This window comes from Pseudomonas sp. NPDC096917, assembly GCF_044762555.1.
Taxonomy (GTDB): domain Bacteria; phylum Pseudomonadota; class Gammaproteobacteria; order Pseudomonadales; family Pseudomonadaceae; genus Aquipseudomonas.
On sequence record NZ_JBIWEO010000002.1, the window covers coordinates 1 to 115,343 of the forward strand.

General features: G+C 57.1%; 106 protein-coding genes, 1 tRNA gene and 1 pseudogene (1 of these 108 running past the window's edge). 50 read left to right on the forward strand and 58 right to left on the reverse strand.

Annotated elements, in window-relative coordinates; genetic code table 11:
• Positions 1 to 347 precede the first annotated feature (347 nt).
• Positions 348 to 1,547, reverse strand: coding sequence for a tyrosine--tRNA ligase (tyrS, locus tag ACIQYF_RS02170; protein WP_402856217.1), 1,200 nt, complete (start codon positions 1,545 to 1,547; stop codon positions 348 to 350).
• A 211-nt stretch (positions 1,548 to 1,758) separates the two neighbouring features.
• Here tyrS and ACIQYF_RS02175 point away from each other — a divergent pair, with 211 nt between their 5' ends.
• Positions 1,759 to 3,159 carry a peptidoglycan DD-metalloendopeptidase family protein gene (locus ACIQYF_RS02175; protein ID WP_402856220.1) on the forward strand — a complete coding sequence of 467 codons (1,401 nt, stop codon included), beginning with the start codon at positions 1,759 to 1,761 and terminating at the stop codon, positions 3,157 to 3,159.
• Between the two features lie 3 nt (positions 3,160 to 3,162).
• Positions 3,163 to 4,254 carry an anhydro-N-acetylmuramic acid kinase gene (locus tag ACIQYF_RS02180; protein WP_402856223.1) on the forward strand — a complete coding sequence of 364 codons (1,092 nt, stop codon included), beginning with the start codon at positions 3,163 to 3,165 and terminating at the stop codon, positions 4,252 to 4,254.
• Between the two features lie 62 nt (positions 4,255 to 4,316).
• On the opposite strand, the gene erpA is transcribed toward ACIQYF_RS02180, so the two are convergent.
• Positions 4,317 to 4,667, reverse strand: a complete 351-nt coding sequence (erpA, locus tag ACIQYF_RS02185; RefSeq protein WP_016782396.1) for an iron-sulfur cluster insertion protein ErpA — start codon at positions 4,665 to 4,667, stop codon at positions 4,317 to 4,319.
• Between the two features lie 166 nt (positions 4,668 to 4,833).
• Entirely contained in the window at positions 4,834 to 5,868 is a 1,035-nt protein-coding gene (gene argC / locus ACIQYF_RS02190) for an N-acetyl-gamma-glutamyl-phosphate reductase (RefSeq protein ID WP_402856227.1), read from the reverse strand.
• A 133-nt stretch (positions 5,869 to 6,001) separates the two neighbouring features.
• Here argC and hemJ point away from each other — a divergent pair, with 133 nt between their 5' ends.
• From hemJ to coq7, 6 genes are all read left to right on the forward strand, one after another.
• Positions 6,002 to 6,427, forward strand: coding sequence for a protoporphyrinogen oxidase HemJ (gene hemJ, locus ACIQYF_RS02195; RefSeq protein WP_402856230.1), 426 nt, complete (start codon positions 6,002 to 6,004; stop codon positions 6,425 to 6,427).
• Between the two features lie 26 nt (positions 6,428 to 6,453).
• Positions 6,454 to 7,413, forward strand: a complete 960-nt coding sequence (locus ACIQYF_RS02200; protein WP_402856233.1) for an NAD(P)H-dependent flavin oxidoreductase — start codon at positions 6,454 to 6,456, stop codon at positions 7,411 to 7,413.
• A 59-nt stretch (positions 7,414 to 7,472) separates the two neighbouring features.
• Complete coding sequence (locus ACIQYF_RS02205) at positions 7,473 to 7,991, forward strand: DUF805 domain-containing protein (RefSeq protein WP_402856236.1); 519 nt, start codon at positions 7,473 to 7,475, stop codon at positions 7,989 to 7,991.
• Between the two features lie 76 nt (positions 7,992 to 8,067).
• Positions 8,068 to 8,856 carry an SDR family NAD(P)-dependent oxidoreductase gene (locus ACIQYF_RS02210; RefSeq protein ID WP_402856239.1) on the forward strand — a complete coding sequence of 263 codons (789 nt, stop codon included), beginning with the start codon at positions 8,068 to 8,070 and terminating at the stop codon, positions 8,854 to 8,856.
• 66 nt (positions 8,857 to 8,922) lie between these two features.
• Positions 8,923 to 9,261: a histidine triad nucleotide-binding protein gene (locus ACIQYF_RS02215; protein WP_019409877.1), complete on the forward strand. Its 339-nt coding sequence runs from the start codon at positions 8,923 to 8,925 to the stop codon at positions 9,259 to 9,261.
• 119 nt (positions 9,262 to 9,380) lie between these two features.
• Positions 9,381 to 10,028, forward strand: coding sequence for a 2-polyprenyl-3-methyl-6-methoxy-1,4-benzoquinone monooxygenase (gene coq7, locus ACIQYF_RS02220; protein WP_402856242.1), 648 nt, complete (start codon positions 9,381 to 9,383; stop codon positions 10,026 to 10,028).
• 79 nt (positions 10,029 to 10,107) lie between these two features.
• Here coq7 and speD read toward each other — a convergent pair whose 3' ends face one another.
• Entirely contained in the window at positions 10,108 to 10,899 is a 792-nt protein-coding gene (gene speD / locus ACIQYF_RS02225; RefSeq protein WP_402856245.1) for an adenosylmethionine decarboxylase, read from the reverse strand.
• Here speD and ACIQYF_RS02230 point away from each other — a divergent pair.
• A complete protein-coding gene (locus ACIQYF_RS02230; RefSeq protein WP_402856248.1) occupies positions 10,889 to 11,095 on the forward strand; it encodes a hypothetical protein in 207 nt (68 codons plus the stop codon). The genes speD and ACIQYF_RS02230 overlap by 11 nt on opposite strands.
• Before the next feature lie 42 nt (positions 11,096 to 11,137).
• Here the strand turns inward: ACIQYF_RS02230 and ACIQYF_RS02235 are convergent, their stop codons facing one another.
• Positions 11,138 to 11,560 (reverse strand): OsmC family protein, encoded by a 423-nt coding sequence (locus tag ACIQYF_RS02235; protein ID WP_003444470.1) that lies wholly within the window; start codon positions 11,558 to 11,560, stop codon positions 11,138 to 11,140.
• Between the two features lie 221 nt (positions 11,561 to 11,781).
• Between ACIQYF_RS02235 and crp the strand changes: the two genes are divergently transcribed.
• A complete protein-coding gene (gene crp, locus ACIQYF_RS02240) occupies positions 11,782 to 12,426 on the forward strand; it encodes a cAMP-activated global transcriptional regulator CRP (protein ID WP_402856252.1) in 645 nt (214 codons plus the stop codon).
• Here the strand turns inward: crp and ACIQYF_RS02245 are convergent.
• The 7 genes from ACIQYF_RS02245 to rpe form a co-directional block, all read right to left on the reverse strand.
• Positions 12,423 to 13,124, reverse strand: coding sequence for a biotin/lipoate A/B protein ligase family protein (locus ACIQYF_RS02245; protein WP_402856255.1), 702 nt, complete (start codon positions 13,122 to 13,124; stop codon positions 12,423 to 12,425). The two genes, crp and ACIQYF_RS02245, sit on opposite strands and share 4 nt — an antisense overlap.
• A 115-nt stretch (positions 13,125 to 13,239) precedes the next feature.
• The gene (gene trpC, locus ACIQYF_RS02250) at positions 13,240 to 14,076 is read right to left on the reverse strand and encodes an indole-3-glycerol phosphate synthase TrpC (protein ID WP_402856259.1); all 837 of its coding nucleotides are present in this window, start codon (positions 14,074 to 14,076) and stop codon (positions 13,240 to 13,242) included.
• Entirely contained in the window at positions 14,073 to 15,122 is a 1,050-nt protein-coding gene (trpD, locus tag ACIQYF_RS02255; protein WP_402856262.1) for an anthranilate phosphoribosyltransferase, read from the reverse strand. Before trpD ends, trpC begins: the two co-directional genes overlap by 4 nt.
• Positions 15,123 to 15,131: 9 nt before the next feature.
• Complete coding sequence (locus ACIQYF_RS02260) at positions 15,132 to 15,725, reverse strand: aminodeoxychorismate/anthranilate synthase component II (protein WP_402856265.1); 594 nt, start codon at positions 15,723 to 15,725, stop codon at positions 15,132 to 15,134.
• Between the two features lie 11 nt (positions 15,726 to 15,736).
• Positions 15,737 to 17,224 (reverse strand): anthranilate synthase component I, encoded by a 1,488-nt coding sequence (gene trpE / locus ACIQYF_RS02265; protein ID WP_402856268.1) that lies wholly within the window; start codon positions 17,222 to 17,224, stop codon positions 15,737 to 15,739.
• 70 nt (positions 17,225 to 17,294) lie between these two features.
• Positions 17,295 to 18,113, reverse strand: a complete 819-nt coding sequence (locus ACIQYF_RS02270) for a phosphoglycolate phosphatase (protein ID WP_402856271.1) — start codon at positions 18,111 to 18,113, stop codon at positions 17,295 to 17,297.
• Positions 18,110 to 18,784, reverse strand: coding sequence for a ribulose-phosphate 3-epimerase (gene rpe / locus ACIQYF_RS02275; protein WP_402856274.1), 675 nt, complete (start codon positions 18,782 to 18,784; stop codon positions 18,110 to 18,112). Before rpe ends, ACIQYF_RS02270 begins: the two co-directional genes overlap by 4 nt.
• 213 nt (positions 18,785 to 18,997) lie before the next feature.
• On the opposite strand from rpe, the gene ACIQYF_RS02280 reads away from it, so the two are divergent.
• Positions 18,998 to 19,456: an REP-associated tyrosine transposase gene (locus tag ACIQYF_RS02280; protein ID WP_402856277.1), complete on the forward strand. Its 459-nt coding sequence runs from the start codon at positions 18,998 to 19,000 to the stop codon at positions 19,454 to 19,456.
• Between the two features lie 3 nt (positions 19,457 to 19,459).
• Here the strand turns inward: ACIQYF_RS02280 and ACIQYF_RS02285 are convergent, their stop codons facing one another.
• The 6 genes from ACIQYF_RS02285 to ACIQYF_RS02310 form a co-directional block, all read right to left on the reverse strand.
• Positions 19,460 to 20,284, reverse strand: coding sequence for an ABC transporter permease (locus ACIQYF_RS02285; RefSeq protein ID WP_322237265.1), 825 nt, complete (start codon positions 20,282 to 20,284; stop codon positions 19,460 to 19,462).
• A 10-nt stretch (positions 20,285 to 20,294) separates the two neighbouring features.
• A complete protein-coding gene (locus ACIQYF_RS02290; protein ID WP_402856282.1) occupies positions 20,295 to 21,545 on the reverse strand; it encodes an ABC transporter permease in 1,251 nt (416 codons plus the stop codon).
• 68 nt (positions 21,546 to 21,613) lie between these two features.
• Positions 21,614 to 22,654: an ABC transporter substrate-binding protein gene (locus tag ACIQYF_RS02295; protein WP_402856285.1), complete on the reverse strand. Its 1,041-nt coding sequence runs from the start codon at positions 22,652 to 22,654 to the stop codon at positions 21,614 to 21,616.
• A gap of 40 nt (positions 22,655 to 22,694) precedes the next feature.
• Positions 22,695 to 23,819 (reverse strand): ABC transporter ATP-binding protein, encoded by a 1,125-nt coding sequence (locus ACIQYF_RS02300; RefSeq protein ID WP_402856288.1) that lies wholly within the window; start codon positions 23,817 to 23,819, stop codon positions 22,695 to 22,697.
• A gap of 325 nt (positions 23,820 to 24,144) precedes the next feature.
• Complete coding sequence (locus ACIQYF_RS02305; RefSeq protein ID WP_019409859.1) at positions 24,145 to 24,774, reverse strand: response regulator transcription factor; 630 nt, start codon at positions 24,772 to 24,774, stop codon at positions 24,145 to 24,147.
• Between the two features lie 24 nt (positions 24,775 to 24,798).
• The gene (locus ACIQYF_RS02310; protein WP_402856293.1) at positions 24,799 to 27,189 is read right to left on the reverse strand and encodes a PAS domain S-box protein; all 2,391 of its coding nucleotides are present in this window, start codon (positions 27,187 to 27,189) and stop codon (positions 24,799 to 24,801) included.
• 54 nt (positions 27,190 to 27,243) lie between these two features.
• Between ACIQYF_RS02310 and ACIQYF_RS02315 the strand changes: the two genes are divergently transcribed.
• Positions 27,244 to 28,254 (forward strand): alpha/beta hydrolase family protein, encoded by a 1,011-nt coding sequence (locus tag ACIQYF_RS02315; protein ID WP_402856296.1) that lies wholly within the window; start codon positions 27,244 to 27,246, stop codon positions 28,252 to 28,254.
• Here ACIQYF_RS02315 and ACIQYF_RS02320 read toward each other — a convergent pair.
• The 3 genes from ACIQYF_RS02320 to ACIQYF_RS02330 are packed head-to-tail and all read right to left on the reverse strand — an operon-like array spanning position 28,251 to position 30,713.
• Positions 28,251 to 29,018, reverse strand: a complete 768-nt coding sequence (locus ACIQYF_RS02320; protein WP_402856299.1) for a TerB family tellurite resistance protein — start codon at positions 29,016 to 29,018, stop codon at positions 28,251 to 28,253. The two genes, ACIQYF_RS02315 and ACIQYF_RS02320, sit on opposite strands and share 4 nt — an antisense overlap.
• Position 29,019: 1 nt before the next feature.
• Complete coding sequence (murU, locus tag ACIQYF_RS02325) at positions 29,020 to 29,691, reverse strand: N-acetylmuramate alpha-1-phosphate uridylyltransferase MurU (protein WP_402856302.1); 672 nt, start codon at positions 29,689 to 29,691, stop codon at positions 29,020 to 29,022.
• Positions 29,688 to 30,713, reverse strand: coding sequence for an aminoglycoside phosphotransferase family protein (locus ACIQYF_RS02330; protein ID WP_402856305.1), 1,026 nt, complete (start codon positions 30,711 to 30,713; stop codon positions 29,688 to 29,690). The genes murU and ACIQYF_RS02330 overlap by 4 nt, the downstream gene beginning before the upstream one ends.
• A 131-nt stretch (positions 30,714 to 30,844) precedes the next feature.
• Here ACIQYF_RS02330 and ACIQYF_RS02335 point away from each other — a divergent pair, with 131 nt between their 5' ends.
• From ACIQYF_RS02335 to ACIQYF_RS02385, 11 genes are all read left to right on the forward strand, one after another.
• Complete coding sequence (locus tag ACIQYF_RS02335) at positions 30,845 to 33,595, forward strand: LPS-assembly protein LptD (RefSeq protein WP_402856308.1); 2,751 nt, start codon at positions 30,845 to 30,847, stop codon at positions 33,593 to 33,595.
• On the forward strand, positions 33,570 to 34,916 hold the full coding sequence (gene surA / locus ACIQYF_RS02340; RefSeq protein ID WP_402856311.1) for a peptidylprolyl isomerase SurA: 1,347 nt from the start codon (positions 33,570 to 33,572) through the stop codon (positions 34,914 to 34,916). The genes ACIQYF_RS02335 and surA overlap by 26 nt, the downstream gene beginning before the upstream one ends.
• Positions 34,913 to 35,902, forward strand: coding sequence for a 4-hydroxythreonine-4-phosphate dehydrogenase PdxA (gene pdxA / locus ACIQYF_RS02345; RefSeq protein ID WP_402856314.1), 990 nt, complete (start codon positions 34,913 to 34,915; stop codon positions 35,900 to 35,902). The genes surA and pdxA overlap by 4 nt, the downstream gene beginning before the upstream one ends.
• On the forward strand, positions 35,899 to 36,717 hold the full coding sequence (gene rsmA, locus ACIQYF_RS02350) for a 16S rRNA (adenine(1518)-N(6)/adenine(1519)-N(6))-dimethyltransferase RsmA (protein ID WP_402856317.1): 819 nt from the start codon (positions 35,899 to 35,901) through the stop codon (positions 36,715 to 36,717). Before pdxA ends, rsmA begins: the two co-directional genes overlap by 4 nt.
• A gap of 169 nt (positions 36,718 to 36,886) precedes the next feature.
• Entirely contained in the window at positions 36,887 to 37,267 is a 381-nt protein-coding gene (gene apaG / locus ACIQYF_RS02355) for a Co2+/Mg2+ efflux protein ApaG (RefSeq protein ID WP_402856320.1), read from the forward strand.
• A complete protein-coding gene (locus ACIQYF_RS02360) occupies positions 37,267 to 38,139 on the forward strand; it encodes a symmetrical bis(5'-nucleosyl)-tetraphosphatase (RefSeq protein WP_402856324.1) in 873 nt (290 codons plus the stop codon). The genes apaG and ACIQYF_RS02360 overlap by 1 nt, the downstream gene beginning before the upstream one ends.
• 32 nt (positions 38,140 to 38,171) lie before the next feature.
• Positions 38,172 to 38,501 (forward strand): thiosulfate sulfurtransferase GlpE, encoded by a 330-nt coding sequence (gene glpE / locus ACIQYF_RS02365; protein WP_402856328.1) that lies wholly within the window; start codon positions 38,172 to 38,174, stop codon positions 38,499 to 38,501.
• 299 nt (positions 38,502 to 38,800) lie between these two features.
• Positions 38,801 to 40,723 carry a PrkA family serine protein kinase gene (locus ACIQYF_RS02370; protein WP_019409846.1) on the forward strand — a complete coding sequence of 641 codons (1,923 nt, stop codon included), beginning with the start codon at positions 38,801 to 38,803 and terminating at the stop codon, positions 40,721 to 40,723.
• A gap of 110 nt (positions 40,724 to 40,833) precedes the next feature.
• On the forward strand, positions 40,834 to 42,108 hold the full coding sequence (locus tag ACIQYF_RS02375) for a YeaH/YhbH family protein (RefSeq protein ID WP_322237235.1): 1,275 nt from the start codon (positions 40,834 to 40,836) through the stop codon (positions 42,106 to 42,108).
• The gene (locus ACIQYF_RS02380; protein ID WP_402856333.1) at positions 42,105 to 43,667 is read left to right on the forward strand and encodes a SpoVR family protein; all 1,563 of its coding nucleotides are present in this window, start codon (positions 42,105 to 42,107) and stop codon (positions 43,665 to 43,667) included. Before ACIQYF_RS02375 ends, ACIQYF_RS02380 begins: the two co-directional genes overlap by 4 nt.
• Before the next feature lie 62 nt (positions 43,668 to 43,729).
• A complete protein-coding gene (locus ACIQYF_RS02385; RefSeq protein ID WP_402856336.1) occupies positions 43,730 to 44,959 on the forward strand; it encodes a multifunctional CCA addition/repair protein in 1,230 nt (409 codons plus the stop codon).
• A gap of 129 nt (positions 44,960 to 45,088) precedes the next feature.
• On the opposite strand, the gene queC is transcribed toward ACIQYF_RS02385, so the two are convergent.
• Both queC and ACIQYF_RS02395 read right to left on the reverse strand, forming a co-directional pair.
• Complete coding sequence (gene queC / locus ACIQYF_RS02390; RefSeq protein WP_402856339.1) at positions 45,089 to 45,790, reverse strand: 7-cyano-7-deazaguanine synthase QueC; 702 nt, start codon at positions 45,788 to 45,790, stop codon at positions 45,089 to 45,091.
• A gap of 222 nt (positions 45,791 to 46,012) precedes the next feature.
• On the reverse strand, positions 46,013 to 47,155 hold the full coding sequence (locus ACIQYF_RS02395; protein WP_402856342.1) for a murein transglycosylase A: 1,143 nt from the start codon (positions 47,153 to 47,155) through the stop codon (positions 46,013 to 46,015).
• Positions 47,156 to 47,283: 128 nt separating this feature from the next.
• Between ACIQYF_RS02395 and ACIQYF_RS02400 the strand changes: the two genes are divergently transcribed.
• The gene (locus tag ACIQYF_RS02400; RefSeq protein WP_402856345.1) at positions 47,284 to 47,733 is read left to right on the forward strand and encodes a c-type cytochrome; all 450 of its coding nucleotides are present in this window, start codon (positions 47,284 to 47,286) and stop codon (positions 47,731 to 47,733) included.
• A 53-nt stretch (positions 47,734 to 47,786) separates the two neighbouring features.
• Here ACIQYF_RS02400 and ACIQYF_RS02405 read toward each other — a convergent pair whose 3' ends face one another.
• From ACIQYF_RS02405 to ACIQYF_RS02420, 4 genes are all read right to left on the reverse strand, one after another.
• Positions 47,787 to 48,182, reverse strand: coding sequence for a DUF1090 domain-containing protein (locus ACIQYF_RS02405; protein ID WP_402856348.1), 396 nt, complete (start codon positions 48,180 to 48,182; stop codon positions 47,787 to 47,789).
• A 91-nt stretch (positions 48,183 to 48,273) separates the two neighbouring features.
• Complete coding sequence (gene ligB, locus ACIQYF_RS02410) at positions 48,274 to 49,911, reverse strand: NAD-dependent DNA ligase LigB (RefSeq protein ID WP_402856351.1); 1,638 nt, start codon at positions 49,909 to 49,911, stop codon at positions 48,274 to 48,276.
• A gap of 179 nt (positions 49,912 to 50,090) precedes the next feature.
• Positions 50,091 to 51,281 carry a methionine adenosyltransferase gene (gene metK / locus ACIQYF_RS02415; protein WP_402856354.1) on the reverse strand — a complete coding sequence of 397 codons (1,191 nt, stop codon included), beginning with the start codon at positions 51,279 to 51,281 and terminating at the stop codon, positions 50,091 to 50,093.
• 19 nt (positions 51,282 to 51,300) lie between these two features.
• Positions 51,301 to 52,296, reverse strand: coding sequence for an ArsR/SmtB family transcription factor (locus tag ACIQYF_RS02420; protein ID WP_402856357.1), 996 nt, complete (start codon positions 52,294 to 52,296; stop codon positions 51,301 to 51,303).
• Positions 52,297 to 52,556: 260 nt separating this feature from the next.
• Between ACIQYF_RS02420 and tkt the strand changes: the two genes are divergently transcribed.
• From tkt to fba, 5 genes are all read left to right on the forward strand, one after another.
• The gene (gene tkt, locus ACIQYF_RS02425) at positions 52,557 to 54,554 is read left to right on the forward strand and encodes a transketolase (protein ID WP_402856360.1); all 1,998 of its coding nucleotides are present in this window, start codon (positions 52,557 to 52,559) and stop codon (positions 54,552 to 54,554) included.
• Positions 54,555 to 54,676: 122 nt separating this feature from the next.
• Complete coding sequence (gene epd / locus ACIQYF_RS02430; RefSeq protein ID WP_402856363.1) at positions 54,677 to 55,732, forward strand: erythrose-4-phosphate dehydrogenase; 1,056 nt, start codon at positions 54,677 to 54,679, stop codon at positions 55,730 to 55,732.
• A gap of 26 nt (positions 55,733 to 55,758) precedes the next feature.
• Positions 55,759 to 56,922, forward strand: a complete 1,164-nt coding sequence (locus ACIQYF_RS02435; protein ID WP_402856366.1) for a phosphoglycerate kinase — start codon at positions 55,759 to 55,761, stop codon at positions 56,920 to 56,922.
• Between the two features lie 32 nt (positions 56,923 to 56,954).
• Complete coding sequence (locus ACIQYF_RS02440) at positions 56,955 to 57,173, forward strand: hypothetical protein (protein ID WP_402856369.1); 219 nt, start codon at positions 56,955 to 56,957, stop codon at positions 57,171 to 57,173.
• Positions 57,174 to 57,410: 237 nt separating this feature from the next.
• Positions 57,411 to 58,475, forward strand: coding sequence for a class II fructose-bisphosphate aldolase (fba, locus tag ACIQYF_RS02445; RefSeq protein ID WP_016782491.1), 1,065 nt, complete (start codon positions 57,411 to 57,413; stop codon positions 58,473 to 58,475).
• A gap of 52 nt (positions 58,476 to 58,527) precedes the next feature.
• Here the strand turns inward: fba and ACIQYF_RS02450 are convergent, their stop codons facing one another.
• Positions 58,528 to 58,920 carry a hypothetical protein gene (locus ACIQYF_RS02450; RefSeq protein WP_402856373.1) on the reverse strand — a complete coding sequence of 131 codons (393 nt, stop codon included), beginning with the start codon at positions 58,918 to 58,920 and terminating at the stop codon, positions 58,528 to 58,530.
• A gap of 189 nt (positions 58,921 to 59,109) precedes the next feature.
• Between ACIQYF_RS02450 and ACIQYF_RS02455 the strand changes: the two genes are divergently transcribed.
• Positions 59,110 to 59,598 (forward strand): M48 family metallopeptidase, encoded by a 489-nt coding sequence (locus tag ACIQYF_RS02455; RefSeq protein WP_402856376.1) that lies wholly within the window; start codon positions 59,110 to 59,112, stop codon positions 59,596 to 59,598.
• A 136-nt stretch (positions 59,599 to 59,734) separates the two neighbouring features.
• A complete protein-coding gene (locus ACIQYF_RS02460) occupies positions 59,735 to 60,031 on the forward strand; it encodes a helix-turn-helix domain-containing protein (protein WP_402856379.1) in 297 nt (98 codons plus the stop codon).
• A 6-nt stretch (positions 60,032 to 60,037) separates the two neighbouring features.
• Here the strand turns inward: ACIQYF_RS02460 and ACIQYF_RS02465 are convergent, their stop codons facing one another.
• From ACIQYF_RS02465 to folB, 6 genes are all read right to left on the reverse strand, one after another.
• A complete protein-coding gene (locus ACIQYF_RS02465; protein ID WP_402856382.1) occupies positions 60,038 to 60,490 on the reverse strand; it encodes a GNAT family N-acetyltransferase in 453 nt (150 codons plus the stop codon).
• Positions 60,491 to 60,564: 74 nt separating this feature from the next.
• Entirely contained in the window at positions 60,565 to 62,739 is a 2,175-nt protein-coding gene (gene yccS, locus ACIQYF_RS02470) for a YccS family putative transporter (RefSeq protein ID WP_402856385.1), read from the reverse strand.
• Between the two features lie 212 nt (positions 62,740 to 62,951).
• Positions 62,952 to 64,130, reverse strand: coding sequence for an NAD(P)/FAD-dependent oxidoreductase (locus ACIQYF_RS02475; RefSeq protein ID WP_402856388.1), 1,179 nt, complete (start codon positions 64,128 to 64,130; stop codon positions 62,952 to 62,954).
• Positions 64,131 to 64,275: 145 nt separating this feature from the next.
• Entirely contained in the window at positions 64,276 to 65,613 is a 1,338-nt protein-coding gene (gene dbpA / locus ACIQYF_RS02480) for an ATP-dependent RNA helicase DbpA (protein WP_402857173.1), read from the reverse strand.
• Positions 65,614 to 65,808: 195 nt separating this feature from the next.
• Positions 65,809 to 66,327, reverse strand: coding sequence for a 2-amino-4-hydroxy-6-hydroxymethyldihydropteridine diphosphokinase (gene folK / locus ACIQYF_RS02485; protein ID WP_402856391.1), 519 nt, complete (start codon positions 66,325 to 66,327; stop codon positions 65,809 to 65,811).
• Complete coding sequence (gene folB, locus ACIQYF_RS02490; protein ID WP_402856393.1) at positions 66,318 to 66,671, reverse strand: dihydroneopterin aldolase; 354 nt, start codon at positions 66,669 to 66,671, stop codon at positions 66,318 to 66,320. Before folB ends, folK begins: the two co-directional genes overlap by 10 nt.
• A gap of 74 nt (positions 66,672 to 66,745) precedes the next feature.
• On the opposite strand from folB, the gene plsY reads away from it, so the two are divergent.
• Positions 66,746 to 67,315: a glycerol-3-phosphate 1-O-acyltransferase PlsY gene (gene plsY, locus ACIQYF_RS02495; protein WP_402856396.1), complete on the forward strand. Its 570-nt coding sequence runs from the start codon at positions 66,746 to 66,748 to the stop codon at positions 67,313 to 67,315.
• Positions 67,316 to 67,357: 42 nt separating this feature from the next.
• On the opposite strand, the gene tsaD is transcribed toward plsY, so the two are convergent.
• Positions 67,358 to 68,383 carry a tRNA (adenosine(37)-N6)-threonylcarbamoyltransferase complex transferase subunit TsaD gene (gene tsaD, locus ACIQYF_RS02500; RefSeq protein ID WP_402856399.1) on the reverse strand — a complete coding sequence of 342 codons (1,026 nt, stop codon included), beginning with the start codon at positions 68,381 to 68,383 and terminating at the stop codon, positions 67,358 to 67,360.
• Positions 68,384 to 68,581: 198 nt separating this feature from the next.
• On the opposite strand from tsaD, the gene rpsU reads away from it, so the two are divergent.
• The 6 genes from rpsU (at position 68,582) to ACIQYF_RS02530 (ending at position 77,931) form a co-directional block, all read left to right on the forward strand.
• Complete coding sequence (gene rpsU / locus ACIQYF_RS02505; RefSeq protein ID WP_002551877.1) at positions 68,582 to 68,797, forward strand: 30S ribosomal protein S21; 216 nt, start codon at positions 68,582 to 68,584, stop codon at positions 68,795 to 68,797.
• Between the two features lie 472 nt (positions 68,798 to 69,269).
• The gene (gene dnaG, locus ACIQYF_RS02510) at positions 69,270 to 71,225 is read left to right on the forward strand and encodes a DNA primase (protein WP_402856405.1); all 1,956 of its coding nucleotides are present in this window, start codon (positions 69,270 to 69,272) and stop codon (positions 71,223 to 71,225) included.
• Between the two features lie 67 nt (positions 71,226 to 71,292).
• Complete coding sequence (rpoD, locus tag ACIQYF_RS02515) at positions 71,293 to 73,143, forward strand: RNA polymerase sigma factor RpoD (RefSeq protein WP_402856408.1); 1,851 nt, start codon at positions 71,293 to 71,295, stop codon at positions 73,141 to 73,143.
• 122 nt (positions 73,144 to 73,265) lie between these two features.
• Complete coding sequence (locus ACIQYF_RS02520) at positions 73,266 to 76,604, forward strand: bifunctional diguanylate cyclase/phosphodiesterase (RefSeq protein WP_402856411.1); 3,339 nt, start codon at positions 73,266 to 73,268, stop codon at positions 76,602 to 76,604.
• Between the two features lie 54 nt (positions 76,605 to 76,658).
• Positions 76,659 to 76,735 (forward strand) — tRNA-Ile (locus tag ACIQYF_RS02525).
• Between the two features lie 125 nt (positions 76,736 to 76,860).
• A complete protein-coding gene (locus ACIQYF_RS02530; RefSeq protein ID WP_402856414.1) occupies positions 76,861 to 77,931 on the forward strand; it encodes a tyrosine-type recombinase/integrase in 1,071 nt (356 codons plus the stop codon).
• 57 nt (positions 77,932 to 77,988) lie between these two features.
• Here the strand turns inward: ACIQYF_RS02530 and ACIQYF_RS02535 are convergent, their stop codons facing one another.
• A complete protein-coding gene (locus ACIQYF_RS02535) occupies positions 77,989 to 79,227 on the reverse strand; it encodes a hypothetical protein (RefSeq protein WP_402856417.1) in 1,239 nt (412 codons plus the stop codon).
• Between the two features lie 194 nt (positions 79,228 to 79,421).
• Between ACIQYF_RS02535 and ACIQYF_RS02540 the strand changes: the two genes are divergently transcribed.
• From ACIQYF_RS02540 to ACIQYF_RS02570, 7 genes are all read left to right on the forward strand, one after another.
• Positions 79,422 to 80,252, forward strand: coding sequence for a replication initiator protein A (locus ACIQYF_RS02540; RefSeq protein ID WP_402856420.1), 831 nt, complete (start codon positions 79,422 to 79,424; stop codon positions 80,250 to 80,252).
• A gap of 439 nt (positions 80,253 to 80,691) precedes the next feature.
• Positions 80,692 to 80,904 carry a DNA-binding protein gene (locus ACIQYF_RS02545; RefSeq protein ID WP_153327925.1) on the forward strand — a complete coding sequence of 71 codons (213 nt, stop codon included), beginning with the start codon at positions 80,692 to 80,694 and terminating at the stop codon, positions 80,902 to 80,904.
• A gap of 417 nt (positions 80,905 to 81,321) precedes the next feature.
• A complete protein-coding gene (traJ, locus tag ACIQYF_RS02550) occupies positions 81,322 to 81,696 on the forward strand; it encodes a conjugal transfer transcriptional regulator TraJ (protein ID WP_402856425.1) in 375 nt (124 codons plus the stop codon).
• A gap of 46 nt (positions 81,697 to 81,742) precedes the next feature.
• A complete protein-coding gene (trbJ, locus tag ACIQYF_RS02555; protein ID WP_402856427.1) occupies positions 81,743 to 82,501 on the forward strand; it encodes a P-type conjugative transfer protein TrbJ in 759 nt (252 codons plus the stop codon).
• 205 nt (positions 82,502 to 82,706) lie between these two features.
• Positions 82,707 to 83,987 carry a P-type conjugative transfer protein TrbL gene (trbL, locus tag ACIQYF_RS02560; RefSeq protein ID WP_402856430.1) on the forward strand — a complete coding sequence of 427 codons (1,281 nt, stop codon included), beginning with the start codon at positions 82,707 to 82,709 and terminating at the stop codon, positions 83,985 to 83,987.
• Between the two features lie 77 nt (positions 83,988 to 84,064).
• Positions 84,065 to 84,247 carry a hypothetical protein gene (locus ACIQYF_RS02565; RefSeq protein ID WP_402856433.1) on the forward strand — a complete coding sequence of 61 codons (183 nt, stop codon included), beginning with the start codon at positions 84,065 to 84,067 and terminating at the stop codon, positions 84,245 to 84,247.
• Positions 84,248 to 84,283: 36 nt separating this feature from the next.
• Positions 84,284 to 84,472 (forward strand): AbrB/MazE/SpoVT family DNA-binding domain-containing protein, encoded by a 189-nt coding sequence (locus tag ACIQYF_RS02570; protein ID WP_402856436.1) that lies wholly within the window; start codon positions 84,284 to 84,286, stop codon positions 84,470 to 84,472.
• Between the two features lie 412 nt (positions 84,473 to 84,884).
• Here ACIQYF_RS02570 and ACIQYF_RS02575 read toward each other — a convergent pair whose 3' ends face one another.
• Entirely contained in the window at positions 84,885 to 85,394 is a 510-nt protein-coding gene (locus ACIQYF_RS02575) for a hypothetical protein (protein ID WP_402856439.1), read from the reverse strand.
• Positions 85,395 to 85,634: 240 nt separating this feature from the next.
• On the opposite strand from ACIQYF_RS02575, the pseudogene ACIQYF_RS02580 reads away from it, so the two are divergent.
• Positions 85,635 to 86,116, forward strand: a pseudogene (locus ACIQYF_RS02580) (transposase); the annotation flags it as partial.
• Positions 86,117 to 86,518: 402 nt separating this feature from the next.
• Here the strand turns inward: ACIQYF_RS02580 and tcuA are convergent.
• From tcuA to ACIQYF_RS02645, 13 genes are all read right to left on the reverse strand, one after another.
• Positions 86,519 to 87,985 carry an FAD-dependent tricarballylate dehydrogenase TcuA gene (gene tcuA / locus ACIQYF_RS02585; RefSeq protein ID WP_402856442.1) on the reverse strand — a complete coding sequence of 489 codons (1,467 nt, stop codon included), beginning with the start codon at positions 87,983 to 87,985 and terminating at the stop codon, positions 86,519 to 86,521.
• Positions 87,986 to 88,069: 84 nt separating this feature from the next.
• Complete coding sequence (locus ACIQYF_RS02590; protein WP_402856445.1) at positions 88,070 to 88,915, reverse strand: alpha/beta fold hydrolase; 846 nt, start codon at positions 88,913 to 88,915, stop codon at positions 88,070 to 88,072.
• Positions 88,916 to 89,324: 409 nt separating this feature from the next.
• Entirely contained in the window at positions 89,325 to 90,335 is a 1,011-nt protein-coding gene (gene dmpG / locus ACIQYF_RS02595) for a 4-hydroxy-2-oxovalerate aldolase (RefSeq protein WP_402856448.1), read from the reverse strand.
• A 10-nt stretch (positions 90,336 to 90,345) separates the two neighbouring features.
• The gene (locus ACIQYF_RS02600; RefSeq protein ID WP_402856451.1) at positions 90,346 to 91,284 is read right to left on the reverse strand and encodes an acetaldehyde dehydrogenase (acetylating); all 939 of its coding nucleotides are present in this window, start codon (positions 91,282 to 91,284) and stop codon (positions 90,346 to 90,348) included.
• A 10-nt stretch (positions 91,285 to 91,294) separates the two neighbouring features.
• On the reverse strand, positions 91,295 to 92,083 hold the full coding sequence (gene dmpE, locus ACIQYF_RS02605; RefSeq protein ID WP_402856454.1) for a 2-oxopent-4-enoate hydratase: 789 nt from the start codon (positions 92,081 to 92,083) through the stop codon (positions 91,295 to 91,297).
• A gap of 27 nt (positions 92,084 to 92,110) precedes the next feature.
• On the reverse strand, positions 92,111 to 92,566 hold the full coding sequence (locus tag ACIQYF_RS02610) for a heme-binding protein (RefSeq protein ID WP_402856456.1): 456 nt from the start codon (positions 92,564 to 92,566) through the stop codon (positions 92,111 to 92,113).
• Entirely contained in the window at positions 92,563 to 94,986 is a 2,424-nt protein-coding gene (locus ACIQYF_RS02615; protein ID WP_402856459.1) for an RND family transporter, read from the reverse strand. Before ACIQYF_RS02615 ends, ACIQYF_RS02610 begins: the two co-directional genes overlap by 4 nt.
• Positions 94,987 to 95,016: 30 nt before the next feature.
• Complete coding sequence (locus tag ACIQYF_RS02620) at positions 95,017 to 96,081, reverse strand: WD40/YVTN/BNR-like repeat-containing protein (RefSeq protein ID WP_402856462.1); 1,065 nt, start codon at positions 96,079 to 96,081, stop codon at positions 95,017 to 95,019.
• A gap of 57 nt (positions 96,082 to 96,138) precedes the next feature.
• Entirely contained in the window at positions 96,139 to 97,506 is a 1,368-nt protein-coding gene (locus ACIQYF_RS02625) for a DUF1329 domain-containing protein (RefSeq protein ID WP_402856465.1), read from the reverse strand.
• Between the two features lie 9 nt (positions 97,507 to 97,515).
• Positions 97,516 to 99,192 carry a DUF1302 domain-containing protein gene (locus tag ACIQYF_RS02630; protein WP_402856468.1) on the reverse strand — a complete coding sequence of 559 codons (1,677 nt, stop codon included), beginning with the start codon at positions 99,190 to 99,192 and terminating at the stop codon, positions 97,516 to 97,518.
• A 107-nt stretch (positions 99,193 to 99,299) separates the two neighbouring features.
• Positions 99,300 to 100,520: an acyl-CoA dehydrogenase family protein gene (locus ACIQYF_RS02635; protein WP_402856471.1), complete on the reverse strand. Its 1,221-nt coding sequence runs from the start codon at positions 100,518 to 100,520 to the stop codon at positions 99,300 to 99,302.
• 56 nt (positions 100,521 to 100,576) lie between these two features.
• Entirely contained in the window at positions 100,577 to 101,113 is a 537-nt protein-coding gene (locus ACIQYF_RS02640) for a flavin reductase family protein (RefSeq protein WP_402856474.1), read from the reverse strand.
• Positions 101,114 to 101,191: 78 nt separating this feature from the next.
• Positions 101,192 to 102,082: a VOC family protein gene (locus tag ACIQYF_RS02645; RefSeq protein WP_402856476.1), complete on the reverse strand. Its 891-nt coding sequence runs from the start codon at positions 102,080 to 102,082 to the stop codon at positions 101,192 to 101,194.
• Between the two features lie 417 nt (positions 102,083 to 102,499).
• On the opposite strand from ACIQYF_RS02645, the gene ACIQYF_RS02650 reads away from it, so the two are divergent.
• A complete protein-coding gene (locus ACIQYF_RS02650; protein ID WP_402856479.1) occupies positions 102,500 to 104,344 on the forward strand; it encodes a sigma 54-interacting transcriptional regulator in 1,845 nt (614 codons plus the stop codon).
• A 69-nt stretch (positions 104,345 to 104,413) separates the two neighbouring features.
• Here ACIQYF_RS02650 and ACIQYF_RS02655 read toward each other — a convergent pair whose 3' ends face one another.
• Genes ACIQYF_RS02655 through ACIQYF_RS02665 form a run of 3 tightly spaced genes read right to left on the reverse strand, consistent with a single transcriptional unit; the run spans position 104,414 to position 107,194 of the window.
• Positions 104,414 to 104,989, reverse strand: coding sequence for a cysteine hydrolase family protein (locus ACIQYF_RS02655; RefSeq protein ID WP_402856482.1), 576 nt, complete (start codon positions 104,987 to 104,989; stop codon positions 104,414 to 104,416).
• 22 nt (positions 104,990 to 105,011) lie between these two features.
• Positions 105,012 to 105,743, reverse strand: a complete 732-nt coding sequence (locus tag ACIQYF_RS02660) for an SDR family NAD(P)-dependent oxidoreductase (RefSeq protein WP_402856485.1) — start codon at positions 105,741 to 105,743, stop codon at positions 105,012 to 105,014.
• Positions 105,740 to 107,194 carry an FAD-dependent oxidoreductase gene (locus tag ACIQYF_RS02665; RefSeq protein ID WP_402856488.1) on the reverse strand — a complete coding sequence of 485 codons (1,455 nt, stop codon included), beginning with the start codon at positions 107,192 to 107,194 and terminating at the stop codon, positions 105,740 to 105,742. The genes ACIQYF_RS02660 and ACIQYF_RS02665 overlap by 4 nt, the downstream gene beginning before the upstream one ends.
• A 98-nt stretch (positions 107,195 to 107,292) precedes the next feature.
• On the opposite strand from ACIQYF_RS02665, the gene ACIQYF_RS02670 reads away from it, so the two are divergent.
• Positions 107,293 to 108,243: a LysR substrate-binding domain-containing protein gene (locus tag ACIQYF_RS02670; RefSeq protein WP_402856491.1), complete on the forward strand. Its 951-nt coding sequence runs from the start codon at positions 107,293 to 107,295 to the stop codon at positions 108,241 to 108,243.
• Here ACIQYF_RS02670 and ACIQYF_RS02675 read toward each other — a convergent pair.
• The 5 genes from ACIQYF_RS02675 to ACIQYF_RS02695 form a co-directional block, all read right to left on the reverse strand.
• Complete coding sequence (locus tag ACIQYF_RS02675; protein ID WP_402856494.1) at positions 108,240 to 109,205, reverse strand: electron transfer flavoprotein subunit alpha/FixB family protein; 966 nt, start codon at positions 109,203 to 109,205, stop codon at positions 108,240 to 108,242. The two genes, ACIQYF_RS02670 and ACIQYF_RS02675, sit on opposite strands and share 4 nt — an antisense overlap.
• On the reverse strand, positions 109,202 to 109,993 hold the full coding sequence (locus ACIQYF_RS02680) for an electron transfer flavoprotein subunit beta (protein WP_402856497.1): 792 nt from the start codon (positions 109,991 to 109,993) through the stop codon (positions 109,202 to 109,204). The genes ACIQYF_RS02675 and ACIQYF_RS02680 overlap by 4 nt, the downstream gene beginning before the upstream one ends.
• Positions 109,990 to 111,375 (reverse strand): FAD-dependent oxidoreductase, encoded by a 1,386-nt coding sequence (locus ACIQYF_RS02685; protein ID WP_402856500.1) that lies wholly within the window; start codon positions 111,373 to 111,375, stop codon positions 109,990 to 109,992. The genes ACIQYF_RS02680 and ACIQYF_RS02685 overlap by 4 nt, the downstream gene beginning before the upstream one ends.
• Positions 111,372 to 112,196 (reverse strand): aspartate/glutamate racemase family protein, encoded by an 825-nt coding sequence (locus ACIQYF_RS02690; RefSeq protein WP_402856503.1) that lies wholly within the window; start codon positions 112,194 to 112,196, stop codon positions 111,372 to 111,374. The genes ACIQYF_RS02685 and ACIQYF_RS02690 overlap by 4 nt, the downstream gene beginning before the upstream one ends.
• Positions 112,197 to 113,394: 1,198 nt before the next feature.
• On the reverse strand, positions 113,395 to 113,922 hold the full coding sequence (locus tag ACIQYF_RS02695; protein ID WP_402856506.1) for a serine acetyltransferase: 528 nt from the start codon (positions 113,920 to 113,922) through the stop codon (positions 113,395 to 113,397).
• A 126-nt stretch (positions 113,923 to 114,048) separates the two neighbouring features.
• On the opposite strand from ACIQYF_RS02695, the gene ACIQYF_RS02700 reads away from it, so the two are divergent.
• Entirely contained in the window at positions 114,049 to 114,501 is a 453-nt protein-coding gene (locus ACIQYF_RS02700; protein WP_402856509.1) for an Lrp/AsnC family transcriptional regulator, read from the forward strand.
• A gap of 171 nt (positions 114,502 to 114,672) precedes the next feature.
• Positions 114,673 to 115,343, forward strand: partial view of a flavin monoamine oxidase family protein gene (locus ACIQYF_RS02705; RefSeq protein WP_402856511.1) — the 5' portion only. It continues 1,012 nt past the right edge of the window; only the first 671 of its 1,683 coding nucleotides appear in the window; the start codon lies at positions 114,673 to 114,675; the stop codon falls past the right edge of the window.

The following is a 115,343-nucleotide window of genomic DNA, read 5'->3' on the forward strand; positions in this document are numbered from 1 at the left end:
GATTCAGTTGTTAAAGAGCGGTTGGTTAGCTTTCGCTGAACCGAGGCGCGCATTCTACAGCAGCCTCTGTTACTGTCAAGCGGTTATTTAAGAAGTTTTCAAAGTTTCATTTGGAAATCTTTAACAACTTCAACCACTTGCGCTTTCGATCTCTCGTTAGCGGGAGGCGAATTCTACAGCGTTACACGCTGCTGTCAACACCTCATTTCCTGCTTCGATGACTTGAAGCTCGCACCGTCGAAAACCAATCCAACTCATTGATACACAAGGAGTTTTCCGTTTCGACTGCGCCGGAAGTGAGCGCATTATAGGCTAATAAAATGCGCCGTCCAGCACTTATTTCAGGTTTATTCCGGCTTTAGCGTAATACGCGCAAAAGCCTTCTTGCCAGCCTGGCAGACATGAGTCGAACCTAATGCATATATATAGGTGCGATCAACCACCTCACCATCGATACGCACACCACCAGAGCCCAGCAAATCCCTAGCAACTGCAGAGTTCTTAACGAGGCCTGCTTTATTAAGGACAGCAGCAATCGGCATATCCTCTGCAGCAGTCAGCTCGACTTCCGGCAGATCATCTGGCAGCTCACCATCCTTCATCCGATTCCCCGCACCACGGTGAGCATTTGCAGCCGCCTCCTCACCATGGAACCGGGCAACAATCTCTTCGGCCAGTTTGATTTTGATATCGCGCGGGTTAGCCCCCGCCTCAACCTCAGCCTTGAACGCACTGATCTCGTCCATCGAACGAAAACTCAGCAACTCAAAATAACGCCACATCAAGGCATCAGGAATGGATACCAGCTTGCTGTACATCACGCCAGGCGCTTCTTGAATACCGACATAGTTGCCCAAAGACTTGGACATCTTCTTAACACCGTCCAACCCTTCAAGCAGCGGCATCGTAACGATGCACTGAGCTTCCTGACCGTAACCGCGCTGCAGCTCACGCCCCATCAACAGATTGAACTTCTGATCCGTACCACCCAATTCAACATCAGCTTTCAATGCAACCGAGTCATACCCCTGCACTAACGGGTAAAGAAACTCATGAATGGCGATTGGCTGGTTCGTGGTATAGCGCTTATCGAAGTCATCGCGCTCAAGCATACGAGCAACCGTGTACTGAGACGTCAGGCGAATAAAGTCTGCCGGCCCCATTTGATCCATCCAGGTGGAGTTGAACGCCACCTCGGTCTTTGCAGGATCAAGAATTTTGAAGACTTGAGTTTTATAAGTCTCGGCATTCTCGAGGACCTGCTCACGCGTCAAAGGAGGACGCGTAGCACTTTTGCCACTTGGATCACCAATCATCCCGGTGAAATCCCCAATAAGGAAGATCACCTGATGGCCCAGCTCCTGGAACTGGCGCAGCTTATTAATAAGCACAGTGTGACCCAAGTGCAGGTCAGGTGCCGTCGGATCGAAGCCCGCCTTAATACGCAACGGCTGACCGCGTTTGAGTTTCTCGACCAATTCAGACTCGACCAGTACCTCTTCGGCACCACGCTTGATTAGCGCTAGCTGCTCTTCAACCGACTTCATATCAGACCCGTAAGGCTCAAATTCAAAGGGAACCAACCATACAAGATCAGCGACTAATTACAAGTTCTCCCCGGCATACGGCGACTATCCGTCCGGGAAAGACTTGCAGACTTGCTTCAAGGGTGATTTGGTTATATTTTATACAGTTATTTCATCTTTACCGTGTCAGTCATCTTTTCCAATTCATCCTTTATTCAAAGTCAAATTATCTATGACCAGTCAACCGCCTAAAGCGCCACCGCTTTATCCGAAGACCCACCTGCTCGCAGCAAGTGGTATCGCCGCCCTTTTAAGCCTGGCTCTGCTGGTTTTCCCTTCGAGCGAAGTAGAAGCAAAAAGAACGACCCTAATCCTCGAGCCGGAATCCCCAGCAGAGCAACTCACACAAGACCCAGGTACCGCCGAGCTCGTTCAAGCTGCAAATGAAGCCAATCCATCCCCTTTTGCCCAAATAGAACAGCAAGACGAAACGCCTGTCGCGACGGTTAAAACCGAAGAGCCAAAAGCCCCTAATCATCGCGAAGTCGTAGTCGCCAAAGGCGATACGCTCTCTACTTTATTCGAAAAAGTCGGACTGCCTGCCGCGTCCGTCCATGACATTTTGGCCAGCGACAAACAAGCCAAACAATTCAGCCAACTCAAACATGGCCAAAAGCTAGAGTTTGAGATGAACGCCGATGGCCAATTGAACAACTTGCACAGCCAAGTGAGTGATCTTGAAACCATTACCCTTAGCAAAACTGCCAAGGGATACACGTTTCGACGCGTAACAGCGCAGCCGACTGTGCGCGCAGCCTATGTACATGGTGTCATCACCAGCTCATTGTCTGCTTCCGGTCAGCGTGCAGGCCTGCCACATAGCATGACCATGGATATGGCCAAGGTCTTTGGCTACGACATCGACTTCGCTCAGGACATTCACCCTGGCGACCAATTCGAAGTCATCTACGAGCAGAAAGTAATCAACGGCAAGACTGTCGGTACCGGCAACATTCTCTCTGCCCGCTTCACCAACCGCGGCAAAACCTACACCGCTGTGCGTTACACCAATAAGCAAGGCACGAGCAATTACTACACCGCTGAAGGCAACAGCATGCGCAAAGCCTTCATCCGTACTCCGGTTGATTTTGCCCGCATCAGCTCGCGCTTCTCCTCCGGTCGCAAACACCCCATTCTGAACAAGATTCGCGCCCACAAAGGCGTCGATTACGCTGCACCTCGTGGCACTCCAATCAAGGCCACCGGCGATGGCAAAGTGCTGCTTGCTGGTCGTCGTGGAGGCTACGGCAACACTGTGATCATTCAGCACGGAAATACTTACCGCACCTTGTATGGCCACATGCAAGGCTTCGCCAAAGACATCAAAACCGGCGGGGCTGTGAAACAGGGACAGGTCATCGGCTACATCGGCACCACCGGCCTGTCCACAGGGCCGCACTTGCACTACGAGTTCCAGGTCAATGGCGTGCACGTTGATCCACTGGGCCAAAAGCTTCCAATGGCTGATCCCATCGCAAAAGCCGAACGCACACGCTTCCTGCAGCAAAGCCAGCCATTAATGGCCCGCATGAATCAGGAAAAGGCCACGCTTCTGGCCTCGAGCAAGCGCTAAGCCATGGCCCTCTATATAGGTGTGATGTCCGGAACCAGCCTTGACGGTCTGGACATTGCGCTTATCGAACTGGGGGCGAGCATTACACTGCTCGCCACCCATTACACGCCCATGCCGCAAGCACTGCGTACTGAACTGCTGCGGTTGTGCAGCAGCGGTCCAGACGAAGTGGCCCGTTGCGCTCTCGCGGAAAACCATTGGGTGGAGCTCGCCGCACAAGGCATCAACACCCTACTCGCCCAGCAGAACCTAGCTCCAAATGCCATCCGCGCCATTGGCAGCCATGGCCAGACGATACGGCACGAGCCCGCACAAGGCTTCACTGTGCAGATCGGCAATCCAGCCTTACTCGCCGAGCTAACCAACATCTGTGTCATCAGTGATTTCCGCCGCCGCGATGTAGCAGCCGGAGGCCAGGGCGCGCCGCTGGTTCCAGCCTTCCATGAAGCATTATTTACCGGGGAGGCCGGGCATAGAGCTGTATTGAACGTAGGGGGCTTCAGCAATTTGAGCTTGATAACACCGGCTCACCCAGTGGCGGGATTCGACTGCGGCCCAGGAAACGTTCTACTTGATGCCTGGATACAGGCTCAACGCAGCGAATTGTATGACCGAAATGGCCAGTGGGCCGCAAGCGGCAAGGTAGAACCCCTCCTGCTCAACACATTGCTCAGCGATCCCTTCTTTCAAACAAAGGGTCCAAAAAGTACAGGGCGCGAGGTATTCAACCTTCAGTGGCTGATGAATCATCTTGACGCTCTTCCAGCCTTCGCTGCTGAAGACGTTCAAGCCACTCTCCTGGAACTGACAGCACAGACTATCGTGCGATCATTGCAAGCCGCTCAACCCAGCACCCGAGAACTACTTGTATGCGGCGGCGGCGCCCATAACGGCCAATTGATGACTCGTTTGGCTCAACTGCTTGGACAAACACAGGTGAGCAGCACCCAAGCCAAAGGCGTTGATCCTGACTGGGTCGAAGCAATGGCCTTTGCGTGGCTTGCACATTGCTGCCTTGAAAACATCCCTGCCAATCGCCCAAGCGTGACTGGTGCACGTGGCCTGCGCGTCCTGGGTGCCATCTACCCCGCTTAAGCAGCAGACAGCAAAACGCCGCGAATCGACGCGGCGTTGAGTGTGTCACCTGTACTGCGCGATTAAATCGAAAACGATGATCCGCAACCACACGTCGTGGTCGCATTCGGGTTCTTGATGACAAAGCGCGAGCCTTCCAGACCCTCCTGATAATCCACCTCAGCACCCGCCAGGTACTGGAAGCTCATCGGATCAACCACCAAGCTAACGCCTTCGCGCTCAACAAGGGTGTCGTCATCGGCCACTTCTTCATCAAAGGTAAAGCCATACTGAAAACCGGAACAACCGCCGCCCGTAACAAATACGCGCAACTTCAAACGATCATTACCCTCTTCATCGACCAGGCTCTTCACCTTGTGCGCAGCACCTTCGGTGAATTGCAAAGCCATGGGGGTGAAGGATTCGACGCTCATGCTGACTATCTCCCGGCGCTATGCCGCCATAATGCGTGATGAAGCGCATTATCCGCTTCTCCTAGAAAAGCGGTCAACTATTTGAAGGCTGCAGCAAGCAATCAGCTACCAACGGCAAGTGAGCGACTCGCTACTTACCGCTAGCCATTCAAGACCTGCAACTGCTTTAAGGCAGCATCCCCGCGTGGGACAGCCCAAAACGCTCATCCAGGCCGAATAGAATATTCATATTCTGAACCGCCTGCCCCGAAGCCCCTTTGACCAAGTTATCGATAACCGACAGCACCACCACCAGATCGCCATCTTGAGGACGATGCACTGCGATACGGCACACGTTGGCGCCGCGCACACTACGGGTTTCCGGATGACTGCCGGCTGGCATCACATCCACAAAAGGCTCATTGGCATAACGCTTTTCAAATAACGCCTGAAGATCGACCGAACGATCTACCACGGTTGCGTACAGCGTGGAGTGAATACCACGAATCATCGGGGTCAAATGGGGAACGAAAGTCAGACCCACATCCTTACCCGCAGCACGGCGCAACCCCTGGCGGATTTCAGGCAAATGCCGATGCCCTTTTACTGCATAAGCCTTCATGCTTTCTGACGTTTCGGCATACAGCGAACCGACGCTTGCACCGCGACCAGCGCCGCTAACGCCAGACTTGCAGTCCGCGATCAACAACGAGGTGTCGGCCAGACCCGCTTCCAACAACGGCAAAAAGCCCAGTTGAGTTGCCGTTGGGTAGCAACCCGGCACAGCAATCAGACGAGCGTTTTTGATCTGTTCGCGATTAACTTCAGGCAAACCATAAACCGCTTCCTTCAACAATTCAGGTGCACCGTGTGGCTGACCGTACCACTTGGCCCACTCATCCGCGTCCTGCAAACGGAAGTCAGCAGACAGGTCGATAACCTTGGTACCAGCGGCCAGCAATTCACCCGCCAGCGCGTGGGCTACACCGTGAGGCGTAGCAAAAAACACGACATCGCACGCAGCCAGTGTTTGAGTATCCGGAACGCTGAACGCCAGGCCGTCATAATGACCTCGCAGGTTGGGATACATATCAGCAACAGGCAGGCCCGCTTCGGATCGAGAAGTGATAACAACCACTTCAGCTTGCGGATGCTGTGCCAGCAAACGCAGTAATTCGACACCGGTGTAACCCGTGCCGCCGACAATACCGACCTTGACCATAACCTGCCCTCAACGAACCCACTGGAAAGCCCTCGATAATAGGGACAGCGCGCCCCTGCGACAACCATCAAGGTGACTCAAGAACGCTCTACAACTACTATTTGATCTACCGTGTACCTGGGAATAACTAAAAATGCTTTATCTATGGATCAAAGCCTTACACATCATCAGCATCGTCTGTTGGTTTGCTGGCCTGTTTTACCTGCCTCGTCTCTTTGTTTATCACGCACAAAGCGAAGATTCCGTCAGTAAAGAACGATTCAGCCTCATGGAGCGCAAGCTATATCGGGGCATCATGGGCCCCGCAATGATCGCCACACTCATTTTTGGCGTCTGGCTGCTCTACCTTGCTCCAGGCTTCCTCAGCCAAGGGTGGATGCACGCCAAACTGACGCTGGTATTTCTGCTCATCGGTTACCACCACATGTGCGGCGCGCAGGTGAAACGCTTCGCCCGTGGCGAGAACAAACGCAGCCACGTGTTCTATCGCTGGTTCAACGAAGTGCCTGTTTTGTTCTTACTGGCCATCGTCATTCTGGTGGTGGTCAAACCGATCTAAATTCAACTTATGCCTGAGGTTATCCAATGTCACTGCCCGCTCTGCTTGATAAACGCTTGCGCCTGCCGGTAGTCGCCGCGCCCATGTTTTTGATTTCCAACCCTCAGCTGGTACTGGCGTGCTGCCGCAATGGCGTTGTCGGTAGTTTTCCTGCGCTCAACCAACGCGACAGCAACGGTTTCAAGGCCTGGCTTGAAGAAATCGAAGCGGGCCTGGCCACATTGGATAACCCCGCCCCGTATGCCGTGAACCTGATTGTGCACAACAGCAACCCACGGCTACAGGCTGACCTGGCGATCTGCATCGAGCACAAAGTCCCCATCGTGATCACCAGCCTTGGCGCCGTTAAAGAAATCGTTGACGCCGTCCATGGCTATGGCGGACTTGTATTCCACGACGTCACCACGCGCCGCCATGCTGAAAAAGCCGCAGAAGCGGGTGTAGATGGACTGATTGCCGTCGCAGCAGGTGCCGGAGGCCATGCGGGCACCTGGAGTCCTTTTGCGCTGGTAGCAGAGATTCGCCAGTTCTTCGACAAAACCATCTTGCTGGCGGGCTGTTTAAACCATGGAAACGAAATCCTGGCGGCCCAGGTGATCGGTGCTGACCTTGCCTACTTGGGGACACGCTTTATCAGCACCCAAGAAAGCCATGCGCCTGACGCCTATAAAGAGATGCTGCTGGCCTCTCATGCTGCCGATATCATTCACACACCAGCCGTATCAGGAGTGCCAGCCAGTTTTATGCGCCAAAGTCTCGAGAATGCCGGTTTTGATCTCACAGCGCTTAAAACACAAGGTGAGATAAAACTGAAACCCCTCGCCGACGAAGCAAAGGCCTGGAAAACAGTCTGGTCTGCCGGCCAAGGTGTAGGGGAAATCAATGATCAGCCCACAATCGACCAATTAATTACTCGCCTGGATGAGGAATACCGCAAAGCGCTGAACCTCACCTCACAACTGGCGCTGCAATGGCCGCACCACTAATACCGCGAAGCCCGCCCATCCGGCGGGCTTTTTATAGACATCCGGACAAGGAAGCCACAATGCCAGAGCCGAGCCTGGAACACGCCCCTCAAGAAGCACATTTCGCCCCTCTGGCCCCCCTAGGATTCACTGGCCGTGTTGGACGCTTGCGATTACTGGTCTGGAACACAGTGCTCACCCTTATCGCGATGTTGGTTTCAGTACTCGTCCTGCTGGCAGTCAAGGTTTCACCCACGCTCGGCATTACCTGTGGCGCGACCCTGAGCATTGCTTATTTACTGATCATTTTAAGAATCAGTGCCCAGCGTCTGCACGACCTCAATTGGTCCGCCTGGATGCTGTTGCTGCATTTGGTACCTGTGGCCAACCTTGTGCTGACCCTCCTGATGCTGTTGATGCCCGGCACACCCGGCCCGAATAAGTACGGGCCACCGCCACCGCCCAACAGTCAATCAGTGACCGTTATGGCCTGGATCATCATCTTTTTGATCGGTCTGAGCATCTGCGTAATGATCGCCCTCTTCGCTTTGGGCCTTATGGCTGCGTTGATCAACGCAGTCAACGGCAACACCCTGTAGACTGCGCACCTAAATAAACGCGTTAGCGCCAGGGACATCATTGTCACCGGACTGTACCGTTGCGATGGAGAACAGCATGACCCGTTACGCTTTGATCACTGGCGCTTCCAGTGGTATTGGCCAGGCTTTGGCAGAAGCCCTTGCCCGTCGTGGGCGCAGCCTGATCCTTGTGGCCCGCCAGCGGGACGCACTGGAAAGCATTGCGCTTGAGCTGACCCAGCGTTTCGGTGTCGAAGTCTTGTTCCGTGCCTGCGACCTGGGCGAACCCCTGCGCCTGTCAGGCTTTTTGTTGGAGCTGGAAGAAGGCGAGCGGCAAATAGACTTACTGGTCAATTGCGCAGGGATCGGCACTTGCGGCCCGTTCCTCGCCCATGACTGGAGCGCCGAACAAGACCTGATCGAGCTCAACATTCTGGCGCTGACGCGGATGTGCCATGCCATCGGCAACATGATGGCCGTGCAAGGCGGCGGACAGATCCTCAACGTCTCATCGATCGCGGCCTACCAGCCCGGCCCGTGGCTCAGCACCTACTTCGCAAGCAAAGCCTACGTGCTGCACTTTTCCGAAGGCCTGCGCGAAGAAGTGAAAAAAACCGGTATCAAGGTCTCGGTGCTCTGCCCCGGTGTCACCCGAACCGGTTTTTTCGATGCCGCAAAAATGAACCCTGATGCCGTCAAGCGCAACAAAAGCGCCCTGAGCCCCGAAGAAGTCGCTCTTTACACCGTGCGAGCGCTCGAAAAAAACAAAGCCATCATCATGCCCGGCTGGCGTAACCGCTGGCTAACCCGCATGCCGCGCGTGCTCTCTCGCTGGATGACACGAAAAATCGCAGCCTCGGTGAACAAATCCTACTGCCCTCGTTAACGAGACTGGGCGTAATCCGTGAGCCTGAGTACACTCAGACCGGACTTCACTCACGGAGACAACGCTTTGGATACTCTGTTCACCAAGATCATCAACCGTGAAATACCGGCCAAGATCATCTACGAAGATGATCTCGTGCTCGCTTTTCATGACATTGCCCCGCAAGCGCCGATCCATTTTTTGGTCATTCCGAAAAAACCGATCCGCACCCTCAATGACCTGACCGAAGAAGACAAGCCGCTGGCTGGGCACATTCTGTTCACGGCGCAGCGCCTAGCCAAAGAGTTGGGCTGCGAAGAGGGTTTCCGCGTGGTGATGAACTGCAATGAAAAGGGTGGCCAAACGGTTTACCACATTCATATGCATGTGCTGGGTCAGCGCCAGATGAACTGGCCTCCGGGCTGATCGACTGCAAAACCATCGTGGGGGGCTGCACCGCCCCCTACGCCTGCGGATGATCCAACGCAAACCCTGCCCACCCGAATGGGGTAAACTGGCCACCGTGATTTTTTCCGGAGGTAAGCATGACTACCCAACGTCACTACTCGCCGATTGACCGTCTACTGTTACAAGCCGATACCGCAATGCGCACCTTGCTGCCCTTCAGCGGCCAGCCACATCGCCCGTCTCCGGCCATCGTTAAAACCGATAAGCCCCTGGACGAGAAAACCGCCCGCCACGTTGCCGGCCTGATGCGTATCAACCATACAGGTGAAGTCTGTGCCCAGGCGCTGTACCAAGGCCAGGCCCTGACCGCCAAGCTGCCGCAAGTACGCGAAGCGATGGAACATGCCGCAGAAGAAGAAATCGACCATCTGGCCTGGTGCGAACAGCGTATTCACCAGCTTGGCAGCCATACCAGCGTACTGAACCCACTGTTTTATGGCATGTCGTTTGGTATTGGCGCCGTGGCTGGTTTGATCAGCGACAAAGTCAGCCTTGGCTTTGTCGCCGCCACGGAAGACCAAGTCTGCAAGCACCTCAACGAACACCTTGAGCAACTGCCTGCCGAAGATGAAAAGTCCCGGGCCATTCTTGAGCAAATGCGCCTCGATGAAGAGCAGCACGCAGAGTCAGCACTCAATGCTGGCGGCTACCGCTTTCCTGCCCCGGTGAAATTTGGCATGAGCCTGATGGCAAAAGTCATGACCAAAAGCACTTATCGCCTCTGACGCCACACTAATAGTGCCTGCCTGAGGGCAATAAAAAGGCGGCAACCTTGCGGGAGCCGCCTTTTTATTGGCTGAAACCTTACCCCATGTTGCGGGCGTAGAAGATTTCGAGCATTTCGTGCTTCACACGCTCGGTCACCTGCTCGCGCTGTTCAACCGACAGATTGCTCGTGGCGTCGCCAAACAGGTAGTTATCCAGTTCGAAGTTCTTGAGCAACATCTTGGTGTGGAACAGGTTTTCTTGATACACGTTCACGTCGGTCATCTGATAACCGTCGCGAGTGTCTTCGGAGAGGTAGTTCTGGATCGAATTGATCTCGTGATCGATAAAGTGCTTTTTGCCTTCTACGTCACGGGTAAAACCACGCACACGATAGTCAACCGTCACGATATCCGAATCAAACTGATGGATCAGATAGTTGAGAGCTTTAAGCGGTGAAATAACGCCGCACGTCGACACGTCAATATCCACACGGAAAGTCGCAATACCGTCCACAGGATGAATCTCCGGATAGGTATGTACCGTGATATGACTTTTGTCGAGATGAGCCAAAATGGTCTCGGGCAGCGGGCCTGGGGACTCTTCAATCTGGCTTTCAGTAGGAATCACCGGCTGCTCGGAAATCAGAATAGTCACGCTGGCGCCTTGGGGATCGTAATCCTGACGGGCGATGTTCAGGATGTTGGCACCAATGATATCAACCACATCTGTGAGGATCTGCGTCAGGCGTTCTGCGTCGTACTCTTGATTGATGTACTCAACGTATGCCTGCTGGTCTTGCGGGGTTTCCGCGTAGCAGATGTCATAGATGTTGAAGCTCAAGGTCTTGGTCAGGTTATTGAACCCGTGGAGCTTGAGTTTGCTTTTCACCGTTATAAAACTCTCTATGTCGATGCGGCTCGGCCGCGTGATCCAGCATGCCCGTCAAGTGCGTGGACGCACCTGCGTAGGACGGTTAACACCTCTTCGCGATGGCGATTTTGGTTATCTGTTCGGATTTTTGGCCGGGATATTCCCTGCCACTACCCTGAAAAAAGTGGCGCATTATGCAGACGTCAGCGACTGATCACCAGAGTCTGCATTGCATTTATGAAAATTGAATGTCCACTCAGCCCAGTTCAATGATTTCGTAGTCATGGCTGATAGCAACACCCGCTGCGCCCAGCATGATCGACGCCGAGCAATACTTCTCGGCCGACAACTCGATGGCACGCTTGACCTGCGCTTCTTTCAAACCGCGGCCTTTCACCACAAAGTGCAGGTGAATTTTAGTAAAAACCTTTGGGTCTTCGGTCGCGCGCTCGGCTTCCAGGAACGCCTCACAGCTTTCAACTGCCTGGCGTGACTTCTTCAGAATGCTGACAACATCAAAGTTGCTGCAACCACCGAGCCCCAGCAGAAGCATCTCCATGGGCCGCACGCCCAGATTGCGACCGCCACTTTCAGGCGGGCCGTCCATTACAACGACGTGGCCGCTACCTGACTCGCCCAAAAACATGGCCTCACCCGCCCATTGAATGCGTGCCTTCATCGCCCAGACTCCACTGTTTTAAAAGGGGCGCCAGCTTAGCACAGGGCCTGAAACTGATGACTCACCGCGCCGAAGCCTTTGTTGGGCAAGGCGAAGGGAAAATTCTGCAAACCACACAGAATCTGTCTGTTAAGCTGGCGCCAAATCACTGGCGCCAGCCAGCCAGCGCTCTATATAAAAATAGATCTGACCCTTACTGTGCTCGCTTTCGGGATACAACCATGGTTGCTATTACCCCCATACCCAAGATCAAAAATCTCGACAAATTTTTGACTCAATGCCAACGCAGACGCTATCAAACCAAGAGCAACATCATCTGCGCGGGCGAACACTCACACACACTGTTCTTCATCCTCAAAGGGTCTGTCACGATTCTGATTGAAGACGACGATGGTCGCGAGATGATCATTGCCTATCTCAATCCAGGAGATTTTATTGGTGAGTTGGGTCTGTTTGAACAGGCAGGGCAAGAGCAACCACGCAGTGCCTGGGTACGGGCCAAGACCGAATGTGAAGTTGCAGAAATCAGCTACATAAAATTCAGAGAGTACGCGCAACAAGAACCCGAAATTCTTTACGCGCTTAGCGGCCAAATTGCTCAACGACTTCGCAACACAACACGTAAGGTCGGTGATCTGGCGTTCTTTGATGTCACTGGGCGAGTTGCACGGTGCCTGCTTGAGCTGTGCAAACAGCCCGATGCAATGACCCATCCAGACGGTATGCAGATCAAAATCACCCGTCAGGAAATCGGTCGAATTGTCGGTTGCTCGCGAGAGATGGTAGGCCGCGTGCTCAAAGGCCTTGAAGAACAAAACCTGGTCAGCGTCAAAGGCAAGACCATGGTGGTGTTCGGTACGCGCTAGGGTCTTAGCAAGGGTGCCAGGATCTGTTGATAACTGGCGCTCAGGCGCTCAAAAAAATCGGGCGCAGTAAATACTTCATGCAACGCGATATGGCTTTCAGCACGGCAGCGTTGTTCCAGCTCACAGCGCTGGTTGAAGCGATTGACCGCAGCGACCATCGACTCACGCTCATTTTCAACCAGTAATGCGCCGTGAACCAAACCCACCGGCCGCTGCCCACCTTGACTTTGACGCCAGCGCTGAGCCGTGCCGACCAGTTTTCGTGAATTGAGGTTGACGTTGAAACGCCCGTCACAAAATGCGCCGTCAACTTCGCCTAACGACGCCATGCCCCCTAACGCAGTCAGTAAGTCACAGATCGGCTCACACAGGCGGCGATAAGCCGTTTCGATACGCCCGTGATCACCTTCGCTGCGCAGCGGAGCATAAACCAGCGCAATATTGACGGTAGAGGGCGACTGAGGAACAGGCTCTCCGCCTGTTTCACGCAAAAGGATAGGCCAACCGCTGGCAGCCAATTCAACACTGGCTTGCTCAAACCCGACTAACCGGCTCAAGCGCCGTGGCATGACCAACGCACTGTCCGTGGGCTGCCAGAACAACACGCTCGCTTGCTGCTCCCCAGCGCACACCGAAGCCAATAAATCCTGCTCGGCTTTAAGACCTGCTTCGACGGTAAGTTGCTGGATGAGCGCCATAAAGTCCCTGCTCCGACACAAAACAACTGTGGGAGCGGACCTGCTCGCGATATTAACGACTCAGTGGTCGATGCCATCGCAGGCCAGCCAGCTCCCACATACAGTTAATCGAGGATCAATCCAGCGAGGAACCCTTCACAGGTACACCGCGCTCCGGGAAGAACAAACGTTGCAACTCCGTGCCTGGGTTTTCAGCACGCATGAACGCTTCACCCACCAGGAATGAATACACCTCGCTGATTTCCATCAACTCGACATCCGCACGGTTGAGAATGCCACTCTCCGTGATGACCAATCGATCACGCGGAACACGCGGCAACAGATCCAGCGTGGTTTCCAGGCTGACTTCGAACGTGTGCAGATTGCGGTTGTTAATCCCCACCAACGGGGTATCAAGTGTCTTGAGTGCACGTTCAAGCTCATCGCCATCATGCACTTCAACCAGCACATCCAGATTGACGCTTTTGGCAACGCCAGCCAATTCGGCCATTTGTACGTCATCCAGTGCACTGACAATCAGCAATACACAGTCCGCGCCCAGCGCTCGCGCTTCAACGATCTGATAAGGATCAATCATGAAGTCCTTGCGAATCACCGGCAGTTTGCACGCGGCACGCGCTTGACGCAGGTACTCGTCGGCACCCTGGAAAAAATCAACGTCGGTCAATACAGACAAACAGGTTGCGCCGCCCGCTTCATAGCTTCTGGCAATATCGGCTGGCACAAAGTCATCACGAATCACGCCCTTGCTCGGCGAAGCCTTTTTGATCTCGGCAATCACGGCAGGGTGTTTCAGCTTGGCCTGCGCCAGCAATGCCTTGGCAAAACCACGTACCGGGTCCGCCTGCGCCGCCAGCCCCTCAAGCTCAGCCAGGCTGACGCGGGCGCTGCGCTCGGCCACTTCCTGAACTTTGCGCGCCAGAATTTTTTCTAGAACGGTAGGCACCGTCATGCTTCATTCTCCTGCTTGAAAATCGCGGTAAAGGCGCCCAGTTCTTCGAGTTTTTCCCGAGCCAGCCCTGTGTGCAACGCATCGTGAGCCAAAGCCACACCCTCTTTGAGAGTGTAGGCAAGGTCGGCGGCATACAGCGCAGCGCCGGCATTGAGCACGATCATTTCAGCAGCCTTCTGTCCTGACTCCGTTTTACGACGCCCCAAGGCATCGCGAATCAGCTCCAGGGATTGTTCCGGGCTATCGACCACCAGACCAAACAGACTCTGGCTCTTTATACCCAAGTCTTCTGGTTGAACCCAGTATTGAGTGATGGCACCATTTTTCAGCTCCGCCACAAAGGTCGGTGCTGCCAGACTGAACTCGTCCAGACCGTCTTGCGAATGCACCACCAGCACGTGCTTGCTGCCCAGGCGTTGCAACACCTGCGCCAGAGGTAGGCAAAGTGCCTGATTGAACACGCCGACCACTTGATGCAATACGCCAGCCGGATTCGTAAGCGGGCCCAACATATTGAACAGAGTACGCAGCCCCAGATCGCGACGCGGGATGGCCGCGTGCTTCATGGCGCCATGGTGAGACTGGGCGAACATAAAGCCAATGCCAACGCTGTCGATGCAACGCGCCACTTGAACCGGCGTCAGGTTCAGGTACACACCGGCGGCTTCGAGCAAATCAGCGCTGCCACTCTTGCCCGAGACTGCACGATTACCGTGTTTGGCCACGGTGCAGCCGGCTGCTGCAATCACCAGCGCAGAAGCGGTAGACACGTTGAAAATATTCGCGCCATCACCGCCAGTCCCCACGATGTCGACCACGCCATCAAGGGTATTGAGTTCAACCTTGTCAGCCAACTCACGCATCACTGTTACAGCGCCGACAATCTCGTCGATGCTCTCGCTCTTCATGCGCATGCCCATCATGAACGCGCCAATCTGCGCTTCGGTGCATTGACCGGTCATGATGTCGCGCATCACATCGCGCATTTCCTCGGTGCTCAAGTCGAGATGACCGACGATACGGCTCAGGGCAGTTTTGATATCCATACGAAGTCCTTAGCGCGTGCCGCCAGTTTGTTTTAGAAAGTTGGCGAACAGCTCATGGCCCTGCTCGGTCAAAATCGACTCAGGGTGAAATTGCACCCCTTCGATGTTCAGCGTTTTGTGGCGCAGCCCCATGATTTCATCGACCGAGCCGTCAGCATGTTGCGTCCAGGCCGTAAGCTCCAGGCACTCAGGCAAGGTTTCACGCTTGACCACCAGCGAGTGGTAACGGGTGACGGTCAAAGGGTTGTTCAGCCCCTGAAAAACACCTGTATCCAGGTGATACACCGGGCTGGTTTTACCGTGCATGACTTGTCGGGCGCGAACCACATCGCCGCCAAAGGCCTGACCGATGGATTGATGCCCCAGGCATACCCCCAGAATCGGCAACTTGCCCGCAAAATGCTTGATCGCTTCAAGGGAGATGCCCGCCTCGTTCGGCGTGCATGGGCCGGGCGACACTACGATGCGCTCAGGGTTGAGCGCCTCGATCTGGGCCACGGTCAATTCATCGTTACGCACCACTTTGACCTCGGCACCCAACTCGCCGAGGTACTGCACAACGTTGTAAGTAAAAGAGTCGTAATTGTCGATCATCAGCAACATGGCAAAGCTCCTCAGGCGTCGGACGCGGGGGTTTGTTCGGCGAGCGCTACGGCACGAAACATCGCGCGGCGTTTATTCAGCGTCTCTTCCCACTCCAGGGCCGGTACCGAGTCGGCAACAATGCCACCACCCGCTTGCACGTGCAGCTCACCGTCCTTGATCACCGCGGTGCGAATCGCGATGGCCGTGTCCATGTTGCCGTTCCAGGCGAAGTACCCGACTGCGCCGCCATACACACCCCGTTTAACCGGCTCCAGTTCGTCGATGATTTCCATCGCGCGGATTTTTGGTGCGCCCGACAAGGTGCCCGCTGGCAAAATCGCCCGCAGCGCGTCCATGGCCGTCAGCCCGCTTTTGAGCTGGCCGGTGACGTTAGACACAATGTGCATCACGTTGGAGTAACGCTCGATCACCATCTTCTCCGTGAGCTTGACCGAACCGATTTCCGATACACGGCCCGTGTCGTTGCGCCCCAGATCGATCAGCATCAAGTGCTCGGCGATTTCCTTGTCGTCACTGAGCAGGTCTTTTTCCAGCGCCAGATCAGCCTCTTCGGTTGTGCCGCGGGGACGCGTACCGGCAATCGGGCGCACGGTAATCAGGTTGTCCTCAACCCGGACCAGCACTTCCGGCGAACTGCCCACAACATGGAAGTCGCCAAAGTTGAAGAAGTACATATAAGGCGTCGGGTTGAAGCAGCGCAGCGCGCGGTACAGGTCAATCGGCGCAGCCTTGAAATCGATCGACATGCGCTGCGAAGGCACCACCTGCATGCAGTCGCCCGCCAGGATGTAGTCCTTGATGGTGTCGACTGCTTTTTCGTAGTCATCCTGGGTAAAGCTGGAGCGAAACACCGGATCAGCGGCTTGCTGCCGGGTGAAGTCCAGACCACGGCGGGGGGCAATCGGCTGACGCAACTGCTCAAGCAACGCCTCAAGACGCGCCTGACCTTCGTCATACGCATCAGCCTGCGCCGGATCGACCAGCACAATGGCGTGCATCTTGCCCGCCAGGTTATCGAACACCACGACGGCATCCGACACCATCAGCAAAATATCGGGTACGCCCAACGGATCCGGGTTTGGGCACTTGCCCAAACGCTTCTCCACGTAGCGCACGCAGTCATAACCAAAATAGCCCACCAGCCCGCCATTGAAGCGCGGTAAGCCAGCGATGGTCGGTACGTTGTAACGGGCCTTGAATTCCTCAACGAAGGCCAGCGGATCTTGCGCTTCGTGAGATTCGATTTCGACGCCGTCATGGATCACGCGAATCTGCTGTTCATGCACACGCAACACCGTGCGGCATGGCAAGCCAATGATCGAATAACGCCCCCACTTCTCGCCGCCCTGCACCGACTCCAGCAAATAGGAGTTGGGCTGATCAGCCAGTTTCAGGTAGATCGACAACGGCGTGTCGAAGTCAGCAAGGGTTTCACGTGCAAGCGGGATACGGTTGTAGCCAGCAGCGGCCAAACGCAGGAATTCTTCGCGGATCATGAGGTGCCTCGTGGCATGAGGGTAAAACGGTCAGGTGTGCAAACGTGCCGGACATCCGGCCAGATTCAAGTCAGGCGCGCCAACGCCAACGGGCCAGGGCCTTGATAACTTTCATCCAGAGTTTGCGAGTGACCACCACGATGGAATCTCTTCGAGAGGGGTGAACGGAAGCGCCCAACGTTATCTCAGGCGCAGACTCTAAGCAACCGGCTATCAGCTCATGCAGATTGTCGATCACCACATCCGGGGCTTCTTCAGCAATCGGCCGCCCATGGTTGTAGCCATAGCTCATGGCCACACACCGCACGCCAGCGGCTTTTGCCGCCAGCACGTCATTGCGTGAATCGCCGACAAATAATGCTTGCTCCGGCGTCACACCGGCCATTTTCATCACGAAAAAAAGTGCCGCAGGGTCCGGTTTTTTCTGCGCCATGGTGTCACCACCCACAATCCAGCGAAAAAACCGCCCCATCTTCAGCTCATCGAGCAATGGCGCAACAAACCGCTCGGGCTTGTTAGTGATCAGGGCCATTTCAACACCCTGCTTTTGCAGCCACTTAAGGCTTTCGCGCACGCCTGGGTAGATCGTGGTGTGTTCATGGCTGCCCTCATAGGCCTCCATGAAAATCGCCAGCGCCTCTTCAGCCTCCGCGTCATCGACACCAGAGGCCTGCATATTGCCGGCCAGTGCACGGCGCACCAACATAGGTGCGCCATTACCGATCCACATCTTTACGTTTTCAATGCCGGCGGGCGGTCGACCCAGTTTGAGCAGCATGGTGTCCACGGCGGCGGCCAGATCCGGACCAGAATCGATCAAGGTCCCGTCCAGATCGAACATCACCAGCTTAGGCAGTTGCCCCCCAAGCAACTGCTCAACACCACTCATGGACGAGCCAACGCAAGCTCGGCACGCATTTTCTGAATGACTTCTTCGTAGTTCGGCGCGTTGAAAATCGCCGAACCTGCGACGAACGTGTCAGCACCGGCTTGCGCGATTTCACGGATATTGCCGACGTTGACGCCGCCATCGATTTCCAGGCGAATATCGCGGCCAGAGGCATCGATCAAGGCGCGGGCTTCTCGCAGTTTATTCAACGTGCCAGGGATGAATTTCTGCCCGCCGAAGCCAGGGTTAACGCTCATCAGCAAGATCATGTCGACCTTGTCCATCACGTACTTGAGCACGTCCAGCGGCGTGGCCGGGTTGAACACCAGACCTGCCTTGCAACCGCCTTCGCGGATCAACTGCAGCGAGCGGTCGATGTGCTGGGTGGCTTCGGGATGGAAGGTGATGTAGGTCGCGCCAGCTTCGATAAAGTCGCCAATAATCCGGTCGACCGGGCTGACCATCAGATGCGCATCGATGGGCGCAGTAATGCCGTACTTGCGCAACGCGGCGCACACCATCGGACCAATGGTCAGGTTTGGCACGTAGTGATTGTCCATGACATCGAAGTGCACGATATCAGCGCCAGCGGCGAGCACATTGTCGACTTCCTCGCCAAGACGGGCGAAATCGGCAGATAGAATCGATGGGGCAATAGCGAAGGGCTGCATAACGCACCTTTTAATGAGCAAAACACGGTGGCGCGCATTGTATACCGCCAAACCAAGCCTGCACCATTGACCCGTAGCAGCTCATCCCGTACCTGCGGCCTGCGATAAGGACCGAAGGACCTTTCAGCAATATCTTGCGAACAAAGACGGCGGTCTCTTACGCATCAGGCATCTAGGTTTAATAAGGTCATTCAATTAAACGAGGGCAATGGAATGCCACGTTGCTACAGCAACCATCAGCTTTTAAAAGGCCGCTACTGCGAAACCGGACGGCTTTACCTGCTCACCACAGTCACCGATCAACGACGACCTGTCTTTGAAGACTTTCAACTCGGCCGATTATTAGTTGATCAATTTAAACAGGCTCACGACGACGGCATCGTGACGTCCAAGGCATGGGTCGTCATGCCCGATCACTTTCATTGGCTGGTTGAACTGAATAGCAAAACATTGGGAGAGTTGATGTGTCGCATCAAGTCACGCAGCAGCGTAACCGTTAATCAAGCCAACCACTCAAGCGGCCGACTATGGCAAAAGGGCTATCACGATAGAGTGTTACGCCAAGAGGAAGACCTGAAAGCCACCGCCCGATACATCGTACGAAATCCGATCCGTGCAGGTTTGACCACACGAATCGGAGACTACCCCCTCTGGGATGCCTGCTGGATGTAAGCCCTACGCCTGAGCCGTACGCATTTTCTCGCTGCGCCCGCGCAACCACTCCAGCGTCAGTAGCAACACCACCGAAAAGGCAATCAGCAATGTCGCTGCCGCCGCAATGGTCGGGCTGAGGTTCTCGCGGATACCGCTGAACATTTGCCGTGGCAAGGTCGCTTGTTCTGGCCCGGCCAAAAACAGGGTCACAACCACTTCATCAAACGAGGTCGCAAAGGCAAACAGCGCCCCCGAGATCACGCCTGGGGCAATCAGCGGCAAGGTCACGCGGCGGAACGCTGTAAGCGGCGAGGCTCCCAAGCTTGCCGCAGCACGTACCAGATTATGGTTGAACCCCTGCAAGGTAGCCGACACGGTGATGATCACAAACGGCACACCCAGCACCGCATGCACCACGATCAATGAGATAAAGCTATTACCCAACCCCAACGGGGCGAAGAACAGGTAGCTGGCCACGCCGATGATGACCACAGGCACGACCATCGGCGAAATCACCAAGGCCATGACCAGCGCTTTGCCGGGAAAATGCCCCCGGGTCAGGCCAATCGCTGCCAACGTGCCAAACACCATCGCCAGTACCGTTGCCGCAGGCGCCACGATCACGCTGTTTCTCAGGGCCCGCATCCATTCCGCCGACGCAAAAAAGTCCTGGTACCAGTGCAGCGAAAAGCCTTGTAGCGGGTACACCAGAAAACTGCCCGAGTTGAACGACAACGGAATGATCACCAACACCGGCAAAATCAGAAACAACAGGATCAGCCCACAAAGAATGCGCAAACTGTAAAACCACACCCGTTCAACGGGCGACATATAAGGACTCAGCATGGCAGGCTCCTTAGCTCAAGCGCAGGCGGGTCGCGCCTACCAGCCAGTTGTAGATCAGATAAAGCACCACGGTTGCCAGCAACAGCAGGCCGCCCAACGCTGTCGCCATGCCCCAGTTGATACTGGTGTTGGTGTAGAACGCCACGAAGTAGCTGACCATTTGGTCGTTCGGGCTGCCCAACAAAGCCGGGGTGATGTAGTAACCAATGGCGATGATGAACACCAGCAAACAACCCGCCCCTACGCCTGCATATGTCTGTGGGAAGTACACCCGCCAGAAGCTGGCAAATGGATGACAGCCCAGTGAGATCGCTGCACGCATGTAAGTCGGAGAAATGCCCTTCATCACGCTGTAGATCGGCAGGATCATGAACGGCAACAGAATGTGCACCATCGCGATGTAGACGCCAGTGCGGTTGAACACCAGTTCCAGCGGTTTATCGATAATGCCCAGGCTCATCAGCCCGCTATTGATCAGGCCGCCCGATTGCAGCAACACAATCCAGGCTGCCACCCGCACCAGCACTGAGGTCCAGAACGGCAGCAGCACCAAAATCATCAGCAGGTTGCTCTGACGCGCAGGCAAGTTAGCCAGCAAGTACGCCAACGGGTACGCCAGCACCAGGCAGATGCAGGTGATGACAAAGCCCATCCAGAACGTACGCGCAAAAATATCCAGGTAAATCGATTGATCGGGTGTAGCGGGGGCGATTTCACCCAAGTCGTCGATGCGGTGATCGACTGCCGCCAGCAGGTAAAACGGGGTCACGCTTGAAACGTTGCGTTTGATCGCCTGCCAATACGCAGGGTCGCCCCAACGTTCGTCGAGCGCTTCCATCGCGTCTTTGTAAGATTCAGGCATCGCCTTGAACGGCAGGCCCTTGGCAGTTTTCATCAGCAGACTGCGATAGCCGGCCAACTCCATGTTCAGGCGCTTGGACAAATCGCCCAACACTTGATTCTTGCGAGCCTCGGCCAAGTCTTCACTGAGTGCCTGATACACCGGCTCGGCAGGCAACCCTTTACCGTCCCAGCCCGCCACTGCAACCACCGTGCGTGGCAAGCCATCCACCACCTCCGGGTTGCCGACACTTTTGTAGAGCAGGGCCGCGATCGGAACCAGGAACACCAGCAACAAAAAAATAACCAACGGCGCAATCAAGGCCTGCGCCTTCCAGCGGTTAACCCGATCGGCATGCGCAAGACGCTTCTTCAACGTTGTTGGGCTGGAGACCTCGTTCAGGGGAACGGCGATGGCCATGGCGAACTCCGAAAATCTTTAAACGATGGCGGCACGACTGAATCAGCCGCGCCGCATTTCAACGCTGCTTACTTGGCAGCCCAGGCATTGAAGCGCTGTTCCAGTTGCTCGCCGTTGTCAGCCCAGAAGCTGACGTCGATTTGCACCTGGTTCGCAATGTTTTGCGGGGCGGTTGGCATTTGCTCCTGCACGGCTTTAGGCAGTAAAGGCATCGCCTCTTTGTTGGCCGGGCCGTACGCGATGTTTTGCGAGTACACACTCTGCTGCTGCGGCTGCAGGGTGAAAGCCATGAACTTTTTGGCAACGTCGGCCTTTTCTTTACTCAGGCCCTTAGGGATGGCCCACGCGTCGAAGTCATAAATCCCGCCGTTCCACACAATCTTCAGGTTGCTTTCTTTCTGTACCGCAGCGATCCGGCCGTTGTACGCCGAGCTCATGACCACATCGCCAGAGGCCAGGTACTGCGGCGGCTGTGCGCCGGCTTCCCACCACTGAATGTTCGGCTTGAGCTCATCCAGTTTTTTGAAGGCACGGTTTTGGCCGTCCTTGCTCGCCAGCACGGTGTACACATCCTTCGGTGCCACGCCGTCAGCCATCAAGGCAAATTCCAGGGTGTACTTGGCGCCTTTGCGCAGGCCACGCTTGCCCGGGAAGGTTTTGGTGTCCCAGAAATCAGCCCAACTGGTCGGTGCGGTTTTTAGTTTGTCAGCGTTGTAAGCCAGCACGGTCGACCACACAAAGAACCCTGCCCCGCAGGTCTGAATAGCCCCTTTGACGTACTGATCCGGGTTGCCAAACAATGCCGGATCCAGTGGTTCGAACATGTCTTCGTCGCAACCACGCGACAACTCTGGCGATTCAACCTCTACCAGATCCCAAGAGATGCTTTTGGTGTCGACCATGGCCTTGATTTTGGCCATTTCACCGTTGTATTCCCCGGCGATGATTTTGCCGTCACCTTTGGCTTCCCAAGGCGCGTAAAACGCTTTGACCTGAGCCGCCTTGTTCGCGCCGCCAAACGACACCACGGTCAGGTCGGTCGCAGCCAGCGCACTGCCCGCAAACATCAGGCCGAGGCTCAGCGCCGTAAACTTGAAAGTCTTATGCATTGTTGTTCTCCACTGTGCAGGGTTGGTGAAGCCGGGGCGATTAATTCGCCTCTAAGAGAGGGTCAAGCGCACGTACATGTTCGACCTGCCAACCCAGCGGCACGACGTCACCGACGGCCAAGGTGGGGTCCAGCTCGGCAATCGGCTGTTTCACAAAGAAATCGTTTTTGCCGCACACTTCCAGGCGCACCCGGACGTGGTCGCCCAAGTAGATAAATTCCTCGACCCGCCCAGAGAAACGGTTCGCGCACGACTCGCTGGAGCCCTTGAGGCTGATGCGTTCAGGGCGGATTGACAACGTCACCGGATCACCCGCGCGCCCGACATTCACTGCCAGCGCCTGAACCTTCTCGCCACGGCTCAGCTCAACCACGCAGCGCTCACCGTCCTGACTGTGCAGGCGGCCATTAAGGCGGTTGTTCTCGCCAATGAAGTTGGCCACAAAGGTGTTTCTTGGTTCTTCGTAGAGGGTACGCGGCGGGGCGATTTGCTGGATTTCACCCTGATGGAACACCGCCACCCGATCAGACATCGTCAGCGCTTCGCCCTGGTCGTGGGTCACGTACACAACGGTCACACCCAGACGCTGGTGTATGTGCTTGATCTCCATCTGCATGTGCTCACGCAGTTGTTTATCCAGTGCACCTAACGGTTCGTCCATCAGCACCAGTTGCGGCTCAAACACCAAGGCGCGGGCCAGGGCCACGCGTTGTTGCTGCCCCCCCGAGAGTTGCGCCGGGTAGCGCTGGGCGAAGGCTTCGAGCTGCACCATGCTCAGTACTTTTTTGACCCGCTCGCTGATGTCAGTGCGATTGAGGCCGCGCACCGACAATGGAAATCCGAGGTTTTCAGCCACTGTCATGTGCGGGAACAACGCGTAGTTCTGAAACACCATGCCGATGTCGCGCTTGTGCGGCGGCACATTATTGATGGCGCGTCCGGCCAGCAAAATCTCGCCAGCAGTCGGCGTTTCAAAGCCGGCCAGCATCATCAGACTGGTGGTTTTGCCCGAACCGGACGGCCCGAGCAAGGTCAGGAACTCGCCTTTGCGAATATCCAGATTGAGATCTTTGACGATCAGGTTTTCGCCGTCATAGCTCTTTTGCACGCCACGGAAGCTGACCAAGACCTCACTCGCCCCAGCGCTTGCACCGACCTCACTCATAACCGCACCTTTTGTTTTGGACTGCTGTGGTCCAAGACTAAAGGTGCCGCCAGCCCGCAGAAATCGGGGCGCAGGAGAGATTTACATCAGCAGGTTGGACAGCTTGTTGTAAGGATCGCCCTACAACGATGTCGCAATTAGAACGCTGCAGTGAAGGACGGCTAGCCTCCACGCGAAGACACGTTATAAAACTGTCGCAAACAGATACGTCATAAAATTTCGGCAACCATTTGTAGCCGCTGCCGCAGGCTGCAATAGGTTGCGCAACGACCCCATTTCTTAAAGGCGAAGGCCCTTCGGGCCTTATCGCAGCCTACGCCAGCAGCTACAGCAGTTTATGCTCCATCGCATATTTCACCAGTTCAGCCAGCGAGGTGATGTTGAGCTTTTGCATCAGCCGCGCTTTATGGGTGCTGATGGTTTTGCTGCTCAACGCCAGTTGCTGAGCAATGTCATTCACGTTGGCCCCCTGAGCCAAGCGCTCGAACACCGAGAACTCACGCTCGGACAACAACGCATGCAACGGCCGCTCATCGGTCAATCCGACCTCAAACACCATGCGGTCAGCCAACTCCGGGTCGATGTAGCGACCACCCGCCGCCACCTTGCGAATCGCTGTCAGCAACAACGCCGGATCGCTGTCTTTGGTCGCATACCCCGCCGCCCCAAACTTCAAAGCACGCGCCGCCATTTGCGCCTCGTCATGCATCGACAACACCAAAATAGCCGGCGGGTTGTTCAACGCGCGAATCCTCGGGATAGCCTCCAACCCGTTAACCCCCGGCATGGAAATATCCAGCAGCACGACTTCGCACGGCACATGGCGCAACGTTTCCAGCAGTTGCTCACCATTACTCGCCTCGCCCACCACCAACAGGTCTTTGGCCAGGCCAATCAACTGCTTGATACCCTCACGCACGATGGTGTGATCTTCAGCTACCAGTACACGAATCACAGCTATTTCCTTTTTCAAAGATCACTAAAGACGTTGGATCAATGGCACGCGCACCGTTAACGTGGTGCCCTCACCCGGTTCGCTGTGCAAAGCCAACGTGCCGCCGAGCATCAAGACACGCTCGCGCATGCCGACCAGACCAAAGGAGGTTGCTCGCCCGGTCGTCGGCACAAATCCCCGGCCATCATCGCTGATGCTCAGGCACAGTTCGCGGCCCTCTACGCTCAAGGTCACCTCGACGGTGTGCGCATTAGCATGGCGCATCACATTGGTCAGGGCTTCCTGCAAAATCCTGAACAACCCGACTTCCTTGGCCGCACTCAACGCAGGCAAACTTTCCGGCACCTGAACCAGACACGCAATGTTGGAGCGCGCCTCAAAACGCCGAGCCTGCCATTCGATCGCCGAACTGATGCCCGCATCCAGAATGGGTGGCCGCAAGGCTGTGGCCACGTCGCGCACGAGCTGAAACAGCTGCGCGATAAGTTTTTTCATGCTGTTGAGTCGCTCGCGCAACCCCGGATCCAGCTCGGCATACGCCAGCTCGCACATCGAGGTTTCGAGTTTGAGCACGGTCAGCATCTGCCCCAGTTCATCGTGAACCTCACGCGCTATTCGCGCCTTTTCTTCTTCTCGCACGCTCTCCAGGTGCGCTGATAACTCGCGCAACTGCCCGCGAGAACTGTCCAGCTCAAGCTCAATACGTTTGCTCTCACTGATGTCCCAGACAATGCCGTCCCACACCACCGTGCCATCTTCAAGACGCCGGGTGATGGCTTTGATCTCAGCCCAGCGCTGCTGGCCTTCACGGGTCAAAATCCGCCCTTGCCACGACCAATCGCTGTCGCTTTCCAAGGCTATGTCTTGCACACGATGGTAGTCCGACCTGTCATCCGGGTGCACGAGGCTGCGTAAGCCAACTTCACGTTGGCGCAGGGTGGCCGGGGAGAAGCCCACCAGGCTCTCGCTGCCTTCACTGATGTAAGGAAAATCCAAATCGCCGGTCAGTAAGGATCGCTCCAATCGGAAAACCAGCCCCGGAACGTTGGCCGCAATGCCTTGCAAGCGCGCGTCACTTTCTTGCAGAGCGGCCTGCACCCGACGCCGTTCAGTGATGTCATTGAGGTACACCACCAGGTATTCAGCCTGTTTAAAGCGCAGAAAACTCAAGGTCACGTCTGCCGGAAACTCGCTGCCATCGGCACGCACACAATGGGTTTCGATCCGTTGCGCGCCCTCCTCATCGCCTCGCGCACGGCGCCACAGGTTCAACCAGCGATCCATGTTCAGGCCCGGTTCGAAATCGCTCAACGGCCGATCCAGTACCGCGCCAGCCGGGTAGCCCAACATGGCTTCAGCAGCCTGATTGGCATAACGCACGTGGCTGTCCCAGTTGACCCATAAAATGCCCACCGGGCTTTGATCAATCGAAAACTGAGTCAAACGCAAGGCTTCGGCGCTGGCAGCCCCCACTGCGAGGTCTTCACGCGCCTTGAGCAGAGCCTGCTCCAGAGCGCTTTGATGGCGACGCTGCCACACCACAATGGCCATGCTGGCCAGCAACAGAGCGCCGATCAGCAAGCACAGATTCTGCCAAAAACCGGGCGACTGCCCTGCGCGGGGGTATTTGGGTTGCAACCAGCGGGCGTGCAACTGCTCCATGTCTCGCGCCGGAATAGCATGCAGCCCGCGCTCAACAATGCCAGCCAACTGCGGCCAGTCACGGCGAGTGGCCACCCGCAGTAATTGCGGAAAACCAATGTCCCCAACAACGGTCAGGCCCACGAACTCGGGCTCTTCGCCAAGACGCGCAAGCTGCGCTTGATCAATGACCGCGTAGGTCGCTTGCTGGCTAAGCAATAGCTGCAAGGCCTGACGCTCAAGGGGCACGCCCTGCAAATTGAGCCCCGGATAACTGGAGCGCAGAAAATCGGCCGTGGCGCTGGGCATGCGCACGGCGACCCGAGTGTTGCTGTCGATGCGTTCAAGGTCTACCGAGCCTGTGCCATTACGCTCCCCCACGACCAACTGCGCAACCCGCATGTACGGATCCGAGAATTGCCACAACCGCAGCCCGGCCGGGGTTTGCGTCAGCCCCGGCGCCAGGTCGATCTCGCCGTTACGGACCGCCTGTTCCAGGTGCTCGAGGTCAGGATAGTTACGCCACGTCAGCTCAATGCTCAGGCTCTGCGCCAGCCACTTCATGAGTTCCACATTGGCCCCGGACAACTGCTGCAAGCGCTGATCAAATTTGGCGTAGGGCGCCTGCAGCACCAGCCCGACTCGCAACTGCTTATGCTGCGCCAGCCACTGCTGTTGCTCGGCACTGAGCTGTGCAGCCGGGATGGAGGCCGCATTGCCCATCAAGGGCAGCCACAACCAGCCGATAACCAACAGAGAGTAAAAACGCTTCATCTGAACACTCACACCCATTAGGCTGCCGGGATGACTTCTGGCCTGGAACCACTTATGTCTACTTTGCGCCTGGCGCTTGCAGCGCTGTGCCTTTCATCTGCTTTGCCGGTGCTGGCGGCCGACCCGGCAACGGCGACCACAGCTGCCGAATCTGCGCCAGATGTCCATCAATCCGAGGCCCGGCAACCACTGCCTGAGCGCAGCCAGGAAGACGCGGCGGCCCTTGAGCGCCAACTCCCGGCCGACGAGCAACAACAACTTGAGGCTGGGCAAGACACCTTTCTGGCCCTCTGGAAACCCGCCAACAGCAGCGACTCCAACGGGGTTGTGATCATCCTCCCTGGCGCGGGCGAAACCGCAGACTGGCCACTGGCCATCGGTCCACTGCGCCATAAACTGCCGGATGCCAACTGGGCCAGCCTGAGTTTGAGCTTACCGGACATGCGCAGCGAAGCCAGCCAGGCACGCGTGGTTGAGCCAGACAGTATTCCCACAGCGCCCGCGCCGAACAGTAGCAGCAAAGACGCCAGCACCACAGCCAAACCCATCGAACAGGCAGCCAGCGTCGGGACCGAGAATCCTGACGCACAAGCGCAATCGGACGAAGCAATTGAAGTGATGGCCAAGGCCGATGCAGAACGCATTTTCGCCCGAATTGACGCCGCGCTCGCCTTCGCCCAGCAACAGCACATGCGCAGCATTGTGCTGCTCGGCCACGGCACGGGAGGGTATTGGGCAACACGCTACCTGAACGAAAAACACCCGCCGCAGGTGCAAAAACTCATTCTGGTGTCCGCGCAAACACCTGCCCAAGTGCAACCTGATTTGAACCAACTGACGCCCACACTCTCGGTTGCATTGCTGGATGTGTTCTATAAAGACAAGCCACTGATGCGCAAGGCAGCCTTGCAACGGCTGCAAGCCAGCAAACGGATGAACCGCTCAAACTTCAATCAGTTGGGGTTGGTCGCCACGCCGGGCAATCGTGAAGGCGAACAAGAACAGTTATTTCGCAGAGTGCGCGGCTGGCTGAGCCCGCAGCCTGTGGATAAGCCCAGCCCTTAGCGGAATCCGCGCTGCTCACGAATCAGCGCATACGCATGGTGCAACTCACGGGTTTTTTCCGTGGCCTCACGCACTTGAGCCGCGCTGGCTCCGGTGCCAGCCACCTTGTCCGGGTGATGACGGCTGAGCAAACGTCGGTAAGCCCGCTTGATCTGCTCCGGGTCTGAGCTGGCCGTCACACCGAGCAAAGCCAGCGACTGCTGATACGTACCGCCGCGCGTCGCCAGCGGTTTTTTCTGCGGCTCATAATCGGCACCCAGCGCCTGCACCTGTTGCGGCGTCCAGCCCAACCAGCGCCCCCACAACACGATCAACTCACGTTCCTTGGGGTCGACTCGGCCATCCGCCACCATCATTCGCCAGCACGCACGCAACACACCTTCTGCCGCATGCGGCTGGGTTTTAAGGCGCCCAAGATACCCCCGCAGCGCGTCATGGCCTGACTTGCCGCGATTGAACGCAGCAATCGCGCGCTGCTGTGCCGCAGCGTTCATATCGAGCTGGCGCATTTCTTGACGCGCCTGCTCGATATGTCTTTCACCCACCCGCCCGCCACTTTTGGCCAGCCGACCGAGCAGCACAAACAACAACTCATCGTTGCGCAAAGTCGCGCGGCCGCCCAAACGCTCACGCAGATGCGCCCAACTGTGCAGTTGCAGGCGCCGATCAAGGGTCTGCCCCAATAAGGCACCTAGCATGGCCCCCGGAATGCTGGCGATAAAATAGCCAGCCCCGGCTCCGATCAGAGTCCCTGGCCACAGCATCTTAGTGTTTACCCTTAATCAACAATTCGACCTCAGCCAAGCGTTCATGTGTGCCGACATCCACCCACTGCCCCTGTAACCGCTCACCCGTCACGGCCCCTGCGGCCATGGCATTGCGCAGCAGGGGCGCGAGCTTGAATGCCCCGGCTTGCGCGCCGTCGAACAGCGCGGGGCTCAAGACGGCAATTCCGCTGTAGGTCAGCGTATCGACACTCGGCACAGCATCCAGTACCTGGGCGCCATTGAGGTAAAAGTCGCCACCCGTGTGGTGCGCCGGGTTGTCCACCAGCACCAGATGCGCCAGGCCAACCAGCGGTTGGCGCAAACCGGCAAAGTCGTAGTCGGTCCAGATGTCCCCATTGACCACGACAAAAGGGTTATCGCCCAGCAGCGGCAATGCTTTAAAGATTCCGCCACCGGTTTCCAAGGGCTCGCCTTCCGCTGAGTACTGAATGCTCACGCCCAAACGTGAGCCGTCACCCAGGTGGTCTTCGATCTGCTGACCGAGCCAAGCGTGGTTGATCACGATCTCGGTAAAACCTGCCGAAGCCAGGGCGCGCAGGTGGTACTCGATCAACGGCACGCCGCCCGCGCGAATCAACGGTTTGGGCGTGTGCAGGGTTAGCGGACGCAAGCGCTCGCCTTTGCCCGCCGCCAGAATCATCGCTTTCATGCATTGGCCTCAGCAGACAGACGCAGGCTGGCGAACAACTCACCCAACTCCGCCAGCTCAGAACGTCGTGCCAACACCGCTTCTATATAAGAGAAGAAGCGCGGCACATCGGCCAGGTAACGAGGTTTGCCGTCGCGGTGGCAGATACGGGCAAAAATGCCGATGACTTTCAGGTGACGCTGCACGCCCATCAGATCACTGGCCCGCAGGAACGCTTCAAAGTCGGCACCTACCGGGATGCCCAACGGCAAGGCAAGCTCCCAGTAATCGTGCAGCCAGGCGCGAACACGCTCTTCAGGCCAGCTCAAAAAGGCGTCCTTGAACAGGCAGGTGATGTCATAGGTCACCGGGCCGTAGACCGCGTCCTGAAAATCCAGCACGCCGGGGTTGGGAATGCTGAGCATCAGGTTGCGCGGCATAAAGTCGCGATGCACCAACACCTGTGGCTGCGCCAGCGCACTGTCGATCAACAGGCTGCTGACCCGTTGCCAGGCCGCCAACTGCTGGTCATCGAACTCAATACCCAGGTGCTGGCGCACGTACCACTGTGGGAACAACTCAAGCTCGCGGCGCAGCAAGGCCGCGTCATAGCTGGGTAAAGGCTCGGTCATCGGCAACTGCTGAAAGGCCAGCAAGGCTTCGATGGCATCTTTGAACAGCTCATCGGCGTTGCTGCTGTTTATCACGTCCAGAAAGGTCTTATTGCCCAGATCGTTGAGCAAAAGGAACCCGCGCTCCAGGTCTTGAGCGTAAATTTCCGGCACGTTTATCAGGCTGGTACGCAGTAATTGAGCAATATCGACGAAAGGTTTGCAGTTTTCCTGAGGCGGCGGAGCGTCCATCACGATAAAACTACGGCCCTCGCCGTCCCAACGAAAGTAGCGTCGAAAACTCGCGTCACTGCTGGCCGCAGTCAATGTGGCCGGGGGTACGGAGCCCCAGCCTTCCCTCTCAAACAAGGCAATCAACTGCTCATCAAGCCAAACTTTCAGGTGTTGCAGGCGTACATCTTGGTCAGGCATTACAAGGGTCTCCGACGGCGCTAGCCGTCAAGCGGGTCATGCTTTATTATCCAGAATCTTTTCCAGACCATCGATAGGCGTGCGGTCCCCCACCGCGGGCTGATGGCACGCAGGAAGCCCGGACTAATAAGATGGCATTGAAATCCCCCGCGTTTCGTAAAAAATTTCCGTTGCTGGTAACCGGCAGTTTGCTGGCCATGCAACCTCTAGCCGTGCCGTTCGCTGTTGCCGAGGAGCAGTATGACTGTTCCGTGTCGGCTACGGGTGGCTGGGATTGCGCACCGAAAACCAATAATGCGCAATTGCCACCTCGTCCGTCACATACCGGCGCTGCTGTAGCAGAGGCGAGTGGTGAGTCAGGCGAGCAGGCTGCCCAGGTGCCCCTAGTCACCACAGCCAAAGGCCGTGGCCTCAAGGCGCGCAGTACTGACTACAGCCATCTGGACTGGGTCCCGCGCGACAAACTCACGCCTGCGCAACTGGCCGAAACCGGTCCGTACTGCTCGGGCTCGTATGTTGAGCCCTCTCGTCCGGGCATGCACGACACGACCAGCAAAAGCGACTCGCCTACGTTTGTGGGAGCCAAGGCTTCCCGCTACCAGCAGGATGAGCAGGTCGCAACCCTGGCCGGTGACGTCGTCATGCGCCAAGGCAGCATGCAGGTCGAAGCCGACGAAGCCAGCCTGTACCAGGCCGAGAGCCGTGGCGAGCTGAATGGCAACGTACGTCTGCGCGACAACGGCGCCCTGATCGTCGGCGATCACGCCGATGTTCAGCTGGATACCGGTGCCGCCAAGGTCGATAACGCCGAATACGTGCTGCACAAGTCGCGCATTCGCGGCAGTGCGCTGTACGCCAAACGTGCTGAAGACGCGATCATCCGCCTCAAGGATGGTACGTACACCACGTGCGAACCCAACAGCAACGCCTGGCAGCTCAAAGGCAACAACATCACGTTGAACCCGGCCACCGGTTTCGGCACGGCTACCAACGTGACGCTACGGGTCAAAGACATTCCTGTTCTTTACACCCCGTACATTTACTTTCCGATCGACGATCGCCGTCAGTCCGGTTTCCTGCCGCCGTCTTTCAGCAGCAGCTCCGACACCGGCTTTACGCTCGTGACACCTTACTACTTCAACCTGGCACCTAACTACGATGCCACGTTGTACCCGCGCTACATGACCAAGCGCGGTTTGTTGATGGAAGGTGAGTTCCGCTACCTGACCGAGTCCAGCGAAGGACAATTCGGCGCCGCGTACCTCAACGACGACAGCAACGAGCGCAAGCTGCAAACCGACTACGAAAAAACCCGCTACATGTACAACTGGCAGCACAAGGGCGGGCTTGATTCGCGTGTTCTGACCGAAGTCGACTACACCAAGATCAGCGATCCGTACTACTTCCAGGATCTGCAAACCGATCAGGTCGGGGTTGAAAGCCGCGACTACCTGAACCAGCAAGGGGCTGTCAGTTACCGCGGCGATGACTTCACCGCCAAGCTGAATGTGCATGCCTACCAGTTGGCGACCGTGACCCAGGTCACGCCGTACAACCAGATGCCACAGCTCACCTTCAATGGCGGTCTGCCGTATCACCCGGGTGGCGTGAACTTTACCTACAACACCGAACTGGTGCGGTTCGAGCGCGACCTGGAAAACGGCGACTACACCGACGAATACGGCGTATCCACCCCGCGTTTGGACCGCAACATAACAGGCCTGGCACGTGCCAACGGTACACGCCTGAACCTCGCCCCGGCCATGTCGCTGCCGATGACCTCGAGCTACGGCTACGTGACGCCAACCCTCAAGTACGCTTACACCCAGTACGATCTGGACCTGGATGGCACAGGCAAGTCTCAATTGGCGACAGGCGAGAAATTCGACAGCTCGGTAAACCGCAGCGTGCCGATCGCCAGCCTCGACAGCGGCCTGTACTTCGACCGCAACACCAACTGGTTCGGCACCAACTACCGCCAGACGCTGGAACCACGGGCGTTCTACCTGTATGTGCCTGAGCGCAACCAGGAAAACATCCCTGTTTTCGACACCAGCGAAAGCAGCTTTAGCTACTCCTCGCTGTGGCGTGACAACCGTTTCACCGGCGCTGACCGTATCGGCGATGAGAACAAACTGTCGCTGGGCTTGACCAGCCGCTGGATCGAAGAAAACGGCTTTGAACGTCAACGCGTCAGCATTGGCCAGGCGTACTACTTCAAAGACCGCAAGGTCCAATTGCCTGGCGTCAGTGACAATCGTGATGACTCGACTTCACGCGTTTCGCCGTACGCACTGGAATACGCCTACCGCTTCAACCGCGACTGGCATGCAACCGCTGACTACAACTGGGACCCGGAGACCCGCAGCCCCCGTTCTGGCAGCGCGATGATGCATTACCAGCCTGAAGACAACCCGAACAAGGTCGTCAACTTGGGCTATCGCTATCGTAACGACCAAGTGGTGTACAACCAGTACACCGGTAAGTGGCAATTCGGCGGTGACTACCTGACCCCGAGCGATCCTGGTTACATCAAGGATTACTACAAAATCCAGCAGCACGACTTCTCGGTTATCTGGCCAATCGTGCCGCAGTGGAGTGCCATTTCACGCTGGCAGTTTGACTACAACCGCAACCGTACCCTGGAAGCCTTCGGTGGCTTTGAGTACGACAACTGCTGCTGGAAAATGCGTCTGATCAGCCGCTACTGGGTTTCCAACGACGAATACACCCAAGAAGCCCCTCAAAATGAAAAGGGCGACCATGGGATCTTCCTTCAAATTGTGCTGAAAGGTCTCGGCGGCGTTACAGGCGCCAAAGTAGAGAGCTTCCTCGACAAAGGCATCCAAGGTTATCGTGAACGTGAAGATCAAGCTTTCTGAGTGTCTGCGCCCCCTAGTATTGGGCGCATTGTTCCTGGGTACTGCAGCAGCGCACGCTGCAGTACAGCCCCTTGATAAGGTCGTGGCCATCGTCGATAACGACGTGATCATGCAGAGCCAACTGGACCAGCGTGTCCATGAAGTTCAGCAAACCATTGCCAAGCGTGGTCAGGGCGTACCGCCTGCCAGCGTCCTGGATCAGCAAGTGCTTGAGCGTTTGATTGTCGAAAACCTGCAACTGCAGATCGGCGAGCGCTCGGGCATTCGCATCACTGACGAAGAACTGAACCAGGCCATCGGCACTATTGCCCAGCGCAATAACATGAGCCTTGATCAGTTTCGTCAGGCCCTGGCCCATGATGGCCTGTCCTATGAAGACGCTCGCGAGCAGGTTCGCCGCGAGATGATCATCAGCCGTGTCCGTCAACGTCGTGTAGGCGAGCGCATTCAGGTCACCGAGCAAGAAGTGAAAAACTTCCTCGCTTCAGACCTGGGCAAAGCTCAACTGTCCGAAGAGTACCACCTGGCCAACATCCTGATTCCGACGCCTGAAAGCGCAAACTCTGACGCTATACAGGCGGCCTACAAGCAGGCTGACGACGTTTACAAGCAGCTCAAGCAAGGTGCGGACTTCGGCCAGATGGCCATCGCTCGTTCCGGCAGCGACACCGCACTGGAAGGCGGCGACATGGGCTGGCGTAAAGCTGCTCAATTGCCACCGCCGTTCGACCGCATGCTGAGTGAAATGCCAGTCGGTGACATTACGCCTCCAGTGCGTACACCGGGCGGCTTTATCATCCTCAAGCTGAACGCCAAGCGCGGCGGCGAAACAGTCATGGTCGACGAAGTTCATGTTCGTCACATCCTGATCAAGCCAAGCGAAATCCGTACCGAGGCGCAAACCAAAGAACTGGCAGCCAAGATCTACGACCGTATTCAATCGGGCGAAGACTTTGCCACCCTGGCTAAAACCTACTCCGAAGATCCGGGTTCAGCCCTCAACGGTGGCGACCTGAACTGGGTTGACCCGAACTCGCTGGTTCCTGAGTTCCGTGAAGCCATGGCCAATAGCCCGCAAGGTGTTCTGTCCAAGCCGTTCAAAACTCAATACGGCTGGCATGTGCTGGAAGTCCTTGGCCGTCGCTCCACTGACAGCACCACGCAAGCTCGCGAGCAACAGGCAATGAACGCCCTGCGCAATCGCAAGTACGATGAAGAGCTGCAAAGCTGGCTGCGTCAGATCCGTGACGAAGCCTATGTAGAAATCAAACTTCCTGGCGCAACCAACCAGGCAGAGAGCGCAGATCAGGGAGCACAGTGAAAACACAGCGTTTTGCACTGACACCCGGCGAACCGGCAGGCATAGGTCCAGACCTGTGCCTGCTTCTCGCCTCGCAACGCCAGCCACATCCCCTGATTGCCATTACCAGCCGCGACCTGCTCAATGAGCGGGCCGCGCAACTGGGCGTGGCGGTCAGCCTGCTATCGGTGAGTCCGGACAACTGGCCCGAGCAACCGGCACCGGCAGGCAGCCTGTATGTGTGGGACACCCCGCTGAACGCGAATGTCGCCGCCGGCAAGCTGGACAAGGCCAACGCTGCATTTGTGCTGCAAACCCTGACCCGCGCAGCCCTTGGCTGTGTCGCAGGCGACTTCGCAGGCATGATCACCGCGCCTGTGCACAAAGGCGTCATCAACGAAGCGGGCATCCCGTTTTCCGGCCATACCGAATTCCTCGCCGACCTGACCCGCACCGAGCAAGTCGTGATGATGCTCGCCACCCGCGGACTGCGCGTGGCACTGGTCACCACTCACTTGCCGTTGCGTCAGGTAGCCGATGCAATCACCCCTGAGCGTCTGATGCGAGTGACCCGCATTCTGCACGCTGACCTGCAACAAAAATTTGGCATCGCCCAACCGCGTATCCTGGTGTGCGGGCTCAACCCCCATGCTGGCGAAGGCGGCCATTTGGGCCATGAAGAAATAGACATCATCGAACCAACCCTGGAGCGTCTGCGTAACGAAGGCATGGACCTGCGTGGCCCACTGCCTGCCGACACTCTGTTTACCCCCAAATATCTGGAGCACTGCGATGCAGTGCTGGCGATGTACCACGACCAAGGCCTGCCCGTACTGAAATACAAAGGGTTTGGTGCCGCAGTCAACATCACCCTTGGCTTACCGATTATCCGCACCTCTGTCGACCATGGCACCGCCCTGGATCTGGCAGGCAGCGGCAAGATCGATACCGGCAGTCTGCAAGTCGCCCTGGAAACCGCCTATCAGATGGCCGAGACCCGTATATGACCGAGCAATACCAACACAAGGCGCGCAAGCGTTTTGGCCAAAACTTCTTGCACGATGCAGGCGTCATCGACCGCATCCTGCGTGCGATCAATGCCAAGTCGAGCGACCGCCTGCTGGAAATTGGTCCGGGCCAGGGCGCGCTGACGCAAGGCATTCTGAGCAGCGGCGGCCAACTGGATGTCGTGGAACTCGACAAAGACCTGATCCCCATCCTGAACCAACAGTTCGCCGGCATGAGCAACTTCTCCCTGCACCAGGGTGATGCACTGAAGTTTGACTTCAAGAGCCTCAACGCCGCACCGCGCACATTGCGGGTGGTCGGCAACCTCCCGTACAACATTTCCACGCCACTGATTTTTCACCTGTTGAAAAACGCCGACCTGATCCGCGACATGCACTTCATGCTGCAAAAAGAAGTGGTTGAGCGCATGGCCGCAGGGCCTGGCGGTGGCGACTGGGGCCGCCTGTCGATCATGGTCCAGTACCATTGTCGTGTTGAACACCTGTTTAACGTTGGCCCAGGCGCCTTCAACCCACCGCCAAAAGTTGATTCCGCGATTGTCCGCCTGGTGCCGCACGACGTACTGCCGCATCCGGCCAAAGACCATCGCCTGCTCGAACGCGTGGTTCGCGAAGCGTTCAACCAACGCCGCAAAACCCTGCGCAACACCCTCAAAGCCTTGCTCAGCAACGCTGAAATCGAAGCTGCGGGCGTCGATGGCAGCTTACGCCCAGAGCAACTCGACCTCGCCGCCTTCGTGCGCCTGGCCGACAAACTCAGCGAACAACCGGTCGAAGCGCCATCTGCTGACTGAGTACTGAGAAAAAAACCGTATCAGGCCAGACGCGACGTCTGGCCTGATGCCGCCTATTTGGCAAAACTTTACCCAGCGACGCGGTTTGCAATGAAGCGCGAACAGCCCCTAGACTCAGGCATCAGTTTTATCCGGAACTGTGTCTCTGCTTTCAAGTAAGGCCTCTCGCATGCAAGATCCTCGCTATGTGATCGACGTCAGCGTCGTCACGCGTTACCTGCCAGAACAATCACAACCCGAGCTACAGCGCTTTGCCTTTGCGTACACCATTACGGTGCACAACAAAGGATCGCTGGCGGCCAAACTGTTGTCGCGGCATTGGGTGATTACCGATGGCGACGGTCATGTAGAAGAAGTCCGCGGCGCCGGCGTTGTCGGGCAACAGCCATTGATTGAGCCCGGCGAACAGCACATCTACAGCAGCGGCTCGGTGATCACGACCAAAGTCGGCACCATGCAGGGCAGCTACTTGATGCACGCGCAAGATAACCATCAATTCAAAGCCATCATTGCGCCCTTCCGCCTGGCGGTTCCCGGAGCACTGCACTAATGGCGGTCTATGCCGTTGGCGACCTGCAAGGTTGTTTGCAGCCACTCAAGTGCCTGCTGGAACGCGTGGCCTTCGACCCTGCCACAGACAAACTGTGGTTGGTGGGCGACCTGGTCAACCGTGGACCTGAATCACTGGAAACCCTGCGTTTTCTCTACCGCATGCGCGAATCTCTGGTATGCGTGCTGGGCAACCATGACCTGCACCTGCTGGCTGTCGCCTACAACATCGAACGCCTGAAAAAAAGCGATACGTTGCGCGAGATTCTCCAGGCGCCCGATTGCGATGACTTGCTCACCTGGCTGCGCCAGCTTCCGTTGCTGCACTACGACCTAGAGCGCAACACAGCACTGGTGCACGCCGGAATACCGCCGCAATGGACACTGAAAAAAGCACTCAAGTGCGCCAACGAAGTCGAGCAGGCTTTGCGTGATGACAACCTGGTCAAACCCTTCCTTGACGGCATGTATGGCAACGAACCCGCCAAGTGGGACAACGACCTCACTGGCATCACGCGCCTGCGGGTAATCACCAACTACTTCACCCGCATGCGCTTTTGTAACCGCGACGGCAAACTCGACCTCAAGAGCAAAGAGGGCATAGGCAGCGCCCCGCCTGGCTACGCCCCGTGGTTCAGCTATAAAGAACGCAAAACCCAGAATATAAAGATCATCTTTGGACACTGGGCCGCACTGGAAGGCAACTGCCAGGAGCCTGGCGTGTTCGCGCTCGACACTGGCTGTGTCTGGGGCGGAGCCATGACCTTGCTCAATGTCGATACCGGCCAGCGCCTGAGCTGCGACTGTGATGATACGGGCCACACAGCCCCCACCCCTCAACCCCATTCTTCTCAGCCTTTGGGTACGCCGTAATACGCACCCGCTGTCAGGCTAAAGGAAAACACATGACCGAATTCAAACGCATCTCCCCACAAGAAGCTCAAACCCTGCGCGAAAAAGGTGCCGTGGTCGTCGACATCCGCGACCCACAGGTCTACGCAGAGCTGCACATCAGTGGCGCAAAGCATCTGGACAACCACTCGATCGCCGACTTCATCAGGGCCGCGGACCTCGACGCCCCCTTGATCGTCGCTTGTTACCACGGCAACTCCAGCCAAAGCGCAGCGGCCTACCTGGTAAGCCAAGGTTTTTCTGACGTCTACAGCCTCGATGGTGGTTTCGAGCTGTGGCGTGCGACTTATCCACAAGAAACCTCCAAAATCGCCGCCGAATAATTTTTTTATACGCGCCAGCCCGCGTGATCATTGGGCTGGCGCCCCTTCTGACCAACGGTCAAACATAACAATTCACGCATCTCGCCTTGACCTCCCCGATTACCAACTATCCTTAAGCGCAGGCCATCCGAATCTGGGGAGAGCCGGTACACCGGTGTATGGATCATCAGTAGTAACTTCAAGGGGTTAGCCACCTTGATGGTGTCCTGGGGGGTACACGGCAACTGCAATGTTGCTGCATGCCAGCACTCGAACTGACCGATCTATCGCCGGCTCCACGTATCGAGCGAGGTGACGTCATGAGTATTTTTAGCCACTTCCAACAACGCTTTGAATCCACACGCCAAGAGGAGCTCACGCTCCAGGAATACCTTGAGCTGTGCAAACAAGACAAAAGCGCTTATGCCTCAGCCGCAGAACGCCTGCTGCTGGCCATTGGTGAACCGGAACTACTGGACACCTCGACCAACTCTCGCCTGTCGCGAATATTTTCCAACAAGGTGATTCGCCGCTATCCGGCCTTTGAAGACTTCCACGGAATGGAAGAATGCATCGACCAGATCGTGTCGTACTTCCGCCATGCGGCCCAAGGTCTGGAAGAGAAGAAACAAATCCTCTACCTCCTCGGTCCGGTGGGCGGCGGTAAATCATCGCTGGCTGAAAAGCTCAAACAGCTGATAGAGAAAGTACCGTTCTATGCGATCAAAGGCTCACCGGTCTTTGAATCACCGCTGGGGCTGTTTAACGCGACCGAAGACGGCGCGATTCTCGAAGAAGACTTCGGCATTCCAAAACGCTACCTGAGCACCATCATGTCGCCCTGGGCCACCAAGCGCCTGGCCGAATTTGGTGGCGATATCAGCCAGTTCCGCGTAGTCAAGCTCTACCCTTCGATCCTCAATCAGATCGGTGTGGCGAAGACCGAGCCCGGTGACGAAAATAACCAGGACATCTCGGCCCTCGTCGGCAAGGTCGATATTCGAAAACTCGAAGAATTTCCGCAAAACGACGCCGATGCCTACAGCTACTCGGGCGCACTGTGCCGGGCCAACCAAGGCCTGATGGAATTCGTCGAAATGTTCAAGGCACCGATCAAGGTGCTGCACCCACTGCTCACCGCCACCCAAGAGGGCAACTACAACAGTACCGAAGGCCTTGGCGCGATTCCGTTTACCGGCATCCTGCTGGCGCACTCCAACGAATCGGAGTGGCACACCTTCCGTAACAACAAGAACAACGAAGCGTTCATCGACCGGATCTACATCGTCAAAGTCCCGTACTGCCTGCGCGTCAGCGACGAAGTGAAAATCTACGACAAGCTGTTGTTCAACAGTTCCCTGGCCAAGGCACACTGCGCGCCAGACACCCTGAAAATGCTCGCCCAGTTCACTGTACTTTCGCGTCTCAAAGAGCCGGAAAACTCCAACATCTACTCCAAGATGCGGGTCTACGACGGCGAAAACCTCAAAGACACCGACCCGAAAGCCAAATCGATCCAGGAATACCGCGACAGCGCGGGCGTGGATGAAGGCATGAACGGTCTTTCGACCCGTTTCGCGTTCAAAATCCTGTCCAAAGTCTTCAACTTCGACCCGCACGAAATTGCCGCCAACCCGGTGCACCTGCTGTACGTGCTGGAACAGCAAATCGAGCAGGAACAGTTCCAGGCCGAAACACGCGAACGCTACCTGCGCTTCCTCAAGGAATATCTGGCGCCGCGCTATATCGAGTTCATCGGCAAGGAAATCCAGACCGCCTACCTCGAATCGTACAGCGAGTACGGACAAAACATCTTCGACCGCTATGTGCTCTATGCAGACTTCTGGATCCAGGATCAGGAATACCGTGATCCAGAAACCGGTGAAATCCTCAACCGCGTGGCGCTCAACGAAGAACTGGAGAAAATCGAAAAACCGGCCGGTATCAGCAACCCGAAAGATTTCCGCAACGAAATCGTCAACTTCGTGCTGCGGGCCCGTGCCAACAACAACGGCAAAAATCCGACCTGGCTCAGCTACGAGAAGCTGCGCGTCGTCATCGAGAAAAAAATGTTCTCGAACACCGAGGATCTGCTGCCGGTTATCAGCTTCAACGCCAAAGCGAGCAAAGAGGACCAACAGAAACACAACGACTTCGTCACTCGCATGGTCGAACGCGGCTACACCGACAAACAAGTACGGCTGCTCTCTGAGTGGTATCTGCGGGTCAGAAAGTCGCAGTGAGGCAGTGAATCAGCTGCTAGCTTCAAGCTGCAGGCCGCAAGAGAAAAGCACGGGTAACCGCGTCTACTTGCAGCTTGCAGCTCATAATTTGAAGCTCCCCGGAGGGCCTTATGAGCTATGTGATCGACCGACGCCTCAATGGCAAGAACAAGAGCACGGTAAACCGCCAGCGTTTCCTGCGGCGCTACCGTGACCACATTAAAAAGGCCGTCGAAGAGGCCGTAGGCCATCGCTCCATCACAGACATGGAACATGGCGAACAAATCAGCATTCCGGGCCGCGATATCGATGAGCCCGTGCTTCACCACGGCCGTGGCGGCAAGCAAACCGTGGTTCACCCCGGCAACAAGGAATTCACCACGGGCGAACATATCCAGCGCCCGCAAGGGGGTGCGGGAGGCGGTGGCGGCCCTGGCAAAGCGGGCAACTCCGGCGAAGGCATGGACGAGTTCGTGTTTCAGATTACCCAGGAAGAGTTTCTCGAATTCATGTTCGAAGACCTCGAACTGCCGAATCTGGTCAAACGCAACCTGACCGGCACCGACACCTATAAAACCGTACGCGCCGGCATCAGCAGCGAGGGCAACCCATCGCGCATCAACATCATCCGCACCCTGCGCTCAGCGCACGCGCGGCGTATTGCGCTGTCCGGCAGCAGCCGGGCAAAACTCAAGGAGGCGAAAGCCGAACTGGAACGGCTGAAACGCGAAGAACCCGACAACTTCGGCGATATCAAGGAAATCGAGGCTGAAATAGAGAAACTCAGCGCGCGGATTCACCGCGTACCGTTTCTCGACACCTTCGACCTCAAGTACAACTTGCTGGTCAAGCAACCCAACCCCAGCTCCAAAGCCGTCATGTTCTGCCTCATGGACGTTTCCGGCTCCATGACCCAAGCCACGAAAGACATCGCCAAGCGCTTCTTTATTCTGCTGTACCTGTTCCTCAAGCGGAACTACGACAAGATTGACGTAGTGTTTATTCGCCATCACACCAGCGCCCGCGAAGTGGACGAAGAGGAGTTTTTCTATTCCCGGGAAACAGGCGGCACCATCGTCTCCAGCGCGCTCAAATTGATGCAGGAAATCATGGCCGAGCGTTATCCGACCAATGAGTGGAACATCTACGCGGCCCAGGCTTCGGACGGTGACAACTGGAACGACGACTCACCCATTTGCCGCGACATTCTGATCAACCAGATCATGCCGTTTGTGCAGTACTACACTTACGTAGAGATCACGCCACGTGAGCATCAGGCGCTCTGGTTCGAATATGAGCGAATCAGAGAGGCATTTTCCGACACCTTCGCTCAACAGCAACTGGTCTCGGCCGGCGATATTTACCCGGTCTTCCGTGAACTCTTCCAGCGCAGGTTAGCCACATGACCGCCAAAGAGCATAAACGCCAACCCATCTCCACGGGTTCAGAATGGACCTTTGAGCTGATCCAGGCCTACGACCGCGAAATCGGCCGCCTCGCGGAACGCTATGCGCTGGATACCTACCCCAACCAGATCGAGGTCATCACCGCCGAGCAAATGATGGACGCCTACGCCTCCGTGGGCATGCCACTGGGCTATCACCACTGGTCCTACGGCAAACACTTCTTGAGTACCGAAAAGTCTTACAGCCGTGGGCAGATGGGCCTTGCCTACGAAATCGTCATCAACTCCGACCCGTGCATTGCTTATCTGATGGAAGAAAACACCATCTGCATGCAAGCACTGGTGGTGGCCCACGCGTGCTATGGGCATAACAGCTTCTTCAAGGGCAACTACCTGTTTCGTACCTGGACTGATGCCAGTTCAATCATCGACTACCTGGTGTTCGCCAAGCAGTACATCATGCAGTGCGAAGAGCGCCACGGCATCGACGCCGTGGAAGACCTCCTCGATTCCTGCCATGCCCTGATGAACTATGGCGTAGACCGCTACAAACGGCCTTATCCGATCTCCGCCGAAGAAGAGCGCCGGCGCCAGAAAGACCGCGAAGAGCATCTGCAAAAACAGATCAACGACCTCTGGCGCACCATACCCAAAGGCGCTGACAAATTCAGTGAAAAAGACAACGCTCGCTTTCCTGAAGAACCGCAGGAAAACATCCTGTACTTCATCGAAAAACACGCGCCCCTACTGGAGCCCTGGCAGCGCGAAGTAGTGCGAATTGTGCGCAAGATCGCCCAATACTTTTACCCGCAGCGCCAGACACAGGTCATGAACGAAGGCTGGGCCACGTTCTGGCATTACACCCTGATGAACGACCTATACGACGAAGGCCTGGTGACCGAAGGCTTCATGATGGAGTTCCTGACCTCGCATACCAGCGTGGTCTTCCAGCCCGGCTTTGACAGCCCGTATTACAGCGGGATCAACCCCTACGCCCTGGGTTTTGCGATGTACCGCGACATCCGGCGAATCTGTGAAAATCCCACCGAAGAAGACCGTCACTGGTTCCCGGATCTGGCGGGGACCGACTGGCTGTCGAGCATCAAATTTGCCATGAGCAGCTTCAAGGATGAGAGCTTCATCCTGCAATACCTGTCACCCAAGGTGATCCGCGACCTGAAACTCTTCAGCATCATGGACGACGATCAAAAGGATGATTTGCTGGTGCCGGCCATTCACGACGAAAACGGCTACCGCACCATTCGCGAAACACTGGCGGCGCAATACAACCTGGGCAACCGTGAGCCTAACGTTCAAATCTGGAGTATTGATCGACGCGGCGACCGCTCACTGACCCTGCGTCATCAGCAACATGACCGCAAACCGTTGGGCGAATCCACAGACGAAGTGCTCAAGCACCTGCATCGACTCTGGGGCTTTGATATTCATCTCGAAACCCTGCAAGGCGACCAAGTGATGAAAGTCCACCACGTGCCCCCTAAAGGCGAGCATGGCGACAACGACTACGCACGCCTGGACCTGTCTGCAGTCCATCTGTAACAACACCCGCCTGCGTTGGCGCGACGCACAGGTTATTCTGTCGCGCTAACGGAGGCTTTTTTATGAAGATCTATCAAGTAGGCGGCGCAGTACGCGACCGCTTGCTGGGCATACCCGTCACCGACATCGACTGGGTTGTAGTGGGCGCTACCGCCGAGCAGATGCTCGCCCTGGGGTATCGTCCGGTGGGTTCGGATTTCCCGGTGTTTCTTCACCCAAAAACCGGTGAAGAGTACGCACTCGCCCGCACCGAGCGAAAAAGCGGCCACGGGTACGGCGGCTTCATCTTCCATGCAAGCCCCGACGTCACCCTTGAAGAAGACCTGATTCGTCGCGACCTGACCATCAATGCAATGGCCGAAGACGATGCTGGCAACTTGACCGACCCGTATCACGGGAAACAAGACCTTGAAGCGCGCATTTTACGTCACGTTTCCCCCGCGTTCGCCGAAGATCCTCTGCGAGTTCTGCGTGTTGCCCGATTCAGTGCGCGCTATGCCGGGCTGGGTTTCAGCATCGCTCCCGAGACGCTGGAACTCATGCGCCAACTGTCCACCTCTGGCGAACTGCAGGCCCTGACCCCCGAGCGCTGCTGGAAAGAAATCTCCCGCGCACTGATGGAAGATCATCCGCAGGTATTCATTGAAGTGCTGCGCAGCTGTGGCGCGCTTGAAGTGCTGATGCCCGAAGTGAACGCACTGTTTGGCGTACCTCAGCCTCCCGCTCACCACCCTGAAATCGACACCGGCATGCACACACTGAGCGTGCTTGAGCAAGCGGCTTTGCATGGCCAGCCTCTGACCGTGCGCTGGGCCTGCCTGCTACACGATCTGGGCAAAGGGCTGACACCCGAAAGCGAGTGGCCAAGACACATTGCCCACGAACACAAAGGGCTGCGCCTGATCAAAGCGGTCAATGAACGCTACAAAGCCCCGAGAGACTGCCAAGAACTGGCGTTGCTGGTGGGCGAGTATCACACCCACGGCCATCGCGCCCTGGAACTCAAGGCGTCGACATTACTGGAGTTGCTGCAACGTTTTGACGTATACCGCCGACCGCAGCGTTTTGAAGAGTTTGTGGTCGCGTGCGAGATGGACGCCAAAGGGCGCCTGGGGCTGGAAAATCGGCCGTATCCACAGGCCGACTACTTGCGAGGCGCGGCATTGGCGGCGCAAGCGGTAGCGGTTCAACCACTGCTGGAACAAGGTTTTAAAGGCCCAGAGCTAGGCGAAGCCCTCAAACGCGAGCGGCTCAAGGCATTGCAAGCCTACAAAGACGCCGCCAAACGCTGAAACACCAAAAACCTTCTGTCATTACATGGACTCGCCCAAGCCGAGGCGGCTGTGCGCCACGGTGGCATTCTATTAGAAGCCAACGACAGCAAGGGCGAGACCATGAAAACGATCACAACTATGCACTGGCTAAACAGGTTTTTGCAGCTTAATGCGCAGGCTTTGACGCACCTCAGCGGTGTTGCTCAGATAGTCGGTCAAGCCTTTTGAGCGCAGGCTGCACGCCGCACAATGGCCGCATCCCGCGCCTTTTATGCCGTTGTAGCAAGTCAGCGTCTGGTCGCGAATCAAGTCCAACTGGTGATGCTCGTCAGCCAATGCCCATACTTCGGCTTTGTTAAGCCACATCAATGGCGTTTCGATGCGTACGTCGTAGGCCATGCCCAAGGTAATCGCCTGGTTGAGCGACTTCACGAACTCATCACGGCAGTCCGGGTAACCCGAGAAATCGGTCTCGCACACACCCGTAATGACCGTCTTGGCCTGCACTTGATAGGCGTAGATACAGGCCAGGGTCAGAAATAAAATATTGCGCCCTGGCACGAATGTACTCGGCAAACCGGTTTCAGGGTCAGAGGCATCGGGCACTGCAATGTCGTCGCGGGTCAGGCTGCTGACCGTTAATTGATTAAGCAAGGACGCATCCAGGACCGTGTGCTTTGTGGCACCCAGTTGCTTGGAAAGGGTTAACGCGACCTCAATCTCTGCTCGATGGCGTTGGCCATAGTCAAAGGTAATGCAGTGCACTTCGTCATAAAGGGGCAGTGCCTGCAATAAACAGGTGGTTGAGTCTTGTCCGCCACTGAAAACGATAACCGCTTTTTTATTCATGTTATGTGCCTAATTAAAGATGCGCAGGGATGACGCTGTTCAGCGAGGCCCGAGACTATTCTGCGGGTTGAGCAGGAACAAGCGAACGCACTTATTCGGGAGGTTTCTGCACTGATAAAGGGATTAGTCTTACGCAGTAGCCGTGTTGGCGCCTCGCAGGCTGCGGTCTTTGAGGGTCAAAAGATCGCAGCCTGCAGGCAGCCCTTACGGGTTATGCGGTATTTACTGCGGTAACGCAGCGCCTTTTGGCCACAGCAACCAGATATTGCCTTTCTGCTTCATGTCGCCAGCAATTTTCCCGGCTTGCGGGCCGGTGCCTACGAAGAAGTCGGCTCGCACTTCGCCAGCAATTGCGCCGCCCGTGTCTTGCGCTGCAACTGGGCGCACGATGGGTTGGCCATCTGCCTGGGTCGTCGACAACCACAGCAGGCTGCCCAGCGGAATGACTTTGCGATCCACCGCTACGCTGTAGCCTGCCGTCAGGGGCACGTTCAGCGAGCCGCGCGGTCCTTCGTTGCTGTCAGGGTTTTGGGTGAAAAACACATAGCTGGGGTTGCTGGCCAGCAGTTCGTGCACGCGCTCGGGGTGAGCCACCGCCCACGCGTGGATGGTGCCCATGGTCACGTCTTCTTTTTTCAGCTCGCCGTGTTCAACCAACCAGCGGCCGATAGGTTTGTACGGGTGCCCGTTCTGGTCCGCGTAGCCAATGCGCAGCTGGCGGCCGTTGTCGAGTTGCACTCGGCCAGAGCCCTGGATTTGCAAAAACTGCAAGTCCATCGGGTCGGTCAACCAGGCCAGCACCGGTGCATTTAAACCTTTGCTGTTGATGGTTTCTGCCGTGTCGTAAGGCTTGAGCACACGCCCTTCAAGGCGTCCGCGCAGGCGCTTGCCTTTGAGTTCAGGGTAAATGCTGTCCAGGTTCACCACGATCAGGTCGGAGGGTACGCCATAAATGGGCACGTTGGCGGTGGCGGTCGGTTTGAGGCTGCCGGGGTAAACCGGCTCGTAATAGCCGGTGATCAAGCCGTCGCTGCTGCCTTCGGCCGAGCGCAAGCTGTACACGTCGAGATGGGCTTGCAGAAAATTGCTGATCTCGGCCACGCTCGGGTTGGCGGGCAAACGGGTAGCAGCGCTGCAAATGCTGCCCCAGTTCGGGTCGGTCTTGAGGCGGGTACATGCACTGCGCCATGAGGCAAAGCCGCTTTGCAAATCGGTGCCGGTGACTTCGGGCAGCGCGCTCCAGTCGGCCTTGCTGTAGGTAGTATGAGGTTCAGGTTTTGCGTGGTCTTGGTCTGTGCCATTGCAGCCAGCCAGCAGCATGACAACAGGTAACGCCCAGGCCAGAGGCTGGAAAAGTGATCTCATCAACGGTGTTCCTTCAAGGTTGCCAAGGTCAATCGACCTGCCAGGCAACCCATATATTTAATAGGGGTATTGGTCTTTACGAGTGACACGAGGATACTGGCGGCCGTTTTCCGTGACGCGAAGCCACCATGACTGTTAAACAATGTTTCGTTGTATTGCTGGCCTGCCTGACGCTCTCGGCGTGTGGCGGCGTTGATCCCGATTCACCGCTGGGGCTGCGTAAAGCGATTTTCAAGCAAATGCTCAAGACCAGCGAAGAACTGGGCGGCATGTTGCGTGGCCGGCTTGCGTTCGATGGTCCGCGCTTTGCCCAAGCCTCTATGCAACTGGATGTGTTGGCTCACGAGCCCTGGCAGCATTTCCCTCAGGTCAAAGAGTCGGATCAAACCAGCGCCACTGATGCCGTTTGGCAAAAGCAGGCGCGTTTTCAGGCATTGGCGCGCGAGTTGGAAGCCGCTACGGGCGAGTTGGTGATCGCCAGTCAGGTACAACCTTATAAAGCCAGCAACCTGACGCCAGCAGTGCAGAAAGTCGAAGACACGTGCAGCGCTTGCCACAAGGAATTCAGGAATCACTGAGTAGCAAAATCCCATGTAGGAGCAAGCTCGCTCCTACCGGCGGAATCAGTGACTTACTTGTCCAGCTGATCCAGCGCTTCTTGCAATTCTTTGCGCGACTCAGCGAGCTTGGTTTTACGCTTGTCGATTTTTTCCGGATCGCCTTTCTTCATGGCTTTGTCCAGGTCTGCCTGACGTTTGCTGACTTCGTGCTTGGCTTCCAGCACCTTGTTTTCGCGTTCTTTCTTCAGGCCGGCGTCGGTGCAGTTTGCATTCACTTCGCTCAGGGCTTTTTCCAGACCTGCTGCTTGGTCGCTGTTGCCGTGGGCACGCGCTTGCTCAAGTTGCAGGGTGATGGCTTGCTTCTTGGCTGCACAGCCCGTCAGTTCCGGTGCTTGATCGGCGGCCATCAAAGGGGCGGCCAGCAGGCCACACACAGTAAACAGGACCAGAGGTGAAAAACGTTTCATAAAAAGCTCCATGACTAAAGATGACAATAAACACAATGGGAAAAAGACCGATGCGCAGCATACGCCTCGGGTAAAGGTGCGGGTGCGGTCTCTAATCGAAACCGGCAATCCCGGCAGCACGTAATGCCTCACTTAACGCCTGTACATTCGGATCACGAAAAAATGCGCTCAGTTGCGCGGCACGTCGGGCGCCGATGCCTGAGTGGGTCTGCCAGGCCTGCTCGTCACGTGCGGCGAGTGCCTGCCATGACTGCCCCAGCGGTGCATCGCCCGTGGGCGGCAGACCGATGGCTTTGACCCAACGCTCAAACGGTTGTTGCCGCGCACTGCGCCAGCTGGCGAGCAAACGCTCGCTGCTGCGTTCACCGAAGCCCGCAATGTTAGCAAGCTGAGCGCTGTCCAGGGTCATCCAATCAAGCAAGTTCGTGATGCGCCCTGTATTAACCAGGGTTTTCCAAGTGCCGGGCCCGGTGAATGGCAGCGCCAGACCTTGTTTGCCGCTGAGCCAATTAAGGCGTGCCAAAAACTGGCTCTCGCATCCCGGTGTCACCTGCCAGCAGCTTAGAGCATGAAAGTTATGGGGGGTGGGTGTTTTGACTTCAACGCGCTCGCTGGCGCGCACGGCCACGCTGTCCAGCCGTGGAATGGTCATGCCTGCCAGGCTGATGACAACAAGATCGCCGGGGAGAATATCCAGGCTTTGCCAACGCTGCAACGAACCGGCGCTGATGCGTTTGATGGTGCGGTCGTCCACACGAACCGGGGTCAGTTCCAGCATGGGCGTGATGCGTCCGGTGCGGCCAATGTTGAACGTCACGTTGCGCACTTCGCTTAACGCTTGGGCATGCGGGTATTTCCACGCCGCCGCCCAGTTGGGCGGCTTGGCCTGCCAGCGCTCTGCCGCCGGGCGCTGGCTTTGACGCAACACCACGCCGTCACTGGCGAAGGGCAGCGGGCTGTTGTACCAATGCTCGCGCCAGTGCCGGGCGTGATCAAGGTGTTCGATGGGCTGGCTGTAGGTGTGGCTGTCGGTGAAACCCAGCGCGCTCAATTGCGCGATACGTTCGGCTTGCGCTGATGGGCCTTTGGGCCAGTCCCACACAAATAGCCCGATACCCTGGCCTTGTTCGGGACTCAATTCATGACGAGCCATCAACCCGGCCACGGTGCTACGCGCATTGACGCTGCCTGCCTTGGCTTGAATGTGGCCGGGCAAGCGCCAATACAGTTCGCCTTGCAGCAACCTGTCCACAGGCTGCGACAGTTGTTGGGGGATGGCCTTGATGGCACGCGCCGAGCGGGTCCAGTCCTGGCCCATTTGCCCGTCGCCCCGGCTGATCACGTGCTGCAATTGGCCCTGTTTATAGATCAGCGTGACCGCTACGCCATCGACCTTGGGTTGAATCCACAGGTCCTTGCGCCCTTTTATCCAAGCATTAACCGCAGGCTCATCTGCCAGTTTGGCCAAGCCTGTTTGGGCAACAGGATGCGCGACCGGGCCGTTTGCGGTCTGTAGTGGGTCATCTACGGCAAGGCAGTGTTCTAGTCGGCTGCGTGATTGGTCGTAAACCGCATCGCTAACCAGTGACACCCCCAAGCGGTGGTAACTGTCGTCCCAGACTTTAATTTGCTGGCGCAGGGCCTGAGCGTCGGTGCAGGTATTGGCGAGTGAGTTGACGCTGAGAAAAGCGAGCAAAAGCCCACTGAAAAGACGGAGTGTGGCCAGCATCATGAGCATCCTTGCCCGGAGTGAATGCTTAAGGCTAGTGGAGGATTTTTAGCGCGGGAGGGCAAGAAGGTTGCCGGGTGTTTCGGTGCCTGATAACCGCTCCCACAGGTGTGTGTTGTGACGAACAAAAAAAGCCCCGAACAGTCACCTGTCCGAGGCTTTTGGTGCAGCAGGCTTACTTACAAACCAGCGGCAGTGCGCAGTTCTTCAGCGCGGTCGGTACGCTCCCACGTAAACGTGGTGAAGGTATCGTCGCCAACCGTTTTGGTCTGCGGGATACGGCCGAAGTGACCGTAGGCTGCAGTTTCCTGGTACATCGGGTGCAGCAGATCAAGCATCTTGGTGATGGCGTATGGACGCAGGTCGAACACCTCACGCACCAGCTTGATGATTTTCTCGTCGGAGATTTTGCCAGTGCCGAAGGTGTTCAACGAAATCGAAGTCGGTTGAGCGACGCCGATTGCGTAGGAAACCTGGATCTCGCAACGCTCAGCCAGGCCGGCAGCCACGATGTTCTTGGCCACGTAACGACCGGCGTAAGCTGCCGAACGGTCAACCTTGGATGGATCTTTACCCGAGAACGCGCCGCCGCCGTGACGGGCCATGCCGCCGTAGGTGTCAACGATGATCTTGCGACCGGTCAGGCCGCAGTCACCCACCGGGCCACCGATGATGAACTGGCCAGTCGGGTTGATGTGGAACTGGGTGTCTTTGTGCAGCAGATCGGCAGGCAGCACGTGCTTGACAATCAGTTCCATCACGCCTTCGCGCAGGTCTTTGTTCGACACTTCCGGGTTGTGCTGGGTCGACAGCACGATGGCGTCGATGGCTACAACCTTGCCGTCTTCGTAACGGCAGGTCACTTGCGACTTGGCGTCCGGGCGCAGCCAAGGCAGCAGGCCGGATTTACGGGCTTCAGCCTGACGCTGCACCAATTGGTGCGAGAACGTGATCGGGGCTGGCATCAGCACGTCAGTTTCGTTGCTGGCGTAGCCGAACATCAGACCCTGGTCGCCGGCGCCCTGATCTTCAGGCTTGGCGCGGTCAACACCCTGGTTGATGTCTGGGGACTGCTTGCCGATGATGTTCATCACGCCGCAGGTCGCGCCGTCGAAGCCGACGTCGGAGCTGGTGTAACCAATATCGGTGATCACGTCACGAACGATCTGTTCCAGGTCAACCCAGGCCGAAGTGGTCACTTCGCCCGCGATGATGGCTACGCCGGTTTTCACCAGAGTTTCGCAGGCCACACGGGCGTGCTTGTCTTCAGCAATGATGGCGTCCAGCACCGCGTCAGAAATCTGGTCGGCGATTTTGTCCGGATGCCCTTCAGACACGGACTCGGAGGTGAAAAGGGAGTATTCGCTCATCTCGACGGTTTCCTAATATTTACCGATGGTGAGTGTCGCCAGTTGGCCGCTGAAAGTGGCGGACCTGAATCTGGAAACCATTACGTAAGCCTACATAGAGGCTGTCCCCGGGAACGAGTCCCGCAGCGGTGGCCCAATGGACCAGATCATCTTGTTCAAAACCAAGCCACAGATCACCGCAAGCCTCGCGGGCCCACGCCTGATTATGGCTACACAACTCTGTTACCAGCAGGCTACCGCCAGGTTGCAGCAAGGTTGCCAGTCGCCTGAGTGCTTCAGCCGGTGCCGCGAAATGGTGCAAGACCATGTTCAGTACCACGCAATCGGCCTGAATCTGCGTATCGTGCAGCGCGTCGGCCAGCAGCAGGCTGACGTTGTTCAGTGACTCGCGCTCACATAGCTGGCGTGCCAGCTCAAGCATCACCGGGCTGTTGTCCAGTGCCGTGACCTGTTGAAAGCGGCGGGCCAGGTCGGGCAAGAAACTGCCATCGCCGGGGCCGACTTCCAGGGCCGTGGCCGCTGGGCTAAAGCTCTGTTTGTCGAGCAGCGCCAAGACGCTGTCCCGATACTGTGGCAAGCCAGCGATCAAATCCTGTTGAGCGCGAAATTTCTCGGCAACACGCGAGAAAAAGTCCTGACTGGCCGCTGCCCGGTGTCCATGTACGGCACTGATGCGCGCTTGCACGTCGGCAGGCAAGGTCAGATTGTCGACCTCTTCCAGCAACGCAGCATGCAACTTGCCGCCCAGCAGCTCGGTGTGGGGCAAGGCCCGACGATAAAAAATGGCATTGCCTTCACGACGCGTCGCCACCAGTTGCGCTTGGGACAACACCTTGAGGTGATGGCTCATGCCTGACTGGCCGGTAGCGAAAATGTGCGTCAGCTCCAGCACTCCAAATGAATCGTTGGCCAACGCGCGCAGCACATTGAGTCGCAGCGGGTCGCCTCCAGCCTTGCACAAGGCGGAGAGCTCGTCGCAATCGTCATGGCGGATTGAAGGCACGCGTAAGTTCATGGGGCCGCAGTCTAGTTACCCGCCTCACGCCTCGCAAGGTCAATATCAAAACTTTTTGATATTGATTAATAACCGTACGTTTGTCGGAGCGTATGTGCTGATTAACGAAATGAAATGTCCGATCTTCAACAGGTGGAACGATTCAGCGCAGGAAAAACGCTTCAAGCGATTATCTGTCATTGCCCCGAGGGCGGTGGGTGAGGGAAAATGCTCGCCTTTTTTGCGTTTCGATTTAACTTTCAATACTCAGGAGAACAGCGATGCCCAGCCGTCGTGAGCGTGCCAACGCCATTCGTGCACTCAGCATGGATGCCGTGCAAAAAGCCAACAGCGGCCATCCAGGTGCCCCTATGGGTATGGCGGATATCGCCGAAGTACTGTGGCGCGATTATCTGAAGCACAACCCGAGCAACCCGTCGTTCGCTGACCGTGACCGCTTCGTGCTGTCCAACGGCCACGGTTCGATGCTGATCTACTCGTTGCTGCACCTGACCGGCTATGACCTGTCGATCGACGATCTGAAAAACTTCCGCCAACTGCACAGCCGCACCCCGGGTCACCCGGAGTTCGGTTACACGCCGGGCGTTGAAACCACCACAGGTCCGTTGGGTCAGGGCTTGGCTAATGCCGTGGGCTTCGCCCTGGCTGAAAAAGTCATGGGCGCGCAGTTCAACCGTCCTGGCCACAATGTTGTCGATCACCACACCTACGTGTTCCTGGGTGATGGCTGCATGATGGAAGGCATTTCTCACGAAGTTGGCTCATTGGCCGGCACCTTGGGCCTGAGCAAACTGATCGCGTTCTACGACGACAACGGCATCTCGATTGATGGCGAAGTTGAAGGCTGGTTCACTGACGACACGCCAAAGCGTTTCGAAGCCTACAACTGGCAAGTGATCCGCAACGTTAACGGTCACGATCCGGAAGAAATCAAAACCGCGATCGAAACGGCCCGTAAAAGCGACAAGCCCACACTGATCTGCTGCAAAACCACCATTGGTTTTGGCTCGCCGAACAAGCAGGGCAAAGAAGAAAGCCACGGTGCTCCACTGGGCGCGGACGAAATCGCCCTGACCCGCAAGGCACTGGACTGGAACTATGGCCCATTTGAAATCCCGGCTGATATCTACGCCGAATGGGATGCCAAACAAGCCGGTGCTGCGGTTGAGTCTGAGTGGGACAAGCGTTTCGCGGCCTACGCTGCCGAATTCCCGGAACTGGCCAGCGAACTGACCCGTCGCCTGAGCGGTAAATTGCCTGCTGACTTCGATGCCAAGGCTAACGCCTACATCGCTGAAGTCGCGGCCAAAGGCGAGACCATCGCCAGCCGTAAAGCCAGCCAGAACGCGCTGACGGCCTTTGGTCCGCTGCTGCCGGAACTGCTGGGCGGCTCGGCTGACCTTGCCGGTTCCAACCTGACCATCTGGAAAGGCTGCAAAAGCATCACCGGCGAAGACGCCAGTGGCAACTACGTGCACTACGGTGTGCGTGAGTTCGGCATGAGCGCCATCATGAACGGCGTGGTTCTGCACGGCGGGCTGGTGCCTTATGGCGCAACATTCCTGATGTTCATGGAATACGCCCGTAACGCCATCCGCATGTCGGCCCTGATGAAGCAGCGCGTGATCTATGTGTTCACCCACGACTCCATCGGTCTGGGCGAAGACGGCCCGACGCACCAGCCGGTTGAGCAACTGACCAGCCTGCGTACCACGCCGAACCTGGACACCTGGCGCCCAGCCGACGCGGTCGAATCCGCCGTGGCCTGGAAATTTGCCCTGGAGCGCAACGACGGCCCGTCCGCGTTGATCTTCTCGCGTCAGAACCTGACCCACCAAACTCGTGATGCTGGCCAGATTGCCGATATCAACCGTGGTGGCTACGTGCTCAAGGACTGCGCAGGCGAGCCTGAACTGATCCTGATCTCGGCCGGCTCCGAAGTGGGCCTGGCTGTTCAGGCTTACGACAAGCTGACCGAACAAGGCCGCAAGGTACGTGTTGTATCGATGCCATGCACCAGCGTGTACGAAGCTCAGGACGCAGGCTACAAGCAGTCGGTTCTGCCGCTGCAAGTGAGCGCGCGTATTGCTATCGAAGCTTCCCACGCAGACTACTGGTACAAGTACGTGGGCCTGGAAGGTCGCGTCATCGGCATGACCACCTACGGCGAGTCGGCGCCTGCGCCTGCCTTGTTCGAAGAATTCGGCTTCACCCTGGAAAACATCCTGGGTCAGGCTGAAGAGCTGCTGGAAGACTAAAACAGGCGGTCGTGGTTCCCCGTGGGAGCTGCCCAGGCGGCGATCTTTAAAATCAAAATATCGCCGCCTGCGGCAGCTCCCACGGGGGATTGTTTTGTTAATGCCTTAATTAAGAGAACCCCATGCCTCAACCGCGTCCTTACAAAGTTGCACTCAACGGCTACGGCCGGATTGGCCGCTGCGTCTTGCGTGCATTGTTCGAGCGAGGGGCAGATGCCGGGTTTGAAATTGTTGCACTGAATGATTTGGCCGACATGGCCAGTCTCGAATATTTGACGCGCTTCGACTCCACGCATGGCCGGTTTCCCGGCGAAATACGGATCGAGGGCGACTGCCTGCATATCAATGGCGACTGCGTGAAAGTGTTCCGCAGTGCCACCCCCGAAGGTATCGACTGGGCCGCGCTGGGCGTTGATCTAGTACTGGAATGCTCTGGCGTATATCACACCCGTGCCGATGCTCAGCGTTTCCTCGATGCCGGTGCGCCTCGCGTACTGTTTTCGCAGCCCATGGCCAGCGAAGCCGATGTCGACGCGACCATCGTTTATGGCGTCAACCAGCACAGCCTGACCGGCGACGAGCGCCTGGTATCCAACGCTTCCTGCACCACCAACTGCGGCGTGCCGCTGTTGCGTCTGCTGGATGAGGCGTTTGGCATTGAGTACGTGTCGATCACCACGATTCACTCGGCGATGAACGATCAGCCGGTGATTGACGCCTATCACCACGAAGACCTGCGTCGCACCCGCTCGGCGTTCCAGTCAGTAATTCCGGTGTCTACCGGCCTGGCCAAAGGCATTGAACGTTTATTGCCGGAACTTGCTGGCCGTATTCAAGCCAAAGCCGTACGAGTGCCGACGCTTAACGTGTCATGCCTCGATATTACGTTGGTCACGGCGCGCGACACCGACGCCGTTGAAGTGAATCGTGTGCTGCGTGAGGCAGCCACCAGCGGCCCGCTTAAAGGCTTGCTGGCTTACACCGAGTTACCGCATGCCAGTTGTGATTTCAACCATGACCCGCATTCAGCCATTGTCGATGCCAGTCAGACCCGCGTTTCCGGGCCACGGCTGGTGAACCTGCTGGCCTGGTTCGACAACGAATGGGGTTTTGCCAATCGAATGATCGATGTGGCAGAGCACTATTTGCACGTAACCCACCCCAAAACCGCTCTCTAACTTTAGACACTCAGGAACTGCGACCCATGACCGTGTTAAAGATGACCGACCTCGATCTGCAAGGTAAACGCGTGCTGATCCGCGAAGACCTCAACGTCCCAGTCAAGGACGGTGTCGTCACCAGCGATGCGCGCATCCTTGCTTCGCTGCCGACCATCAAGCTGGCGCTGGAAAAAGGCGCAGCGGTTATGGTCTGCTCGCACTTGGGGCGTCCGACTGAAGGCGAATTCTCGGCTGAAAACAGCCTCAAGCCTGTGGCCGACTACCTGAGCAAAGCCTTGGGTCGCGACGTGCCGCTGGTCAGCGACTACCTGAATGGCGTCGACGTCAAAGCGGGCGACATCGTGTTGTTCGAAAACGTGCGCTTCAACAAAGGCGAGAAGAAAAACGCCGACGAACTGGCCAAGCAATATGCCGCCCTGTGCGACGTGTTTGTGATGGACGCGTTCGGTACGGCTCACCGCGCCGAGGGTTCGACCCACGGCGTCGCCAAATTCGCCAAGGTTGCTGCGGCAGGCCCATTGCTGGCGGCAGAGCTTGAAGCCCTGGGCAAAGCCCTGGGTGCCCCGGCCAAGCCAATGGCGGCCATTGTCGCCGGCTCCAAAGTGTCGACCAAGCTTGAAGTGCTGAACAGCCTGAGCCAGATCTGCGACCTGCTGATCGTGGGCGGCGGTATTGCCAATACCTTCCTGGCGGCTGCCGGTCACCCGGTCGGCAAATCGCTGTACGAGCCCGACCTGCTGGAAACCGCCCGCGCCATCGCCGCCAAGGTCAACGTGCCGCTGCCGACTGACGTGGTGGTGGCCAAGGAATTCGCTGAGTCGGCCGCTGCTACTGTCAAACTGATCGACGACGTGGCCGCTGACGACATGATTCTGGACATCGGCCCGCAAACGGCTGCGCACTTTGCCGAACTGTTGAAATCTTCCAAGACTATTCTGTGGAACGGTCCGGTGGGTGTGTTTGAGTTCGACCAGTTCGGTAACGGCACGAAAGTACTGGCCCAGGCCATTGCTGACAGTGAGGCGTTCTCGATTGCAGGCGGTGGCGACACCTTGGCTGCCATCGACAAGTACGGCATTGCCGATCAAATTTCCTACATCTCGACTGGCGGCGGCGCATTCCTGGAGTTCGTTGAAGGCAAAGTTCTGCCTGCTGTAGAGATCCTGGAAAGCCGCGCTAAAGCCTGAAAATGACTCAGGCCCTGAAAGGAAGCATGGACATGGTCAAGTTGTTACCGCTGTTAATGATCGCGGGCTTTTTGGCCGGTTGCTCCGGTTCGGCCAAGCCACCGGTAGAAGCCGACACTGCGCCAGAAAGTGGCTGTTACCAGGCAGACTGGCAGGCGCAGAGCGTGCCGCTGGTCAATAAACGCTCAGGGCCTGAAGCGCTGGAAAAATACGAAACACCTGAAGCTTCAAAAGAGAGCGGCTGCCCTTAAGCCGCACAGCCTTCTGCAGGAGCGAGCTTGCCTCGCGATCTTTTGATTTTTAAAAGATCGCAAGGCAGCCTGCTCATACAGGGTGGCCGAAGCCCGCCAGGGTTGCTGCGGTAACGTTTCAGCAACATCGAATTCGCAGAGTCGGGGCAAACCCCCGATCTGCAATAACTTGAATAGCAGCCGCCGCTCCGGCAGGCTTGCACGATTAACGACCCTCGTCCGGGAGAGACACACACAATGGCACTTATCAGCATGCGCCAGATGTTGGACCACGCCGCCGAATTCGGCTACGGCGTTCCAGCTTTCAACGTCAACAACCTTGAGCAGATGCGCGCCATTATGGAAGCCGCTGACAAGACTGACTCCCCGGTGATCGTTCAGGCTTCGGCTGGCGCACGTAAATACGCGGGTGCTCCGTTCCTGCGTCACCTGATCCTGGCGGCAATCGAAGAATTCCCGCATATCCCGGTGTGCATGCACCAAGACCACGGCACCAGCCCTGACGTGTGCCAGCGCTCGATCCAGCTGGGCTTCAGCTCGGTCATGATGGACGGTTCGCTGGGCGAAGACGGCAAAACCCCAACCGACTACGACTACAACGTTCGCGTCACTCAGCAAACCGTTGCCCTGGCGCACGCTTGCGGTGTGTCGGTAGAAGGCGAGCTGGGCTGCCTGGGTTCGCTTGAAACCGGTATGGCTGGCGAAGAAGACGGCATCGGCGCAGAAGGCGTTCTGGATCACAGCCAAATGCTGACTGACCCGGAAGAAGCGGCTGACTTCGTCAAGCGCACTCAAGTGGATGCCCTGGCCATTGCCATCGGTACTTCCCACGGCGCTTACAAGTTCACCAAGCCACCTACTGGCGACGTGCTGGCGATTGACCGCATCAAAGAAATCCACAAGCGCATCCCGAACACTCACCTGGTGATGCACGGTTCGTCTTCGGTGCCACAAGAGTGGCTGGCGATCATCAACGAATACGGCGGCGACATCAAAGAAACCTACGGTGTGCCGGTAGAAGAAATCGTTGAAGGCATCAAGCACGGCGTGCGCAAGGTCAACATCGACACCGACCTGCGTCTGGCATCCACTGGTGCGATGCGTCGCCTGATGGCTACCAACCCGAGCGAGTTTGACCCGCGTAAATTCTTCGGCGCCACCGTGACGGCCATGCGTGACGTGTGTATCGCACGTTACGAAGCGTTCGGCACCGCCGGTAACGCGTCGAAGATCAAACCGATCTCCCTGGAAGCCATGTACCAGCGCTACCTCAAAGGTGAGCTGAACGCCAAGGTCAACTAAGCCTCAAGCGTCATGAAAAGCCCGCAGCGATGCGGGCTTTTTTGTGGGGCTCCTACGGGGAGCGGTATGCCTGCTCCGGATCAACCCCATTGCTTTTGAGCAGTGCTTCTATCAGTGCGCGGGACATTTCGACCGAGTGCACCAGCGACCATACCAGCCCGCGTTCTATGCCACTGGCCAGTTCGGTGATTTCATCCGACACCTCTTCAGCGCTCTTGAGCATGATCCAGATGTGTAGCAGCGCCTCTGTTGCGCCCACATCCGCTAATACGGCAAACGGTGACTGAGGGCTGACGACCTGCGCTTGAGTGGGTTTAAGTGTGTCGAGGGCCACAGGCGGGTCTTGCTGGAGGCGACCAAGAATGCGCTGGGTGGCTTCATCGTGCTGATGATCATCGCGTTTGATGCGCTTTGCTTTGGGACCGTCGGGCGTCGTCTTTTTCATGTCTCTTCCACGGGGATCATCGGCGACTGATGAAGATAGCCCCGCCACTTTCCATGCAGCAAGCAGCGCTTACGGGTGTCACACCTTCTCGGAAGCGTCCGCCTATTGGCAGCGTAAAAGTCTGACATGGTAGCCATAAGAGCTGAATTCGCTACACTGACGCACTTTTACGCTGTGCGTTGGCGACTCATGACTGTTCTCAAATACCTTCAGGCTTATCCCCAGACTTTGCAGGACCAGGTGCGCCAACTGATTGAGCGCGACCAGTTGGGCAGTTACCTGAGTGAGCGTTATCCACAGCGCCATGCGGTGCAAAGCGATAAGGCGTTGTACGCCTACGCGCAGGAAATCAAACAGGAACACCTGCGCAATGCGCCGTCCTTTGACAAGGTACTGTTTGATAACCGGCTCGACCTGACCCACCGTGCGCTGGGGTTGCACACCACTATTTCGCGGGTGCAGGGTGGCAAGCTCAAGGCCAAGAAAGAGTTGCGCGTGGCCTCGCTGTTCAAAGACGCCGCGCCTGAGTTTCTGAAGATGATCGTGGTGCATGAGCTGGCGCATCTCAAAGAGTCCGACCACAACAAGGCGTTCTACAAGTTGTGCGAATACATGTTGCCGGGTTATCACCAGTTGGAGTTTGACCTGCGGGTGTATCTCACATGGCGTGACTTGTAATCGCTGTCGAGGTACGAGGCTGCGATGGGTTGTTGCGCAGCGAGTCTGCTTTTGAACAGCAAACGAAGGCCATGCGGCCCTTATCACAACCTGCGGCAGCGGCTACAGGCTGCGCACCACTTGAATGGAGCTCTGAATGGAAGTCAGTAAAACAAAAAGCAGTTTTTACCGGCGGCTGTACGTGGCCTGGTTGATCGACAGTCAGGTTGCCAGCAATGTGCCCGCGCTGACTGAGGTCACCGGCATGCCGCGCAGGACGGCCCAGGACACCATCGCCGCCTTGGCGGATTTGGACATTGTGTGTGAGTTTGAGCAGCAAGACGGCGGGCGTCATCACGCCGGGCGCTATCAAGTTCACAGTTGGGGGCCGATCGACAAAGCCTGGGTTGGCCAGCATCTGGCGCAGATCAAACAGGTGCTGGGCTACCCCTAAGTGGCTTTAGCCCCGGCGCATGGCGATGTGCGCAATGTCATCTTCAAGGTACGCTTCGCCCTCGGCGCTGAACCCGTGCTGCTCATAAAACGGCTGTAAATGCGCCTGTGCAGACATGAACACCGGCTGACCCGCCCAGTACTCTTCGATGTTTTTCAGGGCCACTTCAATCAGCGTGTGCCCAAGTTTTTGCCCGCGACCCGCTGGGGCAATGATCACGCGGCCAATCACCACGTCACCGCCTTGAGACTCCGGATCCAGCAGGCGCGCATACGCCACCAGCTTGTCGTCTTGCCAGCCCATGACGTGCAGCGTATCGCCTGACAGGTCTTGCCCATCGACGTCTTGATAGGCACATTTCTGCTCGACGACGAAGACCTCCGAGCGCAGCTCCAGAATGGCGTAGAGCTGTTCTTTGCCCAGATCGTTGTGGTGTTTGCAGAGCCAGTCAGTGGTCACGGTATTGTCCTTGTTATCGAAGCGATCACCCGATAGTAGGCGTGATACTCAGTCACGCCAAGATCCCCAACCTGCTACGGCGCTTTGACCAAATGCGCGGCCAGGGTGCGCAGTGGGCCCAGTTGGCGGCAAATCAGCGCCAATTGGGTTTGCACCAGCCGCTGGTTCTCGTCGATCTCATCCGGCATCTGTTCCAGTTCGTTGGCCAGCGCTTCTTCCTCGTCACTCTGTACGGCCACCGGCAGCTTGGCGGCCAGGCCTTGAGCGATCAGGTCGATGCTGTCTGCGATGCGCCGCCCTGCGCCTTCGATCAGATGTTCGCGCATTTCAAGCGGCAGCTGGGTGTCGCGGTGCGCACCCAGGCCCGACAAATAGCTGAGCAAGGTGTGTGACAGCACCAGAAATCGGAAGCCCATGTCGGCGTCCTTACGGAAGTGCCCTGGCTCCATCAGCATGTTGGCCAGTGTGGTCGACAGCGCCGCGTCGGCGTTGTGTGCGTTACGCCGCGCCAGCCGATAGGCCAGGTCGTCGCTTTTGCCCTGTGCATATTGCTGCATGATCTGGCGCAGGTATTGGCTGTTACAACTCAGGGTATTGGCCAGCACCTGATTGAGCCGCCGACCCTGCCAGTCCGGCAAGAACAAGAACACCGCCGCGGCTGCAATCACGCTGCCCACCAAGGTATCGAACAGCCGTGGCAGGAACAGCCCGTAGCCATCGCCCACCTGGTTGAAGCAGAACAGAATCATCAGCGTGATCGCCGCCGTGCTCAGCGTGTAGCGCGTGGTGCGGTTGATAAAGAACACCACCCCGGCAACCACTGCAAACAGCGATTGCACCAGTGGGTTAGGGAACAGATCAAACAGTGCCCAGCCCACGGCCAGACCGATGGCGGTACCGATGATCCGCTGGCTGAACTTGCGTCGCGTCGCGCCGTAACTCGGCTGGCACACGAACAACGTAGTGAGGATGATCCAGTAACCCTGGCTTGGGTGAATCCAGTGCACCATCCCGAAGCCGATGCTCAGTGCCAACGGCAAGCGCAGGGCGTGGCGGAAGATCAACGATGTTGGCGTCAGGTGCTGACGCAAGCGCGACCACACATCCTTGAGGTTACGTGGCGAGCGGTCCAGCAGACTGCTGTCGGTAGCGTCTGCCAGGGTGTCGGGGTTGCTGGCATCGCTCAACAACCGGTCCAGCGTTCCGAGGTTGGCCGCCAGTGCACGCAAAGAACGCAACAGCCCGCGCCAGGCCGGATTGCTCTGGATGCGCAAGTGTTCGAGGGAGGCGTGCAGGTCGCCCAGCGCCTCGGCAAAGCTGTCGTCATAGACAAACGGCTGGCGCAGCTTGATCGAGTCCGAGAGGCGCTGACAGGCCACGCCTTGCTGGCGCAGCAGGCGCTGGCAGCGGAACATGACGTCACTGTGGAAAAAGGCATCAGCCAGCGCGTTGTACGGGTAGTGCGATGAACTGGCGCGCTCGTGGATGTCTTGTGCCAAAAAGTACAGCTTGAGGTACCGGCTGAGCTTGGTGCCCGGACGCGAGTTGCCGACCCGGTGCAGAATGATTTCTTTGGCGGTGTTCAGCGCGGCCACCACGCGGCCGTTTTGTCGGGCCAGTTCCAGTCGACCCGCTTCTACATCGAGGTTGCGAACCGGTTCAAACAGCGACGATTTGAGCTTGAGGTACAGCCCAAGCTCCCAGAACAGTCGCGACAGGCTTTGCTGCACCGGCTGGTTGGAAAACAGTGCCTGCCATAGCACCGAGAGCAATCCGTACCAGGCTGCGCCTGCCACCAACAGCAAAGGCTCATGCCAGAAGTCGGTGACTTCGCCGCCGCGTTGATCCACCCCGATCATGGTGTACACGGCCAGAATCAGCGTCGCAGACGCAATTGCGCCATAGCGCTCGCCCAACGCCCCGAGCATGGTCAGGGCAAAACTGGCCAGTGCCAGCGCGCAGACCATCAGCCAAGGGTAGGGGAATAACAGTTCGACAGTAACGGCCGAGGCGGTGAAACACACCAAGGTCACCAGCAAGGCATTGAGACGGCCTTGCCAGCTGTCATCGGTTTCAGACAATGCGCTGGCGATAATCCCCAGAAATAGCGGGATCAACAGCTTCATCTCATCTTGGTACCAGCAAAAAGCCATGCTGCCGGTCAGGGCGATGAACACCCGAACGCTGTAACTGAACTTGTCCCGCGCCCACAGGCGGCGCAGCGAATGGCTGAAGCTTTTCGATGACATGACGTGGTGGTGCCTGGCTCGTGATTCGCTAAATTGAGCCAGATAAGACGCTAGTGCAATGGCACTGTTCACATCGAACAGAAAATATTTTTAGCCTCACTCCTGTAGTCGCCGCCCCAGGCTGCGATCCAGCGCGACGCGGTCGCGCATTTACAAAGCAAAGGCCCTTCGACTCTTATCAGCCTTCGGCAGCGGCTACACAACCAACAACGTCAAACGAACTGCGCCGCCGCATACCCCGAAGCCCACGCCCACTGGAAGTTGAACCCCCCCAGGTGGCCGCTTACGTCCAGCACCTCACCGACAAAATACAGTCCTGGGCTTTTCAGCGACTCCATCGTCTTGGACGACACCTCGCGGGTATCAACCCCGCCCAAGGTCACTTCGGCTGTGCGGTAGCCTTCGGTCCCGGCGGGCACGACTTTCCAGCTCGCCAGTTTGTCCGCCACCTCAGCCAGTTCAGTCGGGGTGTACTGCTTCATTGGCTTGGACACAAACCAGTGTTCAGCCAGCAAATTAGCCATCTTCTTGGTGAAGATTTCACCGAGCAGGGTTTTCAGTTCGCTGTTCCCACGCTCAGCCTGTTGGGCTTGCAGCCAGCTCAGCGCGTCCAGATCCGGCAGCAGGTTGATCTCAACCGTGTCACCACTGTTCCAGAACGAGGATATCTGCAAAATCGCCGGACCACTCAGGCCGCGGTGGGTGAACAGAATGTTCTCGCGAAAGCTTTGATCGTTGCAGCTCACCAGACAGTCCACCGAGGTGCCCGAAAGTTCGGTGCAGATCGCTTTGAGCTGATCGGTAATGGTGAACGGCACCAACCCGGCGCGGGTCGGCAGCAAGGTGTGGCCAAATTGTTTAGCCACTTGATAACCAAACCCGGTGGCGCCGAGGGTCGGAATCGACAGGCCACCGGTGGCGATCACCAACGACCGGCAGTTCAACTGATCCAGCGTGGTCTTGAGGCTGTAGCCGGTATCGGTTTTCTCGATCTGCTCGACCGAGGTATCCAGGTGCAGGCTGACGCCTGCCTGTTGGCACTCGCTGAGGAGCATTTCAAGGATGTCGCTGGACTTGTTATCGCAGAACAACTGGCCGAGCTTTTTCTCGTGGTAAGGCACGCCGTGCTTGCTCACCAGTTCGATGAAATCCCATTGGGTGTAACGGGCCAATGCCGACTTGCAGAAGTGCGGGTTCTGCGACAGGAAGTTGCTCGGTTCGGTGTACATATTGGTGAAGTTGCAACGGCCACCGCCCGACATCAGGATCTTCTTGCCCGCCTTGTTGGCGTGGTCGATCAGCATCACCTTGCGCCCACGCCCGGCAGCGGTCAGCGCGCACATCAAGCCTGCGGCGCCAGCGCCAATAATCACAACGTCGGTGGTACGCAAAGCGGTGTCCTCAAAAAATATGTCTGGGTAGAAACCACTGTGGGAGCTGGCTCGCCAGCGATGCAACACCTCGATACATCTGAATTACCGAGGTGCTGCTATCGCTGGCAAGCCAGCTCCCACAGGGAAGCGCTGTGCGGCGGGCTTACAACACCCGAACGCGCAGCGAACGGCCTTTGATTTTGCCGTCGCTCAAGCGCTGGGCAGCTTGTTTGGCAATAGTGCGGTCTACGGCCACATAAGCCTGGAAGTCAAAGATCGCGATTTTGCCGACCTGGGCGCCCGGGATACCCGCGTCGCCCGTCAGTGCGCCAAGAATGTCGCCAGGGCGAACCTTGTCTTTACGGCCTGCACCAATCACCAGTGTGCTCATGGCTGGCAGCAAAGGTGCGCCGCCCTGAGAGGTGAGCGAATCCAGCGATTCCCAGTTCAGCGGGGCTTTCTGCAATTGCTCGATGGCTTGGGCGCGGTGCGCTTCGGACGGCGCCACCAGACTGATCGCAATGCCTTTTTCCCCTGCGCGACCGGTACGGCCAACGCGGTGAATGTGGATTTCCGAGTCGCGGGCCAACTCAACGTTGATCACCATGTCCAGTGCGTCGATGTCCAGACCACGGGCCGCTACGTCAGTCGCCACCAGCACCGACGTCGAACGGTTGGCAAACATCGCCAGCACTTGATCGCGGTCGCGCTGTTCCAGATCGCCGTGCAGGCCGACCGCAGAAATGCCTTTGGAGGTCAGGTGATCAACGGTTTCCTGCACCTGCTGCTTGGTAAAGCAGAACGCTACGCACGATTGCGGACGGAAGTGCCCCAGCACTTTGGTCACGGCGCTCATGCGCTCTTCTGGCGAGATCTCGTAGAAACGCTGTTCGATCTGACTGTCGGTGTGCAGCGCTTCAGCTTTGACCTGTTGCGGGTTGCGCATGAACTTGGACGACAGCTGCTTGATGCCCACCGGGTAGGTGGCCGAAAACAGCAGGGTCTGGCGACGTTCAGGGGTCTGCTGAATGATGTCTTCGATGGCGTCGTAGAAACCCATGTCGAGCATGCGGTCTGCTTCGTCGAGCACCAGCGTGTTCAGACCGTCGAGGACCAGCGAGCCTTTGCGCAAGTGCTGCTGGATTCGGCCCGGCGTGCCAACGATGATGTGCGCGCCGTGCTCCAGCGAGCCGATTTGCGGGCCGAACGACACGCCGCCACACAGGGTCAGCACTTTGATGTTGTCTTCGGCGCGGGCCAGACGGCGGATTTCCTTGGCCACCTGGTCAGCCAGTTCACGCGTTGGGCAGATCACCAGCGCCTGGCAACCGAAGAAGCGCGGGTTGATCGGGTTCAGCAGGCCGATGCCGAATGCAGCGGTTTTGCCACTGCCGGTCTTGGCCTGAGCGATCAGGTCCATGCCTTTGAGAATCACCGGCAAGCTCTGCGCCTGAATCGGCGTCATCTGGGCATAACCGAGGGAGTCGAGGTTAGCCAACATGGCGGCGGACAAAGGCAGAGTGTTAAAAGCGGTGGCAATGGTGGTCACGGGACTGGCCTGCAAAACAAAATGTCGCGCAGTGTAACAGCCCTGCGCCCAATGCCAGAACATTCTGGACGAGAAGTCGCCCAGGATTCTGTAATTACATGGACTCGCCCAAGCGGAGGCGGCTGTGCGCCACGGGGGCATTCTATTTCAAAGCATCGCTGCTGGCGTCAATGGCACGCCCCGCCACTCAAACGCAACCGGCGCCAATACTTGGTCGATTTGCGCATCAGTCCACATCTGGGCAAGGGTTTTACCTACGCCCGGATGCACCTTGTCTGGCGCCATCAATGACAACGGCCACAGCACAAAAGCATTCTTGAGAATTTCTGCACGCGGCAGGGTCAATCCCTCAAAGTTGCCAACCAGATCGCCGTAAAACAACACGTCGATGTCCAGCGGCAAGCCTTTGCGATCGTGCGCGTAACGCCCGTTATCCGCCTCGATCAGCTTTAAACGCCGGCTTAAATCAACCAATGACAAATCGGTTTTTGCCGACACCACCAAATTGAAAAAAGGCCCGCTTTTAATGCCCACCGGCTGGCTTTCAAACACCGCAGAGCACTTCATGCCCAGCAGAAAATCAGCCAGCGCATCCAATCCGGCGCACAAGTGCTGTTCACGCTCAACATTACTGCCAAGCCCGAGATAAACCTCTGTTAGCGGCATCCGCGCTCAATCTCCACGCCCACGCCTGTGGCCGCCGCAACGGCGCCGGGCTTGGTCAGCTTGAGGTGCAACCAGGGAATATTGAATTCACTCATCAACACTTGCGCCAAACGCTCAGCAAACGTTTCGACCAGCTGGAATTGAGCTTCCTCGGCAAACGCCTGAATGCGGGATGACACGCTCGCGTAGTCCAGAGCCAGCGTGAGATCGTCTCCGGCAGCAGCCGGGCGATTGTCCCACGCAAAACTCAGATCAAGCCGCAGACATTGACGGATGCCGCGCTCCCAGTCATAAGCACCAATAACAGTGTCGACTTCCAGGCCTTCGATAAACACTCTGTCCAAGCACTCTTCTCCGCAGCACGACAAGGGCGCAATGCGCCGTTAGAATCAGGGCGTCCTTGCCCGGAATAGTTAGCATGTTTTGGTTACTGGCGATCCTCGCCTACCTGCTTGGTTCTATGTCCTTCGCCATTTTGCTCAGCCGCCTGACGGGAAATCCCGACCCGCGAATGAGTGGCTCAGGCAATGCCGGCGCAACCAACATGTTGCGCCTGGCCGGTAAAAAGCTCGCCATCCTGACCTTGCTCGGCGATCTGTGCAAAGGGCTTTTACCGGTATTACTGGCCTATCAACTTGGCTGCACGCTCCATGAACAAGCCTGGATTGGCGCCTGCGCCGTTGTCGGGCACATGTATCCGCTGTACTTTCGCTTTCGCGGCGGCAAGGGCGTGGCCACTGCCGCCGGCATGCTGCTGGGACTTTACCCGCCCGCCGCGCTGCTGGCCGTTGTCGCCTGGCTGCTGACCTTTCAGGTCAGCCGCACCAGCTCACTCGCCGCACTGATTGCCACCCCCCTCACCCTGCCATTGCTGGCCTGGCAAGAACCCGCAGCCCTGCTGCCCATGAGCGCCTTGACGATGCTTATCGTCTGGCGGCACCGCAGCAATTTACGCGACCTAATGGCGGGGCGCGAACGGCATTTCTGAATTGGGCGAATGAAAATGGCTCACGCGTAGCCCACCCAACACTTACAGCGGCTTCAACTGCTCCATCGGCCAACGCGCCTGCACGCTGATTGCCAGGCTTTCATGCTGACCCGCCAGCAAACGCTGGCAACCGGCAAACGCAATCATCGCGCCATTGTCGGTGCAGAATTCTGGCCGCGCGTAGTACACCTGCCCCTTCATATCGCCGAGCATGTTCTCAAGAGACGCACGCAGCGCCTTGTTGGCACTTACCCCGCCCGCAATCACCAGGCGTTTCATGCCGGTTTGCTTGAGCGCCCGCTTGCACTTGATGGTCAGCGTCTCAACCACCGCCTGCTGAAACGCCAATGAGATGTCGCAACGCGCTTGCTCGGTATCGTCCCCCGCCGCCACACAGCGCTGCCAGGTGTTTAGAGCAGAGGTCTTAAGACCGCTAAAGCTGAATTCCAGCCCAGGGCGATCAGTCATTGGCCGCGGGAACACAAAGCGCCCCGCAACGCCTTGTGCCGCCAATCGCGCGATCTCAGGACCGCCCGGGTAATTGAGCCCCATCATCTTCGCGGTTTTGTCGAAGGCTTCGCCGGCTGCATCATCGAGCGACTCGCCCAACAACTCGTACACACCGATGCCATCCACGCGAACCAACTGTGTATGACCACCCGACACCAACAAAGCGACGAACGGGAACTCTGGCGGTTGCTCTTCCAGCATCGGCGCCAACAAATGGCCTTCCATATGGTGCACCCCAAGGGCTGGAATGCCCCAGGCAAATGCCAAGGCCTGAGCGCAAGAGGCCCCAACCAAAAGGGCTCCAACCAATCCCGGACCCGCTGTATAGGCAATCGCGTCAATTTCTGTGGGCACGCAGTCGGCCTCAGCCAACACCTGACGAATCAAGGGCAACATGCGCTTGACGTGATCCCTGGAAGCCAGCTCCGGAACCACTCCGCCATAGGCGCGATGCAGGTCGATCTGACTGAACAGCGCATCGGCCAAGAGCCCGCGTTCACTGTCGTATAGCGCGACGCCGGTTTCGTCGCAGGAGGTTTCTAATCCCAGTACTAGCATGGGTTTACGCCTTGTAGAGGCTAAATTCGAAGGCGCGCATAATAGTCGCCACTCCCGCCCCCGGCCAGCGGTTTTCGATCAGAGGCTTTGCATTCCGGGCGATGAGGGGTTAACATCCGCAACCCTTAAAAACCGACGTCCTCCAACGCGATTTTGCCTTGAGACGTTGACCCCGGTAATGAATGAAGGTAGCTCTGGATGCCAGCCGTCAAAGTAAAAGAGAACGAACCCTTCGACGTAGCTCTGCGTCGTTTCAAGCGCTCCTGCGAAAAAGCCGGTGTACTGGCTGAAGTTCGCAGCCGCGAATTTTACGAGAAGCCGACTTCTGAGCGTAAGCGCAAAGCAGCAGCAGCTGTTAAGCGTCACGCGAAGAAAGTTCAGCGCGAGCAGCGCCGCGCCGTTCGTCTGTACTAATACACAGACGTTCGTTGCAAGCTTCTGCCAAGCCCGGCCTAAAGCCGGGCCGTAGGCAGTTGCAGCAAGTTACACGCTCTACCGTCAAGGCCGCAGATGCGACCGCGACAAGCGCAACACCACGTCAGACCTGGCTTTCAGCCAGCGGTGCACGTCTTTACTGACGAGCCTAACAAGGCTACCGACGAGCACACTCCTCTGATTCTCCTAAAGACGATCAGCCCAAGGTACTTCTCCTGTACCTGCTTATGAGCTATCCGAGACCCACCTCAGGTCAATCCGGACTCAGAGCGCGACACCTATCGAACACATTCGCACTGATTAAAACGTTAGTCAGAAGAGATTCGACAGATACACTTCCCCAAAAATGATTGAGCAGACGTCACACGATCGCGCAGCGCACTCCCGTGCACGCCATCATGACCAAGCCCCTCAACTGGGATAATTTCTGCACCGTGATGACGAGAACGCCATGGCCGGGTTAATCCCCCAGAGCTTTATTGACGACCTTCTGAACCGCACCGATATCGTCGATGTCGTCAGTTCGCGCGTGCAAATGAAGAAAGCAGGCAAGAACTACACGGCCTGCTGCCCGTTCCACAAAGAAAAAACGCCGTCTTTTAGTGTCAGCCCCGACAAACAGTTTTATTACTGCTTTGGCTGCGGCGCTGGCGGTAACGCCCTCGGCTTCATCATGGATCACGACAACCTGGATTTCCCTCAGGCCGTCGAAGAGCTGGCCAAAGCCGCCGGCATGGAAATCCCACGAGAAGAAAGCGGCCGCCAACACAAACCCCGACAGCCCACCGACTCACCGCTCTACCCGCTTCTGACAGCTGCAGCCGACTTTTACCGGCAAGCACTTAAAAGCCATCCTGCGCGAAAAGCCGCCGTCGAATACCTCAAAGGTCGCGGCCTGACCGGTGAAATCGCCCGCGACTTTGGTTTGGGCTTCGCCCCGCCGGGCTGGGACAACCTGTACAAGCACTTGAGCAGCGACACCCTGCAGCAAAAGGCCATGATTGATGCCGGACTGCTGGTCGAAAACGCCGAGACCGGAAAACGTTACGACCGCTTCCGTGACCGCGTTATGTTCCCGATACGCGACAGCCGTGGCCGCATCATTGCTTTCGGCGGCCGAGTGCTGGGCGACGACAAACCCAAGTACCTGAACTCCCCGGAAACTCCGGTGTTTCACAAAGGCCAGGAACTGTACGGGCTGTTCGAGGCACGCAAGTTCAACCGCAGCCTCGATGAAATCATCGTGGTGGAAGGTTATATGGACGTGATTGCGCTGGCCCAACAAGGCCTGCGCAACGCTGTCGCCACCCTTGGCACCGCCACTAGCGAAGAACACATGAAACGTTTGTTTCGCGTGGTGCCCAGCGTTTTATTCTGTTTTGACGGTGACCAGGCTGGCCGCAATGCTGCCTGGCGCGCCCTTGAGGCGACACTGCCCTGCCTGCAGGACGGACGTCGCGCACGCTTCCTGTTTTTGCCCGAAGGCGAAGACCCGGACACACTGGTGCGATCCGAAGGCACAGACGCTTTCAAGGCCCGCATCAACCAGCACGCGCAGCCGCTGGCCGATTACTTCTTCCAGCAACTGACCGAAGAAGCAGACCCACGCTCACTGGAAGGCAAGGCCCACATGGCCACGCTGGCAGCCCCGCTAATCGACAAAGTCCCGGGCGCCAATCTGCGCATTCTGATGCGCCAACGATTGACCGAAATTACCGGCCTGAGCAGTGAAACCGTCAGCCAGCTGGCGCAAAGTGCGCCCGCCAAGCCCCAGGCACAACCGACTTACGACCCCGGCTTTGATTACGATGCCATGCCGGACTATAGCGATTTCCAGCAACCGGACCTGTACATCCCCCAGCAGGAATGGACACCGAAAAAGCCTGGCGCTGGCGGCAAGAAGTGGGAAAACAAGCCCTGGGACAAAAAAGGCAAACGGGGCGGCGAGCGTGAACAAGCCTGGATTCCGGTCGGCGTTGAGCCGCCCACGCTGACAGCCCTACGCACACTGCTGCATCACCCGCAGCTGGCAAAAAAAGTAGAAGACGCCGGGCACTTTGCCGCAGAAGATCAGACAAACAATCAGCTGTTGATTGCTTTGGTCGAGGCCGTACAGAAAAATCCTAAGCTAAGCTCTATACAGCTGTTGTCACGCTGGCATGGCACCGAACAGGGCCGCCTGTTGCAAAGACTGCTGGAAAAGGAATGGCTAATTGATGCTGATAACCTTGAACAACAATTTTTTGACACCATAACTAGCCTGTCAGCGCGTCAACGCGAACGAAATCTAGAGCAACTTCTTCGAAAAGCACGTCAAGGCGAGCTTAGTACCGAGGAGAAAAATGAGTTACGCGACCTATTGAGTCGCAATAATCCAGCATCAAACCCGACCTCAACTGGCGCGTGAGGTCATAGCTAAGGTATAATCCTCGGCTTGTTTTTTGCCCGCCAAGACCTTCAGTGGATAGGGTGTTATGTCCGGAAAAGCGCAACAACAGTCTCGTATCAAAGAGTTGATCACCCTCGGCCGTGAGCAGAAATATCTGACTTACGCAGAGGTCAACGACCACCTGCCCGAAGATATTTCAGATCCGGAGCAAGTGGAAGACATCATCCGCATGATTAATGACATGGGGATCCCCGTACACGAGAGTGCTCCGGATGCGGACGCCCTTATGTTGGCCGATGCTGACACCGACGAAGCCGCTGCTGAAGAAGCAGCCGCAGCGTTGGCGGCAGTAGAAACCGATATTGGTCGTACTACTGACCCTGTGCGCATGTATATGCGTGAAATGGGCACCGTAGAACTGCTGACACGTGAAGGCGAAATCGAAATCGCCAAACGTATCGAAGAGGGCATCCGCGAAGTGATGGGCGCAATTGCGCACTTCCCTGGCACGGTTGACCATATTCTCTCCGAGTACACTCGCGTCACCACCGAAGGTGGTCGCCTGTCCGACGTTCTGAGCGGTTATATCGACCCGGACGACGGCATTGCGCCACCTGCTGCCGAAGTGCCGCCGCCTATCGACCCGAAAGCTGTAAAAGCTGACGACGACAGCGACGATGACGAAGCCGAAACCGCTACTGAAGACGAGGAAGAAGTCGAAAGTGGCCCGGATCCGATCATCGCAGCGCAGCGTTTCGGTGCGGTCTCCGATCAGATGGAAGCCGCTCGCAAGGCACTGAAAAAGCACGGTCGTGACAGCAAGCAAGCAATTGCCGAGCTGGTCGCACTGGCCGAACTGTTCATGCCGATCAAACTGGTCCCGAAGCAATTCGAAGGCCTGGTTGAGCGTGTTCGCAGCGCCCTGGAGCGTCTGCGTGCACAAGAGCGCGCCATCATGCAGCTGTGTGTACGTGATGCACGCATGCCGCGTACCGACTTCCTGCGCCTGTTCCCGGGCAACGAAGTCGACGAAAGCTGGAGCGACGCGCTGGCCAAAGGCAAAAGCAAATACGCTGAAGCCATTGGTCGCCTGCAACCGGACATCATCCGTTGCCAGCAAAAGCTGTCTGCCCTGGAAGCAGAAACCGGCTTGAAGATTGCCGAGATCAAGGACATCAACCGTCGCATGTCGATCGGCGAGGCCAAGGCCCGCCGCGCGAAGAAAGAAATGGTTGAAGCCAACTTGCGTCTGGTGATCTCCATCGCCAAGAAGTACACCAACCGTGGCTTGCAGTTCCTCGACCTGATCCAGGAAGGCAACATCGGCTTGATGAAAGCGGTAGACAAGTTTGAATACCGCCGCGGCTACAAATTCTCGACTTATGCCACCTGGTGGATCCGTCAGGCGATCACTCGCTCGATCGCCGACCAGGCCCGCACCATCCGTATTCCGGTGCACATGATCGAGACGATCAACAAGCTCAACCGTATTTCCCGCCAGATGTTGCAGGAAATGGGCCGTGAACCGACCCCGGAAGAGCTGGGCGAACGCATGGAAATGCCTGAGGACAAAATCCGCAAGGTATTGAAGATCGCTAAAGAGCCGATCTCCATGGAAACCCCGATCGGTGATGACGAAGACTCCCATTTGGGTGACTTCATCGAAGACTCGACTATGCAGTCGCCAATCGATGTAGCCACTGTTGAGAGCCTTAAAGAAGCAACACGCGACGTACTGGGCGGCCTCACTGCACGTGAAGCCAAAGTACTGCGCATGCGCTTCGGTATCGATATGAATACCGACCACACCCTTGAGGAGGTTGGTAAGCAGTTCGACGTTACCCGTGAACGGATTCGTCAGATCGAAGCCAAAGCGTTGCGCAAGCTGCGCCACCCGACGAGAAGCGAGCATTTGCGCTCCTTCCTCGACGAGTGATCCCAAAACCCCCGGCCCTGCCGGGGGTTTTGCTTTATAGCCCTCACAATCTCCCTTCCCGCCGCCCCCCCGCGCCATAGCCCGTCTACACTCGCCTTATTCGAGCGTAAAACGAGAAGCGCATGTCACGACTGCTAGTACTTCTGTCTCTATCGCTTCTTGCCTGGAACTCAGCGGTTGCAGCCCTGACGTTTACCGACGAAGAACAGCAATGGCTTAAAACCCACCACGAACTGCGCCTTGGTGTAGACGCTACGTGGCCACCTTTTGAGTTCCGTGATGAGCAAGGCAACTACACCGGGCTAACCGCTGATTATGTAAAGCTGATCAAAGAGCGGCTTGGGATCACCGTCAAATTGGTGGAGCCGCATAGCTGGGGCACCTTGCTGAAATTAACCAATGACAACCAAGTCGACTGGCTGCCCAGTATTATGTCGACCCCCGAACGGCAAAAGACCTTGGGCTTCACACGCCCGTATCTCGACTTCCCCATTGTCATCCTGGCCCACAAAGGTGGCGCCAGCCCCAAAAACATTAATGACCTCTACGGCCTCAAAATTGCCGTCGTCGAAAACTATGCCCCCCACGAACTGCTGCAGGTTCAACACCCAGACCTGAACATCGTTGCGCTCCCTAACGTCAGTTCCGCGCTGCAAGCGCTGGCCACCGACCAAGTGGACGCCATGGTTGGAGACCTGGCCTCAAGCGTGTGGAGCCTGCGCCAACTCAAGCTCGATGGTCTCTACGTCAGCGGCGAAACGCCTTACCGCTATCAAATGGCAATGGCAGTGCCTAAAAGCGAAACCACGTTGCTTTCGCTGCTCGACAAAGTGCTGGCCGACATGAGCCCCAGTGAAACCCAGTCCCTGCAAGAGCACTGGATCGGGAGCACCAGCGACTATGGCCCCCTGTGGCACACTCTCCTGTTCTATGTACTCCCAGCCATCGTGCTGTTGATCGCCATTATGGTCGCGCTCATACGCATCAATCGACGCCTGAGCTGCGAAATCTCCCGGCGGGTGGATCTCGAGCAAGCACTGCGCAGCAGCGAATATCACTACAGAGGCCTGATCGAAAATCTATCAGCCATCGCCTGGGAAGCCCGGCTCAACGACAACACCTACACCTACACCTACGTATCGCCACAAGCCGAAGCCCTGCTCGGATACCCCATGAGCGACTGGTTAAAACCGGGCTTCTGGGACAGCATTGTGCACCCGGACGAACTGGCCAGAATCAAGGCTTATTGCGATACGCAAATCAACACCAGGCACAACTACAGCGTTGACTACCGAGTCCTCACCACTGGCGGTACAACTCTGTGGGTACGGGACATTGTCAGCCTCACCAGCCAGCACCAACCCACTGTGCTGCGTGGGCTGATGATCAACATCAGCGAAACCAAAAAAACCGAAGAAGCCTTGCGACTGTCCGAAGAAAAGTTCGCCAAAGCCTTCCACGCATCGCCAGATGGTCTGTTACTCAGCAGGCAAAGCGATGGCCTGCTGATCGAAGTGAACGAAGGCTTCACCCGCCTCAGCGGCTATGACAGTGCCGAGTCTCTGTATCGCTCAACCCTGGACCTGCACCTGTGGGTCGATCCCGAGCAACGCAAAGGGCTAGTAAAACTTTTGGAAATAAATGGCTTTGCCCGAGATTACACCTGCCATATACGGCGCAAGGACGGGCAGATCCGGCGCTGTGAAATCTCCAGCAGCAAACTGATGATTGGCAGCGAATGCTGCATGCTGACCATCGCCCGCGACATCACCGAACGCCATCAAATGCAGGAAAAACTGCTGCAGACAGCCACCGTGTTTGAAAGCACAGCCGAAGGCATCCTCTTCACCGACCCGCAGCAAGAGATCACTGCCGTTAATCGGGCCTTCACTGAAATCACCGGCTATTGCGAAAGCGAAGCCCTGGGCAAAACACCCCGCATTCTGGCCTCGGGCCAACACGACAGTGCGTTCTATACCGCCATGTGGCACCAGCTTTCACAAGATGGTCACTGGCAAGGCGAGATCTGCAACAAACGTAAAAATGGTGAGAACTACCCCTGCTGGATAACCATCAGCGCCGTGCTCAATAGCGATAAACACGTGACGCAATATGTCGCCGTGTTTGCCGACATATCCAGCATCAAACGCGCCCAGGCACGCTTGGACCACCAGGCCCACCACGACCCGCTGACCAACCTGCCCAACCGCCTTCTGTTCGACAACCGATTACAGCAAGTCCTTACTGACCAGAAGCGCGACGGCACACGGGGTGCCATCTTGTTTCTTGACCTGGACCGTTTCAAAAACATCAATGACAGCCTAGGCCACCCCGTCGGCGACCTGCTGCTCAAAGGCATCGCTACACGCCTGAAAAAATACCTGCGCGATATCGACACCGTTGCACGCCTTGGCGGTGATGAGTTCATCATCCTGCTGCCAGGCCTCAAGCAGCCTGACGACGCCGAACTGATCGCCAACAAACTGCTGGCCTGCTTCAACGCCCCTTTCAGCGCCGGAGAGTACGAACTGTTCATCAGCGCCAGCATTGGCATCAGCATCTACCCGCAAGACGGTATAGACGTGGCCACACTGGTCAAAAACGCCGATGCTGCGATGTACCGCTCCAAACTCAAAGGCCGCAACCGTGTTGAGCGCTATACCCACGACCTGAGCTCACAGGCCAGTGTGCGCGTGGTCCTGGAACAAGAACTACGCAGAGCACAGGAGCGCGGCCAACTGTCATTGTTCTACCAACCCAAAATCAGCCTGCACGACATGCAACTGATCGGTGCCGAAGCGCTCATTCGCTGGCACCACCCCACATTGGGAGAAATCTCGCCCGAGCGTTTCATTCTGTTGGCCGAGGAAAACGGCATGATCATCCCCATAGGCGACTGGGTACTCGAGCGCGCGTGCCAACAAATGCACCTCTGGAATCAGACCCACGAACCTTTTGGCCCTGTCTCCGTCAACCTCGCAGGGGCGCAACTGCATCAGCCAACACTGCTCGGTCGTATCCAGCAACTGCTTACAACCTACAGCCTAAAACCCGGCTGCTTACAACTGGAGATCACTGAAAACTCCATCATGAGCCAGACCGAAGAAGCGCTCGATGTCCTGCATCAGCTCAAAAATCTGGGAGTGCAACTGACCATCGACGACTTCGGCACCGGCTACTCCTCCCTCAGTTACCTCAAGCGCTTACCGCTGGACACCCTGAAAATCGACCAGTCATTCATCCGCGGCCTACCCGACGACCCGCACGACGCAGCCATCGTGCGCGCCATCATAGCCCTGGGGCGCAGCATGCAATTCAGCATCATTGCCGAAGGCGTCGAAACCCCGGCACAACAAGCATTTCTGGCGGCAGAGGGTTGCGAGCAAATCCAGGGCTACCTCATCAGCGTGCCTTTAAGTGCGACAGAATTCGCAGAGACATTTCTTCGTACCTCTATTTAAGACTTTTCGGATAGCACTCGTGCAAAACCATCGTTATAATCCGCGGCCTACTGAGGGCCTATAGCTCAGTTGGTTAGAGCAGGGGACTCATAATCCCTTGGTCGTAGGTTCGAGTCCTACTGGGCCCACCATACTCAAAGCCGCGCACTGCGCGGCTTTCGTGTTTCTGGGGTGGTCACTGTTTTTACAGTCCTACGCTCCAAGGGTACAAATTAGGTACAGTGCTGGTTCGCCAGCCGCCTAGGAGCACCCTCTAATGGCAACACTCGTCAAAACACCTTCCGGCACCTGGAAGGCACTGATTCGCAAAACTGGCTGGCCTACCGTGGCTAAAACCTTCCGCACCAAGCGTGACGCGGAGGACTGGTCTCGACGTACCGAAGACGAAATGGTCAGAGGCGTTTACATCCAACGCAGCGGCTCGGAGAAGATGACTCTTGAGGCTGCACTCAAGCGCTACCTGAGCGACATCACCCCCACCAAGAAGCCCAGCACCCAGCGCGGTGAACTTACCAAAGCCAAGAAGCTCATAGAGCATCTGGGCAAATACTCTCTCGCTGCCCTCTCTGCAGAAATCATTGCTGGCTATCGCGACAAGCGACTGAGTGAGCCCGGCCGCGCTGGAAACATCAGTAACAACACTGTGCGCCTAGAGTTGGCTCTGTTGAGCCACCTGTACACCGTCGCTATTCAGGAGTGGGGATTGGGCCTGACATTCAATCCAGTGCTGAACATTCGCAAGCCAAGCCCGGGAGATGGTCGTGATCGTCGACTCTCGCCGGAGGAAGAACGCCATTTGCTCGCCGCCGTGAATCGACACAGCAACCCTATGCTGGGCTGGATTGTATGCATCGCTTTGGAAACGGGTATGCGCTCGTCTGAGATTTCATCCCTACGGCGGCCTCAGGTGGATTTGGCAAAGCGTGTCATACGCCTCTCAGACACAAAGAACGACTCATCTCGAACCGTTCCACTGAGCAAGCGCGCTACTGAAGTATTCAAAGCCGCGATGCACAACCCGGTGCGACCAATCGACTGCAATCTGGTATTTTTTGGTGAGCCTGGGAAGGACGGGAAACGTCGACCATATACCTTCACGAAAATTTGGGGTCAGTTAAAGAAGACGCTGGACCTACCTGACTTTAGGTTTCACGATCTCCGTCATGAGGCAGTCAGCAGACTTGTCGAAGGAGGGCTATCTGACCAAGAGGTTTCAGCCATTAGTGGCCACAAATCGATGCAGATGCTCAAACGATACACACATCTTCGAGCCGAGGACCTTGTTATTAAGCTTGATGGGCTTAAGGATTTACGCAGTAACAGTTAAAGCCGCAGGCATATAACAACACCTAGAAGGACCTGTGCTAAAAAACTCTTAAGTAGACTAGCCCGCATCGCGGGTTAGGATCAAAAACTTACGGTAAATCTCCACTAATTCTCTCTTAGTGGTGTTATGGACCAATTGACGCGAAATGTTTAACCTACCCGCAATATCAGACGGAGTCAGCCCCTCCAACACCAGCCGTGCTATATTTCTGCTCTGTAGTGAGAGTTTACGATTAAAGGCTTCTGCAATAACATCGCCAAGCGCCTCTAGGACCAGGCCGGGCTGAACCTTTTCCAACTCGACCAAACCAGCCAAATCATCATGAGCTACTAAATAGGCCGCCTGACGAATAAAAGTGTGGTCTGCAAATGGAAACTGCGACTCCTTTTCAATTAGCTTTTGATATTCTGTACATTCATATCTAGCCAAAATACTATCGACTACAGACTCAGGCAACCTCGTAACTGCAACAACTTCATCCCGACTCAGGCCGTTATCAGAAAGCAAATGCACCTGGACTCCAAGGGAGGAGGGAGAATCAATACAACTTGATAAAATAGATTTACGTGCAATTAAAAAGCGCTTTCTGCACGTTTCTATTTCTCGCCAAAAACAATCGCGATATCGATGAGCTGCACGATACCTAGAATCAGGATCACTTGGATTATGTACAGAACAGAAGCGTAAGCTACCGATCCCTTCCTCTTCGTCTTTCTCCATCACCTTCTTTCTACGAGTCTCGCTAAGAGTGGACGACAATGGCGCCTCTGCAAACTCATCTCGCGCGGCCTCACTCAACCTCCAACAAAGCTCGCAGTAGGGAAAGTGCCGCTCAGCTTTTGAATAGGCCTTGATCCTCATCCCACCCCGTAGCATTCCTGGCTCCTTGAGTGTGATTTCTCCAGGAGTCTGTGCTATTGCCATCGCCATCGTATCGCTCAAAGATTCAAGCGTCTCCACAAACGCGATCAAGTCATCCTGACCATCATTTTTCCAAAGACTCTTTGCAACCGCGTAGTCCTGCGCAGCTATGTGACATACATGATCACTCCAACAGCTCCCCAGTTTTGACAAACCACCATGCTCAAGTATAAGAGCGGATATTTGCCAATCTGGATAAAGCCTTGCAAATCGGATTGCATCTTCGTCGAGGCAATTTCCTAGCAACTTCCAAACTGACTTTGATTTCGAAGTAGTGCTATGCCCCTCAATTCGAGATAAAAAGCATCTAATGCCCGTAGCGATTTGGGCATCACAATTATCATAAATATAAATTTGATCAAAATTGGTGCCCATCTTACCCCCTGTAAACGCCGATTTTCATATTTTACCGCTGTCTAACCATACTGCTTTCTGGATGATACCGCTAGTGACCTCCTATACTCCGGACTGAAATTCATGGCTATTACCGCATATAAAAATTCAACCCGCTCTCCTATGCCTACTTTCAGGGCATATCAATTGATGTTTGCGCGATAAAGATGCCCTTGATGCCAGCCAATGAAGGAATAAAAACGCTTACCGACTCCTCAAATATGGAGCAGTTAGATTTTTTCCTGTGCACCATGAGCAACTACTCTTTTAAAGATGATCAAGCAACGATGGAAGCACCGATATTCTCGCTGGCAACCCGGGAAGACTTAAAAATTTGGCGTTGGAGCAGTGTGGACGGTCGCAAAAGCGTAGAAGTGATACCATCGCTCTATGGTAGAGCTACGATAAGAGACAAAGACATACTGATATATGCAACCAGCCAGTTATTGGCAGGTATCAATTCAGGGTTTCCAACCTCCCGAACTGTTAAATTCGTAGCCTATGACTACTTGATGGCAACGCATCGGGGGGTGAGAGGAGAAGACTATCAGGCTATGCGAGACGGACTTGATCGATTAAAGGGAACGAGCCTGAAGACAAACATCTGTACCTCAGGGTTCAAGAGTACGAGTTCATTTGGGCTTATAGATAACTATCGTATTATTGAAAGATCCTCTACAGACGCAAGAATGGTCGCGGTCGAAATGACACTATCCCAATGGCTCTATAACGCTATTGAGGCCAAGGAGGTATTGACCATCCCTTCAGAGTATTTTCTGCTAAGAAAGCCGCTTGAGCGCCGGCTATACGAGATCGCGCGTAAACACGTAGGAAGACAAGGGATGTGGAAAGTTTCACTAGCCACCCTGGCGAGCAAATGTGGCAGCACCACAGCTCGCCTACGAAAATTCCGGGAAGCCATAAATTATGCAAGCAAGGCAGATAATTTACCTGAGTATAGAATTACGATTTTAGGCCCAAACGAAATTTTATTCAGTGGCAGATGAGCAGATAACTATCCAGATTTAACTGGGCTGCTCCCGCAAAAAGGCCACACATTGCTTCTGTCAAAGTCAAAAAAACTGTAGTTATCCACAACCTTCCCAGATATGAACTCATTTGTTTCGCGGATTCGGGGGCGTCAGGCTTCGCGGATTCAGGGGCGACCTATCGCGGATTCAGGGGCAGCACTCCTCGCGGATTTAGGGGCCAAATCTGTCTTACACCCCTCGGGGAATAAGCTCTTGAGCCTCCTTAACATGCGCGCGTCTTTAACTATTTTAACGGGGGTAATCTTTTAACCCGGTGAAGCCTAATCAGATCTGCTCAAAAAACATACAGTTGTGCTGAAAGAAAGGTAAACCCTAGATGTCATATCTCTCAGCTGATCCTAGCGATAACTCACCCTAGTATTGCTTTACTTACGGCACTAATAGGAGTCCAGCAATGAGCACCGAACAATATCTGGTAGAGAAATACGGGCCACTTATGACACTCAGCCAAGTCGCTGAATTATTTGGCCGTTCGCCAGACGGCCTGCGCTTTACTATTCGCCAAGATAGTGATCTCGGTCGTCGACTTAGCGCAGAGAAAAAGAAGCTCGGACGCCGCGTGTATTTCCTTGCTGTTGGCGTTGCTCGGCTCATTGACGAGAGTTGAAGCCCCTCAAGTGTTAGCAATACAACAATCAAGCTTCATTCGAACTGGATACCACCGCTTATCTCCGACTATTGCAGTATTAGGCAGCTACCTTTTGACACTAGGGGGGCAGAACTCGGGTTAGGCAGGTGCCTAAACTTTTGTGAACAGCTCTATTTTGGGTAACGATCAGTTATCGCTAAAACAACGCAGGGTTACTTAATAACAACGCTTTTGTGACTTTAAGATGAACGCCAGAAGAATGGATATAGAACGTTAAGGTGCAGGGCAAGATAGGTGAAGTTAGCCAACCGGCAAGCCGGATAGCTAATTCCACTATCCCTTATTCGCGCCTAGCGGCACTCAACGCTTTCTTGCTCTGCGAGGCATCTCGCTACCGCGAGAAAAACATCATCGTTACGACAGGAGAAGTATCTGATGCAATCGAATAGATCCCGAGCGAACTCAAGGAAACATGGCAAACACTTGAGAGTTCCCGTCTTGGCCAGCGAAGAAATAGTTATTAAAGAAAATGCAGCCCGAGCAAGCCTAACTGTGGCGGAATATCTCCGCCGCCTTAGCCTTGGGTACGTAATCAAAGGAACAATCGACTCGCAGTGCGTGCATCAGCTCGCAAAGGTTAATGCTGACCAAGGGCGCTTAGGGGGTCTTTTAAAGCTCTGGCTGACTGATGACACCAAGCTAGCCATCACCGGTCGTGTTTGGACACCCGGCGTAGTGAGGGCGCTGTTAAAGCGCATCGAGGCTAACCAGAGCGAAATGCTGCACTTGGTGCAGTCCTTAAAATTTTAGCTGCTAAAAATAACGCAATTATTTCGTGTTCTTCCTTGGAGCTCCCATGAACAAAACCAAAGGTTTTATCGGTGGGTGTTTACTGGCAATCGCAACAACACACCTCCAACCAACTCTTGCAGGCATACCAGTTGCCGACGGATTGAATTTGGGGCAGGCCACAATCAGTGCAATGCAGAGTGTCGCCGCTGTCGTAAAGCAGATTGAGCAGTACCAAACTCAGCTAATGCAGTACGAAAATATGCTGCAGAACACTGTTGCACCTTCATCCTATATATGGGATCGGGCAGATCAAACGATAACAAAGCTGCTGGAGGCTCAGAACACCCTCAGTTACTACAGGAACCAAGCGGGCAGCATCGAAGACTACTTATCCAAATTTCAGGACACCTCACATTATTCAGCGTCTCCTTGCTTTGGGGCTCAAGCTTGCTCAGTTCAGGATCAACGGGCCATCGTCACTGCCCGTGCAGAGGCCAGCACTGCCCGAAAACTCAGCACCGACGCCCTTCTGATGAGCGTTGATCGCCAACAAAACACCCTACAACGGGATGCCAATAACTTGGCAAACATGCAGCGCCAAGCCGTCAACGCTGAGGGGCAAATGCAAGCAATCCAATCGGCTAACCAACTGGCTAGTGCCCAAGCCAATCAGCTCATACAAATCCGAAGCTTGCTCGTCGCTCAGCAAAGTTCCGTAGCTACTGAAGCTCAGATAGCAGGTGATCGAGAATCACAGCAACAGGCTGCCGACCAACATGCTCTCTCGGGCAATAACAGCCAGAGCGCTGAAAGGTTCTGGTAAGGAGCATATATGCACTGTCGAACCTTAACCTGCATTGCCCTGCTGATTGCTCTCCTAAGTGGATGCAACGAGCAGCACCGCTCGAAGAGGCTGAAGTGTAACGACGACCCCACAGGGCTTACTAAAACAGATCAGCAAACGATTAGAGATGCTTGCGCGCTAAGCCACAAAAACACCCAAAGCAACGACAGACAATGGTGAACGCATGAAAAAGCTCATTTCGACTCACCTACTGCTCGCTTCACTCATCAGCGCACAAGCTGTTCAGGCTGCAGACTTGGACAGTGGGAATATGCTGAACCAAATCCTAGATAGCTTCTCTGCAGTGGCCATTACTTGGCAATCCAAAATTCTTAGTGCGGCCACTTGGCTATTCTGGAGTTTGGCGCTCGTGAGCATGGTTTGGACGTATGGGTTCATGGCTCTGCGACGAGCGGATATACAGGAATTTTTCGCCGAAACCATAAAGTTTTTTGGAACACTTGGTTTTTTCTGGTGGCTATTGATAAACGGTCCGGCCATATCTTTGTCCATTATCAACACCATGCGCACCATCAGTGCCGAAGCTTCAGGTCTCGGCAATGGACTTTCCCCATCAGGGATTGTCGATATCGGTTTCAGTATTTTGTCGAAAGTCAGTGAATCAGCATCCCTGCTGTCTCCGGTTGTTTCTGCAGTAATGCTCGTGGCTGCAATAGTGGTATTAGTAGTCCTAGCCCTCATTGCAGTGAATATGCTGCTGCTACTCGTATCTGCATGGCTTCTGGCATACGCCGGAGTTTTTTTATTAGGGTTCGGAGGAAGCCGTTGGACCTCAGATATTGCGATCAGCTTTTACAAAGCAGTACTCGGCATTGGTATTCAGCTTTTCACAATGATCTTGCTGATAGGCATCGGAAAATCTTTCATAGACCAGTACTACACAGCGTTTAAGGCCGGAACGCCCGACCTGAACAGTTTGTGCGTTCTGCTCGTAGCATCTGTTGTTCTGCTCACCCTGGTTAACAAGTTGCCACCTATGCTTGCTGGGATAGTGGGTTCAGGAGGGCAATCTTCCGGCATCGGCAGCTTTGGAGCTGGGGCGGCCATAGGTGCTGCAACGATGGCAGCATCCGCTGCCGCCTCTGCAGGGGCCTCAGCCTTGGTTGGTGCCACACAGGCGACTGGAGGCATTTCTGCGCTGTCAGCGGCGTTCAAATCCGCACAGATGGGCATGTCTTCCACGGAGACTGACAGCGGAGGGTTCGACTTTGGCGGATCTCAAGAGTCAAACAATGCCGCAGGAGGTGGTTTCTCAAGCTTCTCGGAGGCCATGGGAACTGGGGGCGGATTTACCAACGCCCCAGATGGTGCGCATACTAAGCTTAGCTCGGCAGCGAAAGCTGAACCTCCAAGCCATGTACCTATGTTTGATGGTGATAGCGTCGGAGCCGGGGATGATGACGAGGTACAGGCCTTCGTGAACAAGAAGCCTCCTCAAGATTAGACCTCCGGATATTACGAACGAGGGTCGTGTGAATTAGAACGCTTACACAACCCTCAGCCGATAAGGAAGCCTTCAAAATGAATACTGATAACAGCCCAGGCGCACCGATTTTTCTCGATGACGATGATGGTATCCCGGCAGAACTACCAATTATGGTTACTCGTCACACGCTCAGCTCGCGAGGTTTTTTTCTGGAAATCCTCAAACAGGTTGATTCCGAGCCGGATCTTAAGACTCAAACCAATGCTGGGACATGCTGATCAGCTAAATTACCTGTATGAAATGAGATCTAGTCCATGACCAAAAGTGAAGCCTGGACAGTCAGATTCCAAGACACCGAAGATGGAAGTGGTGATTTCATAGTCGATTTTCCGCCAGAACTACTTGAAAAAATGGGTTGGGGTCTCGGGGACGTCTTTACCGTCGAGGTGATTGACGGCTCGATTGTTCTGAAACAGAAAATCTACACTCCCCCATCAGCCTAAGCGCCTCAAACCTTGCCATTGTCCGTGCTAGGTAAAACCGTTCTCAAGTGACATGACTAACTAATTTGCGAGCGCTATACGTTTTTTGAAGGCAAAGAAAAAGGGCCAATTTAATAGTGGACCTTGAACTTGAAGCATGAAATATTTTGGCACCCCCTCATGCGGGGTATGTGGAGGTCTCACCCTACGCTGATGTTCCAGCCATCGACGGGGTTCCTACGCCAGTTATAGCCGCTAGAAGCAACTGGTTTCGCGCTCACACACAATGCTATTAGCCTTTGACGGCTTCGCCAATCAAAAATGATGGATGAGCGTGACTTTCTGGGACATCGAGTGATCCCGATGATGCTTTCACATGCCAACACCATATTGAGGCCGCTTCAATCACTGTGCTATTTGCGGCAGTTCTGAACTAACGATCAAGCTCGTCAAAGGACAATATGGCTCGGGCATTTTCCAGAAAACCGTGCTCTTCTTCGAGTTTTTCGCACACGTACTCACCTTCCCTATTTCGGTAGCCCAAAGCCAGATCCGTCAGATGCTCTCGATGAGTCATGTATGCCGCGGTTGCTTTGGCTTGGCTTGCGTACTCTGAGCCTCGAAAAATAGCCGCTATCCCTCCCGTCGTGCAATCCATGATCTCATTTTGCTCGCGCAAGAAGTCGATGAAAATCTGCTGTCTATCCGCTAGCTCTGCCTTGACGCCCCGTGGGCGCCCATCCTCGTGCTCAATCCCGAAGATATATACGGCTCCATTTGACTCAACGAACATTACATCGCTGAACAGCCGGCACTCGCCGGCAGGCACACATGCTTTGATATCAGCTATCCAGAGTTCGTCAACATCGCTATCTGGAAATTTATCAACCATACGTGGGGCCGAAGCCGCATAAGCTGTTGCAGCCAAAAGGGCATCATTCATCGGTTTTCCTCATAAAAGGGCGATTTACTTGACCAAAAAATAGCAGGAGAACACAGGAACCAGCGTCGCTCAGTTAGCTTCGGGAACGCTCTGATGCACCCTGCAAACTAGACCATTAAACTTAGAATACGCCCAACAGCATCACCTAACGAGCCAATGTAGTAGGTGTCTCTGCACGAAACCGAGAAAGGCCAAAGAGGCCGTACTACCCTGAGTTGCAGAGATGTTAACTAGCAGCAGATGACCAAGCAACGCCGTACCTTTTCACCAGAATTCAAACGAGAGGCTGCTGACCTCGTGCTCAAGCAGAATTACAGCTTCACTGAAGCCAGTCGTTTACTGAGTCTTGATGAGTCGGCTCTGCGCCGCAGGGTTGACCAGCTTCAGAAAGAGCGCACCGGTGTCACGCCTCAGAGCAAGGCCCTGACTCCAGAGCAGCAAAAAGTCCAGGAGTTGGAGGCGCGAATTGCTCGCATTGAGCGCGAGAAGTCGATACTAAAAAAGGCCACCGCGCTCTTGATGTCGGAAGATCTCGAGCGTACGCGCTGATCGATCAGCCAAGTGCCCATGAGGCTTTTGACTGCTTGTGCGAGGCATTTCAAGTTGCCCGTTCGGGCTACTACGCACATGGTCTCAGGCGGTGAACACCAGACGTTGAGCTACTCAGGTTGCGAAGTAGAGTGAACGAGCTGCTCACCAAGGGACGAAGTGCTTCGGGTACCACTGCGTAAGATGCCTCGAAAGTCGAAGCCAGGTTTGGCGCGACTCTTTGGCTGGCATCAGTAAAAAAGCGTATGTGATCGAACGATTGTTCAGTAGGCTCAAAGAAAAACGTCGGTTTTTCACGAGATTCGACAAGTTGGCAAGCAGCTTCAAGGCCATGGTTACACTGGCCTGTATTGAAAAATGCTTGCGAGCCGACTTTTCAGACAAACCCTAAGAAGGGTCTTGTATAGACGCATCCCCTGTTTCCGGCTGCCTGGCCATCGACGCGCTCACATCAGCAAAACCTCGACCGACGTTATGCAGTGAGCGCGCCCAAGCGCCAGAGTCTGCCGTTTACAGCCGCGGTAGCCACGCTGGCCGTTGGCGGTGCATTGAACGGGCGGCCAGCGCAAATAACCTCAGGCAGGTTGCACGGCCGCCTCTGCTCCTGCGATGCGGCCAAGTACAGAGCCTGAGGTCAGCCCCGCGCCACCGGCGTATTTGACGTAATACAGGTTGCCTACCAACTCGCCGGCGGCGTAAAGACCGCTGATGGGTTTATCTTCGTCATCCAGCACCTGGGCGCGGGTATCGACCTTCAGGCCACCGAAGGTGAAGGTGATGCCGCACGTCACGGCGTAGGCCACGAACGGCGGGCTATCCAGCGGGTTGGCCCAGTTCGACTTGGGAATCTCCAGCCCGTGTGTGTCGCGCCCGTCGCGAATCGCAGGGTTGAAGGGCACCTCACACTGCACGGCGGCGTTATACGTGTCTAGGGTCTGGATCAGGGCACGGCCATTCATGCCTTCCATTTGCTCCACCAACCCTTGCAGGGTCTGAGCCTGGATGCGGGTCGCTTGGCGCACCCGGTACTCGTCGGGCAGCAGATCATGGGTGTGCTGATCGAAGATCTGCCAGGCAACTCCGCCGGGCTGGTTCATGACGTGTGCGCCCATCCCCGAGTAGGTGTAGTTGCGAAAGTCCTGCCCCTCATCGATAAAACGCTTGCCATCGGCATTGACCACAACCCCCAAGTGAAAATAATTTTTCTGTTGATTCAGGCGGTTTAAATCGCCCATTTGCGGGGCATTGACGTCATAAAACACCGCGTGGCAACCCGACCAGTTGCCGTGAGCCACTGCGCCGACGCTCATGGCCATGCGAATCCCGTCGCCGGTGTTGTAGCGCGAGCCCCGGACCTTGGCAAGGTCCCAGCCTGGCCCGAGGTATTTGGTGCGCCATTCAAGATTGGCGTGAAAACCACCGGTGGCCAGAACTAGGCTGCGCGTAGAAAACTGCTGGCCATCGGCGCATTGCAACAGCCATGAGCCGTCCTGGTTGCGCGCGATGTGTTGCGTGCGGCATTCGTAGAACACATCCACCGCTTCTTTTTCCACACGGCGAAACAAGGCATCGACCAGCCCCAGGCCACCACCGGACACCTCGATGGTCAAGCCGCCCCAGAAGCGGTATTTGCCATCTACCTTGAACGCCTGCCGACCGTAGATGGGCATGAAGCGTACGCCCTTGCCGGTCATCCAGCGCAGGGTATCCAGGCTCCGGGATACCACGGTATCGAGCACCTCCGGATCGGAGCGGTACTGGCTCATGGCAGCCAGTTCGCCGAAAAAATCGTCCTGGGTATAGCTGCCGAAGTCACTGTTCTGGACTTCACTGTCCATCAAGTCGGGCATCAACTGGCGCAGATCGTCCACCCCTTGGTAAGCCACCCGGAAGGCGCCGCCCGTGTGCGCCGAATTGCCCCCTCGCTGCTCCCGGGGCGCCCGCTCCAGCAAGGCAACCCGCGCCCCGCTTTCGCGGGCTGAAAGCGCGGCACAAAGCCCGGCATTACCGCTACCGAGCACGATGACATCGTAAGACTGCATAGTTGCTCCTGATCAACCTGTCACACGGATATCCCACACAGCGTGCTGCCCTGACCACGACCGGCAGAGGCAGCCTGCACAGGCTTAGTGCTTGAGGAAATCGATTACCAGACGGTTAAATGCGTCAGCGTGCTCCCACTGTGCCCAGTGGCCGCACTGGCTGAACACATGCAAGCGTGCGTCGGGCAAACCGTTGAGCAACTTGAGGCTCCAGTCGATTGGCACGAAACGGTCATCACGGCCCCAGGTGATCAGGGTCGGGTTTTTGATGTCAGGCAGGTTGGCAGTGAAATCACCCATCTGGAACTTGCTCAGGTCAATGCTTTTGAGGAAGTTTTCCAGATGCTGCGGATTGGCGAGGATGCTTTTGTGGCGCAGATTGATCAGTTCTTCGGTCAGCGCCTTCGGCTCATAGACGAACACGTCCAGCATCTTTTTCAGGTTTTCCAGGCTTGGGTCACGGTATACCCCAAACAGCAATTTGATGCCTTCCATCGGCAGCGGGGTGAACAGGCTGGTGCGCCCTACGCCACCGGAACCCATCAGGATCATCTTGCCCAGACGCTCGGGGTACTCGACGGCAAAACCCAACGCACTACCACCGCCCATGGAGTTACCGACCAGGTGTGCCTTGTCGATGTCCAGGCCGTCCATCAGTGCCTTGATAGCCCGGGCATTGATCACAAAGCGGGGTTCGGCAGTCACCAGCGGGTCGGATTTACCAAAGCCGGGGCAGTCCATCAGGATGACGCGGTAGCCCGCGTCGACGAAGGCATCGACGTTACGGTGGAAGTTTGCCCACCCAGTGGCACCAGCGCCCGAGCCGTGAACCATGATCACGGTTTCTCCCTCCCCGGCTTCGTTGTAATGCATTTTCCACTCAGGGGTCTGGACGAATTTGCTGGTGTTTTCTTGGGTAAATCGACTCATGGGGATCAGTCCTTATTATGGGTTTTGTGGCGGTAGAGGCATCGCGCATCACACGCGGATGTTTGAGCCAGGCAGGAGCGCAACGGAAATGGCACAGACGCTGTTGCGCGCTCCGTGGGCGCACCGGCCAAGCGGTGGCGCCGTCTGACATGGAAAGAGCAATGACTGTGCCATTAGTCTAAAAACGCAAAATCCGTTTTTATTTATTTATTTATCAATAAGTTATAAAACAAACCAATCCGTTGCGGCCAATTTCAGGGTCATGCGCAGGTACGCGGAGTGAGATTTTTTTGCAGGTTCATCAAATTCGAAATTAAAAATATGAATCCCCTGACTCGCAACGTTCAGCAGCTCAACGTCAATCGCGGGTTGAGCGGCCTTCACGCACAGTGTGTGGATGGGCGACCCTTTAGCGTTTGAGCAGGTCCAGCGCCACGTCGACGATCATGTCTTCCTGGCCGCCGACCATTCGCCGCTTGCCAAGCTCGACCAGGATGTCCAGGGTCTTGAGCCCGTACTTGTCGGCCGCCACTTCGGCATGGCGCAAAAAGCTCGAATAGACCCCGGCATAGCCCAGCGCCAGGGTTTCACGGTCCACTCGCACCGGGCGGTCCTGCAGCGGGCGCACGATGTCGTCGGCGGCGTCCATCAGGGTGTAGAGGTCGGTGCCGTGGTTCCAGCCCATGCGTTCTGCGGCGGCGATAAAAACTTCCAGCGGCGCGTTGCCGGCGCCGGCGCCCATGCCGGCGAGGCTGGCGTCGATCCGGTCGCAGCCTTCTTCCACCGCGGTGATGGAGTTGGCCACGCCCAGGCTCAGGTTGTGGTGCGCGTGCATGCCGGTTTCGGTTTCCGGTTTGAGCACGGCTTTAAACGCACGGAAACGCTCGCGGATATCCTGCATGTTCATGGCCCCGCCCGAGTCGGCCATGTACACGCAGGTGGCGCCGTAGCTTTCCATCAGCTTGGCCTGGGCCGCCAGCTGCTCGGCGGGGATCATGTGGCTCATCATCAGGAAGCCCACGGTGTCCATGCCCAGATCGCGGGCGTATTCGATGTGCTGCCTGGAGACGTCGGCTTCGGTGCAATGGGTGGCGATGCGCACCACCCGGGCCCCGGCATTGTAGGCGGCCTTGAGGTCATGCACGGTGCCGATGCCGGGCAGCAGCAAGGTGGTGATCTTGGCGTGGCTGATCACGTCCGCCGCGGCTTCGATCCACTCCAGGTCGGTGTGGCTGGCAAAGCCGTAGTTGAAGCTGGAGCCTTGCAGGCCGTCGCCGTGGGCCACTTCAATGGCATCGACCTTGGCCTTGTCAAGTGCGCGGGCGATGTCCTGCACGTTCTGCAGGGAATACTGGTGGCGCACCGCATGGCTGCCGTCGCGCAGGGTTACGTCGCTGATATAGATTTTTTTACCGTTCATTGGGGCCTCCTCAGGCCTTGAGCATCGACAATGCCATGCGCTCGGCGGTGGCCAAGGCTGCGGAGGTCATGATGTCGAGGTTGCCGGCGTAGGCCGGCAGGTAATGGGCGGCGCCTTCAACTTCAAGGAACACCGAGGTCTTCAGCCCCGAGAATTTGCCCAGGCCGGGAATGTTCAGCGGCGCGTCTGCTGCAATGACGTCGAACTGGACTTTTTGCTTCAACCGATAGCCCGGGACATAGGCGTTGACCGCCGTGGCCATCTCTTCGATGGAGGCTTCGACCTGCGCCGGGTCGGCCGCTTCTGACAGCACAAACACCGTATCGCGCATCATCAGGGGCGGCTCGGCCGGGTTCATCACGATGATCGCCTTGCCCTTGGTCGCCCCTCCGATCACTTCGATGGCCTTGGAGGTGGTTTCGGTGAATTCGTCGATGTTGGCGCGGGTGCCGGGGCCCGCGGATTTGCTGGCGATGGAGGCGACGATCTCGGCGTAATGAACCTTGGCGATGCGCGACACGGCGGCCACCATGGGGATGGTTGCCTGGCCACCGCAGGTGACCATGTTGACGTTGAGCTGGTTGAGGTTGTGTTCCAGGTTGACCACCGGCACGCAGTACGGGCCGATGGCCGCGGGGGTCAGGTCGATCATGCGGATACCGGGTTTGAGCGCGCGCAAAAAAGCGTCGTTTTTGACATGGGTTCCGGCTGACGTGGCATCGAAGACAAAGTCGATGTCCTTGAATTGCGCCATGCGGGCCAGGCCTTCAACACCTTCGTGGGTGGTGGTCACACCCATGCGCCGGGCGCGGGCGAGGCCATCGGAGGTGGCGTCGATGCCGACCATAACGGCCATTTCCAGGTGCCTGGCGTTGCGCAGGACTTTGATCATCAGGTCGGTGCCGATATTACCGGAGCCGATGATGGCGACTTTCAGTTTGTTGTTCATGTCTGTCATCTCAATCAAAGCGCACGGAGCAACTGCCGATGCCGGCAATGCTCACGCGCAGGTTGTCACCGGCCACCACTGGCACCATCGCCGAGAGTGCCCCGGACAAAATCACTTCGCCGGCCTTGAGGCTCATGCCCAGTCGTCCCAGGGTATTGGCCAGCCAGGCAACAGCGATTGCCGGTGAGCCCATGGTCGCAGCCCCCGCGCCAGTGCCGACGATGCGGCCGTTTTTCTCCAGCACCATGCCCGTGGTGTAGAGGTCCAGCGAATTCGGGCTGATGAGCCGGTCACTGAGGACAAACACACCGCATGATGCATTGTCGGCAACGGTGTCCTGGATTTTTATTTTCCAGTCGCGGATCCGCGAATCGACAATCTCGAAACACGCCATCACCCCCTCTGTGGCCCGTAACACGTCGGCCACGGTGATCCCCGGGCCGGACAGGTCGTGCTTGAGCACAAAGGCGATTTCGCCTTCGGCCTTGGGCTGGATCATCCCGGCCATGGCGATGCTCGTGCCCTGATCCACCACCATGGCATCGGTCAACTGGCCGAAGTCCGGCTGGTGCACACCCAGCATGTCCATCACCGCTTGGCTGGTAACCCCTATTTTCTTGCCGATGATCCGCTCCCCGGCTGCAACGCGGCGGCTGATCAAATGCTGCTGGACCTGATAAGCGTGTTCCAGCGTTAGACCCGGATAGCGTTCAGTCAGCGGCGCAATGGGTTGGGCCTCAACCAGGGCGTTGAACAGCTGGTCACCTAGGTGCTGAATATCAAGTGTTGAATCGTTCACGTATCGACTCCTGCCATCGGCTTAAAATTAACGGTCAAGATGCGCGGTGATGGCCCCATAGCCTGCCGCTGCACATTCGCTATCCTGCTCTTCACTGGCACCGGATACGCCTATGGCGCCGAGCAAGCGCTCCCCCAGTTGAAACGGCAATGCGCCGCCCATGGGCACCAGCCGCGGGCGCAACATCAAGCACTGCCTGACGTGCTCGGGCGCATCGCGCAGGCGGTTGCTCACCTCCGCCGTGGGCAGGGCAAAGGACACCGCCGTCAGGGCCTTGTCCTGCGCCAGCTCGATGGTGTGCAGCGGCGCCCCGGCAGTTCTGCCGAAGGCCATCAAGTGCCCGCCGGCGTCGAGCACCGCAATGCTGACTCTCCAGCCGCTGATAGCGGCATGCTGCAGCGCGGTGTCCACCGCCAGCCGGGCAGCGGCCATGCTCAACGGATCAACCAGCCGGGTGCAGGCCACAGACCTGTCTTCATTCATACACTCACTCCCTTATTCAATGCGTTTGCCGGCTCAGTGGCCGCTTGGGCCGGGCGCAACAAAAAACAGCCCAGCGCGGGCACCAGCACCAGCGCCACCAACATGTTGCACAGGAACATAAAGGTCAGCAGAACCCCCATGTCGGCCTGGAACTTGATGGGCGAAAAGACCCAGGTGACCACACCCAACGACAGCGTCAGACCGGTAAACACCACCACGCGCCCGGTGAACATCAGGGCCTGCCGATAAGCCATCGCTAGGCTCTCGCCGCGGCGCATCCAGAACAGCGTCACGCTCAAGATATACAGCGCGTAATCGACACCGATGCCCACGCCCAGGGCTACCACCGGCAAGGTCGCGACTTTCAGGCCCATGTTGAACTGCACCATCAGGGCCTCGGCCAGCAACGAAGTCAGAATCAATGGAAGGACGGCGCAGAGCACTGCCCGCCACGAGCGGAAAGCGATAAAACACAACAGGGTCACGGCTAGGTAAACCCCGAGCAGCATCTGGGTGTTGGCGCTCTTGACCACAATATTGATGGCACTTTCGATCCCGGCATTGCCGGCAGCCATAAGGAAGGTGGCCTGCTCGTCATCGTATTGGTGCGCAAACGCCTCGGTCGTTTTGACCACCGAGTCCAGAGTGTCTGCCTTGTGATCAGAGAGGTAGGCATAGATCGACAACAGACTGCAGTTACCGTTGAACAGCTCCCGCGGTGAGCGCATGGCGGCAGCGTTGATCATCGACTGGTTCGCCGGCAGTTCATCCCACTTGAAGTTGCCCTCGTTCATGCCGACGTTGATCTTGCGCGACAGGCCAGCAATGGACTTGGTGTCTTCAACCCCCGGCAGTTCGCGCAGCCGCCACTCCAGCTCTTCCACCTTGCGCAGCGTGGAATAGTCCACGCATTGACCGGGAGGGGTTTGCACCATGATCACGAACACATCGCTGCTGGCCTGGTAGTGTTCGATGATGAACTGGTTATCACGGTTGTAGCGCGAGTCCGCCCGCAGCTCTGGGGCCCCCGGGTCAAGGTCGCCGACTTTTAGACCATGCCCCATCCACAGGGCACCCATGCCCACAGCCACGGCGCAGACCAGGGCAATTGCCGCAGCGCGCGGGCGGGTGAAGCGGGTGAACAGGCGCACCAGCGGTTGCTCGGGTTGCCCTGCAACCTCGGTTTCATGCTTGAGGCTGCGGGCAGCGGCAGCCGGCGAGACCCCGGTGAACGACAGCATGATTGGCAGCAACGCCAGGTTGGTGAAGACCAGAATCCCCACCCCTAGGCTGGCAATCAACGCCAATTCCTGAATCACCGGGACATCGACGAGGGTCAACACCGCAAAGCCCACCACGTCGGCCAACAGCGCTGTGATGCCCGCCGCAAACAGACGGCGAAAGGTATAGCGAGCGGCGATCAATTTGTGGGTGCCGCGCCCCACATCCTGCATGATGCCGTTCATTTTCTGCGCACCGTGGCTCACGCCAATGGCATACACCAGAAACGGCACCAGGATCGAATATGGATTCAGCTCATAGCCCAACAAAGGCAGCAGGCCCAGCAGCCAGACCACCCCGATCAGGGTGCACAGCTGCACCACCACCGTACTGCGCACACAGCGGGTGAACTGATAAAGGATCACACTGGTTATCAGCACCGCGGCCGCAAAGAATGCCAGCACCGAGTAAAGCCCGTCGATCAGGTCGCCCATAACTTTGGCAAAACCGCTGATGTGGATGTCCACACCATGTGCCTGGTATTGGCTGCGCAGGGCCTCCAGGCTATCGGACAACTGCTTGTAATCGAGCGCCTCGCCGGTTTTCGGGTCGATGTCCAGCAACGGCAAATACACGATGCTCGAACGCAGGTCACGGGCCACCAGCTGGCCTATCTCCCCTGAGCGCTCGACGTTTGCACGCAGGTTCTCCAGGCTCGCCGGGCTGCCATCGAACCCGTCCGGCACCACCGAACCACCGTCGAAACCGTCTTCGGTCACACCTTGCCAGCGCGTGGTGGGGGTCCAGAGCGAACGCATAAAGGCACGGTCGACACCGTTGAACAGGTACAACTCATCATTGAGCTGGCGCAGGGTTTCCATGTACCGGGCGTTGAACACATCGCCCTCTTCGCGCATGGCCACGGCGACCCGCACGGCGTTGCCGGCCCCTTTGAGATCCCGGGCATGCTCCAGATAGTTCAGGGTAAAGGCATGATGCGCCGGAATGGTTTTGGCATAGCTGGCGTTGAGTCGAACCTGGCTGGCCGCCACGGCCAGTAACACTGTGACGATCAGGCAAAAACCCACCACCAGCCAGCGATGGTTGAACAACAGGCGCTCCAGGCGGTTGCCCGAGGACGTGTCAAAGTCCGCCAGGGAGGCGATAGCAGTAAAGCCATCGTTATTACTGATAGCCATAGTCTGTGACCTTCTTCTGTACCGGCCGACTTAGCGCAAGGCGCTCGGAGGGAAACGAGTAATACCGTTAGTGCCAACCGCCAGGCTGCCGCCATCTGGCGTCGCCAGCAGCGCAATCAGCGGAAAACGCTGTTCGGCGGAGACCGCGCGAAAACTGCGGCCGTCGTCACGGCTGATCCAGCCCTGCCCCGACTCATCGGCCAGCAATATCGAGCCATTACGCAACTCGGTGGCCGCGGTCAGGCTTTTGTTTGTTGCCAGTTTCACGGTTTGCCAGCTGGAACCTTGGTCGACCGAACGCAACAGATTCCCGCGCAGACCGAAGACCAGCAGGCTGTTGTCGCCAGAGGCCAGCAAGCCGAAAAAACTTCCGTCATACGGCCCCTGTAGACGGCTGACAGCATTGAGATCTGTGCCGCTGGACATCAACGTCCCCTGCTCACCTGCCAGGTAAAGCCGGCCATTGCTCTGTTGCACGGAGTTCAAGTGCTGCGACTCGCTGCCATCGAGCACGCTCAGCGCCGGTTGCCAGTGCCGGCCTGCGTCCCGGGTGCTGAACGCCAGGCCATAGGCGCCCACCGCCAGTGCCTGTTCAGCACTGATGCAGTGCACCGCCAGAAAAGGCTTGTCGGCCCCTTCGGCCACCAGGCGGCGGGCTTCATCCAGTTGATCCGGGTCCTGGCGCGCGTGCAGGATGGCGTTGGCCGCCTGCACGCCGTCCAGTTGCCGGGTCCAGTTTTTGCCGCCGTCGCGGGTCACGAGAATCACCCCGCGATGGCCCACAGCCCAGCCATGGGCACTGTCGGCAAAACACAGCCCGGTCAGACTGACCGTGACCGGCACATTGGCTTGCTGCCAGTGCTGGCCTTGATCGTCCGAGTACAGGATATGACCGCGCACGCCGGCGACCACCATGCGCTCGCCCGCCATCGCAGCAGCATTGAGCGCCGAGTGGCTGGCCAACGCCGACAGCACCGACTTCTGCTCCAGGGTGTCCGGAGCGTTTCGGCCTGCGGCCACCGTGCCGGTTGCCAGCACGCCCGCGATCACACCCGCAAGGACCTTGCACACCCACCCATTATTTTTGTTATTCACCATATACCTCCGGTAAGACCGGTAAGGGCTCCCGTTCGGAAGCCCTCGCCAGGAACATCAGCGGGCGCTCATCTTGGTCAGCGATTCAGGCGAGAAATAACTTTCACGACGGCGTTCCGTGATCGCGTACTGCTCGTTGCCCGCATCGCCCAGGGCACAGTTGTACATCCAGGCCTTGGTCCGGTGGTCATGAAAGAAGCCGGTGCAATAGTTCACGGTCGCGGGGATATCCGGGGCTACGAAAGGTGTGGCCAGGGCCGTGCGCCACAAGGTGCCTTCGGCATCCCAACCGTCGATGATCGCGTTGCCCCAGGTGTCCTCGTCGTAATAGAACTTGCGCTTGGGCACCGCGTGGCGCTTGCCCTCTTTGAGGGTCGCTTCGACTTCCCAGACGCGGTGCAGCTCCCAGCGCATAAAATCAGGGTTGACGTGACGCTTGGACATGACCTTTTCATCAGCGTTGGCCAGCAACCCGTTGTTGTTGTACGGGATGATCATTTCCTTCTTGCCGATCAGTTTCCAGTTGTAGCGCTCGGGCGAACCCGTGCCGCCGGAGTTCTCATCGACGAAGTTGACGCCCGAAGCCACCGGGTTCGGGGTATCGAAGTTGATACTCGGCGCACGACGCACCCGGCGCTGGCCAGAGAGGTATTGCCACAGGGTGCGGCCCTGCACGTAGTCGGTCACGTTATGCACCATCAACGCCTCGCCCGCGCGAAACGCCGGGGCATAGGTCAGCTGTATGGCCATCATGTAGTTGATGCCGGAGGAGTCCGCAGAGCCCTCTTTGAAGTAGTACGGGTACTGCGCCTCGTCCTCGGCTGCGGTCGCCAGGATCCGTTGACCATCTGCCGTGGTGGTCCATACCTTGTATTTGGTGTGGGTAGACTCACCGCGCCACAACAGCTGGTGATTCCACTGCACCTCGACACCTGATTGGGGGATCGGGAACGGCACGCCGCCATAGGCCCCCTTGACGATCAGGCCATCGCTTTCAAGGCGCGCGTTGGTGGCATTCTTCAACGTGTTGTCGTACACCCACTGCGGTGCCGTGGCCGTGCGACGCGTCGGGTAGACGTCGATGCGGAACGTTTGGGGGTTGTCCTTGAACAGCTGGATCACACCGTCGCTGAGCTTGCTCTGATATTGCGCCAGGTTGGCCGCCGTGATGCTGTACAGCGGTTTGTCCTGACTGAACGGGTCGTAAGCGCGGTGCCCCTGCTGATAGCCAGCCGGTATTGTCGTGTAGCCTCCGGACCAGGCCGGGATGCTGCCGTCAGCGTTTGCACCGCGCTCGGCCCCCAGCGGTGTCAGGGTGGTCTTGAGTGTCTGGGCCTGCTCGGCGCTTACGCCCGCGTAGGCAGACATGACAGCCAGTGACAGGCTCAGGCTGGTCAACAACTGAGTGATTTTATTTTTATGCATGTCCAATACTCAGAATGTGTGGGAAACGCTGAAAGACACAAAGTCCCGATCGGCATTGGTCTGTTTGAATGTCCTGATGCCGTCGATATTGATCGGCCCGGACGGTCCGTAGTACCCGTTATAAGCCAGGGTGAATGTCACCGATTTGAGGTACTCCGCCGACACGCCGAGGTTGTAATCGCCGCCCTTGGCCTGGCTGAAACCGCCGACCGCCGACGAGCGCCCGTCGATGCCGTAGCTAAAACCCATGGGCACTGTCAGGTCGATGCCATCCATGACCTGAAAGTAGGTCGGGGTAAAGGCAACACGAACCGCAGTGGCGTCCCGGGTGGAGTTTGGATCGAGGTTTTCGCGGTTTTTCTGGATGCTCAGGGTCCGGTTCCAGGCCAGCTCGGCCATCAGGGTGGCGGTGTCCCAGAAGCTGCCGGTCGGCATGATGTAAATCATGTTGGCCTGCGCGTGAGCCGTGCGCCCTACCGCATAAAGCGGGTTATTGTGATTGTTGTGATCACCGGTCAGGTCGGTCACCGTCAGGCTTACCAGCGGGGCGTTGTCCCGTACCGAGGTCTCGAACGCAACGTTGACGTCACCAAAGCCGCGTGTAGCACTGAAACCGTAGGCGCGGATGTCCTCTGCGAAGACAAGTTCGTACTCGCCGATCTTGTCAGGACGGCCACCGGCATTGAGCCCGGGGCGCAGCTGGGTCTGGAAGTCCTTATCGTGGTAGTTGATCGCATAGAGGCCAAAGTCGGTATCCAGTGCCTCGGAGCGGTAGCGCAACTGGGTGCCCCACTGGCCGTTGTTCCGAGCCTCGATATCCCGGCCACGGTAGAACGAAGCAGCCGGCACGCCATCGGGAAAGCGCTCCACAACGATCCGTTCCCCACCGGTATCCAGCAGGTCGGCCGGGCTGAAGTAACTGCCCGCCCCCGGAATACGGGTACGTTTCCATTCAAATTGGTAGTAGCCGCCCACCGAGACGGTCGGGGTAACCTGCAATTGCGTGGAGAACTGTTTAACCGGCAACCCCAGTTCTTTGAACTGGGAGTTGGGTACGGTCAACGCGCGGACTGCATCAATGGGCTGCTGGCCTGCGGCAATCCCGTTGGAGCCAAAGAACAGGCTTTCGCCGTAGATCAGCGAGTGCTGACCCAACCGGGACACGCCCCACATCTCATCGCCCAGATCGTAATTGGCGTAGACAAACGCATCTCGGAACTCCGCCTCACGCCCGTGCAGGTTGCGGGTACCACGGGTGAACTGGTCGTAACGCACCGTATAGGAGTTCACCGTTTGCGGGGAGGTGTTATCTGTGCCCCGGTTGTAGACTTCGTCGTACCAGGCCGCACCGCTGACACGCATCCCCACCTTTTGGTATGACAGGTCGAATTCGGAAAACAGGTCAAGGCGATTGGAAATCATGCCCTTGCTGAAGTTGCGGTCCCCGTCGTCCAGGTTCGCGTCGGCGGTCAACTTGCTCTGCCGGTCTTTGACTCGCCAGGCATTGGAGTACTTGACGTTGGTATCGAAGCGGACTTTCAGGTCCTTGTTGCCGGTATCAAAATCAAACGCCTGCACCGTGGTTAAAACCGAACACCCCAGCAGCGCCGTTGCCAGTCTGGTCAACAGCAGACGCTGATCAAACGGGCGCGCACAGCCAAGAACCAGGTTCCTAGAAGTAGACATTCAAGACCTCTTCGGCCATAAGCCGTATTTTTGTTTTTATGGGCCGTCGTCTGCTCAACAGCGGCCGGGTCTTACCGGGAGCAAATCGCTACTCCCGGTACAGCTGTTCAGTCGTGAATTGACACCGCCTCACGGCCAAACATCATCGGTGGCAGTTGCTGCCCTAGCAGATACGCACCGAGCATCCCGGCAGTGTCATCAGCGTTCTGGGTAATGTGGTTAGCGGCGGCGATCACATCGCGCAGGATCCGCTGCAGCGGGTTGTTCAGGTAAATACCGCGCGCCGATGTGGCCTTGAACAGCAGCATCACCGCCTCTTCGCAATCGCGACCGACCCGGGCGATATCGAGCATGTAGTGCACGCGGTCGCTGGCCGGGACCAGTTCGCGGCGCTCAACATACTCGGTGCTTTCGGCCAGCATTTGCAGCAGCCGAGCACGTGCCGAACGCACGCGGACCACCGCATTGCCCAGACGGTCCTTGACGTAAGGGCTCAGCGCCGCATTGCTGCCGTCGGCGGTGTTGGTGCGCACGCTCATCTGGCGGATGTACTCATCGATCCCGCCCTGGCCGATACCTACGATCAGCGCCGATACCGCACCGAAAAATATCTGGTTGAACGGAAATAGGTAGTTGGCAGGACGATCGCTGTAGCTGTAGTCGATCAGGCTGTGAGCACGGTGGTAGGGTACGAAGGCTTCTTTGATAATCAGGCTCTTGCTGCCGGTACCGGCCAGGCCGAAGACATGCCAGTCATCCTCGATGACCCACGCAGAGCTGGGCACCAGCATCGATAAGCGGTCGATCACGGCGCCGTTGGCATCGCGTCGCAGGCCACCGAGGAAGGCCCATTTACCGTGGTCGCAACCACTGGAGGTTTTCCAGGTGCCGCTGATGTTGTAACCACCCTCCACTTCTTCAACTTTACCGAACGGCGGGTAGGAGGACGCAGTGATGACCGTGTTGTCTTCACCCCATGCGTCGAGGCAGGCCTGTTGTTCCAGAGAGCCGTACTCCCACTGGTGGATGCCCAGGATCATCATGTTCCAGGCGCTGCTTGCACAGCCACGCCCCAGCTCCATCAGCACCTTGTAAAACACCGCCGGGTTCATTTCCCAGCCGCCGTACTGCTTAGGCTGCAAGATCTTGAAGAAGCCCGCGGCGACGAACGTGGCGATGGTTTCACGGGAAACCATACGGTTGCGCTCAACCGAATCGGCTTTTTCGATCAACATCGGGATCAACTCACGCGCACGCTCCAGCAGTTGCGCTTCGGTTGGAATCACCTCGGTGCCCAGAGGCCCGGTTTGTTTGACGAAGTTGTTCATAGGTCTGTTATCTCTTGTTTTATTGTTATGCCGGCGTGCCAAGATCGGCCCGGGTGTTACTTGAGCGTGGCGAACTTGCTGTTGAAGTAGACCAGGGCCCCGTCCTGCTCCTGCAGGCCTCGCACACCAATCACTTCACCGATGAACATGTCGTGGGTGCTGGCGGGGATCACTTCGGCCAGTCGGCACTCAAAGCTGACCAGGGCGTCTTCGAGCAGCGGTACTCCGCTGATGCCCGGCTCCCAGTTGCCTTCGGCGAAGCGCTGTTCGCCGGCTACGCCCTCGACCATGCCGGCAAAGCGCTTGGCGATCACTTCCTGGTCATGGGCCAGCACATTGATGCTGAAGGCCCCGGCCCGCTTGATCAGTTCATGGGCGCGAACATTGCGGTTCACACAGATCAGCAGCCGCGGCGGATCGGCGGTGATCGAGCACACGGCCGTGGCGGTCAGGCCAGCTCTTTCGCTGTCCGTGCCGCTGGCGATGACCACGCAGGCACCGGCCAGATGGCGCATGCCCTTGCAGAAATCCGCAGTCGCAACCATCGGTGGAGTCACCCGCGGCGTACTGCTCGATTGAATGGCGTTTAACATCTGGAATACCTCACTGTGTCATGGGCATGGGTGGCCCTTGATGCTTGATCAATGCACGGTCCGGCAACTGGCCGATACTTAAAGGACGATGTTGCGCTTGTGGCCCCAGTCGCTCATTTTGCTGAACGCTTTGACTTCCCAGTGCTGCTCATCAATCACTACGCCACCCCAGCCCATTTCGAAGTTGAAACCTGAGGGGGTCTGGGCATAGAAGGAGAACGTCTTATCGTTGGGGTGGTGCCCCAATTCAAGGACGATCGGGATGCCCGCCTTGATGCAGCGGTCATAGGCCATGCCCACGTCGTCCATGTTTTCCACCTGCACCATGAAGTGGTTCAGAATCTTGGGGGACGGGGCCTGGGCCGTGGCGATGGAGTGGTGACGACCGGTGGCGGTATGAAAGAACGTAGCGTCTACCACCATTCCCGGTTTGACCTCCTCACGGATGTAGTCGCTCACCCGCAGCTTCAGGACATCCTGGTAAAAGCGCACGGTCTGCGGGCCGTCCTTGGCAAACGGGAGGATGTGACCTATGCCCAGTTCGCCGGTGACGAACTTGCCTTTAAGCACCTTGGAATGGAACACGTCATTGAGGCCGGCTTCACGATGGCCGAAGAAAAACTCGTGCGTGAAACCGTTCGGGTCCTGGCAGCTGTAGGCTTTCTCGACCATCCGCCGCTGTAGCAGTTCGTCGGACAGCACCTCCACTGCAACCCCTTTTTCACGCACCTCGGCAACGTAACTTTGCAGCGCCTGCTCACTGCGAAACTGCCAGCCCGCAACCAGAATGTCGTCGATGGGGTTCTGCTCAAGAAAAAAACGCTGGGCATATTCGTCCATGCGCAACGTCAGCCCATGCTCATCGCGACTGGCGACTTGCATGCCGATAATGTCGGTGGCGAGCCATTGCCACTTATCCAGGTCACTGACCCCGAATCCTGCGTAGGCCAACGCGTGTATTTCTGCCACTGCCTGCACCTCATCTTGTTTTTGTTGTCCTGCCTGCTTCAGGAAATCCCATGAAGGAGCAGCCGTGACAAGGACAAGAGCAAGCGCTGTGCCAGCTATCAGCATCACCCCGAATAAAATAAATACATCTCAATATTCAACAAGTTAAAAAAACAAAAGACGTATTCAGCCGTTTTTTCGCTAACATCGCGCAACAGTGCTCAATTAATAAAAATCGGAATTTATGAATTTCATTCAAGGATTTTCATGAATCCTGACCATTTGGCGGACAGGCTCGGGACGGATAGCGCAGTCACTAGGCTTATGTTTAAGTACGCGCAGCCACTTGCCGCGCCACGCCCTCGGCAACACCATGTTGGGCACGCGTTTGGCTTCGGTTTATCGTTAATATTCAAATAAAAACAAAAGGCTTATCAGATGAGTACACCCTCGATCGAGGCTGATGCGCCCGCGCATCAATCGAGCAGGCGCAGCGGTATCAACATCATCACTGACTTGCGCTTCCCGGATATGCAGGACCTGGTAGACCGGCTTTATTTCAACCCCCAGGAGGGGCTGATCTGGCTGGACGACAAGCGCATGATGCTCATGCATGTCGAAGCCTTCGGCGCCTTGCGCCAGGAACTGCTGGAAAGTAATGGCGTGGAGTACACCCGCGGCGTGCTGACCCGGGTCGGCTACCTGACAGGTCAGCGCGATGCCGACCTAGCGATCAAGGCTCGGGGCGCCGGCAATGAACTCGACATCGTCGCTGCTGGCGGCCAGTTGCATTCATTGTCGGGGGTCGTCCAGGTAGCCCCTGTATGCATCGAGTTCGACCATGCCAAAGGCTTTAAATACAGCGAATTCACATGGAAGCGCTCGGTTGAAAGTGACGTGCATATCGCCGCCAACGGCTCCAGCACCGACCCCATTTGCTGGATGGAAGTGGGTTACAGCTCTGGTTTCATGAGCCGCCTGATGGGCCGCCGCCTGCTGGCCCGTGAGACGGAATGCCAGGGCTGCGGGCATGACGTGTGCCGCGTCGTGGTCAAGCCCGTCGAGGATTGGGACAACACCGAGGACGACCTCAAGTACTTTCAGCCGAGGGTCAGCGACCATCGCCGCAGTCAACCGCTCAAGCCTGTGCCCAAGGTTGTGACGCCATCACCTTTTGGCCTGGGAGACCAGCAATCCGTCAACGCCGATCTGGCCCGTCCAGTGGGCAGCTCGGCGGCCTACCACCTGGTCATGCATAAAATTCTGCGGGTGGCGGGCACCCATGCCACGGTATTGCTGCTGGGAGAAAGCGGCGTGGGTAAAACCATGTTCGCCCACGAGTTGCACCGTAACAGCCTGCGCGCCCATACCCCCTTTGTTGAGATCAACTGTGCCGCGATCCCGGAGCAACTGATCGAGTCAGAACTGTTCGGGGTTCAGCGCGGCGCGTACTCCGGGGCCACCGAGGCGCGCCCGGGGCGGTTTGAAATCGCCCACGGCGGCACGATTTTTCTGGATGAGATCGCAACGTTGAGCATGACCGCACAGGGCAAACTGCTGCGCGTGCTGCAAAGCGGTGATCTGGAACGCCTGGGCAGCAACAAAACCATCAAGGTCGATGTACGGGTCATCGCCGCCACCAACGAAGACCTGGCCAAGGCGGTCAAGGCGGGACGCTTTCGCAGCGACCTGTTCTATCGGTTGAACGTGTTCCCGGTGACCATCGCACCGTTGCGCGAGCGCAAGGACGACCTGCCCTTGTTGCTCGACACGGTCATGCGCAAATTGAGCACCTTGCATGGCCGGCACCTGGCCGGAATCACGCCAAGGGCACTGCAAGTGATCCTGGACTATCACTGGCCGGGCAATATCCGGGAGTTTGAAAACGTCATTGAGCGCGCGGTGATCCTCTCCGACGCCGGCGACCTGCTGGATATACGCCACCTGTCGGGGCTCGATGCTCTGGGTGGACAGCCCGAACGCATTGGCACCGTGGGCTGGGAAAGCGGCCCGGCCATCGGCATTCGCATGCCGGACAACCCGCCAAGCGTGGTATTGGCCCAACAGGAGAACGCCAGCCACGAGCAGTTGCTAGCCGTGGCGCAGCGTGCCTTGCAACGTGGCCCTGTGCGCCTGAGACTCATCGAGGAGGTGTACATCGAGGTGGCCATGAAACTCAGTGACAACAATATCTCCCGGGCTGCAACCCTGCTGGGCCTCAGCCGTGCGCAACTGGATTATCGGGTGAAAAAAATGTCGCAGGACGAACCTGATTCGCACTGAGCCCCTGAACAACAGCGCCGGCTCGATGAGCCGGCGCTATTGTCGTGCCTGAACGGGGGGGATCAGGACTCAGATGAAAGCTTCGCTGGAGTTCACTGAGGTGCAGAAGCGCGCAATGCTGCCCATTGAGTTTTCATGCTCCTGCGCCGATGGCGAAGCGCAGCAGTCTTCCAGCACCACCACATCAAAGTCACGGTCGTGGGCGTCGCGTACCGTGGCCTGCACCACGGCCTGAGTGCTCACCCCACTGCAGTAAATCTTCTCGATGCCTTCACGGCGCAACAGCAGTTCCAGGCCTGTGGCGTAGAACGGCGAAACCCGGTGTTTGACAATGTCCCAATCCTTGCCGTGTGGCGCCAGCTCATCATGCACGGCACCACCCCAGGCATCCTTTTTCAAAATACCGTTCTTGGCGATAGGGCCGAACACTTGCGAGTCCGGGTTGGCTTCACGATGGTCATCGGAAAACGCGACCCGCACATAAGCCACCGCAATACCTTGGGCACGGGCTTTGGCAATAGCCGCAGCAGTGCGGGAGATAATCTCCCTACTGCGCACTTGTTCGCCAAGCGGGCCTTTTCCACTGGCACCGTCGGGGTGTACCAGGTCGTTTTGCATGTCCAGAACCAGATAGATACTTTTCATGTTTACTTTTCTCTCAGTTGAATCAGTCGCACCACAGTGCGCCGTTGATATCGAGGATTTCGCCGCTGATAAATCCTGCCTTGTCCGACAGCATGAAGCTGACCGCCGCCGCCACTTCGTCGGCACGGCCCATGCGGCCAAGGGGAATCAACGCACGCAGGTTTTGCGGAAAAGAATCGGTCATGTCAGTGGCGATCGGCCCGGGCGCAACGGCATTGACCCGTACGCCCGAGCTTGCCAGTTCCTTGGCCAGAAACAGGGTCATGGTGTGCACCGCAGACTTCGACATGCCGTAGGCTACGCCAGCGGCGCTGGCCTGCTCAGCGGCATCAAGCCAGGGCCGGGCATTGCCGCCATTCTTACCGACCACCGAGCCGATATTGACGATGCTGCCGCGCTTGCGCTCGGCCATCAGTTGGCCGATCAACTGGCAGGGAACCAACGTCCCGAGGACGTTGACCCGCATCACCCGTTCAAACTCAGAAACCTTGAGCTCCAGCGCACTGCCGGAGGACAGGACCCCGGCGACATTGACCAGCGCGCAGATCGGGCCCATATGCTCCTCGATCTCGTCCACGGTATCGCGTACTGCAATGCGTGAAGCCACGTCGCAGGAATAAAAGCGCGTGTTGGCGGGCAACGTCGCAGGCGAGGCCAGGTCGAGCGCAGCCACCTGATAGCCCTCACGGCTCAGCAGCCTGCACACCGCACTGCCGATGGAGCCTCCTGCCCCGGTCACCACGGCAACGTTCATTGTGCGCCCCGCTGCTGTGCAGCCGCCTGGCCAGCCAGGCGACCGAATACCAGGCCCTTGAGGACCGATGTACCGCCTGCGTAATTACCGAAGTACATGCCCACCGTCTCCCCGGCCGCGTACAGATTGCGAATCGGATCGCCGTCGACGTTGACCACTTGAGCCTGCTCGTCCACCTTCAAGCCGCCAAATGTGAAGACGTTTGCCGAGATGATCGGATAGGCGAAATAAGGGCCGCGATCGAGCGCTAACGCCCAGTTGCTTTTCGGCGGTTCAAGCCCGACCGTGGCCAGGCCATCAACCTGCAATGGCGTATACTCGCCAGGGCGGCAGGCCGCGTTATAACTCGCGACTGTCTGCTCCAGCGCTGCAGGCGCGATGCCCAGCCTGGCAGCCAGTTGCCCCAGGGTGGGTGCCTCGATGGCCGGCTGATCGGTGCGAATCGCCAACCGGTAGTTGGGCACATCCTTGACCTTCTGATCGAGAATGACCCAGGCAATTCCTTCGTCCTGCAGATAAATCTGCCGGGTGACCCGCTCATACCAAGCGTCGACCGTACCCGGTGCCTCATCGGTGAACCGCAACCCTTGTTTGTTCACCAGCACGCCGTAGGGGAAAACGAAAATCGACGGTTCGGAAATCCCCGAGCGCGGATCAACCGGCTCGGCATGATAGCTTCCGTACTCGCCGCTGGGCGCGGCGCCAACGTCAAGCGCCATCTGAATCCCTTCGCCACGATTGTAATAAGCGCCCTTGCACACCGGGCGTAGAAACACCGAGCGCGGCCCCAGATAACGCCCCAGCATTTCGGCATTGCCTTCAAAGCCTCCACTGGCCAGGACCACGGCACCGTTGAATATCAGCTCACCCCGTTGCCGCGACAGCGCCCGGACTCCGCTCACTCGGTCCAGGCCTGCGGTGACCAGTTGGCGACCCGAGGTTTCATAGAAAAATTCCACACCCAGGGTTTCGGCCTTGCTCGCTAGGGCTTCAACGATGGCCTCGCCGCCGCCCACGGGCAGCAAGCGTGGTTGAGTGCTGGTCAGAAATTGAGTGGGCAGGAAATCGAACTTGACCCCGTTGCTTTTCAGCCACTCGATGGTCCCTGCGGCCTGCCCGGCGAACGTGCTGATCACACTGGCATCGATCGATGCCAGCGCACGGGTTTGCACGGACCAGTCAGCCCGCTCAGCCAGCGTTTCGGCCACGAAATCGGGGTCTTGATAGTAGCCGGAGTGCTCCGCCAGAAACGTATCGAAGTCATCGGTGACTTCATGATGGCTCTTCATGCGCAGATACGCTTCTGTAAAGCGGCTCTGGCCACCGCGCTCCTCACGGGTCGCCCGTTCCAGAACCGCCACCCGCAGCCCGTGCTCGGCGCCTGCAACGGCTGCCGACAGGCCCGCCACGCCGCAGCCCACTACGATCAGATCAAAGTTCAACTCAGCCATTGGGTAGTTCCTCTTTTTGTGGTCAGCACTATAAGAACTGGTATAAAGACGTTCGAGCGGGCGCAAGCTAATGGGCTTTTTGGAAAAGGCGAAAAACGATGGACAGACTCTGGGCGATGCAGATATTTGTGCGGGTAGTGGAATGCGCCAGTTTCAGTCGCGCCGCCGAATCCCTGAATATCGCCAATGCCACCGCAACATCCAGCGTGCGCAACCTGGAGAGCTACCTGGGGGTCACACTGCTCTCCAGAAATACCCGCTCATTGCGCATAACCGATGATGGCGAGGCCTATTTCGAACAGTGCAAAAAGGTGCTGCAGCAAATTGACGAAATGGAAGCCCAGGTGCGCCAGAAGAAAGGCCAGGTCGGCGGCCGGTTATGCATCGAATCACCTGCAGCCTTTGCCCGAGCATTGATCTTCCCCGCGCTGCCCGCCTTCACTGCGCAACATCCGGGCTTGTCGGTGGCCCTGCGCCAGACCGACCATGCCCAGGACCTGATTGCAACTGGCACGGACGTCGCCATTCGCATTGACTTGGTCAACGACTCCGACCTGGTGGCCCGCCCCTTGTATCAGGCGCACTATGTGGCGTGCGCGGCGCCAAGCCTGCTGGACCGGATCGGCACCCCGCAACACCCCGGCGAGCTGCAGCCGCAACACTGCCTGGGTATTTTCGGCGCTTGCCGCTACTCGGCTTCGGACTGGACTTTTGACAACGGTGCCGAGCAATACCGCCTGACCCCCGACGGCGAAATGCACTTCAACAGTTCGGATACGCTGATCCAGTCGGCACTGGCCGGGCGCGGGATCATTTATGTGCTGGACGTCTTCGTCAACGGACTGCTCGCCAGCGGAGCTCTGGTTGAGTTGTTCCCCCGGTGGACGACCGGCAACCGCAACTTCTACGCTGTCACCCCCAAGGCGCGTTTTGTCGCCCCCCGCACCCGCGCCTTCATTGATTTCATGCTGGGAACCCTTGACGCGCAGCGCCGCCCGGCCCACAACGCCCACGTCACGGTGCGCCAGGGCCGCCGTGGCAATGCCTAGGGCTGCGGACCCAAGGCATCGAGCAAGGCGGGAAGCAGGCTTTCCCAGGGAGCCGCGATGCCCAGGGTGGCAACCTTGAATATGTCCGCCTCCGGGTCCGGGTTAATCGCCACGATCCGGCTATCAAGGCTGACACCGGCAAGGTGCTGCAAAGTGCCAGAAATCCCGACGGCTAGGTACACCTGCGGGCTGACGAACTTGCCCGAAACCCCGACCTGACGCAGCACCGGAACCAGGCCGGCATCGACTGCCGGAAGGCTGCCACCTAGGCTTGCGCCAAGTCTCAGCGCCAGCGCTTCAAGCAATCCGAAACCCTGCTCGTTGACCCCGCGCCCACCGGACACCACAAGGTTCGCCCCCTCCAGCGGGGGCAGGCGCTCAACACTCTCGCGCTTGTCCAGCGCAAGTTCGCACGGCAACGGATCGTCCAAGTCGATCGTGCAGACAGGCACGGTTGCAGGCGCGCCGGACTCTCCACGAGCCGCCCGCAGGCACGCAAAAGCAAGCCCTGACTCAACCTGCAAGGTGATCCGTAGACGTCCGCCCCAGGCGGCGCGCTCGGCAAAAATCGCTTCGCCCTCAACCCGCAGACTCAAACAACGGCCAAGATGCTGCCCATCAAGCAGATCCGCCAACAAGGCTGCCAACTCCTCGCCCGCGGGGCCCGGCGGGAGCAGAACCAGTTGCGTTTCACTTACGCCGGACAGGATGCCCGCTAGCGCTTGGGCGACGGCACAGGCCAGCACGTACGGGTCTTCAACCGCCAGCAAATCGGGGTGCAGCACCTGACACACCGTTTTGGCCCCCGCGCTGGCAGCCACCTCGATTGGCCTTGAGCACGCCTGCGGGCCGATCAGCATCACCGCAAATCCGTCCGCACCGGCCAACTGCTGACCTGCCGCAAGGGCCGTATCCAGTGCCTGCTCGCCCCACGCCTGAGGAATAACCAGCAGCAGTTTCATCGGTATACCCCCTGTTCCTTGAGCCAGCCGATCAGTGACCGGGCCTGGTGCGTATGATCTCCACTGATCCACTGACAGTCCCCTGCGCGTGTCACCACAGGGGCCGTCTCTAGGGCCAGCAACCTTGGCCCGGGCATGATCGCGACGGGCGCCGGTATGCGGGTAAATGTCATGCGCTTGGCCGCCATCACGTTTTTCATCAAAGGGTGGCGCAGCTTGTTACGCTTTCCATTGGTGACGCTCGCCAGCAATGGCTGATCCACCGTTAACCACTCTTCGCGCGTGCCCTGCTCGCGCATCAGCAGCAGGCGTTCGCCTTCCCATTGGCCGATCTGGGTCATCGCCAACTGCCGGCGCCGCAAGCAGTGCGCCAACAAGGTCGGAATGCTGCCCTCGTCCAGGTCACCCAGCTCGCGCCCCACCAACACCAGTTCATGCCGGGCAAAATATTGATCAATGACCGTCGCGATCTGCCTAGCGCTCTGACGGCTATTCCACAGCTGGGCCGGCTGTAAATCCAAGGCATGCAGCGTGTCCGGGAGAAATGCCGCGACGCTGCGCAGCAGGTTTTCCGTGTTGGGACCTTCCAGTAGCAAGACATCGATGCCTGTTTCGGGGTTGGCATCACGCAGCTTAAGCGCAACCTCCAGTGCAGCTTCGTCAAAGGGGCTGAGCAGGCGCCTGGCGCTGCTGCCTTCTTCGCGAATTTGCGCGTGACTGTCGAGGCTGATGGGGTGCAAGGTGAAGCGCATATCGGCGACGCCCGCCAGCAGGACCAGGATCTTCATGAGAGCTCCCCGCCCGGCGTACGCGCATTGGCCCCGGCCAGCCGCCCGAACACGGCAGCTTTACCCAATGCCGAGCCGGTCATATAGGCCGCGCCATGGAAGCCACCGATCATTTCACCTGCTGCAAGCAACCCCTCGACAGGCTCGCCGAATACGTCGATGACGCGCAAATGGGCATCGACCACCACACCACAATAGGTGCCAAATACTGCTGCTGTGGACGGGTAGGCATAGAACGGGCCGTGTTCGATGGTGCGCAGTTCGCCATGTTGATGCACAAGGTGCTGGCGTCCGAACCAGGGGGTACGCCCATTGCGTACAGCATCGTTATAGGCGCTGACTTCAGCCAGAAAAATATCTTGCGGGACATCTATTAAGCGTGCGAGATGTTCCAGGCTTTGTGCTTCGACAAACAACCCCTCTTCAAGCCGGCGCGTGAAGTCCAAGATGCGGATCTGATTGTCGCCACTGTGCATGATGGCGTGGTCGAGGATCTGATAACCAACACCGAAACTCTGCTGCATCACGGCATCGCCCAGCAGTTTGTATGACTGGGATTCATCGACAAAGCGCTTGCCCTCCTGGTTCACCGCGATTGCGCCCTTATAAACCGCCAGGCAAGCATGGTGGTTGTGCTCATCTATCGGGTGTTTGCCGAACGTGCCTTTGATATAGGACATATCACGTACATCGGCGCCCAAAGCCCAGGCCATGCGCAATCCGTCGCCCTCATTGCCCTCGCCACCGATGAACACCGCATTATCGTACTGCGGGGCGAAGCGGTGGATAAGCTCACGATCCTGGACAAACCCGCCACTGGCCAGCAACACGGCGTGGCGAGCACTGACCTCCAGGGTTTGCCCCTCGAGCTCAACGCTGGCACCGCTTACACGGCCGTTATCTGCGCGCAATAAACGCCGGGCACGGCTGTGCAGCCAGACCTGCACGTTGCCCGTAGCCAGGGCCGCGCGCTGTAACTGGCGCACCATGTCTGCCGGGTCGACGTTATGCACCCGAGGTACCGATTGCCCGGACGCGGCCTCGATCACATCGTAAAACGCGACCCCGTGACTCTTGAGCCACTCAAAGGTTTGCAGTTGATTGTCAGTGTACAACCTGACCAGTGATTCATCGCATTCGCCCTTGCCGACATCGACCATGTCGCTAAACAACAATTGCGCCGAATCCTCAATCCCGTGACGGAGCTGCAGATCCGTACCGGCGAACGCCAGGCAGCCCCCGCTCATGGCCGACGAGCCACCGGTTTGCGCGGTTTTTTCCAGCACCACAACCTGCAGGCCCGCCTGCGCTGCACTAAGTGCCGCGCAAAAACCCGCCAGGCCACCGCCAATCACCAAAAAGTCACATGTCGTGTGTTTCATGCCCAATCACCCGATTCAATAAACGAGCTCAAGCCATAAAACTCGAACACTTCTCGAACACGCGCCGTCGCCGGGCGAGCGGAAAAATAGCCATGGTTGCACGGCCGGGTTCCCAGCGCGCGACGCAAGTCCACCATGGCTTCGGCCTGTTTGATCCAGGCACCCAGCGAGTCGAGCACGGGCACGCCATCCACTTCGTTGATACCGTGCCTCGCCAGCAGCACGTTCAGCGGTGCCTCGCCGGGGATGATGACCTCGGCCCCCGTGGCGATAAGCCCACGGGCTGCGGTGCGGAAACGTTCAATCAGCTCACTCGGATCATCGAACGCAGCCAGCACATCGGCGAAGTGAAAGCCCACGTGCCGGATCCCCGCCAGCCGCTCGCCCAGGCCGTGGCGCTTGGCGTTTTCTGTAACCAAGTCAGCCAGCTCGTCGATAAACACCAGCACCCCGAACTTACGCCCGAGCATGCACGCGGTTAACATCGCGGATTCGCCATACCCCACTACCGGGATGTTCAACAGGCTGCGGGTTTCCTTGAGTGCAGGCTCCGGCAAAGTGCTGATGGCGTAAGCATCGAACCCCTGATACTGCGCATTAAGTCCGGCGGCCATGAACTGCAGGCCATGCAGGTATTGCAACGAAGAATACTTGATGTCATCGCCCGGATAATTACTGCGGTAGGTCCCGGGGCGCATGCCATGCAGATAGATCTCAGTGTCAGGCCGCGCAACCTTGCGAAAGTGTTCACGCAAGGCCTCGTCATAGGCACCAAGATCGCTTAGAACGGTGAAGCTCTGATGCCAGATACGGATGCTCATAGATGCCCTCAATCAATAGCCGGACGTTTGCAAGCCGATACGGCCTGGACGTGAACGCCGGGAGAAATGTGCTGGGGGATTATCAGCACGCGGCCGGAGACTGTGTAGTTGCCTGCAGCGAAGGGGCTATTCAGCAAAAGCGCAAAATGCGCCCACACTCACCCTGGCAATCGCGCCACTGGCGGTCGTCAGGGTGATCCCCCCAGCGCACATCAAAAGACGTCCGCGGACGTTTTTTGATGTGCCTGAAACCCAATAAAATCGTGGAGCTCAGGGCTATTGAGGGCTGCCGAGGTAGTTTTGAGTGCCAGGCGTTTGGGGATCCCGTGCCTACCGATGCTACTTCTTGGATACCCAAACGGTGCCAGTGAAAGTGCTCATGACAACTCATGCTAGCCGCCTCTACGACCGCCAACTCAAGGCAGTCAAGGCAATAGGAACAAACACCGTGCGCACCCTATCCCGCTGAGTGCGCAGACGCTTGCATTGCTGAAGACACTCAAATCCTACAGCGGCCACCGGGAATAGGTGTTTCCGGCAGACCGAATTAACGCATCCACGCCAACAGCCGAGCAGACGACATCGAACGCCGGCGTCCGCTGATGGTTTGGTGAAGTGAGTACATTCAAAAGACCGCCACCAGTAATTGGTCGGTGACGGCGCTCCATGGCGAGGGCAGCGAGAAAATCGCTCCGATACGTTGCTCGGTACGGTCGCTATAGACGACGCATACAGCGTCAGATTGCCATAAGGTCTCGCTGTACTTCTTGCCAAGCGTTCTCAGTAGCACTATTCATAGCTATGGAAAAGCGCGGGCTGCTGGATGAAGCTACTAGCTCAAAGCGTCTTTCTTAAAGATCATCGAAGATACGAAGGTAAGCTACCGAGACGATAACATCCAAGGCGACCTTTTGAGCTAACCCGTCACCAAGCTGTCAGATCAGTACAAACACGGTACAGTACTCAGCTAAAGCAACCTTCTCAAAACTACGCTCAACACCAGTAACTACAGGCCTCCAGCTATGCCAACCTACGTTCACCTACGAACAACTTCTCTAGGCATACTCGTTCGCCCAACAACTCATAATCCCTTGGTCGTAGGTTCGAGTCCTACTGGGCCCACCATACTCAAAGCCGCGCACTGCGCGGCTTTCGTGTTTCTGGCGTTTGAGATGCACGCAGCCCCGTGCCTGGCCGATCACCGCGGATTGTAAAAAGTAACGCCTGACGCGATGTCTTTGTTAACGAACGACATGGCGCCGATCGTGACGTTGTCTCCGATCACCAAGGTGTCTGCAATGATGCAGCTGTGTGCGCCTATGCTGACGTTGTCGCCTATAACCAGGTCGTAGCCGTCCAGCCCCAGGGTCTTGATACCTATCGTGGTGTTTTGCCGAATGAAGAAGTTACAGCCGATTTTGACGTTGCCTGTGATCACTACACCCGGCAGGTGGGCGATGCGAAAGCCTGGGCCGATTTGGGCATGAATGCTGATGTCCACGCCGTACTTGAGGTTGAGCTTTCTTTCCATGCGCTTGGCGTAAAAACGCGCAAAGCGATTTCCAGAATAAAAATACTGGGCCAACCGAAACATGAATAAGTAGCGCAGCGTGTTGTGTTTGCGCGCCCGCTTGAGGATGTTGCTGATAAGCCCTATGCGGCTTGCGCGTTTTTTCTTGTTTGATACTTCAGACTGCCAATACGCCATCAAGGTGTCGAAATTCAAAGTGCGGCCCTGCCATTCGTGCGGGTTGGCGAATGCGCCGATAGTAGCTGCTCGCTATTGAATTTCCCACGCTCGCTCAGCCCTGTACGATAACCGCCCGTCACGCTCACACTTGGGGAGTCTCTCTTGCCCGATACACGCCCGCCTGCACTGGATGAAATCGACCGTCAACTGATCGCGGCCTTGCAGCTTAATGCGCGCGAGAGTGTGGCCATGCTGGCACGTCAATTGGGGATTGCCCGTACCACGGTGACGTCTCGTCTGGCGCGGCTGGAAAAGACCCAAGTCATCACCGGTTATGGCGTGCGCCTGAGTCAGCGGCTGATGGATGGGGGCTTGCAGGCCTATGTGGGGATTACCGTACAACCACGCTCCGGCAAGGAGGTGGTCCGACGCTTGAGTCATATGGCGCAGGTGCAGCAGTTGTGTGCGGTCAGCGGTGAGTTCGATTACGTGGCTTGGCTACGCAGTGAGTCGCCTGAGCAGTTGGATCAATTACTCGATCAGATAGGTAATGTCGAAGGCGTTGAAAAGACCACCACGTCGATCATCCTGAGCAGCAAAGTTGATCGCGGCTAAGCCATAACGCCGCAATGACACTGCAAACTGACGATAAACTTCGTCATATAGACTAAAAAAAGCGCATAACGACGATACTTTGCGTCTTAATTACGTGTTCAACGCTCTCTAAACTGGCGGCTGTCTTTTCCTATACTCACGTGTAACGCGAGTCGCCCAGTAAGGTCAGCCATGAACAAGAATAATCGCCACCCTGTCGACGGCAAAAAACCGGTCACTATTTTCGGCCCGGACTTCCCCTTTGCATTTGATGACTGGATCGAACACCCCGCAGGCCTGGGCAGTATCCCGGAACACAAGCTGGGTTCGGAAGTGGCGATTGTTGGCGCCGGGATGGCGGGCATGGTGGCCGCCTACGAGTTGATGAAGCTGGGCCTCAAGCCCGTGGTGTATGAAGCGTCGAAGATGGGCGGACGTCTGCGCTCGCAAGCGTTTGAAGGCAGCGAAGGGGTGATTGCCGAGTTGGGCGGCATGCGTTTCCCGGTGTCTTCAACGGCGTTTTACCATTACGTCGACAAGCTGGGCCTTGAAACCAAACCGTTTCCCAACCCGCTGACGCCCGCTTCGGGCAGCACGGTGATCGACCTTGAAGGCCAGACCTTCTACGCACAAAAACTGGCAGATTTGCCTGCACTGTTCCAGGAAGTTGCCGATGCTTGGGCCGACGCACTGGAGGAAGGCTCGCGCTTTGGCGATATTCAGCAAGCCATTCGAGACCGTGACGTCCCGCGCCTGAAAGAGCTATGGAACACGCTGGTTCCGCTGTGGGACGACCGCACCTTCTACGACTTTGTCGCCACATCCAAAGCCTTTGCCAAACTGTCTTTCCAGCACCGCGAAGT

Bases quoted from the DNA above. Each gene is read 5' to 3' on its own strand.
- tyrS (WP_402856217.1), bottom strand. From the start codon at position 1,547: ATGAAGTCGGTTGAAGAGCAGCTAGCGCTAATCAAGCGTGGTGCCGAA.
- ACIQYF_RS02175 (WP_402856220.1), top strand. From the start codon at position 1,759: ATGACCAGTCAACCGCCTAAAGCGCCACCGCTTTATCCGAAGACCCAC.
- ACIQYF_RS02180 (WP_402856223.1), top strand. From the start codon at position 3,163: ATGGCCCTCTATATAGGTGTGATGTCCGGAACCAGCCTTGACGGTCTG.
- erpA (WP_016782396.1), bottom strand. From the start codon at position 4,667: ATGAGCGTCGAATCCTTCACCCCCATGGCTTTGCAATTCACCGAAGGT.
- argC (WP_402856227.1), bottom strand. From the start codon at position 5,868: ATGGTCAAGGTCGGTATTGTCGGCGGCACGGGTTACACCGGTGTCGAA.
- hemJ (WP_402856230.1), top strand. From the start codon at position 6,002: ATGCTTTATCTATGGATCAAAGCCTTACACATCATCAGCATCGTCTGT.
- ACIQYF_RS02200 (WP_402856233.1), top strand. From the start codon at position 6,454: ATGTCACTGCCCGCTCTGCTTGATAAACGCTTGCGCCTGCCGGTAGTC.
- ACIQYF_RS02205 (WP_402856236.1), top strand. From the start codon at position 7,473: ATGCCAGAGCCGAGCCTGGAACACGCCCCTCAAGAAGCACATTTCGCC.
- ACIQYF_RS02210 (WP_402856239.1), top strand. From the start codon at position 8,068: ATGACCCGTTACGCTTTGATCACTGGCGCTTCCAGTGGTATTGGCCAG.
- coq7 (WP_402856242.1), top strand. From the start codon at position 9,381: ATGACTACCCAACGTCACTACTCGCCGATTGACCGTCTACTGTTACAA.
- ACIQYF_RS02235 (WP_003444470.1), bottom strand. From the start codon at position 11,560: ATGAAGGCACGCATTCAATGGGCGGGTGAGGCCATGTTTTTGGGCGAG.
- crp (WP_402856252.1), top strand. From the start codon at position 11,782: ATGGTTGCTATTACCCCCATACCCAAGATCAAAAATCTCGACAAATTT.
- ACIQYF_RS02245 (WP_402856255.1), bottom strand. From the start codon at position 13,124: ATGGCGCTCATCCAGCAACTTACCGTCGAAGCAGGTCTTAAAGCCGAG.
- trpC (WP_402856259.1), bottom strand. From the start codon at position 14,076: ATGACGGTGCCTACCGTTCTAGAAAAAATTCTGGCGCGCAAAGTTCAG.
- trpD (WP_402856262.1), bottom strand. From the start codon at position 15,122: ATGGATATCAAAACTGCCCTGAGCCGTATCGTCGGTCATCTCGACTTG.
- ACIQYF_RS02260 (WP_402856265.1), bottom strand. From the start codon at position 15,725: ATGTTGCTGATGATCGACAATTACGACTCTTTTACTTACAACGTTGTG.
- trpE (WP_402856268.1), bottom strand. From the start codon at position 17,224: ATGATCCGCGAAGAATTCCTGCGTTTGGCCGCTGCTGGCTACAACCGT.
- ACIQYF_RS02270 (WP_402856271.1), bottom strand. From the start codon at position 18,113: ATGAGTGGTGTTGAGCAGTTGCTTGGGGGGCAACTGCCTAAGCTGGTG.
- rpe (WP_402856274.1), bottom strand. From the start codon at position 18,784: ATGCAGCCCTTCGCTATTGCCCCATCGATTCTATCTGCCGATTTCGCC.
- ACIQYF_RS02280 (WP_402856277.1), top strand. From the start codon at position 18,998: ATGCCACGTTGCTACAGCAACCATCAGCTTTTAAAAGGCCGCTACTGC.
- ACIQYF_RS02285 (WP_322237265.1), bottom strand. From the start codon at position 20,284: ATGCTGAGTCCTTATATGTCGCCCGTTGAACGGGTGTGGTTTTACAGT.
- ACIQYF_RS02290 (WP_402856282.1), bottom strand. From the start codon at position 21,545: ATGGCCATCGCCGTTCCCCTGAACGAGGTCTCCAGCCCAACAACGTTG.
- ACIQYF_RS02295 (WP_402856285.1), bottom strand. From the start codon at position 22,654: ATGCATAAGACTTTCAAGTTTACGGCGCTGAGCCTCGGCCTGATGTTT.
- ACIQYF_RS02300 (WP_402856288.1), bottom strand. From the start codon at position 23,819: ATGAGTGAGGTCGGTGCAAGCGCTGGGGCGAGTGAGGTCTTGGTCAGC.
- ACIQYF_RS02310 (WP_402856293.1), bottom strand. From the start codon at position 27,189: ATGAAGCGTTTTTACTCTCTGTTGGTTATCGGCTGGTTGTGGCTGCCC.
- ACIQYF_RS02315 (WP_402856296.1), top strand. From the start codon at position 27,244: ATGTCTACTTTGCGCCTGGCGCTTGCAGCGCTGTGCCTTTCATCTGCT.
- ACIQYF_RS02320 (WP_402856299.1), bottom strand. From the start codon at position 29,018: ATGCTGTGGCCAGGGACTCTGATCGGAGCCGGGGCTGGCTATTTTATC.
- murU (WP_402856302.1), bottom strand. From the start codon at position 29,691: ATGAAAGCGATGATTCTGGCGGCGGGCAAAGGCGAGCGCTTGCGTCCG.
- ACIQYF_RS02330 (WP_402856305.1), bottom strand. From the start codon at position 30,713: ATGCCTGACCAAGATGTACGCCTGCAACACCTGAAAGTTTGGCTTGAT.
- ACIQYF_RS02335 (WP_402856308.1), top strand. From the start codon at position 30,845: ATGGCATTGAAATCCCCCGCGTTTCGTAAAAAATTTCCGTTGCTGGTA.
- rsmA (WP_402856317.1), top strand. From the start codon at position 35,899: ATGACCGAGCAATACCAACACAAGGCGCGCAAGCGTTTTGGCCAAAAC.
- apaG (WP_402856320.1), top strand. From the start codon at position 36,887: ATGCAAGATCCTCGCTATGTGATCGACGTCAGCGTCGTCACGCGTTAC.
- ACIQYF_RS02360 (WP_402856324.1), top strand. From the start codon at position 37,267: ATGGCGGTCTATGCCGTTGGCGACCTGCAAGGTTGTTTGCAGCCACTC.
- glpE (WP_402856328.1), top strand. From the start codon at position 38,172: ATGACCGAATTCAAACGCATCTCCCCACAAGAAGCTCAAACCCTGCGC.
- ACIQYF_RS02370 (WP_019409846.1), top strand. From the start codon at position 38,801: ATGAGTATTTTTAGCCACTTCCAACAACGCTTTGAATCCACACGCCAA.
- ACIQYF_RS02375 (WP_322237235.1), top strand. From the start codon at position 40,834: ATGAGCTATGTGATCGACCGACGCCTCAATGGCAAGAACAAGAGCACG.
- ACIQYF_RS02380 (WP_402856333.1), top strand. From the start codon at position 42,105: ATGACCGCCAAAGAGCATAAACGCCAACCCATCTCCACGGGTTCAGAA.
- ACIQYF_RS02385 (WP_402856336.1), top strand. From the start codon at position 43,730: ATGAAGATCTATCAAGTAGGCGGCGCAGTACGCGACCGCTTGCTGGGC.
- queC (WP_402856339.1), bottom strand. From the start codon at position 45,790: ATGAATAAAAAAGCGGTTATCGTTTTCAGTGGCGGACAAGACTCAACC.
- ACIQYF_RS02395 (WP_402856342.1), bottom strand. From the start codon at position 47,155: ATGAGATCACTTTTCCAGCCTCTGGCCTGGGCGTTACCTGTTGTCATG.
- ACIQYF_RS02400 (WP_402856345.1), top strand. From the start codon at position 47,284: ATGACTGTTAAACAATGTTTCGTTGTATTGCTGGCCTGCCTGACGCTC.
- ACIQYF_RS02405 (WP_402856348.1), bottom strand. From the start codon at position 48,182: ATGAAACGTTTTTCACCTCTGGTCCTGTTTACTGTGTGTGGCCTGCTG.
- ligB (WP_402856351.1), bottom strand. From the start codon at position 49,911: ATGCTGGCCACACTCCGTCTTTTCAGTGGGCTTTTGCTCGCTTTTCTC.
- metK (WP_402856354.1), bottom strand. From the start codon at position 51,281: ATGAGCGAATACTCCCTTTTCACCTCCGAGTCCGTGTCTGAAGGGCAT.
- ACIQYF_RS02420 (WP_402856357.1), bottom strand. From the start codon at position 52,296: ATGAACTTACGCGTGCCTTCAATCCGCCATGACGATTGCGACGAGCTC.
- tkt (WP_402856360.1), top strand. From the start codon at position 52,557: ATGCCCAGCCGTCGTGAGCGTGCCAACGCCATTCGTGCACTCAGCATG.
- epd (WP_402856363.1), top strand. From the start codon at position 54,677: ATGCCTCAACCGCGTCCTTACAAAGTTGCACTCAACGGCTACGGCCGG.
- ACIQYF_RS02435 (WP_402856366.1), top strand. From the start codon at position 55,759: ATGACCGTGTTAAAGATGACCGACCTCGATCTGCAAGGTAAACGCGTG.
- ACIQYF_RS02440 (WP_402856369.1), top strand. From the start codon at position 56,955: ATGGTCAAGTTGTTACCGCTGTTAATGATCGCGGGCTTTTTGGCCGGT.
- fba (WP_016782491.1), top strand. From the start codon at position 57,411: ATGGCACTTATCAGCATGCGCCAGATGTTGGACCACGCCGCCGAATTC.
- ACIQYF_RS02450 (WP_402856373.1), bottom strand. From the start codon at position 58,920: ATGAAAAAGACGACGCCCGACGGTCCCAAAGCAAAGCGCATCAAACGC.
- ACIQYF_RS02455 (WP_402856376.1), top strand. From the start codon at position 59,110: ATGACTGTTCTCAAATACCTTCAGGCTTATCCCCAGACTTTGCAGGAC.
- ACIQYF_RS02460 (WP_402856379.1), top strand. From the start codon at position 59,735: ATGGAAGTCAGTAAAACAAAAAGCAGTTTTTACCGGCGGCTGTACGTG.
- yccS (WP_402856385.1), bottom strand. From the start codon at position 62,739: ATGTCATCGAAAAGCTTCAGCCATTCGCTGCGCCGCCTGTGGGCGCGG.
- dbpA (WP_402857173.1), bottom strand. From the start codon at position 65,613: ATGTTGGCTAACCTCGACTCCCTCGGTTATGCCCAGATGACGCCGATT.
- folK (WP_402856391.1), bottom strand. From the start codon at position 66,327: ATGCCGCTAACAGAGGTTTATCTCGGGCTTGGCAGTAATGTTGAGCGT.
- plsY (WP_402856396.1), top strand. From the start codon at position 66,746: ATGTTTTGGTTACTGGCGATCCTCGCCTACCTGCTTGGTTCTATGTCC.
- tsaD (WP_402856399.1), bottom strand. From the start codon at position 68,383: ATGCTAGTACTGGGATTAGAAACCTCCTGCGACGAAACCGGCGTCGCG.
- rpsU (WP_002551877.1), top strand. From the start codon at position 68,582: ATGCCAGCCGTCAAAGTAAAAGAGAACGAACCCTTCGACGTAGCTCTG.
- dnaG (WP_402856405.1), top strand. From the start codon at position 69,270: ATGGCCGGGTTAATCCCCCAGAGCTTTATTGACGACCTTCTGAACCGC.
- rpoD (WP_402856408.1), top strand. From the start codon at position 71,293: ATGTCCGGAAAAGCGCAACAACAGTCTCGTATCAAAGAGTTGATCACC.
- ACIQYF_RS02520 (WP_402856411.1), top strand. From the start codon at position 73,266: ATGTCACGACTGCTAGTACTTCTGTCTCTATCGCTTCTTGCCTGGAAC.
- ACIQYF_RS02530 (WP_402856414.1), top strand. From the start codon at position 76,861: ATGGCAACACTCGTCAAAACACCTTCCGGCACCTGGAAGGCACTGATT.
- ACIQYF_RS02535 (WP_402856417.1), bottom strand. From the start codon at position 79,227: ATGGGCACCAATTTTGATCAAATTTATATTTATGATAATTGTGATGCC.
- ACIQYF_RS02540 (WP_402856420.1), top strand. From the start codon at position 79,422: ATGCCAGCCAATGAAGGAATAAAAACGCTTACCGACTCCTCAAATATG.
- ACIQYF_RS02545 (WP_153327925.1), top strand. From the start codon at position 80,692: ATGAGCACCGAACAATATCTGGTAGAGAAATACGGGCCACTTATGACA.
- traJ (WP_402856425.1), top strand. From the start codon at position 81,322: ATGCAATCGAATAGATCCCGAGCGAACTCAAGGAAACATGGCAAACAC.
- trbJ (WP_402856427.1), top strand. From the start codon at position 81,743: ATGAACAAAACCAAAGGTTTTATCGGTGGGTGTTTACTGGCAATCGCA.
- trbL (WP_402856430.1), top strand. From the start codon at position 82,707: ATGAAAAAGCTCATTTCGACTCACCTACTGCTCGCTTCACTCATCAGC.
- ACIQYF_RS02565 (WP_402856433.1), top strand. From the start codon at position 84,065: ATGAATACTGATAACAGCCCAGGCGCACCGATTTTTCTCGATGACGAT.
- ACIQYF_RS02570 (WP_402856436.1), top strand. From the start codon at position 84,284: ATGACCAAAAGTGAAGCCTGGACAGTCAGATTCCAAGACACCGAAGAT.
- ACIQYF_RS02575 (WP_402856439.1), bottom strand. From the start codon at position 85,394: ATGAATGATGCCCTTTTGGCTGCAACAGCTTATGCGGCTTCGGCCCCA.
- tcuA (WP_402856442.1), bottom strand. From the start codon at position 87,985: ATGCAGTCTTACGATGTCATCGTGCTCGGTAGCGGTAATGCCGGGCTT.
- ACIQYF_RS02590 (WP_402856445.1), bottom strand. From the start codon at position 88,915: ATGAGTCGATTTACCCAAGAAAACACCAGCAAATTCGTCCAGACCCCT.
- dmpG (WP_402856448.1), bottom strand. From the start codon at position 90,335: ATGAACGGTAAAAAAATCTATATCAGCGACGTAACCCTGCGCGACGGC.
- ACIQYF_RS02600 (WP_402856451.1), bottom strand. From the start codon at position 91,284: ATGAACAACAAACTGAAAGTCGCCATCATCGGCTCCGGTAATATCGGC.
- ACIQYF_RS02610 (WP_402856456.1), bottom strand. From the start codon at position 92,566: ATGAATGAAGACAGGTCTGTGGCCTGCACCCGGCTGGTTGATCCGTTG.
- ACIQYF_RS02615 (WP_402856459.1), bottom strand. From the start codon at position 94,986: ATGGCTATCAGTAATAACGATGGCTTTACTGCTATCGCCTCCCTGGCG.
- ACIQYF_RS02625 (WP_402856465.1), bottom strand. From the start codon at position 97,506: ATGCATAAAAATAAAATCACTCAGTTGTTGACCAGCCTGAGCCTGTCA.
- ACIQYF_RS02630 (WP_402856468.1), bottom strand. From the start codon at position 99,192: ATGTCTACTTCTAGGAACCTGGTTCTTGGCTGTGCGCGCCCGTTTGAT.
- ACIQYF_RS02635 (WP_402856471.1), bottom strand. From the start codon at position 100,520: ATGAACAACTTCGTCAAACAAACCGGGCCTCTGGGCACCGAGGTGATT.
- ACIQYF_RS02640 (WP_402856474.1), bottom strand. From the start codon at position 101,113: ATGTTAAACGCCATTCAATCGAGCAGTACGCCGCGGGTGACTCCACCG.
- ACIQYF_RS02650 (WP_402856479.1), top strand. From the start codon at position 102,500: ATGAGTACACCCTCGATCGAGGCTGATGCGCCCGCGCATCAATCGAGC.
- ACIQYF_RS02655 (WP_402856482.1), bottom strand. From the start codon at position 104,989: ATGAAAAGTATCTATCTGGTTCTGGACATGCAAAACGACCTGGTACAC.
- ACIQYF_RS02660 (WP_402856485.1), bottom strand. From the start codon at position 105,743: ATGAACGTTGCCGTGGTGACCGGGGCAGGAGGCTCCATCGGCAGTGCG.
- ACIQYF_RS02665 (WP_402856488.1), bottom strand. From the start codon at position 107,194: ATGGCTGAGTTGAACTTTGATCTGATCGTAGTGGGCTGCGGCGTGGCG.
- ACIQYF_RS02670 (WP_402856491.1), top strand. From the start codon at position 107,293: ATGGACAGACTCTGGGCGATGCAGATATTTGTGCGGGTAGTGGAATGC.
- ACIQYF_RS02675 (WP_402856494.1), bottom strand. From the start codon at position 109,205: ATGAAACTGCTGCTGGTTATTCCTCAGGCGTGGGGCGAGCAGGCACTG.
- ACIQYF_RS02680 (WP_402856497.1), bottom strand. From the start codon at position 109,993: ATGAAGATCCTGGTCCTGCTGGCGGGCGTCGCCGATATGCGCTTCACC.
- ACIQYF_RS02685 (WP_402856500.1), bottom strand. From the start codon at position 111,375: ATGAAACACACGACATGTGACTTTTTGGTGATTGGCGGTGGCCTGGCG.
- ACIQYF_RS02690 (WP_402856503.1), bottom strand. From the start codon at position 112,196: ATGAGCATCCGTATCTGGCATCAGAGCTTCACCGTTCTAAGCGATCTT.